Origin of the sequence: Kitasatospora sp. NPDC052896, from assembly GCF_044547075.1 — a bacterium.
GTDB lineage: Bacteria > Actinomycetota > Actinomycetes > Streptomycetales > Streptomycetaceae > Kitasatospora.
This window is the reverse complement of record NZ_JBITZU010000001.1, coordinates 57672-172683: the sequence shown is the minus strand read 5'-3', so window position 1 is coordinate 172683 and position 115012 is coordinate 57672. Positions and strand designations below refer to the sequence as shown.

Genomic DNA, 115012 nt, shown 5'->3' with positions numbered 1-115012 from the left:
GGGTCGAGTGAACGTCCGCCCTCGACACAGGGGATGATGGAGGCTTGGCCGTCCTCTACGTCCCGCTGAGGACCGACGGTCCGTCACCCGATCGGCAGCAGCACATGGGGGAACGCCCGAATGACCCAGCCGCAGGGCACTTCCGGACGCGTCCTGGCCGGCCGCTACCGGCTCGACTCGATCCTCGGCAGCGGTGGGATGGGGACCGTCTGGCGGGCCGAGGACGAGATGCTCGGCCGGATCGTGGCGGTGAAGGAACTCCGGATGCACGGCGGGGTCGACGAGGACGAGAAGCACCGTCTGATCGTTCGCACCCTGCGCGAGGCCAAGGCCACCGCCCGGATCCGGCACGCCGCCGCGGTCACGGTCTTCGACGTGGTCGAGGAGGACGACCGGCCGTGGATCGTGATGGAGCTGGTCGACGGCCGCTCACTGGCCGAGGTGATCAAGCAGGACGGCCCGGTCGCGCCGTCCCGGGCCGCCGAGATCGCGCTCGAACTGCTCGGCGTGCTCGGCGCCGCGCACAGCCACGGCATCCTGCACCGCGACGTCAAGCCGTCCAACGTGCTGATCGGCGAGGACGGCCGGGTGGTGCTCACCGACTTCGGCATCGCCAGCGTGGAGGGCGACTCCTCGGTCACCTCCACCGGGATGCTGGTCGGCGCGCCCTCGTACATCTCGCCGGAGCGGGCCCGTGGGCAGAAGCCCGGCCCGCCGGCCGACCTCTGGTCGCTGGGCGGCACGCTCTACGCGATGGTCGAGGGCAAACCGCCGTACGACCGCGGGTCCGCGCTGGCCACCCTCACCGCCGTGATGACCGAGGAGCTTCCCGCGCCGGCCAACGCCGGCCCGCTGCGCCCGGTGATCGAGGGGCTGCTGGACAAGGACCCGGAGCAGCGGCTGGACAACTCGACCACCCGGTCGATGCTCAAGCGGATCATCGCGGAGTCGACCAGCCGGGCCGAGTCGACCACCCAGTCGGCGATGCCGGCGCGCAAGCCGGCCAAGAAGACCACGGCGGAGGAGCGGGAGCAGGTCGAGCCGGCCGAGCCGGCGAAGGAGGTCGAGCCGGCCGGCGGGAAGAAGCCGAAGCAGCTGCCGAAGGTGCCCGGGCTGAGCACGGTCCGGGTCGGCAGCCGGTTGCCCGCGCCGGAGGCCGCGACGCCGAGCCCGGCCAAGGAGGAAGCGCCGCCGGCCGCCCCCGCGGGCGGTGAGCCGGCCGACACCGGCGGCTGGACCCGCAGCGAGACGCTCGGCGCGCCCTCGCGGCTCCGGCTGCGGCGCCGCCAGCTGCTGTTGGTGGTCGTGCTGCTGCTGCTGATAGCCGGGCTGGTCGGGCTGGCGATGGCGTCCGGCGGGAAGGGCGCGGGGAAGGCCGCCGCCGGGCCGAGCGACCCGATGTCGCTGGCCGCGCAGAGCACGCCGGCCGGGGCGGGAGCCGCGTCGCTGTCGCCGGCCCCGAGCACCCCGGCGGCGAGCGCGAGCGCCCCGCAGGGGTCCGAGGCCTCCGCGAGCGGCCCGGCCGCCGCCGCTCCGGCCTCGGTCGCCGCTTCGCCCGCCGTCCCGTCCGGTTCCGCCGTCCCGTCCGGCTACACGCTCCACCAGGACCCGTCCGGCTACTCGATCCAGCTCCCCGACTGGCTGAGCTACCAGGGCCACACCAGCGACTCCGCCGACAGCAGCCGGTTCACCGGCCGCGACGTCACGCTGGTGGTCGAGTGGAAGTCGCCCGCCGACGCCAGCGCCCTCGCCGACTGGCAGCAGGAGGCGGCGGGCTTCCACGCCAGCGACTACCAGCTGGTCCAGCTGCAGGCGGTGTCCGGCTGGCGGTGGAGCAACGCGGCCGACTGGGAGTGGACCTTCGGCTCGGGCACCAGGCAGCACTCGCTGAACCGCGGCTTCGTCACCGGCAACGGCAAGTACGGTTACGCGATCTACTGGACGGCCAACGACAGCGACTGGAACTCCCCGGACCTGAGCCAGGCCCGGGACACCGGCTTCGCCACCTTCCAGCCGGCCTCCTGAGCCGGGACGGGGACGGGGAGGGCATGCGCGCGGAGTCCGACCGGGTGGTCGGCGGCCGGTACCGGCTGACGGACGACCGGCAGCCGTCCGCCGCGGGCGAGCCGCTGGACGCCGTCGACCTGCGGGACGGCACGCCCGTGCGGCTGGAGCCGCTGGAGCTGCCCGAAGTCCTCGCCCCCGACCTGTACGGCAGTGAGTCGCCGGGCCCCGGTCGCTGGCTGGACCCGGCCGAGGTGCTCGCCGCCGCCACCGCGGCGATCGACGGTTGTCCGGAGCACCCGCGGCTGCAGCAGGCCTTCGCGGCGCTGGCCGAGGAGGGCGTGCTCTGGTGCGCGGTGGAACGGCCGGCCGCGGTCGGGCTGCCGGCGCGGCTGGCCGGCGGGGCGCTGCCGCCGTACCGGGTGGCCGAGCTGGCGGCGGACCTGGCGCGGGCGCTGCGGGCCGTGCACCGGGCCGGTCGGGTGCACGGCAAGGTGCTCGCGCAGACCGTGCTGCTCTGCGAGGACGGCGCCGCGCTGCTCGGCGGCCACGCCTCGGGCGCGGCGGAGGAGACGCTGGCCCGGACGCTGGGCGGCCCGGACGGTCGGCGCTGGGTGCCGGTCCGCGCCGAGTTGGTCGGGCCGCGGGCCGAGCGCTGGGCGCCGGAGCTGCTGGCGGCGCCCGGTCCGGTCGCCGAGCCGGGCCAGCCCGCCGACTGCTGGGCGCTCGGCGTGCTGCTGTACCGGCTGCTGACCGGCCGCGGCCCGTTCCCCGAGCACACCCCGGCCGCGCTGTTCGCCGCGGTCCGCGCCGGCGGGCCGGAGGGCACCGCGGACTGCGGGCCGCTGCGCCCGCTGGTGGACCGGCTGCTCGACCCGGACCCGGCCGCCCGGCTGACCGCCGAGGAGGCGGTGCTCGTGCTCGCGGAGCTGCTGGCGAACGCCCCGGAGCCGTATCCCGAGGAGCGTCCGGCCGAGGAGCCGCTGCCGGTGCCGCGTCCGGCCGGGCGGCTGGTGCGCTGGCGCCGCGGGGCCGCCGAAGCGGTGCCGAGCGAGCACGCCCGGCACGCCCGGCACCGCCCGTCGACGCTCCTGCCGGTGCTGCTGGTGGTGGGTGTACTGACCGCTACGCTGCTGGCGCTGACGGCCATCGTCTGGTTGGCAGGCTGACGACCCGCCCGCCGCCTGTGGGTCACGTCACAGCAGGGTCACGTGAGCGGGGCGCGATTCCGGCTGGCGGGCCGGGCGCCTAGGCTGTGAGGGATACGTTGTTCGAGCGGTGATCAGTTGCATGGTGCACCGAAGAGGGGGAGCGGTCGCCATGAGCGGACGGGACCAGGAAGTGCGGATGCTGGCCGGCCGCTACGAGCTGGGTGACCGGCTCGGCCGGGGTGGCATGGGCACGGTCTGGCGCGCCCGCGACCTGATGCTCGACCGCGAGGTCGCGGTCAAGGAGCTGACCGTCAACCACCTGCCGGAGGAGGACCTCGCGATCCTCCAGTCCCGGATGAAGCAGGAGGCCCGCGCCGCGGCGCGGATCAAGCACCCCGGCGTGATCACCATCCACGACGTGCTGGAGCAGGACGGCCGGCCGTGGATCGTGATGGAGCTGGTCGACGGCCGCTCACTGGCCGACGTGATCTCGCAGGACGGCCCGCTGAACGCCCGCGAGGCCGCCGGGATCGGCGCCCAGGTGCTGGCCGCGTTGCACCGCGGCCACCAGCTCGGCGTGCTGCACCGGGACGTCAAGCCGGCCAACGTGCTGCTGGAGCGCGGCACCGGCCGCGTGGTGCTGCTGGACTTCGGCATCGCCAAGTTCGAGGGCGACTCCGAGCTGACCCGCCCCGGCGACCTGGTCGGCTCCCCGGACTACCTGGCGCCGGAGCGGGCCCAGGGCGAGCGTCCCGGACCGGCCTCCGACCTGTGGGGGCTCGGCGCCACGCTGTACGCGGTGGTCGAGGGCCAGTCCCCGTTCCGCCGGGACACCCCGCTGAGCACGCTGGCCGCCGTGGTCGACGAGCCGCTGCCCGAGCCGCGCCGGGCAGGCGCGCTCGGTCCGGTGCTGGCCGCGCTGATGGCCAAGGAGCCGGGCGACCGGCCGGAGGCCGACGAGGCGCTGCGGATGCTGCAGGAGGTCATGGCCGGCCACACCATCGGCATGGCGCAGGCCCCGCGGCAGGCCCAGCAGGTGCACCGGACGCCGACCCAGGCGGTTCCGGTGGTGGACCGCCAGGAGCCGGAGCCGGAGCCGGGGCCGGGGCCGCAGCCGGAGTACCTGTCGGAGTTCCAGTCGGAGTCCCAGCCGGAGTCCCAGCCGGAGTTCGCGGCCGAGGAGCAGCACCAGCCGACCGGGCCGACCGAGCTCCGGTCGCCCGAACAGCCCGCCCCGACCCCGACCCCGACCCCGCCGGCGCCCGCCCCGCGCCGCCGCCGCTCGCGGGTGCGGATCGCGCTGGTCGTGCTGACCGTGCTGGTGATCGGCGGCGCCGGCGCGCTGGTGGCGCTGCACCAGCTGGGCCGCACGACCTCGACGGGCAGTGCCACCCCCGGCACGCCGTCCCCGTCACCCTCGACGAGCGCGAGCCTGGTCCCGGACGACGCCAGCGCCTCCCCGCTGGCGCCCGGCAGCGTGCTGCCCGGCTACCAGTGGACCCAGGACCCGGCCGGCTTCGGCTTCCAGCTGCCCACCGCCATCGGTACCTGGCAGCGCACCACGGACAGCTCCAACCAGATCTACTACAGCCCGGACAACCAGCGGCACGTGCTGCAGTTCGCGGTGAACGTGGGCCAGTCGCTCTCCCCGCTGGACCACCTGACCCAGCTGGAGGTGGACGTCCGCAAGAAGCTCAAGGCCTACCAGCGGATCACCCTGGCCGCGAACAAGGTCCGCGGCCTGCAGGGCGCCCGCTGGGAGTTCACCTACAGCAGCGTCAACCCGACCAACCCGGGGCCGCGCCACGTGATCGAGGAGGAGTACATGGACGCCGACGGCACCTCCTACGCGATCCTGATGTCCTGCCCCGACAACCCCTCGGACTGGACGCTGACCCAGCAGTGGTTCACCGCGGTGCTCAACAACTTCACCCCCACCTCCTGAAACCTGCTGGTGGGTTTCCGGTTACCGGCGGGTACCGGTCCGGCCATCCAGCCCTTAGGCTGCGCGCATGACCGACATCACGGCAGTCAGCCGCGGCTCCGGCCGCAACCCCGTGGCCCCGGGCGCCGGCCGTACGGTCGCCTCGGCGGTCCCCCGTTCCCTGGTAGCCCGGCTGGCCCGGGGCGTCAACGCCGCCGCCGGCGCGGAGACCGTACGGACCATCGCGCCGCTGACCGGTGAGCCGCTGGCCGAGCTGCCGCAGTCCACCCCGGCGGACGTCGAGCGCGCCTACCGGCTGGCCCGCCAGGCGCAGCGGGACTGGGCCGCGCAGCCGGTGCGCCGCCGGGCGGCGGTGCTGCTGCGCTTCCACGACCTGCTGCTCAGGCGACAGGACGAGGCGCTCGACCTGATCCAGGCGGAGACCGGCAAGTCCCGGCTGCACGCCTTCGACGAGATCCTCTCGGTCGCCATGGCGGCCCGCTACTACGGGCGGCGCGCACCCGGCCAGCTGCGCGACCACCGGCGGAACGGCGCGCTGCCGGTGCTGACCCACACCGTCGAGGCGCGCCGGCCGAAGGGCGTGGTCGGCCAGATCTCGCCGTGGAACTTCCCGCTGGAGCTCTCGGTCGGCGACGCGCTGCCGGCCTTCGCGGCGGGCAACGCGGTGGTCAACAAGCCCGACACGCAGACCGCGCTGACCGCGCTCTGGGCCCGCGAGCTGCTGGTCGAGGCCGGGCTGCCGGCCGAGTTGTGGCAGGTCGTGGTGGGCGACGGCCCGGTGGTCGGGCCCGAGGTGGTCGAGCGGGCCGACTACGTCTCGTTCACCGGATCCACCCGCACCGGTCGCGAGGTGGCCCAGCGGGCGGCCGCCCGGCTGGTCGGCGCCTCGCTCGAGCTCGGCGGCAAGAACGCCATGCTGGTGCTCTCCGACGCCGACCTGGACCAGGCCGCGGCGGGCGCGGTGCGGGCCTGCTTCTCCTCCGCCGGGCAGCTCTGCGTCTCGGTCGAGCGGCTCTTCGTGCACCGCTCGGTGGCCGACGCGTTCCTGGCGAGGTTCGCCGAGCGGACCCGCGCGATGCGGTTGGGCACCGGCCTGGCGTACGGCGCCGACATGGGATCGCTGGCCTCCGCGGGGCAGCTGGAGGTGGTCACCCGGCACGTCGAGGAGGCGGTCAAGGCGGGCGCCACGGTGCTGGCCGGCGGCCAGGCCCGGCCCGACGTCGGCCCGTTCTTCTTCGAGCCGACGATCCTGGACGGTGTGACCCCGGAGATGGCGGTCTGCGCCGAGGAGACCTTCGGCCCGGTGGTCTCGGTGTACCGGTTCGACACCGAGGAGGAGGCCGTCGCCGCCGCCAACTCGACGCCGTACGGCCTGAACTCGAGCGTGTGGACGCGCAACACCCGGCACGGCGCGCGGCTTGCCGCCCGGCTGCGCACCGGCACGGTCAACATCAACGAGGGCTACGCGGCGGCCTACGGCTCGGTCGCCTCCCCGATGGGCGGGATGGGCGACTCCGGTCTCGGTCGCCGGCACGGCACGGAGGGCATCCTGCGCTACACGGAGGCGCAGACCATCGCCACCCAGCGGATCATGCCGATCCGTCCCGCGTTCGGCCTGGACGAGCAGGCCTTCGCGGCCGTGCTGACCGGGGGCCTGCGCGCACTGAAGGCGATGGGCTTCAAGTGACCGGCCAGGAGGGAGAGTCGAGCGTGGCGGAGGACTTCGACTACGACGTGGTGGTGGTCGGCTCGGGCTTCGGCGGGTCGGTGGCGGCGCTGCGGCTGACCGAGAAGGGCTACCGGGTCGCCGTGCTGGAGGCCGGGCGCCGGTTCACCCGGGACGACCTGCCCAGGAACTCCTGGGACCTGCGCAACTACCTGTGGGCCCCGGCGCTGGGCCTCTACGGGATCCAGCGGATCCACCTGCTGGCCAACGTGCTGGTGCTCGGCGGGGCCGGGGTCGGTGGCGGCTCGCTCAACTACGCCAACACCCTGTACGTCCCGCCGAAGGCCTTCTTCGAGGACCGGCAGTGGCGGCACATCACCGACTGGGAGGAGGAGCTGCGGCCCTTCTACGACCAGGCCCGGCGGATGCTCGGCGTGCGGACCAACCCCACCACCACGCCGTCCGACGTCCACCTCAAGGGCGCGGCCGAGCGGATGGGCGTCGGTGACACCTTCCACCCCGCGCCGGTCGGGGTCTTCTTCGGCGACGGCCGGGATGCCGACGGGACGGCCAAGGCCGCTCCGGGCGCGTCCGTCGAGGACCCGTACTTCGGCGGCGCCGGGCCCGAGCGGCGGGCCTGCGTCGAGTGCGGCGAGTGCATGACCGGCTGTCGGCACGGCGCCAAGAACACCCTCACCGAGAACTACCTGCACCTGGCCGAGCGGAACGGCGCGGAGATCCACCCGCTCACCACGGTGGCCCGGATCCGCCCGCGCGGCGGCGGCTTCGCGGTGGACGTCAAGCGCACCAACGCCCGCTCCCGGGACGCCCGCCGGGCCGGCGCGCGGACCCTGACCGCGGCCCGGGTGGTGGTCGCGGCCGGCACCTACGGCACCCAGACCCTGCTGCACCGGATGCGCGACGAGGGCCGGCTGCCGGCCATCTCGGCCAGGCTCGGCGAGCTGACCCGCACCAACTCCGAGGCACTGGTCGGCGCGCAGACCACCGACCGGCGCTACGGCGCCCCGGCGGACTTCACCAAGGGCGTGGCGATCACCTCCTCGATCCACCCCGACGAGAACACCCACATCGAGCCGGTCCGCTACGGCAAGGGCTCCAACGCGATGGGCCTCCTGTCGATCATGCAGGTGCCCGGCGGCGGCCGGGGCCCGCGCTGGCTGCGGGCCGGTGCCACCTGGCTGCGGCACCCCGGGGTCTTCGCCCGCTCGCTGAGCAACCGCAAGTGGTCGGAGCGGACCATCATCGGCCTGGTGATGCAGTCGCTGGACAACTCGATCACGGTCTCGCGGAAGAAGAGCGGCCTCGGCCGGGGCTCGCTGACCTCCCGGCAGGGGCACGGCGCGCCCAACCCGAGCTGGATCCCGGCGGCGGAGGAGGGCGCCCGGGCGCTGGCGGCCGAGATCAACGGCTTCGCCGGCAGCACGATCGGGGAGGTCTTCGACATCCCGATGACCGCGCACTTCATCGGCGGCTGCCCGATCGGGGACAGCGCCCGCACCGGCGTGGTCGACCCGTACCAGCGGTTGTACGGCTACCCGGGGATCAGCGTGCTGGACGGCTCGGCGATCTCCGCCAACCTCGGGGTGAACCCGTCGCTGACCATCACCGCGCAGGCCGAGCGGGCGATGGCGATGTGGCCGAACAAGGGCGAGCCGGACCCGCGGCCGGCCCAGGACGAGTCGTACCGGCGGGTCGCGGCGGTGCCGCCGGCGCGGGCGGCGGTGCCGGAGGGCGCGTTCGCGGCGCTGCGGCTGCCGTTGCTGCCGGTCCCGGTGGTGCCCGCCCGGCCGGCAGGGACGCAGGAGGACTAGGGCAGGGCAAAGGGCCCCGCGGGGGGACGGGGCCCTTTGTCGCTCAGCACGCGGCGTCAGGGCAGCGCCGGTGCTGGGGCGACGGCGCTGGGGGAGGAGCGCCGTCTATTCGGTTGGCTCTGCGGTGCGCCGGGCGGGCCGGGCACGCGGGTCACGCGTGGGTGGCACGGCCGATCGGCAGTGACAGCGGGTGTTCGCTCACCCGGAGTGAGCGGCCGGCGGCATCCCGGTGGGCCCCAGTGGGCACCACCTCCGCCGAACCCCTCCTGAGCATCGTGGTGGACGGAGGCCGTGCTCTGCAACCGGTTCGGCACAGTTCGGCACAGTCCATTTTCTCCCGGCGGCGCTCCTGACACGCTGTCAGCAGCTGCCGGCCGGCGTGGACGGGCCGGCGAGAAGTGGTCACTGTCGGTAGCTGATCGGTGGGTGCACCGGGCGGTGCGGCGACGGCCGGGCGTCCCCGGGCCGACCGCCGCACCTCCGGGTGCAGTCGTGGGCCGGCCGCTGTCCCCTGCCGCCGGTCCACCGCACCCGCGCACGGTCCCACGGCACCCCGGGTGCCCGGCCGGGCCGGGAGTCGGGAGTGCCACGTGCGCGAGTGGACTGGTGCTTCCACGCGTGGTCCTGCCGAGCCGTACGTCGCGACGGTCCAGGCGCCTGGCCGTGCTGTGCCGCGCCTGGCGGGCGCGGCACGGTCGTACGGTCGGCCGGTGCAACGAGTCCGGGCCGGGAGCGGACACGGGGGCGTGGCAGACGGGTGATGCGGCCCGGCCGGTAGACTCGGGAACGACACCCGCCCATCCGTCGCCCGCCGCCACCCCCACGGACGCGCTGCGCGGCGACACCCCCGTTTGCTGCCGGAAGGCTGTCCGTGTCCTCTGCACCGCCCGACCAGTCCGCACCGTCGGTCGACACCGTCCTGGTGGTCGACTTCGGCGCCCAGTACGCCCAGCTCATCGCCCGTCGGGTGCGTGAGGCCCGGGTCTACAGCGAGGTCGTCCCGCACACCATGCCGGTGGCGGAGATCCTCGCCAAGAACCCGAAGGCGATCATCCTCTCCGGGGGCCCGTCCTCCGTGTACGCCGAGGGCGCGCCCTCGATCGAGCGTGCGATCTTCGAGTCGGGGATCCCGGTCTTCGGCATGTGCTACGGCTTCCAGCTGATGGCGCAGGCGCTCGGCGGCACCGTGGACAACACCGGCAACCGCGAGTACGGCCGCACCCCGATGACCGTCACCCAGCCCGGCTCCACCCTCTTCGAGGGCACCCCGGTCGACCAGTCGGTCTGGATGTCGCACGGCGACGCCTGCTCCGCCGCTCCCGCGGGCTTCACCGTCACCGCCCGCACCGAGGGCGTTCCGGTGGCCGGCTTCGAGAACGACGAGCTGCGGCTCTACGGCGTCCAATACCACCCCGAGGTGCTGCACAGCACGCACGGCCAGCAGGTGATGGAGCACTTCCTCTACCGCGGCGCCGGCCTGACCCCGAGCTGGACCACCAGCAACGTGGTCGAGGAGTCGATCGAGGCGGTCCGCGCGCAGGTCGGGACCAAGCGGGTGATCTGCGGTCTCTCCGGCGGAGTCGACTCCGCGGTCGCCGCCGCGCTGGTCCAGAAGGCCGTCGGGGACCAGCTGACCTGCGTCTTCGTGGACCACGGGCTGCTCCGCAAGGGCGAGGCCGAGCAGGTCGAGAAGGACTTCGTGGCCGCCACCGGTGTCAAGCTGAAGGTGGTCGACGCGCAGCAGCGGTTCCTGGACGCGCTGGCCGGGGTCACCGACCCCGAGGAGAAGCGCAAGATCATCGGCCGGGAGTTCATCCGGGTCTTCGAGCAGGCCGCCCGCGAGGTGGTCGAGGACGCCGGCGCGACCGGCGAGCCGGTGGAGTTCCTGGTCCAGGGCACCCTCTACCCGGACGTGGTGGAGTCCGGCGGCGGCGCCGGCACCGCCAACATCAAGTCGCACCACAACGTCGGCGGGCTCCCCGACGACATGCAGTTCCAGCTCGTCGAGCCGCTGCGCCGGCTGTTCAAGGACGAGGTCCGGATGGTCGGCCTGGAGCTCGGCCTGCCCGCCGAGATCGTCTGGCGCCAGCCGTTCCCCGGCCCGGGCCTGGGCATCCGGATCGTCGGCGAGGTCACCAAGGCGCGCCTCGACCTGCTGCGCGAGGCCGACGCGATCGCCCGCGCCGAACTGACCGCGGCCGGCCTGGACCGGGACATCTGGCAGTGCCCGGTGGTGCTGCTGGCCGACGTCCGCTCGGTGGGCGTGCAGGGCGACGGCCGCAGCTACGGCCACCCGATCGTGCTGCGCCCGGTCTCCTCCGAGGACGCCATGACCGCCGACTGGTCGCGGGTCCCGTACGAGGTGCTGGCGAAGATCTCGACCCGGATCACCAACGAGGTCCCGGACGTGAACCGGGTGGTGCTGGACGTCACCAGCAAGCCCCCGGGCACCATCGAGTGGGAGTAGTCCCCACCCGTTGAACGGCCGCACCGCCAGCCACGTATCCGTGGCTGGCGGTGCGGCCGTTTGCGGCAGATCTGCAGTCTGTTCTGACGATAAGCGTTTCGGGTGCCGCTGCTCATGCTCGAAAAAGGGCAGAATGCGGACCGGACCCGTCAGGACATGGCGGGCTGTACGGGAAGGTGACGCCCATGCTGGAGGGGACCAGAGAGCCGCTCGGGACCGGAGGCCCGCTGGGGGAGGCCGGTGCCGACGGCCGGACGGACCGTGAGGTCCGGGCCGCCCAGCGCCGAGCCCTCGCCACCCGCTACGCGCTGCTGCCGCTGCGGCTCTTCCTCGGCGTCACCTACTGCTTCGCGGGCCTGGACAAGCTCGCCGACAGCCACTACCTGGCCGCGGCCGGCGACCCGCTCTCCTTCACCGCGATGACCGCCGGCTACCGGGTGCACAGCCCGATCGGCTGGCTGCTCACCCCGGCCCTGCACGAGCCGACCCCCTTCGCGCTGCTGATCGCCTTCGGCGAGCTGGCGGTCGGGCTGGGCACGCTCTTCGGGCTCTGGGGTCGGCTGGCCGCGCTCGGCGGCGCCACGCTCAGCCTGACCTTCTTCCTCACCGCCAGCTGGAACGTCTCGCCCTACTACCTCGGCAACGACCTGCCCTACCTGATGGCCTGGACCACCCTGCTGCTGGCCGGGACGCCGTACCTGTCGGTCGACGGCTACCTGGCCCGGCGGGCCGAGCGGGACCGCGGGCGCGGGCTGGTCGAGTCCGAGGTGCGCCGCCGGATCGTGGTCGACGGCGGCATCGCGGCCGTGGCGCTCGGCGGGGCCGGGCTGCTGCTCGGCTCGCTGACCGCCACCATCGTGCGGAAGAAGCCGCGTCCGGTCACCGCCGGTGCTCCGGCGGGCGGGGGCGGCACGGTGTCGGCGCCGGCCGACGCCGTCCCGGTGGGCGGTTCGACCGCCGTCCAGGACCCGGCCACCGGGGACACCGTCTACCTGGTGCAGCCCGAGGCCGGCCAGTACTGCGGCTTCTCCTCGATCTGCACGCACGCCGGCTGCACCGTCGACCCGCCGAAGGACGGCCAGTTCAGCTGCCCCTGCCACGGCTCCCGGTTCGACGCCGCCACCGGCGCGGTGCTGGCCGGCCCGGCGGTCAAGCCGCTGCCCCGGTACACCGTCAGCAAGTCCGGCGACCGGCTCGAGCTCGGCCCGATCCAGCAGTCCTAGGGCCTGCCGTCCCCGGGGTCCTGTCGTCGCGCGCCCGGCGGGAGTCGTCGGACGGGCCCCGGCGGCTCGTCCGTCAGCCCTCGCGGTCGAGTGACGGGGGCTCGGCCGACCGGCCGCGACGGGCCATCGCGGCCACCGCCCCGGCCAGCCCGGCGGTGCCCAGCACTATGAAGGTGACCGGGATGACGATCCGTCCGTTCACCGTGACGTCGTTCAGCGAGGCGACCAGGTAGAGCAGCGCGATCCCGGTGAAGAGCGCGCCGGAGATCAGCGAGAAGGGGTCGATCCGGTGCCGCTTCATGCCTGTACCACCTCTACGTCGCCGAGACCGACCTGGATGTCGAGGGTGAGGTCACCCTTGGACCGCACACCGTCCGCCGGGGCGAGCCGGACGCTGCGGTCGGTGCCCAGCCCGCCGTGGCTGCCGCCGGCCGGGAGCTGGACGTCGCCGGCCGCGGTGTGCACGGTGAGGTCCACCGCGACGTCGGACGGGACGGTGACGTGCACGTCGCCCGCGCCGACCCGGACCGCCGTGCCGACCGTGCCGCCGCCCGGGTCCACCGCCGACAGGTCGAGGGCGAGGTCCCCGGCGGCGAGGTCGTACTGGCGCTGGACGTCGCTCGCGGTGGCCGGCGCCCAGCTGCGGTCGCCGATGGTGGCGCTCATCGAGCCGGTGCTGCCGAACACCGCCAGGGTCAGCGTGATCACCAGCGCGGGCAGCACCAGCACCCGGGCCCGGCCGAACCTGGTGCCCAGCAGCATGGTCAGGCCCAGCCCGAGCAGGCCGGTGGCGAGGACCGTGGCGAAGGTGCCCGAGGTGCTCATCGTCCGGCCGTGCGTCCACCAGACCGCCCAGCCGGCGCCGGCCGAGACCAGCAGGCCGAGCGGGGCCAGGAACGAGCGCGGGCGGCACGGCCGCTCCGGCGGGAGCGGCGCCGACCGCTTGGCGTCGGACTTGCGCAGCGGGTCGCCCGCCGGCAGGTCCGTCCGTTGCCACCAGGGCTGCGCGGGCGCGCCCGGCGCGGTGGAGGCGTGGCGGTCGCCGTACGGGTTGCGCTCCGGGTGCCGTGGGTCCCAGAGGTAGCCGGTGGCCCCGGGCGGCGGGGTGGGCGGGGCGTCGGCCGGCTCGGTGCCGCGCCCCCCGGCCGCCCAGGACCGGCTCTGCTCCTTGAACAGGTTCACGTGCTGGTGCAGCTCGGCCTGGTGGGCCTCCCACTCGCGGTGCATGGCGGCCTTGCGGGCCGTCCAGTCCTCGTGGAACTCCTGCCGCCAGGTCTTCCAGTCGGTGAGCGCGGAGTTCGCCCCGGCCGTCGGCCGGTCGTACGGGCCGCCCGGGCGCGGTGGGGTGCCGAGCCCGGCCGCCCGGCGCCGGCGCTCCGGGTCGTAGCGCACCGCGAAGAAGATCATCGCCCCGAGCAGCACCAGCGGGAAGGCCGAGTCGCCGCTACCCATCCAGGAGAAGAACACCCCGGTGCCGATCACCGTGAGCAGCACCGCGCCGATCGACTGGCCGTCCACCCGCCCGGTCAGCACCCGCTGCAGCTCGGTCCGGCCGTGCTTGCCCTCGGGGTGTTCGAGCGGGATGACCAGCCAGGCCAGCCCGTACAGGAAGAGGCCGAGCCCGCCGGTCAGGCAGAGCACCGCGACCACCACCCGGAACACCACCGGGTCGATGTCCAGGTGGCGGCCCAGCCCGCCGCACACGCCGGCCACCACCCGGTGCCGTTCGGTGCGGGTCAGCGGCGGGCGCTGGTCCTCGGGCCCGGCCTCGCCGGCGGGGCGGTCCTGGGCCGCGCTCTGCTCGTCCGTCATGGCTCTATCCTGCGGGTTGCGGCCGGCTGCCGGCACCGGTGGGAGCCCTGCCCCTACCCTGATCTCTCCCTGAGAGCGGCTCAGGGGGCGCTCCGACCAGCGTCCCCGAGCGCCCCCGGCTTCAGGCGCTGGTGCGGCTGCGCTGCCGGACCGGCCCGTCGTCGTCACTCGGCAGCAGCGGCCGGCCGCCGACCCAGAGCGGGGTGAGGTCCCGGTGCAGCGCGCCGAAGAAGGTCCGCGCCATCCGGTCGTAGCCCTGGTCGTTGGGGTGCAGCTGGTCGGCGAACTCCGTGGACGTCAGGGCGGGCGCGTCGACGTAGCCGAAGTGCCGGCCCCGCTGCCGTTCGGTGCGCTGCAGCCGGCGGGCCTGGTCGTTGAACCGCTGCACCAGGTCCTGCAGCCCGTTGGTGGTGGGGATCAGCCCCTGGACGATCAGGGTCACGCCCGGCTCGTCGGCGTAGATCTGGTCGACCAGGTGTCCCAGCCGGTCGGCGGCGTGCGGGGTGTCCTCGTTGCGGTCGAGGTCGTTGATGCCGATGTGCAGCAGCACCACGTCCGGCCGGGCGGTCGCGAGCCAGCCGTCCACCTTGCCCCGGATGTCGTTGATGGTCCAGCCGCTGTGCCCCTCGTGGTCGGGCTGGGGGAACGCGCCGCCGCGCTGCGAGCCGACGAAGTGCGCCCGGAAGCGGGACTGCTGGAGGATCAGGTTCCAGAGCGGCAGGCGGTAGCCGGCGCCCGTGGTGCTGCCGACGCCGACGGTGATCGAGTCCCCGAGCGGCATCAGCCGGACGGTGGGCAGCGGATCGTCGCCGCCGCGGCCCACGGCCGGGCCGGCCTGGGCCGGTCGGGCGCTGCCGAGCAGACCACCGGTGACGGTGACCAGAGCTGCCAGGGCGGCAGCGAGGCTTCTCTTCATGGTTCCTCGCAGACGGAAGGATGAGTGGAGCGCCGAGCGCCGGTGGAATCACCGGTGACATTCCTGCGGCCGTCCTGCGGTATTCGGTTCGGCTGTCTGCCGCGCGGCGGTTCGGCGGGAATCCGCCGGCGCGTCGCGGTGCTCAGCCGGCGGACGGGGCACGGAGATACAGGGCCGAGCGGTGCCGCCCCGGCGCACGGGAACCGTTCTGCCAACGGTTCACCGGAATCCGGTCACGGCAGCTCGAGAATAACCAGATGATCGATTCGCAAGCTGATTCGAAGTGAATCAGGAGAAAATCTCACCGGATTGGCTCCGCCGGGTCGCCCGCGGTGGGCGGGGCCGCGATCCGGACGCCCTAGGGGCGCACCCTGATGTGTCCGGGGGCCCGGACGTGTGACCATCGGTGGCGTGGCAGTCCCCGGTACCGAACCCAGCAGCGCTCCGCCCGCCTCCGACGGCCCGCCGTCCGGCGGCGCCGAGCCGACCCCGGACGGTGGCCGGCCGCCGTTCCGCAAGCTGTACCGGACCCCGAACCGGCGGATGCTCGGCGGGGTGGCGCACGGCCTGGCGGTCCACCTCGGGCTGCCGGTCGCCTGGGTGCGCCTCGCCTTCGTACTGCTCTTCTTCGCCAACGGGATCGGTGGGCTGCTCTACGCGGCCTTCTGGTTCGTGGTGCCGATCGGCATCGGCGAGCCGGCCCGTGGCGGGCTCGGCGGCTACGTCTGGGTGAACGGCGAGTTCGTCCCGGCCGGCACCGCCGGGGCCACCCCCGGCCCGCTGCGCAAGAGCCGCCAGGGCCGGCTCGGCCGGCTGCGCGACCTGCTGGAGCAGACCTTCCAGGGCGATCCGGTGCCCGCCGGCACGGCGGAGGGCGGCGAGGCGCCGTCCGGCGGCGCGGCCAGCCGGCAGAACCTCGGGCAGCTGGCCGCGCTGCTGATGCTGGTCGTCGGCGTGATGGCGCTGCTGAACGCGCTCCACATCCAGTCCTCGCGGCCGTACGTCTGGCCGCTGCTGGCGATCGGCGTCGGTGTGGCGCTGGTCTGGCGGCAGGCCGACGACTCGCGCTGGCAGCGCTGGTTCGGGCTGGACACCGGCAAGAAGCGCAGCAGCGCCTTCGTCCGGGTCGGCGCCGGCGTGCTGCTGGTGACCGTCGGCATCATCGGCTTCCTGGTGCTGCAGGGCGCCGGCTCGACGCTGGCCTCGGTGATCGAGGCCTCGCTCGCGGTGCTGGCCGGGGTGCTGGTGCTGACCGGCCCGTACGCGCTGCGGATGTGGCAGGACCTCGCCACCGAGCGGACCGCCCGGATCCGGGCCCAGGAGCGGGCCGAGATCGCCGCGCATATCCACGACTCGGTGCTGCACACGCTGACCCTGATCCAGCGTCGGGCCGAGGACCCCAAGGAGGTCCAGCGCCTGGCCCGGGCCCAGGAGCGCGAGCTGCGGCTCTGGCTCTACCGCCCGGAGGCCGCCGCCGAGGCCGCCCCGGACACCCTGGCCGAGCGGTTGCGCGAGGTGGTCGCCGAGGTCGAGGACCGGCACGGGGTGCCGGTGGAGCTGGTCTGCGTCGGCGACTGCCCGATGGACGACCGGATCTCGGCGCAGATGCAGGCCGCGAGGGAGGCGATGGTCAACGCGGCCAAGTACGGTGGCGGGGGACCGGTGCAGGTCTACGCCGAGGTGGAGGGGAGAACGGTGTCGGTGTTCGTGCGCGACCACGGCCCCGGTTTCGACCCGGACACCGTGCCGGAGGACCGGCTGGGCGTACGGGAGTCGATCATCGGCCGGATGAAGCGGCACGGGGGCACCGCGAGGGTGCGGCCCGCGCCGGACGGCGGGACCGAGGTCGAGCTGGAAATGGAGAGAGCTGCTGATGACTGAGTCCGTATCGGCGTCCGGCCCGACTGACGTCGGGTCGACCGGGCAGCCGGGGGCAGCCGCCCCCGGCCCGGCGGCCGGGAGGGTGGCCCGGGTGGTGCTGGTCGACGATCACCGGATGTTCCGCACCGGGGTGCGGGCCGAGATCGGGCGGACCGAGGTCACCGGCATCGACGTGGTCGGCGAGGCCGACGACGTGGAGTCCGCGGTCCGGGTGGTCGCCGAGACCCGGCCGGACGTGGTGCTGCTCGACGTCCACCTGCCCGGGGGCGGCGGGGTCGAGGTGCTGCGCCGCTCGGCGGGCGCGATGGGCGAGCCGGGGGGCGTGAAGTTCCTGGCGCTCTCGGTTTCCGACGCGGCCGAGGACGTGATCGGCGTGATCCGCGGCGGCGCCCGGGGGTACGTCACCAAGACCATCACCGGCGGCGACCTGGTCAGCGCGATCTTCCGGATCTCCGACGGCGACGCGGTCTTCTCGCCGCGGCTGGCCGGCTTCGTGCTGGACGCCTTCGCGGCCACCGACACCCCGCCGGTCGACGAGGACCTCGACCGGCTCACCCAGCGCGAGCGCGAGGTGCTCCGGCTGATCGCCCGCGGCTACGCGTACAAGGAGATCGCCAAGCAGCTCTTCATCTCGGTGAAGACGGTGGAGAGCCACGTCTCGGCGGTGCTGCGCAAACTCCAGCTCAGCAACCGGCACGAGCTGACCCGCTGGGCGACCGCCCGCCGGCTGGTCTGAACGCCGATTCCGGTTTTCCGGGGTCCGGTTTCCGACTTTCGACGGCCCGGCACGGCGACGATCCCACCGTTCGGTGGGGGCGAGCCGATACCGGGTCGTCGTTCCGTGCACGACCGCCGAATGACACTCTGGGCGGACACTTGATTGGCTGCCGCCCGGACCGCTGCTTACGATGTCGCTACCAGTGCGTCGGAGCGGCAGGTCGAGTCGAGGCAGGTTGTCACCGTGAGTGTGAAAGCTTCGCCGAGACCGGGAGCGGAGGCCTGGCTCAGGGCGCCGGCGCCCATTCCGTTGCTGGGGGCCGCCGGACTGGGTTTCCTGCTCACCGTCTATTCGGCCACCTGGTCCGGAAACAACACGATGGACGACCGTGTCGTCGTGATGGCCGCCCGGACCTTTCTGGCCGGTGGATCACCGTACGCCGACAAACGATTCCTCTATTTTCCGAGTTCGGTTCTGCTGGCGGTGCCGCAGACCGGTCTTCCGGACCCGCTGCTGAGCTGGCTGGTGCCGGCCGTGACCGCCTTGATGGTGCTGGCCGGCTGGTTGCTGGCGGTCCGGATCTTCGGGGTCCCGCTCCGCAGCAGGTTGGCCGCGGCCGGAGTGCTGCTGATCAGTTTCCTGGAGCCGTTCCGCAACCTGGTGCAGCTCGGGAACTGGACCGCCTGCTCCGCACTGGCCCTGCCGGCCGCGCTGCTGCTGGCCCGCCGGTCGCACTGGGGCTGGGCGGGCCTGGTGGTCGGGCTGGCGATCGCCGGCAAGCCGATGCTGGTGCCGCTCACCCTGCTCTTCCTCTTCGCCCGCCAGCTCCGGGCGTTCCTGCTGGCGGTCGTGGTGCCGGTGCTGGCCGCGGTGCTGGCCGCGGACCTGATGCCGGACTCCCGGCTCTTCTTCACCAGGACCCTGCCGTTCGTCCTGCACGGCCAGGACGACTTCGCCCGCCCCTACGACGCCTCGCTGGGCACGCTGCTCCCGAGGCTCGGCGTGTCGGAACGGATGGCGCTCGGGGTGGCCGGGCTGCTCGCCGCGGCCCTCGTGCTGGGTGCCTGGCGGCGCTGGCGGCTGGGCGGGGACGAGGGCCTGCGACTGGTCGAGACCGGCGCCATGCTCATGGTGGCCGCCCTGATCGTCAATCGCCCTTCGTTCGACCACTACCTCCTGGTCGTCCTCCCGGTGCTGCTCGCCTCGACGGTCCGGCCACGGGCGGCCGCCCGCTCCCCCTGGTTCTGGCTCGCCCTGCTGCCCCGGTTCGCCGGCTTCGACCTGCCCGAATTCGCTCCGGCCCAGAACTGGGCCTATCCTGTGGCGACGCTGAACGTGACCACCGCCGCCGTGCTGCTGCGCCGGGCTGCGAGCCACCCGGACACCGGTACGGACGCCGCCGACCCGTCCGGGACCCGGCTGCCGGCGGCCGCCGGCCACGGACTGCCCGCCGATGGGGTGGACGGGGCGGGTGGTGCCGCGCTGGTGCTGAACAGGCCTGATCGGGCCTGACGCGGTGACCGGCGCGGATGGGCGGCTGATCAGGAGTGACGGGCCCGGGGGTAAGCCCGGGGTCCACAACTCGAGCCGCAGCGCATATGGTCTTCCGTGGCGTTCGGGCCTGTTCGTGGGGTCGGGAGTCAGCCACGAGTCCGTCCCCCCTGGACCCGACACTGCGAGTCCGTCCCCCTGGACCCGACACTGAGAGTGCCGTCATGTCAACTATCACACCGCCACTCCAATCGGATGGAGCGACGGTCGCCGGCGGGGCGTCCCCCGAGCCTGCCAAGTCGGCTCCTCCCCGTAACCGCCTGTACGTCCTCGACGGGCTGCGGCTGATCGCCGCGCTCGGCGTGGTGGCGTTCCACTGGACGGGTGTCGACATCCATCCATCCGTGTGGGGCAAGGCGCCGCGGGTGCTGATGCCGCACCTGCACCGGTTCGGTTCCTACGGCTGGCTGGGGGTGCAGCTCTTCTTCCTGATCAGCGGGTTCGTCATCTGCATGTCCGCCTGGGGCAAGACCCCGCGGCAGTACTTCACCTCCCGCGTGGTGCGCCTCTACCCGGCCTACTGGGTCGGTGTGCTGCTGACCTCGGCGGTGATCAACTACTGGCCGACCACGCGGCCGGACCGGCAGCACATGAGCATCAGTGACGTGCTGACCAACTTCACCATGCTGGAACGGCCGATGGGCGTGACGGAGGCCGACGGCGTCTACTGGACGCTCTGGATCGAACTCCGTTTCTACCTGCTCTTCGCGATTCTCGCGGTGATCGGCCTGACCTACCGTCGGGTGGTCGCTTTCTGTGGAATCTGGACGATTGCGGCGGTGATCACCGGCGCCTTCCCCAACAATGATTTCCTGAACTCGATCACGCAGCCCGAGGACTGCCCGTACTTCATCGCGGGCATGGCGCTCTACCTGATCTACCGCTTCGGTGCCACGCCAATGTTGCTGGGTATAGTCGGATTCTCCTGGCTGATTGCCCAGAACCGTATTCACATCACCGAGGGCAGTTACGAGTACGAGGTCGCCCACCACCTTTCCTGGCCGGTCATGGCGACCCTTTCCGGAGCGGCCTTCCTGGTGATGCTGCTGGTCGCCCTGGGGGCCTTCGACTGGGTCCGCTGGAAGTGGCTCTCGGTGGCCGGCGCGCTCACCTACCCGGTGTACCTGTTGCACCAGGAGATCGGCTGGGCCCTGATCCGCTGGGGCCGGGAGCACCACATGAGCCCCAAGCCGCTGCTGCTCTGCTGCCTGGCGGTGATCCTCCTGCTGGCCTGGATCGTCCACAAGTACGCCGAGCGACCGTTGTCGCGGCTCCTCAAGCGGCTGCTGGACTCGCCCTCGCTGACGCTGCCCCGCCTGGACCCGCCGGTCCGGCGCCGCGCCTAGCCACTGACCTGCCCGTACGGCCGGCGGAGACTGTCAAGGTCCCCGCCGGCCGTACTGGTTATAGCGGCCCTTTCGGGAGAATGTTCTGCTGATCACGATCAATTCGGCCGGCAGTCCGGTTTGCCGGACCGGGGGGCCGCCGTCGCGCGTTGGACAAATCTGGTAGGAATCCTCTTGGCGATCCGAGGTTTTGTCGGGTGTCGTCCTGATTCTGTGATGGTTCCTCAGGGGAGTGCCGGTGACTGCTCAGCTTGCGGGGCCGCAGGCGCGTGATGACGCGGCGGCCCGTCGCGACGACCCACCGCGGGGTCCGCGGCCGGTCCGCAGCCCGTGGGGGCACCGGCTGCTCCCCGCGCTCCGCCGGGCGACCCCGGCGCTGGCCGGCTACGCGGCGGTCCGCGCCCTGGGCGTGCTGGCGGTGCTCTGCTGGTACCACAAGCACGGCCGCTCCGGCCTGCACCAGCTCAGCAGCATGTGGGACGCCTGGTGGTACCAGCAGATTGCCCAGCACGGTTACGCGGGCACGCCGCTGGTGCCCGGCCCCAAGGGCTTCTACCAGGCCTACGCCTTCTTCCCGGCCTATCCGATGACGATCCGGGTCCTCGGCTGGCTGCTGCCGGTCTCGCTGGGACTGGTCGCGCTGCTGGTGGCCTGGGTCTCCTCGCTCGTCGCGGCCTGGGGGACGTACGCGATCGGCGCGCGGCTGTACGGGCACCGCGCCGGCGTGATCGCCACGGTGCTCTGGGGGGTGATCCCCTACGCCCTGGTGGAGAGCCTGGCCTACTCGGAACCGATGTTCACCGCCTTCGCCGTCTGGGCGGTCTACGCGGCGATCACCCGGCGCTGGATCTGGGCCGGCGGGCTCAGCCTGCTGGCCGGGCTGACCCGGCCGACCGCCGTCGCGGTGGCGGGGGCGGTCTGCCTCGGCGCGCTGTGGGCCCTGGTCTCCCAGTGGCGGCGCGACCGCGGCGCGGAGCTGCCCGACGCCGAGCGGGTGGCCTGGTGGCGTCCCGTCCTCGGGGCGCTGATCGCCCCGGTGGGCGTGGTCTCCTTCATCGCCTGGGTCGGGCTGGTGAAGGGCAACGCGGACGCCTACTTCAAGATCGAGGACGCCTGGGCGTCGCACTTCGACGCCGGCGCCTCGACGGTCCGCGCGTTCGCGCACATGCTGACCTACAGCACGACCCTGTGGCTGGCCGAGGTGGTGGTGGGCCTCAGCCTCGGCGCGGCGGTGGTCCTGTTCCTGCTCTCGGTGCTGCAACGCCAGCCCCTGCCCCTGCTCGCCTTCAGCGGGCTCACCCTCGTGATCGCGCTGGGGGACGCGGCATACTTCAACTCGCGGGCGCGCTTCCTGCTGCCCGCCGTCGGTCTGCTGTTCCCACTCGCCGGCCACCTGGCCCGGGTAAGAACCCGCGGCGCGGTCGCGATCGTGTTGGGTTCGGCAGCCGTGGCCTCCGCGCTGTACGGCGGATACCTCGCGTTCGTCTACACCAACTCGCCGTGACGTCTGGAAGGTTTGAGAAGAGAATGAGTACCAGCGCCGAGTCCGACGTCGTCGAGGCGTCAGGTCCCGTGCGGAAGCGGCCGGAACCGGCGGCTGGTGAGGACGTCCAGGCCCCGGCCGGCCCGCGTGACTGGGCGGTCCGGCTCGTCTGGCTGTGGCCCGCGCTGGTCACGCTCGGGCTCGGGGTCCGCGGCAGCGCCCGCCCGGAGCTGTGGCGGGACGAGCTGGCGACCTGGAGCGCGGCCACCCGCAGCACCGGCCAGCTGTGGGCCATGCTGCACCACGTCGACGCGGTGTCCGGCACCTACTACCTGTTCATGCACGGGTGGATATCGGTCTTCGGCGACTCGCCGACGATGTTCCGGCTGCCGTCCGCGCTGGCCATGGCGGGGGCCGCCGCCTGCGTGGTGCTGGCCGCCCGCAAGCTCTTCGACACCCGGACCGCGCTGGCCGCCGGCCTGCTCTTCGCGATCTTCCCGAGCATCTCGCGGTACGCCCAGGAGGGTCGCGCCTACGCGTTCGCCGTCCTCGCGGTGGCCGCCGCCACCTGGCTGCTGCTGCGGGCGGTGGAGCGGCCGGGCAGCGTGCTGCGCTGGCTCCCGTACACGGTGAGCGTCATGGCGGCCGGTCTCTTCCACATGGTCACGCTGACCGTGCTGGCCAGCCACGCGCTGATCGTGCTGCTGCGCTGGCGGCGGGAGCGCCGGCGGGCGCTGCTGATCGGCTTCCCGGTCGCCGTGCTGGTGGCGCTGCTCCCGATGGTGCCGCTGGTGATCGTCGGGCGGCGCCAGGTCGGCCGGCAGATCTCCTGGCTGCACTCCCCGACCCTGCAGGACTTCGTCACCACCTGGCACGGCATGTTCGGCTCGGCGCTGGTCAGCCTGTGCGTGCTGGTGCTCTGCGCGCTGCCGGTGGCCTGGCCGCGCAGCCGCCGCCGGGCGGTGGAGATCGGCCTGGTGGCCGCGCTGCCGGTGCTCGCCGTCTGGGTCGTCTCGCAGGGCAGCACGTCCTACTTCCTCGACCGCTACCTGCTCTTCACGGTGCCCGCCTGGGCCGTGCTGGCCGGCGCCGGGCTGACCTCGCTGCGCCCGAGGCCGCTGATCGCGGTCGGCCTGATCGGCACCGCCCTGCTGGGCCTGCAGGACCAGCAGGCGCTGCGCACCCGCACCTCGCACGAGTGGGCCGACGAGCGCGGCGCGGCCCGGATCATCGCCAAGGGCTACCACACCGGCGACGGCATCGTCCCGGTCCGGGGCGACCAGGCGTACATGATGCTGGACTTCGCGATGGCCTACTACCTGCCGCGGGACGTGCACCCGAAGGACGTCTTCGCGGAGAAGACGCCGGTGCAGAACAACGACCTCTACTCGGTCACCTGCCCGGACGCGGACAGCTGCGCCGGCGGCACCGACCGGCTCTGGGTGGTCACCTACGGCGACCAGAGCGACCCGCTCAAGGGGCTGCCGGCGGACGAGGTGAAGGTGCTGACCTCGGAGTTCGACCAGGAGCAGGTCAAGCACGTGCAGGGGATCACCGTGTCGCTGCTGGAGCGCACCAAGGCGGCCGGCTGACCCGGCGGAACCGTCTCCCCGGGGCGGGGGGACGGTTCCGCGCCGCGGTGTCGGTGCCGGGCCCTAGACTCGGATGCGCCATGAGTAGCCTCTTTGACGACCTCCCGCTGCCCGGCTTCGAGCCCTTCGAGGCGAAGCCGTCCGACGCGACGCCCGCGGACCACGCCGAGGAGCCTCCGCCGGAGGACTACTACGGCCCGGAGGGCGGGTACGAGGAGGAGATCCCCCACGATCTCTTCCAGACCGACTACGCCGCGGCCGCCGAGCGGGACGCCTTCTACCGCAACGGCGCGCACCGGCCGGTGGTCGACCCCGCGCAGCTGCTGGAGGGGATGAACGACCCGCAGCGCGAGGCCGTGCTGCACGCGGGCTCGCCGCTGCTGATCGTGGCCGGCGCCGGCTCCGGCAAGACCCGGGTGCTGACCCACCGGATCGCCCACCTGCTGGGCGCCCGCGGGGTGCACCCCGGCGAGATCCTGGCGATCACCTTCACCAACAAGGCGGCCGGCGAGATGCGCGAGCGCGTCGAGCAGCTGGTCGGCCCGCGGGCCCGGGCGATGTGGGTCTCCACCTTCCACAGCGCCTGCGTGCGGATCCTGCGCCGGGAGAGCAAGAAGCTCGGCTTCACCTCCAGCTTCTCGATCTACGACTCGGCCGACTCGCAGCGGCTGATGGGGCTGGTCTGCCGGGACCTCGACCTGGACCCGAAGCAGTTCCCGCCGAAGTCGTTCACCGCCAAGGTCTCCAACCTCAAGAACGAGCTGGTCGACGAGGAGACCTACGCCGGCCAGGCCGCCAACCCGATGGAGCGCAAGCTCGCCGAGGCGTACACGCTCTACCAGCGGCGGCTGCGCGAGGCCAACGCGCTGGACTTCGACGACATCATCATGACCACCGTCCACCTGCTGCAGGCCTTCCCGGACGTGGCCGAGCACTACCGGCGGCGGTTCCGGCACATCCTGGTCGACGAGTACCAGGACACCAACCACGCGCAGTACACCCTGGTCCGCGAGCTGAGCGGCGGCGCGGCGGGCGCGGCGCCCAGGCGGACGGTGGACGGTGACCTCGTCAACCCGGCGGCGGCCGCGCTGGCCGAGGTGCCGGCCGCCGAGCTGTGCGTGGTGGGCGACGCCGACCAGTCGATCTACGCCTTCCGCGGCGCGACGATCCGCAACATCCTCCAGTTCGAGGAGGACTACCCGAGCGCGACCACCATCCTGCTGGAGCAGAACTACCGCTCCACGCAGACCATCCTGAGCGCCGCCAACGCGGTGATCGAGCGCAACGCCAACCGGCGCGAGAAGAAGCTCTGGACGGCCGGCGAGCACGGCGAGAAGGTGGTCGGCTACGTCGCCGACGACGAGCACGGCGAGGCGCAGTTCATCGCCGACGAGATCGACCGGCTGACCGACGCGGGCGCGGCCCGGCCCGGCGACGTGGCGATCTTCTACCGGACCAACGCGCAGTCCCGGGTCTTCGAGGAGGTGTTCATCCGGGTCGGCCTGCCGTACAAGGTGGTCGGCGGGGTGCGCTTCTACGAGCGGCGCGAGGTCCGGGACGTGCTGGCCTACCTGCGGGTGCTGGCCAACCCCGAGGACACCGTGCCGCTGCGCCGGATCCTCAACGTGCCCAAGCGCGGGATCGGCGACCGCGCGGAGGCGATGATCGAGGCGCTGGCGGCCCGCGAGCGGATCTCCTTCGCCCAGGCGCTGCTGCGGGTCGACGAGGCGTACGGGATGGCCGCGCGCTCGGCCAACGCGGTGCGGAAGTTCAACGAGCTGCTGGCCGGGCTGCGCCAGGTGGTCGAGTCGGGCGCCGGCCCGGCGGCGGTGCTGGAGGCCGTGCTGGAGGAGACCGGCTACCTGGCCGAGCTGCAGGCCTCGACCGACCCGCAGGACGAGACCCGGGTGGAGAACCTCCAGGAGCTGGCCTCGGTCGCGCTGGAGTACGAACAGGACCCGGGCGAGCGCCCGGACGCGGACGAGGAGGGCGCGCCGCCGGTCGGCTCGCTGGCCGACTTCCTGGAGCGGGTCGCGCTGGTCGCCGACTCGGACCAGATCCCGGACGACGAGGAGGGGCAGGGCGTCATCACGATGATGACCCTGCACACCGCCAAGGGCCTGGAGTTCCCGGTGGTCTTCCTGACCGGCATGGAGGACGGCATCTTCCCGCACATGCGGGCGCTCGGCCAGGTCAAGGAGCTGGAGGAGGAGCGCCGGCTGGCCTACGTCGGGCTCACCCGGGCCCGGCAGCGGCTCTACCTGACCCGGTCGGTGCTGCGCAGCGCCTGGGGGCAGCCGGCCTACAACCCGGCCTCGCGGTTCCTGGAGGAGATCCCGGACCAGCTGGTCGACTGGAAGCGCACCGGCGCGGCGGCGGTGCCCGCCTCGCGCGGCCTCGGCACGGGGGGTTCGCGCGGCTCCTCGTGGAGCTCGGGCGGGTCGGGCGGACGCGGCTCCGGCACGGCTTCGCCGCAGGCGGGCTGGGGCAAGTCGGCGCGGAAGGCGACCGAGCGCGAGGTGGTCGCGCTGGCGGTCGGTGACCGGGTCAGCCACGACACCTTCGGGCTCGGCACGGTGGCCGAGGTCGCCGGGACCGGCGACCGGGCCAAGGCCACCGTCGACTTCGGCTCGTCGGGCCGCAAGGTGCTGCTGCTGCGCTACGCGCCGGTGGAGAAGCTGTAGGCGTGCTGTGATTTTCCCCTCCTCTCGACTCGCGGATCCGTGGCCGGGCGCCGCTGGCGCTAACCTCCCCTCAGGTCCGTGTTATTGCTGGTTAACGTGGAGGCAGTGATGGGTGTGTCAGGCCCGATCCGGGTGGTGGTCGCCAAGCCGGGGCTCGACGGCCACGACCGGGGCGCGAAGGTGATCGCGCGTGCCCTGCGCGACGCCGGCATGGAGGTGATCTACACCGGCCTGCACCAGACGCCCGAGCAGGTGGTCGACACCGCGATCCAGGAGGACGCGGACGGCATCGGCCTGTCGATCCTCTCGGGCGCGCACATGACGCTCTGCGCCCGGGTGATGGAGCTGCTGAAGGAGCGCGACGCGGCGGACATCAAGGTGTTCTGCGGCGGGATCATCCCGGACGAGGACATCACCGAGCTGAAGGCGATGGGGGTGGCCGACATCTTCACCCCGGGCACCCCGACCCGTGACGTGGTGGCCTGGGTCCAGGCCAACCTGCGGGCCGCCGGCTGAGCCCGGGGCCGGGCGGTCGGGCCGCCCGGCCCGCCGGCTCGGGGCTCGTCCCGGCTCAGGGCCCGTCGCCGGGGCTCAGCTCGGCGAGCATCGCCGCTCGGAACCGCAGCGTCCCGGCCAGCCGCCCGAAGGTCTCCGCCCAGGCGCTGTCCGGCACGGCGTCCGCTGCCAGCGCCTCCACCGCGGGAGCGGCGGCCGGCGAGAGCGAGCGCTCGGTCATGCCCAGCACGCCGCTGTGGCTCCACGGGTACGAGCCGGCGGCGGCGGCCCGTTCCAGCGCCGCGACCACCGCGGTGCTGAGCGGCGGCGTCCACGGGGTGGCGCAGGCGCCGAGCAGCTGGAAGGCGTCGCCCAGCCCGTGGCTGCGCAGGAACGCGGCCGTCCAGGCGGCCCGTTCGGCCGGCGGCAGTACGGCGAGCAGCCTGGCCGGCGCGCCGGCCGACCGGACCGCGCCGGACCGCCGGGGCGCCGGGCCGAGCAGGGCCCGCGCCCAGTCGGCGTCCCGCTGCCGGACCGCGGCCCGGGCCCATGCCTCGCGCAGATCGTCCCGCCACTCGGCGGACTCCGGTTCCGCGGTCGCCCCGGCCACCGGCAGGGCGATCAACTCGGCCGGGGTCAGGTCGAGTTCGGCGGTCCAGGTGCGCAGTGGGGTGGCGGCCACGATCTCGCCGAACCACCAGGCGCGCTGACCGCGGCCGGTCGGTGACCTGGGCGCGATGCCGTCCCGTCGCATCGCCGGGTCGCACTCGGTGGGCGGGCTGACCAGCAGCCGGCCCTCGCTCAACCGGACCGCGGCGCGGGCGCGTTCGGCCATCCGGCTGCCGAGGGCCGAGCCCGGCAGAGTGGTGAGCAGCTCGGCCGCGGTGGCCCGGACGTTCTTGCTGCGGTCACCCAACGCGGCCTCCAGGAAGGGCTCGTCGGACTCGCCGAGGTTCTCCTGCAGGGCGTCCAGGAAGAGCAGCCGGTCCTCCGCCCGTTCGGTGGGCCAGCTGCCGGCCAGCAGGGCCAGCGCGGCGGCCGGATCGCGCCGGCGCAGCCGGGTGAGGTGGGTGACCCGCTCGGCGAACAGGCCCTCCTCCCAAGCCCGTTCGTCCCCCGGGCGGCCGGGCTCGGCGGCTTCCGGGACGGTGCGCAGCACGTACGACCAGTCGGGGTTGCGCTCGGCCAGCCAGCGGCCCAGCGGACCGGCCAACGCCACGGCGTCGCCGCGCAGTTCGCCGCGGGCCCGGGCGGTGTCGAGCAGTGCCGGGACCAGCGCGGCGGGCGGGCGGTGACCCGACTCCCGCGCCCGGCTGAGCCACTGCGGCAGCAGCTCGGTGAGGTTGGCGAGCGTGCCGGCGTGCCCGGGGGCCCGGCCGGCCAGCAGCACGGCCAGTCGGCGGGCGGCCGGTTCGGGCAGCGGCGGGCGGTCGTCCGGCGCGGCGGCCGGGCCGGCCGGCGGCGCCTCGGCCGGCAGCAGCCCGGCCCGGCGCCGCACGGTGGCCAGTGCGGCCAGCTCCAGCAGGGCCGTCGCCGGGTCGTCGCGGCGGACCGCGCCGGCCGCCACGGCCAGCGGGCCGTCGCCGCCCGGCGCGGGCAGCGGTCGGCGGTCGGTGCCGAGCAGCGCGGTGGCCCGCAGCTCCGCCCAGAAGTCGTCGGTCACCGGCTCACTCCCGTCGCTCGTCCCTGCTCGTCCCAGACCGTCACCGGGGCGAAGCCGTGGTGCCCGCACTCGCCGAAGACCGTCACCGGACGGCCGCCGGACGCCGCCGCCAGCCGCCACAGCGCGCCCGGCGGCGCGCCCGCGGGCACCGGCAGCGCGTGTCGGCCGTCGCTCAGCCACCAACCGTCGCCCGGTCCGGCCGGCGGGACCGGGACCACGCCGGTCAGCACGGCCGGCCAGGAGTCCAGCCACGGGTCCTCGGCGACCGCCTCGCCGTAGCCGGCCAGTGCCTCGGCGGGGCTGAGCCCGGGTGGCACGGCCGCCTCCGGTGGTGGTGCCGCGGGAGCGCCGTGGCGGGTGCCGAGGACGGCCCGCAGCGGGCGCGCGGCCGGCGGGTAGGCCACCTCGGCCTCCAGCGACTGGCCGGTGGGGATGGCCAGTTCGGGCGCCTGGCCGGGCCGGCCGAAGGCCAGCAGCAGCGCCGTCCGGCCGGTCCTGGTGCCCCGCAGCCAGAGCCGGCGGGTGGTCAGCCGCTCGTCGGTGCTGTCCTGGCTGCCCAGGACCAGCCAGCGGTCGCGCACGGTCGGGCCGGCCAGCAGCTCGGTGGTGTCGGCGGTGAAGCCGACCCGGCTGCGGACGGTCGCCGCCAGCGCTTCGGGCAACTCGCCGACCCGTTCGTAGCCGGTGGCCAGCAGGTGCAGCAGGGCGTAGCCGGCCAACGCGGAGTCCTCCGGCAGCTCGTCCAACTCCCGGGCCCGGGCGGCGAGTCCGGGGGCCTGGGCGTCGATCATCCGGGCGGCCACCTGCTCCCAGGAGCCGCTCGCGGCGCTCGGGTCGGCCAGGCCGCGGCGCACCCGGTCGGCCAGGCGCAGTCGCAACTCCTGGGCGCCGCCAGCGACCCGGGCCGCCCGCCGATCGGCCCGCCGCCGGGCGGCGGCCGGATCGGCGCCCACCGCCTCCGCCCGGGCCGCCCGCCGCTCGACGGCCCGCTCGACCCGCTGCTGCCGCGTGGCCAGCCACTCGGCCGCCCAGTCCGCCGGCTCGGCGCCGCCCGGCACCGCCTCGGATCCGGCACTCCACAGCAGCAGCAGGCCCAGCGCGTGCTTGCAGGGGAACTTCCGGCTGGGGCAACTGCACTGGTACGCGGGCGTGGCCAGCTCGACGACCGTCCGGTACGGCGTGCTCCCGCTCCCCTTGCACGACCCCCACAGCGCCCCCTGGCCGTTCCCCGCCCCGGACCACGGCGCCGGCGACGACAGCTTCCCCGCCGCCTTCCGCGAAGCGGCGTCGGGCGCGAGGGACAGGACGTGTTCGGTGCTCCAGCGTTCCTCCATGACTCGAACGCTAGAGCGGGGGACTGACAGGGCCTCAGTGCTCAGGGGTGCCTGGGCGGGTAGACCTTGAATTCGAGCAGGCGTACCAGGTCGTGTGCGGTCTCCGGCACCGTGGCGGTCATCTCTGCACCTCCTCCTCACCGCAGGGTAGCGACCGCGCGGCGCTCGGCGACGGTGCGTTGTCAGTGGCGGGGGACAGAGTGGTTCCCGCAGGCGGGGGCCGGGTCACCGATCGTCCCCCGCCCCCTCTTCGCGATGCTCCCCGATCACCTCACCGCCCCCGTGTACCCGCCCGGCGGCCGACCTGAAGGAGCCCCTTGACCACCACGTCGACCCCCGAGGTCCTCCGCGCGCACGCCGAGGACGCGTTCGCCGCCGAGCTGGCCGCGCTCGCCGCGCAGGACGACCGGCCGCGCCCCGAGCGGTGGCGGCTCTCGCCGTGGGCCGTCGCCACCTACCTGCTCGGCGGCGAGCTGCCGGACGGCACGGTGATCACGCCCAAGTACGTCGGCCCGCGCCGGATCGTCGAGGTCGCCGTCACCACGCTGGCCACCGACCGGGCGCTGCTGCTGCTCGGGGTGCCGGGGACGGCCAAGACCTGGGTCTCCGAGCACCTGGCCGCCGCGATCAGCGGGGACTCCACGCTGCTGGTCCAGGGCACCGCCGGGACACCCGAGGAGGCCGTCCGGTACGGCTGGAACTACGCGCAGCTGCTGGCCAACGGTCCGAGCCGGGAGGCGCTGGTGCCGTCCCCGGTGATGCGGGCGATGGCGGACGGCAAGATCGCCCGGGTCGAGGAGCTGACCCGGATCCCGGCCGACGTGCAGGACAGTCTGATCACCATCCTGTCCGAGAAGACCCTGCCGGTCCCCGAGTTGGGCGGCGAGACGCAGGCCGTCCGCGGCTTCAACCTGATCGCCACCGCCAACGACCGTGACCGTGGGGTCAACGAGCTGTCCAGCGCACTGCGCCGGCGCTTCAACACGGTCGTGCTGCCCCTGCCCGCGACGCTCGAGGAGGAGGTCGAGATCGTCACCCGCCGGGTCGGCCAGCTCGGCCGCTCGCTCGACCTGCCCGAACTGCCCGGCGGTGCCGAGGAGATCCGCCGGGTGGTGACCGTCTTCCGCGAGCTGCGGGACGGGATCACCGCCGACGGCCGGACCAAGGTCAAGACGCCGACCGGCACGCTCTCCACCGCCGAGGCGATATCCGTGGTCACCAATGGTCTGGCGCTGGCCGCGCACTTCGGCGACGGCGTGCTGCGGGCGGCGGACGTGGCGACCGGCGTGCTGGGGGCGGTGGTCCGCGACCCGGTGGCCGACCAGCTGGTCTGGCGGGAGTACGTGGAGGGCGTGGTCCGCGAGCGGGACGGTTGGAAGGACTTCTACCGGGCCGCTCGCGAACTCTCCCGCTGAGCGCCCGAGTCGAGGGGAACCGGAAGGAGGAGGGGGACGTGGACGCCGAAGTGACGCTGCTGGGGATCCGGCACCACGGTCCGGGCTCGGCCCGGGCGGTGGCCGCCGCGCTCGGGCAGCTGGAACCGGACGTCGTGCTCGTCGAGGGGCCGGCCGAGGCCGATCCGATCATCGCACTGGCGGCGGAACGGGATATGGTGCCGCCGGTCGCGCTGCTGGCCCACGCGGTGGACGATCCGGCCCGCGCCGGGTTCTGGCCGTTCGCCGCCTTCTCACCGGAGTGGGTGGCGATCCGTCACGGACTGGACCGGCAGCTCCCGGTCCACTTCATCGACCTCCCGGCGGGGTACGGCTTCGCGCTCGCGGCTGCCGGGGAGTCCGCCGAAGCGGAGGCCGGGCCGACCGAACGGGTCGACCCGATCGCGGCGCTCGCCGCGGCGGCCGGGCACGACGACCCCGAGGCCTGGTGGGAGGACGTCGTCGAACACCGGACCCCCGGTGCGGACGCGCTGGCGCCGTTCGCGGCGCTGGCGGAGGCGATGGCGGCGCTGCGCGAGCGGCCGGGGGCGGAGGGGATCCCCGGCCCGCGGCGCGGCGCCGCCCGTCGCGACGAGCTGCGCGAGGCGTACATGCGCCAGCGGATCCGGGCCGCCGGGCGGGCCGGCCACCGGCGGATCGCGGTGGTCTGCGGCGCCTGGCACGTCCCCGCGCTGCGCGCCGGGACCACGGTGGCCGCCGACCGCGCGCTCCTGGCCGAGCTGCCCAAGAAGGTGCGCACCGAGATCACCTGGGTGCCCTGGACGCACCGCCGGCTCTCCCAGCACACCGGCTACGGCGCCGGCATCGAGTCGCCCGGCTGGTACCGGCACCTGTTCCGGCACGGCCCGGAGGGCCTGGCCCGCTGGCTGACCGGCATCGCCGAACTGCTGCGGGCCGAGGACCACCCGGTCTCCTCCGCGCACGTCATCGAGGCGGTCCGGCTGGCCGAGACGCTGGCCGCGATGCGCGGCCGCCCGGTGCCCGGGCTGGCCGAGACGCTGGACGCGGTGCGGTCCGTGATGTGCGACGGCTCCGAGGTCGCGCTCGCGCTGGTCCGCGAGCGGCTGGTGGTCGGCGAGGCGCTCGGAGAGGTGCCGTCCGGCACCCCGACCGTGCCGTTGCAGCGCGACCTGACCCGCCAGCAGCGCACCCTGCGGCTCAGGCCGGACCCGGGCGACCGTGAACTCGCCCTGGACCTGCGCAAGGAGCTGGACGCGGCCCGCTCGCTGCTGCTGCACCGGCTGCGGCTGCTCGGCATCGGCTGGGGCACCGAGACCCGGTCCGCCGTCAACTCCGCCGGCACCTTCCGGGAGAGCTGGCGGCTGCGCTGGGAGCCGGAGTTCGCCGTCCGGGTGGTGGAGGCCGCGCAGTGGGGGACGACGGTGGCCGAGGCCGCCGCCGCCAAGGTCGCGGCCCGGGCGGCCGACGCCGTCGAACTCGCCGAGCTCACCACGCTCGCCGAGCAGTGCCTGGTGGCCCAGCTGCCCGCCGCGCTGCCCGCGGTGATGCGCGAGCTGGCCGACCGGGCCGCACTGGACACCGACGTCGCACAGCTCGCCGAGGCGCTGCCGGCCCTGGTCCGGGCGCTGCGCTACGGGGACGTCCGGGGCACCGACAGCGGTGCGCTGGACGGCGTGGCGCGCGGGCTGGCCGAGCGGATCTGCGTCGGCCTGCCGCCCGCCTGCACCGGGCTGGACGCGGACGGCGCGGCGGCGATGCGCGCCCACCTGGACGCGGTGCACGCGGCGGTCGCGCTGCTGGCGCGGGGGGCGGCCGGCGGGGCGGACGGTCTGGCCGACCGCTGGGCCGCCGCGCTCGGCTCGCTGGCCCGCCGGGAGCCCGCGGCCGGCCCGGCCACCGGGGTCCCCGGTCTGCTGCGCGGCCGGGCGGTCCGACTGCTGCTGGACGAGGCCCGGCTGGACACGGCCGAGGCCGGCCGCCGGCTGCGGCTGGTGCTCTCGACGGCCAACAGCCCGGCCGACGCCGCCGGTTGGATCGAGGGTTTCCTGGCCGGCGGCGGGGCGCTGCTGCTGCACGACCCGCAACTGCTCGGGCTGCTCGACGAGTGGCTCACCGGGGTCTCCGGTGACACCTTCGTCGACGTGCTGCCGCTGCTGCGGCGCACCTTCTCGGCCCTGGAGGCCGGCGTCCGGCGGACGATCGGCGCACGGGTGGCGGCCGGCCCGCCGGGTGGGGACGGCACCCTGCCGGCCGGCGGCCCGGCGGCGGCCGAGCCGCTCGACACCCGACGGGCGGACGCCGCGCTGCCCACCCTGGCCCTGCTGCTCGGCCTGCCCACCGCGAACGACCCCGTGCAGAGGAGCACCCGATGACCAGCACCCCGCTCGATCCCGCCGCCGAGCGCCTGCGCCGCTGGCGGCTGGTGCTCGGCGGCGAGGCGGACGGCACCGGCTGCCGGCTGACCGGCCGCGACACCGGCCTGGACCAGGCGCTGGCCGCCCTCTACCGCGGCACGCCCGAGGCCGGCTGCCGCCCCGACCGGGCCGCCGCCCGCAGCGCCGGGCTCGGCGGCTCGGCCCCGCAGGTGGCCCGCTGGCTGGGCGACATCCGCGAGTACTTCCCGACCTCGGTGGTCCAGCTGATGCAGCAGGACGCCATCTCCCGGCTCGGCCTGGACCGGCTGCTGCTGGAGCCGGAGATGCTGGCCGCCGTCGAACCGGACGTCCACCTGGTCGGGACCCTGCTCTCGCTCAAGCACGCGCTGCCCGAGACCACCCGGGAGAGCGCCCGGCTGGTGGTCGGCAAGGTGGTCGCCGACCTGGAGCGCCGGCTGGCCGACCGCACCCGGGCCACCCTCGGTGGCGCGCTGGACCGCAGTGCCCGGGTCAACCGCCCCCGGCACCGGGACATCGACTGGGACCGGACGATCCGGGCCAACCTGAGGAACTACCTGCCGGACGCCGGCCCGGACGGCCGTGGCACGGTCGTCCCCGAGCGGCTGGTCGGCTACGCACGGGCCCGGCGCGCGGTGAAGAAGGACGTCATCCTCTGCGTCGACCAGTCCGGCTCGATGGCGGCCTCGGTGGTCCACTCGGCGGTCTTCGGCGCGGTGCTCGCCTCGATGCGCAGCCTGGACACCCGGCTGGTGGTCTTCGACACCTCGGTGGTCGACCTGACCGAGCAGCTCAGCGACCCGGTGGACGTGCTGTTCGCCACCCAGCTCGGTGGCGGCACCGACATCAATCGGGCGCTGGCCTACTGCCAGTCGAGAATCACCCGTCCGGCTGAGACCGTGGTGGTGCTGATCAGCGACCTCTACGAGGGCGGCATCCGGCAGGAGATGCTCCGCCGGGTGGCCGCGATGAAGGCGGCCGGCGTCCAGTTCATCGCCCTGCTCGCGCTCTCCGACGAGGGTGCCCCCGCCTACGACCACGCGCACGCGGCGGCCCTGGCCGCGCTGGGCGCGCCCGCCTTCGCCTGCACCCCGGACGCCTTCCCCGAGATCATGGCCGCCGCGATCGAGAAGCGCCCGCTGCCGGTACCGGACGGGAACCGGGCGAGCGGGTGAACGGGCGGACGGACGGATGACCCCCGGCCGGCGCGTGGCCCGGTGGAACGCACCCGTTGTGACGGTTCTCACCCAAGCGGGGCCCATCCCGGGCGAATCGCGCCGGTCCTGCGGGGATAACCTGCCAGACGGACGTGACGCGCGTGTTGATTGACGTGTGCGCCCGTGGCGGTTCGGGCCGCAAGAACAAAATTCTGCGTACCCGTACCGCCCCGACGACCCGCAGCGAAGATCCTGCCGTGGCACGCTCGTTACAGAGACAATCCGCGACCACGAACAAGGACGAACACACGTGGACCTGTTCGAGTACCAGGCGAGGGACCTCTTCGCCAAGCACGGGGTACCCGTGCTTGACGGTGATGTCATCGACACCCCGGAAGCCGCTCGCGCCATCGCCGAGCGCTTCGGCGGCCGCGCCGTCGTCAAGGCTCAGGTGAAGGTCGGTGGGCGTGGCAAGGCCGGTGGCGTCAAGCTCGCCGCCGACCCGGCCGACGCCGTCGCCAAGGCCGAGGCGATCCTCGGTATGGACATCAAGGGCCACACCGTTCACAAGGTGATGCTGGCCCAGACCGCGGACATCAAGGACGAGTACTACGTCTCGTTCCTGCTGGACCGCACCAACCGCACCTTCCTGGCCATGGCCAGCGTCGAGGGCGGCGTGGAGATCGAGGTCGTCGCCGAGGAGTCCCCGGAGAAGCTGGCCAAGGTCCCGGTCGACGCCAACGAGGGCTGCACCCCGGAGAAGGCCGCCGAGATCGTCGCCGCGGCCGACTTCCCGGCCGAGATCGCCGACCAGGTCGCCGAGGTCCTCCAGAAGCTCTGGACGGTCTTCATCAAGGAGGACGCCCTCCTGGTCGAGGTCAACCCGCTGATCAAGTCCGGCGACGGCAAGATCATCGCGCTCGACGGCAAGGTCTCGCTGGACGAGAACGCCGAGTTCCGCCAGCCGGAGCACGAGGCGCTGGAGGACAAGGCCGCGGCCAACCCGCTGGAGGCGGCGGCCAAGGCCAAGGGCCTCAACTACGTCAAGCTCGACGGTGAGGTCGGCATCATCGGCAACGGCGCGGGTCTCGTCATGAGCACCCTGGACGTCGTCGCCTACGCCGGTGAGCAGCACGGCAACGTCAAGCCCGCCAACTTCCTGGACATCGGCGGCGGCGCCTCGGCCGAGGTGATGGCGAACGGCCTGGAGATCATCCTGGGCGACCCCGACGTCAAGTCGGTCTTCGTCAACGTCTTCGGCGGCATCACCGCGTGCGACGCGGTCGCCAACGGCATCGTGCAGGCCCTCGCCCTCCTGGAGAGCAAGGGCGAGGCGGTCACCAAGCCGCTGGTCGTCCGTCTGGACGGCAACAACGCCGAGCTGGGTCGCAAGATCCTGACCGACGCCAACCACCCGCTGGTGGAGCAGGTGGACACCATGGACGGTGCCGCTGACCGCGCCGCCGAGCTGGCCAACGCGAAGTAGGGAAGGGGACTAACACCATGGCTATCTTCCTTACCAAGGACAGCAAGGTCATCGTCCAGGGCATGACCGGCTCCGAGGGCATGAAGCACACCCGCCGCATGCTCGCCTCGGGCACCCAGATCGTCGGCGGCGTGAACCCGCGCAAGGCCGGCACCACGGTTGACGTCGACGGCACCGAGGTGCCCGTCTTCGGCTCCGTCGCCGAGGCCATGAAGGAGACCGGCGCCGACGTCACGGTCATCTTCGTGCCGCCGAAGTTCACCAAGGACGCCGTCGTCGAGGCGATCGACGCCGAGATCGGCCTGGCCGTCGTCATCACCGAGGGCGTGCCGGTCCACGACTCGGCCGCCTTCTGGGCGTACGCGGGCAGCAAGGGCAACAAGACCCGGATCATCGGCCCGAACTGCCCCGGCCTGATCTCCCCCGGACAGTCGAACGCCGGCATCATCCCGGCCGACATCACCACCGCCGGCAAGATCGGCCTGGTGTCCAAGTCCGGCACCCTGACCTACCAGCTCATGTACGAGCTGCGCGACATCGGCTTCTCCTCGGCCGTGGGCATCGGTGGCGACCCGGTCATCGGCACCACCCACATCGACGCCCTCAAGGCGTTCCAGGAGGACCCGCAGACCGAGATCATCGTGATGATCGGTGAGATCGGCGGCGACGCCGAGGAGCGGGCCGCGGCCTACATCGCCGAGCACGTGACCAAGCCGGTCGTCGGTTACGTCGCGGGCTTCACCGCCCCCGAGGGCAAGACCATGGGCCACGCCGGCGCCATCGTCTCCGGCTCCTCGGGCACCGCGGCCGCCAAGAAGGAGGCCCTGGAGGCCGCGGGCGTGAAGGTCGGCAAGACCCCGTCCGAGACCGCGCGGCTGGCCCGCGAGCTGATCGGCTGAAGCAGCCGGTAGCAGCACGTAGTGAGCCCCGGACCGCTGTGGTGGTCCGGGGCTCACGGCTTTCCGGGGTGGGCCGCCTTCCGGGGCGGGCCGGTCAGGGCCGTTGCGCGGGGGCCGGGGCCGCCGGCGCGGCGGGTGGGGGCGGGGGGTGCGGTGCGGGCGCGGGTGCGGGCTGCGGCGCGGCCTGCGGGGGATGCGGACCGGGTGCGGGTGCGGGTGCGGGGCGCGGGGGCGCCGGGGCGGGGTGGAGGACGTGGGGCGGCGGGACCGGGGCGCCGAACAGGCCGGCCGGTGGCCGGGGGAGCGGGCGGTGGGCGAAGGGGGCGGGGCGGAGGGCGAGCGCGTCCGCGGAACCGCCGGTGCTGTCCGTGGCCAGGACGGGCCCCTGCGCGGTGGCCGTGGGGGACGGGTCGGTCAGTACCACCGGGCGTTCGTCCAGCGGCCAGCACCACTCGGTCCGCAGTCCCGGCTTGCCGACCGGCGTCCCCGGCCCCGGCGGCGCCGCGGGGCCGGCGCTGCCCGACTCCGGGCCGCTGCACAGCGGCAGCGGCTCCGGCGCGGGCACCGCGAAGAGCGAGGACGGCCCGTGCCCGTCCACCGTGGTCCAGCCGGCCAGCACGGCGGCCAGCACCAGCAGCCCGGCGGCCCCCGGTACCGCGACCGCGCGCATCCGGGCGCGGGTCCGCAGCGTCCCGGTCCCCGACGAGCACGGCGGCAGCACGCAGCCGCGGATCGCCGCCCGGTAGAGCAGGCCGCCCAGCCGTTCGCCGAAGCCCGGGGCGTCCGGATCGGCACCGACCACCTCCGGCACCGCCGCGGCCAGCGCCGCCCGGGCGGCCCGTACCCGGTGTTCGGCGCCCGCCGCGCTGGACTGCACCTCGGTCGCGATCGCCGGCACCGAGTGGCCCAGCACGTCGTGCAGCAGCAGCGCCCGGCGGCGCGGGCGGGACAGCCGCGACACCGCCTCGAGCAGTGCCCGGTCCTGCTCCGTCGGCTGCTCCCGGCACCGGTCGGGGGCGGCGGCCAGCAGGGGGGTGGCCGCGCCGGGCAGCCCCGGGAGCCGCCAGCCCCGCTCGGGGCCGAGTGCGTGCCAGGGCGAGAGCGCGTGGTCGAAGGCCCGGACCCGGACCCAGGACTCCGGGTCGGGCGTCGCGGCGACCTTGGCCCAGCTGTTCCAGGCGGAGCCGAAGGCCCGCCAGACCGCGCGTTCGGCCCGGTGGGGGGAGGCGGTGAGCAGGTAGGTCTGCTGGACCAGGTCGGTGTAGGCGCGCGAGTGCAGCGCGTCGAAGCCCAGCAGGGTGGGCGGGACGGGCGTCGCGGCGGACGGCGTGGCGCAGGGGGCGGGGGCGTCGGCGGCGGCCGCCGGGAGGTCGTCACCGGCGGCCAGCCGGGTGAGCAGCTGGACCTCCTTGGCGGAGGGGCCGGGCGTGGTGTCCTCCGGCGTGCTGTCCGTGCTGTCCGTGCTGTCCGTGCTGTCCGTGCTGTCCGTGCTGTCCGTGCTGTCCGTGCTGTCCGTGCTGTCAGGGGTGTCAGGGGTGTCAGGGGTGTCCGTGCTGTCCGGCTGGTGGGTCATCGGCCACCTCCGCCGAGTGCACCGGTACGGACGGCCCGGGCGCGGCGTGCGCCGGCCCGGTCGTGGCAGCAGCTGACTGAGATGCGGCACATAAGCACATAATCTGGGACACGGCGAACGCTCGCGCCTGCAGAGGGCAGGACGGGTGACGTTGGCACCATGAGGGACCATGACGCACCACCTGATGGGCCGTCCGATCCCACGCGGGCTCAACTCGTCGTCCGGCCCGATCGTCGTCGGCATCACCGCCGCGCTGTTCGGACTCGCCGCGACCGCCCTCCCCGTGCTCGTGCTGTGGGTCGTCTCGTCCGGCCCGGAGGACTCCGCCGCCGACGCGGGCGACGCCGCCCGGCTGGTCGGCGGCCTCTGGCTGCTCGCCCACGGCGGCCCGCTGACCCGGGGCGCCGCGGCCGTCCCGTGCTCGCTCACCCCGCTGCTGCCCACCCTGCTCACCGTGCTGCTGCTGCGCCGGGCCGGCGCCCGGGCCGCCCGGTCGGCGGGCGCGCGCCGCGGGAGCGTGCCGGGCGCACTGTGCGCGGGATACCTGGCGATCGCGCTCCCGGTCACGCTGGCCTGCTCCTCGGCCGTCGTGGGCACGGGCGGGCTGCGGGCCCGTCCGTTGCCGGACGTGCTGGCGGTCGCCGCGCTGGCCTACCTCTCGGCCGCGGCCGGTGCCCGGGTGCTGCCCGGCGCGGCCCGCTGGCGGGAGCAGTGGGGGCGCTGGACCGGCTGGGCGGACCGGCTGCCCGACTGGGCCCGGCCGGCCGGTGCGCTGGGACCGCTCTGGCGGGCGGCGGCGGTCGGGGTGCTCACGCTGGCCGCCGGGGGAGCGCTGCTCTTCGCGCTCGCCCTGCTGGTGCGCGCCGACCGCACCGGGCCGTCGGTCCACTCGCTGGCGGGGGGCAGCATCGCCGGGTTCGCCGGGCTGCTGCTGAGTTGCCTGCTGCTGGTGCCCAACGCGGTGGTCTGGTCCGCCTCCTACGCGCTCGGGCCGGGTTTCCTGCTGGGCGCCGGGACGGCGGTCGGCCCCGGCCGGCTGGTGCTCGGCGCGCTGCCGAACTTCCCGCTGCTCGGGCTGGTGCCCTGGACGGCGTCGGGCTGGCAGCGGTTGGCCTTCGTGGTTCCGGTGCTGGCGGGCGCGGTGGCGGCCGGGCTGCTCGGGCGCGCGGCGGCGGCCGGCGGGCGGCGCGCGCAGGACGGGCCGCCCGAGCCCTGGCGGGTCCCGACGACGGCGCTGGTCGCGCTCGGCAGCGCGCTGGCCGCCGGGGCGGTGGTGACGCTGGCCGGATGGTTGGCCGGCGGCGCGCTCGGTGCGGGCCGGATGGCCGTGCTGGGGCCGCCGTGGTGGGTGGGGCCGGTGGCCGCCGGGTGGTTCGCGGTGCTGCTGGTCCCGGGCGCCGCGGTGGTGCGCTGGTGGCGGCTCCGGGCGCCGGCCGTCGACGGTGACCGGGACGACGGGGTCCGCGACGACGGTGACCGGGACGACGGGGTCCGCGACGACGGTGACCGGGACGACGGTGGCCGGGACGACGGTGGCCGCAACGAGGTCGACGGGGGCTCGGACGGACCCGACGAGGAACCCTTGCCCGTGCCGCGCCGGGGCCTGGCGGACCGGGCGGCCCGCTGGCGGCGGACCGGCCGGGCCGGCTGGGTGGCGCTCCTCGGCCGGCTCCCGCGGCGCCGCGGCTGACCCGCCCGGTCAGCCGGTCAGTTCGTCGGGTCGGTGTAGCTGACCAGCCACTGCGGTGCCAGCGTGGAGCAGCTCTGCTGGGCCTGCTGGGTCAGCGCGTCGTTCACGCACTCGAAGTACGGCCGGTAGGCGAGCTGCAGCGCGAACGAGCCGAGCACCAGCGCGACCGCCACCCCGCCGGTGAGCAGCCCGCCGAGCGCGGCCGGCACCTGCGGCCGGCTGCGCTGCCCGTACGGCCAGGCGTTCGGCGCGGCCGGCGCGGTCGGACCGGGCGGCACGGACGGTGCCGCGAACGGGTTCGGGCGCGCGGCCTTGGCCGTCGCCGGCTCGTCCTTGCCGGCGGCGAGCAGCGAGCTGATCCCCCAGTACATGGCGAGGGCGCCGAACAGCAGGGCGAGCGGCAGCAGTGCGGACAGCCCGGAGAAGAGCGCCGCCATCCCGCTGAGCAGCGCGTAGCGGGAGCGGCGCTGCACCGGGTCGGTGGGGTCGAAGCGCGGCTGCTGCGGCGCCTGCGGCCGCTCGGGCCGGCCGCCGCCCTGCCAGTTCGGGCTCCACGGGTGCGGCGGGGGCACCGGCGGCCGGCCCGCGGGACCGCGCCCCGGCTGGTCGTCGTCGCCCTCCGGTCCGCCCTGGGCCCCGCCCGCCCCCGACGCCTGGCCCTGCGGGAGGCGGGGCCGCCACGGCTGGTCCGGGGCATCTGCCGGCGGCGGCGCGAAGGGGTTGCGCTCGTCGCTGTTCTGGCCGCTGCTCATGCGTCGGGGTCCTCAATCGTTGTCGGGCGTCGGCGGTGCCGGGGGGCGGGGATCGCCGGCGGGCCGGCCTGGATCCGGTACCCCGTGTGCGGGCACCGCGACCCAATGATCCCGCAGGCCGATGAACGGGTGCGGGCGGCCTGCCGTTCGGGTGCGGAACCGGCGGCCCCCACGGTCGCCGGAGGGGCGCCGGAGGGGCGTCCGCACCGGGCGGACGGCCGGTTCGCGGGCCGGGGCGAGATCCCGCTCTCATCTACGCGCGTCAAGGGGATTCCCAGGTACAGCGCCCGTTCAACCAGCCGTTATCGTGGTGACGGTCGGCGGCTCTCCCGGGTTCCCGGACCTGCGGTAGCGCGGGACACGCCGACGTTTCGCCTGTCCGTAGTGGCCCCACCGCCGGTGGACGTACCAGCGGTCAGGCACACCGACGTACGGAGAATCGCGCCAGTGGCCGCCGTTTCCTCGCTCGCCTTTCCACCCCCCGTCGGCCGTCCCGCGCGGCTGGTCGTCCTGGTGTCCGGCTCGGGCACCAATCTGCAGGCGCTGATCGACGCCGTCGCCGACCCGGCGTACGGCGCCGAGATCGTCGCCGTGGGTGCCGACCGCGACGGCGTCGCGGGGCTGGACCGCGCCGAGCGGGCCGGCCTGCCGACCTTCGTCCACCGGATCAAGGACTTTCCGGGCCGGGCCGACTGGGACGCCGCGCTGACCGCCTCGGTGCGGGCGTACCAGCCCGACCTGGTGGTGACCGCGGGATTCATGAAGATCCTCGGGAGCGGCTTCCTGGGCGCCTACGGCGGGCGGATCGTCAACACCCACCCCGCCCTGCTGCCGTCCTTCCCCGGCGCCCACGGCGTCACCGACGCGCTGGCGTACGGGGTGAAGGTCACCGGCTGCACCGTGCACCTGGTCGACTCCGGGGTGGACACCGGGCCGATCATCGCGCAGGGGGTCGTCGAGGTCACCGACGCCGACCACGCCGATGGCGGCGAAGCGCTGCACGAGCGCATCAAGATTGTCGAGCGCACCCTGCTCGTCGAGGTCGTGGGCCGTCTCGCCCGCGAAGGCCACCGCATCGAAGACCGAAAGGTATGGATCCCGGCATGAGTGCCAGCAGTGTCCCTCCCGTCTCCGAGGACGTTCGCCCGATCCGTCGCGCCCTGGTCAGCGTGTACGACAAGACCGGCCTGGAGGAGCTGGCCCAGGGCCTGCACGCCGCCGGGGTCGAGCTGGTCTCCACCGGTTCCACCGCCGCCCGGATCGCCGCCGCCGGCGTCCCGGTCACCGAGGTCTCCGAGCTGACCGGCTTCCCGGAGTGCCTGGACGGGCGCGTGAAGACGCTGCACCCCCGCGTGCACGCCGGCGTGCTCGCCGACCTGCGGCTGGAGTCGCACCGCGCGCAGCTGGCCGAGCTGGACATCCAGCCCTTCGACCTGGTGGTGGTGAACCTCTACCCGTTCGCCGCCACCGTCGCCTCGGGCGCCACCCCGGACGAGTGCGTCGAGCAGATCGACATCGGCGGGCCCTCGATGGTCCGCGCGGCGGCCAAGAACCACCCCTCGGTCGCCGTGGTGGTGGACCCGGCCCGCTACGGGGACGTGCTGGCCGCGGTCCAGGCCGGCGGCTTCGACCTGCTCACCCGCAAGCGGCTGGCCGGTGCGGCCTTCGCGCACACCGCCGCGTACGACGTCGCGGTGGCGTCCTGGTTCGAGACCTCGGGTTACACGGAGTCGGAGGAGGCGTTCCCGCGCTTCCTCGGCGCCACCTGGGAGCGCGGGAGCGTGCTGCGCTACGGCGAGAACCCGCACCAGTCGGCGGCGCTGTACACCGACGGGACGGGCGGCCTGGCGGCGGCCGAGCAGTTGCACGGCAAGGAGATGTCGTACAACAACTACGTCGACACCGACGCCGCCCGGCGGGCCGCCTACGACCACGACGAGCCGGCCGTGGCGATCATCAAGCACGCCAACCCGTGCGGCATCGCGACCGGCGCGGACGTCGCCGAGGCGCACCGCAAGGCGCACGAGTGCGACCCGGTCTCGGCGTACGGCGGCGTGATCGCCGTCAACCGCCCGGTGACGGTCGCGCTGGCCGAGCAGATCGCGCCGATCTTCACCGAGGTGGTGGTCGCCCCGGCGTACGAGGAGGGCGCGGTGGAGGTGCTGGCGCGGAGGAAGAACCTCCGGGTGCTGCGCGCCCCCGAGGCGCCCCGCGAGCGGCGCGAGACGCGCCGGATCAGCGGCGGCGTGCTGGTGCAGGACGTCGACCGGATCGACGCCGCGGGCGACGACCCGGCGACCTGGACGCTGGCGACCGGCGACGCGCTCTCCGAGGGCGAGCTGGCCGACCTGGCCTTCGCCTGGCGGGCCTGCCGGGCCGTCAAGTCCAACGCGATCCTGCTGGCCAAGGACGGCGCCTCGGTGGGTGTCGGGATGGGCCAGGTCAACCGGGTGGACTCGGCCAAGCTCGCGGTCGAGCGGGCCGGCGAGCGCGCGGTGGGGTCGTTCGCGGCGTCGGACGCCTTCTTCCCGTTCGCCGACGGGCTGCAGATCCTGGTCGACGGCGGTGTGAAGGCCGTGGTCCAGCCCGGTGGTTCGGTCCGTGACGAGGAGGTCGTCGCGGCGGCCGCGGCGGCCGGGGTCACCATGTACTTCACCGGGACCCGTCACTTCGCCCACTGACGAAGTGACGAGCTGACAGCAGAGGGGCGGGTGCCGGATCGGCACCCGCCCCTCGCGTCGCTCGGCTCAGAAGAAGTCGCGCCGCTCGATGATCTCCTCGCGCTCGATGACCTCGTCACCGCCGAAGAGACCGAACAGGCCGCCGCGCTCCTCGACCCGCTCGCGCTCGACGATCTCCTCGCGCCCGAAGCGGTCGCGACGGACGATCTCCTCACGCTCGATGATCTCCTCGCCACCGAAGAAACCGTCGCGCTCGATGCGCTCTTCCCGCTCGTAGAACCGCTCTCGCACGGTTGCTCCCCTGCTCGTTCGTGTCGTGCGGTGCACGACGGGCCTGCTGATGCCCCACCAGGCGTGAACGATAACGCACCGGGGTGAGCGTCGGATAAACGCCGATCGCGGTGTCAACCTCCGCCCACGAACGGTCGGTTGACCGCTCAGCGGGCCCGGATGACGACCGATCGGATCATCTTGTCGGCGAAGGTCTGCCGGCGCTGGTCCCAGAGCGGCCAGAGGAAGCCGAGGAAGCAGCAGAGCGCGTCCAGCGTGTGCAGCAGCCGCCGGCCGAGGGCCGGGCCGAAGCCGAGCAGGCCGCCGTCCGCCTCCCGCAGCACCCGGGTGCCGACGATCCGCTTCCCCGGGGACTGGCCGGTGCTGCCCTCCAGGTTCGCGATGATCGCCAGCGCGGCGAAGTTGACGATCTCGGCCAGCCCCGACGAGCCGGTGGCCAGCACGACCACCACCCCGACGGCCGCCATGATCAGCCAGTCGATCGCGAAGGCTGCCACGCGCAGCCCCCAGTGCGCCAGCACCGGCGGGTTCGGGTAGGCGGTGGTCGGGTCGTACGGGGTGCTCATGGCCTCTCCTGGACAGGGTGGGCGGCCCGGCCCCGGACGGGGGAGGGCCGGACCGTCGGCGGACTACTGGGTGCGGACCACCAGGCTGCTGACGATCTTGTCGGCGAAGGTCTGGCCCTTGTCGTCCCACAGCGGCCAGAGGAAGCCGACGTAGCAGGGGATCGCGTCGACGACGTGCGCCAGCCGGCGGACGAACGCCATGCCGAAGCCGAGCGGCTGCCCGTCGGCCTCCCGGACCACCCGGATGTTGAGCGCCTTCTTGCCGATGGTCTGGCCGGTGCCGCCCTCGCGGACCAGCTGCCAGATGCCCAGGATCATCGTCAGCAGCGCGCCGATCCCGATGAACGCGATGCCGGCGCCGCTGATCCCGCTGGAGGGCGGCGGGCAGTTCTGGATCCCGTAGGAGTCGACCGGGCAGTTGGTGGTCGACTTCACCACGTTGCTGACCAGCATCCCGATGCCGACCGAGTAGCCGATGATCGCCGGCAGGCCGATCACCAGGCTGTCGATGAAGGTGGCGCCGAGCCGGGCGCCCCAGCTGGCGAGGACCGGCGGTGCGACCGGGTAGCCGGGCTGGCCGTACGGGTTCTGCGGCGGCATGCCGTACCCGGGCTGCTGCGGGTAGCCGTACCCGGCCTGCTGTCCGTACCCCGGCTGGCCGTACGGGTTCTGCTGCGGCGGGACGCCGTACGGGGCCTGCTGCGGCTGGCCGTAGGGGTTGTTGGGATCGGGCGGGTAGGACACGGATTCCTCCGGAAACGGGACTGCAGGAGTGCTCTGAACAGGACGGATCAACTGGGGGACGGACAGCGGGTGAGACTAGTGGAGGGTCATGACAAACCGACACCGAGACGGTTCAGCTGCCAGACCCAGGAGATGACGGCGGCTGAGGCGATCAACCGGCCGCGGGTGCGCGGCGCCAGCCGCCACCACCACGCGCCGCCACCGAGCGGCGCGGTCAGCAGCCCGAGCACGGCGACCACGGTGACCGGATTGGCCGTCAGCGCGGCCAGCCAGTGCCCGTGGCCGGCTTCGACGAAGACCGTGGTGCTGCCGCAGACCGGGCACGGGATCCCGGTGAACCGGCGCAGCGGGCAGAGCACCCCCGGGTCGTGCCAGGAGTGCAGCGTCGCCACCGCCGGCGCGGCTCCCGCCGCCAGGGCGCAGCGCAGCGCGGTCTGCCGCAGCCGGCCCACCGGGGTGAGGGGCGCGGTCACAACCGGGGTGATCACGCGGAGTGGCTCTTGCTCAGCACGACGTAGAAGACGATCCAGCCGACCAGCACCAGGGTGGCGACCGTGCCGATGACCAGCCCGCCGACCGCCTGCCGGTGGCCGACGCCGGTCCTCCTGGCCCGGTTCAGCCCGCCGATGGCCAGGCCGAGCGAGATCGGCCCGCAGAGGAACGAGCCGGGGAAGCAGAACCCGAAGATGCCGATGAAGCCGAGCACCACGGAGGCGGTCGCCATCTTGTTCTGCTGCGGCGGCGCGACGACCGGGTAGCCGTAGCCGGCCTGCTGGAAACCGCCCTGCTGGGCGTAGGGATCCGGCTGCCGCGGCTGCCCGTACGGCTGCGGCTGGCCGTAGGCCGCCGGCGGCGGCCCGTAGCCGGGCTGTTGCTGCCCGTACGGCCCCGGCGGCTGGTACGGATTACTCACTGCGTGGTTCCCCCGTTCGCCCGCCGCCCCACGGTGCGGACGGCAGGCCCGATCACTTACTCGGCCCTTATCGTCGACCGTTCCGCGGTGACCTGTCCAGCAGCTGAGCGGTCGTCGGGAGAACTGTGGCGCAACCGCAATCGGATCCACACGTTCCGGCACTTTCCGGCGCTGTCCGCCATCCGCGGGGCGGGGGTGTCGGAGCAGCGCCGCGGATCCGGGAGGATAGGGGGTATGACTGCCCAGATTCTCGATGGCAAGGCCACCGCGGCCGCGATCAAGTCCGAACTCGCCGTCCGCGTGGCGGCCCTCAAGGAGCGGGGCATCGTGCCCGGCCTCGGCACCGTGCTGGTCGGCGACGACCCGGGGAGCCACTCCTACGTGCGCGGCAAGCACCGCGACTGCGCCCAGGTCGGCATCGCCTCGATCCGCCGTGAACTGCCCGCCACCGCCAGCCAGGCCGACGTCGAGGCCGTGGTCCGCGAGCTGAACGAGGACCCGGCCTGCACCGGCTACATCGTCCAGCTCCCGCTGCCCAAGGGTCTGGACGCCAACCCGGTGCTGGAGCTGATGGACCCGGACAAGGACGCGGACGGGCTGCACCCCACCTCGCTCGGCCGGCTCGCGCTCGGCATCCAGGGTCCGCTGCCGTGCACCCCGTACGGCATCGTCGAGCTGCTGCGCCGGCACCAGGTGGAGATCGACGGCGCGGACGTCGTGGTGGTCGGCCGCGGCGTCACGGTCGGCCGCTCGATCGGTCTGCTGCTCACCCGGAAGAGCGAGAACGCCACCGTCACCCTCTGCCACACCGGCACCCGGGACCTCTCCGCGCACCTGCGCCGCGCGGACATCATCGTGGCCGCGGCCGGCGTGCCGTACCTGGTCAAGGCCGAGGACGTCCGCCCGGGTGCGGTCGTGCTGGACGTCGGCGTCAGCCGCAGCGAGGACGGCCTGGTCGGCGACGTGCACCCGGCGGTCGCCGAGGTGGCCGGCTGGCTGTCGCCCAACCCGGGCGGGGTCGGCCCGATGACCCGCGCCATGCTGCTCAACAACATCGTCGAGGCGGCCGAGCGCCAGGCCGCCCGCTGACCACCGGAGATGTCCGATGAGTGCGGTACGAGTGGGGCGGTCGCGTCGGCGGCCGGAGAGGACCACGGGGACCCTCCCGCCGGAGGGTTCCGGTGCGGCCATGGACCGGGGCCATCCGCTGCCGATCCGGCAGTGGCCGATGACGCTGGTCCTGGCGGTGGTCACGATCGGGCTGGGGCTCACCTGCGCCGTCGACTTCCGCTACGGGCTGCTGACCATCGGCGGCGGGCTGATGCTCGGCGCGCTGCTCCGGGCGCTGGTGCCGGAGGTCGGCCTGCTCGCGGTGCGCAGCCGCTTCACCGACGTGCTGGTGCTGCTGGTGCTGGGCCTGGCGATCGCGGTGATAGCGCTGCTCGCCCAGCCCGACCCCTGGCTGCAGATCCCGGCCCTGGAGGACTTCGGCCACTACATCGGCCGGCAGCGCTGAGCCGGGTGACGGCCGGATGCCGTGGGCCCGCCCCTCGTCGAGGGGCGGGCCCACGCCGCGTGCCAGGTCGACGGCGTGTGACGCACCAGCCACACCCGTGCGTACTCCTGGCGCTCCCCTTGCGATAACCTGACGCCGGTTCTCTCGATGTCGAGAGAACATCCTCGGCTCCGGCGCGCCGACGTGCCTGGGGCACCTGGCGATTAGCTGGAGAAGGTAGAAATGACCCGCACCCCCGTCAACGTCACCGTCACCGGAGCCGCCGGCCAGATCGGCTACGCGCTGCTCTTCCGCATCGCCTCCGGCCACCTGCTCGGCGCGGACGTGCCGGTGAACCTGCGCCTGCTGGAGATCCCGCAGGGCGTGAAGGCCGCCGAGGGCACCGCGATGGAGCTGGACGACTGCGCCTTCCCGCTGCTGCGCGACATCACCATCACCGACAACGCCAACGTCGCCTTCGAGGGCGCCAACGTGGCCCTGCTGGTCGGCGCCCGCCCGCGCACCGCCGGCATGGAGCGCGGCGACCTGCTGCAGGCCAACGGCGGCATCTTCGGCCCGCAGGGCAAGGCCATCAACGACCACGCCGCGGACGACATCAAGGTCCTGGTGGTCGGCAACCCGGCCAACACCAACGCCCTGATCGCCCAGCGCAACGCCCCCGACGTGCCGGCCGAGCGGTTCACCGCGATGACCCGCCTGGACCACAACCGCGCGGTGGCCCAGCTCGCCAAGAAGCTCGGCGTCACCGTGAACGACGTCAAGCGGCTGACCATCTGGGGCAACCACTCGGCCACCCAGTACCCGGACATCTTCCACGCCGAGGTCAAGCAGGCCGAGACCGTCGTCAACGCGGCCGAGGCCGTCAACGACGAGAAGTGGCTGGCCGAGGAGTTCATCCCGACCGTCGCCAAGCGCGGTGCCGCGATCATCGAGGCCCGTGGCGCGTCCTCGGCCGCCTCGGCCGCCAACGCCGCCATCGACCACGTGTACACCTGGGTCAACGGCACCGCCGAGGGCGACTGGACCTCGATGGGCATCGTCTCGGACGGCTCGTACGGCATCGAGGAGGGCATCATCTCGTCCTTCCCGGTCACCACCAAGGACGGCAAGTTCGAGATCGTCCAGGGCCTGGAGATCAACGAGTTCTCCCGCACCCGGATCGACGCCTCGGTGAACGAGCTGAAGGAGGAGCGCGACGCGGTCCAGGCCCTCGGCCTGATCTGAGTCGTCCCCCCGCGGCACCAGGACGGCCGCTCCCACCGGGGGCGGCCGTCCGGGTTCGTTTGAGTTGTACGCCTAAACTGCCGACCGTGAACGAAACCCTCGGCGACGCCGCCCTGGTCCTGGTCTTCATCGTCCTCGGTGGGCTGTTCAACATCGCCGAGATCTCGCTGATCTCGCTGCGCGAGGGCCAGATCCGCACCCTCGCCGAGAAGGGCGGCAAGCGGGCCGAGCGGGCCGCGCACCTGGCCGCCGACCCCAACCGCTTCCTGGCCGCCGTGCAGGTCGGGGTGACCTGCATGGGCTTCCTGTCGGCCGCCTTCGGCGCCGACACGCTGGCCGGCAAGCTGGCCCCCGCCTTCGTCTCGCTCGGCCTCGCGAAGGGCGTCGCGGACGCCGTGGCGCTGGTCGGCCTGACCCTGCTGATCTCCTACGTCTCGCTGGTCCTCGGCGAGTTGGCCCCCAAGCGGATCGGGCTGCAGCGGGCCGAGTCGCTCGCGCTGCTGGCCGCACCGGTGGTGGACGTGATGTCGATCGTGCTGCGTCCGGTGATCTGGCTGCTCGGCCGCTCCACCAACCTGGTGGTCCGGCTGCTCGGCGGCGACCCCAAGGCGGGCCGTGGCGCGATGAGTTCGGAGGAGCTGCGCGGCCTGGTCGCCGCCAGCACCGAACTGGGCAGCGACGAGCGGGCGTTGATCGCCGACGTCTTCGAGGCCGGCGAGCGGCAGTTGCGCGAGGTGATGGTGCCGCGCACCGAGGTGACCTTCCTGGACGCCGACCAGTTGCTCGCCGAGGTCCGGGAGGAGACCAGCACCTCGCCGCACTCCCGCTACCCGGTGGTGGAGGGCTCCTACGACGCGGTGGTCGGTTTCGTGCACGTCCGCGACCTCTACCGGGCGCTCGGCGAGCTGGCCGTCCGGGTCCGGGACATCGCCCGGCCGGTGAAGCTGCTGCCCGCCACCAAGCTGGTGCTGGAGGCGATGAGCGAGATGCGCCGGGAGGGCCACCACCTGGCGATCGTGGTCGACGAGTACGGCGGCACGGCCGGCATCGTCACGCTGGAGGACCTGGTCGAGGAGGTGATCGGGGAGATCCGGGACGAGTACGACGCGCACGAGGCGACCGCCAGCCGCCGGCTGGCCGGCGGCGGCATGGAGGTCAACGGCCTGCTCAACCTGGCCGACTTCGCCGAGGAGACCGGCGTCACCCTGCCCGAGGGCCCGTACGAGACGGTGGCCGGCTACGTGGTCGCCGAACTCGGCGCGCTGCCGTCGGTGGGTGACCAGGTGCGGGTGGCCGAGGTCGGGGTCGAGGAGGGCGCGCTGCTCACCGTCGCCGCGCTGGACGGCCGGCGGATCGACCGGATCCGGGTGAGCACCGCACGCTTGGCGGAACCTCCGAACGACTCCCTGTCCTGACCGCCGGGCGGAGCTGGAAGAATGGCGGGCATGGTCAACGCAGCGGTCAACGGTCCGGCGAAGGAGCGCCCCCGGGTGCTCTCCGGCATCCAGCCCACCTCGGGCTCGTTCCACCTCGGCAACTACCTGGGCGCGGTGCGCCAGTGGGTGGACCTGCAGGAGGCGAACGACGCCTTCTACATGGTGGTCGACCTGCACGCGATCACCGTGCAGCAGGACCCCGAGGCGCTCCGGCAGAACACCCGGATCTCGGCGGCCCAGCTGCTCGGCGCGGGCCTGGACCCCGAGCGGTGCACCCTCTTCGTCCAGTCGCACGTCCCCGAGCACACCCAGCTCGGCTGGGTCATGAACTGCCTCACCGGCTTCGGCGAGGCCGCCCGGATGACCCAGTTCAAGGACAAGTCGGCCAAGCAGGGCAGCGAGAGCACCTCGGTCGGCCTGTTCACCTACCCGATCCTGCAGATCGCCGACATCCTGCTCTACCAGGCGGACGCCGTCCCGGTCGGTGAGGACCAGCGCCAGCACCTGGAGCTGACCCGGGACCTGGCCGAGCGCTTCAACAGCCGGTACCGGCCGACCTTCACGCTGCCCAAGCCGTACATCCTCAAGGAGACCGCGAAGATCCTGGACCTCCAGGACCCGACGGCCAAGATGAGCAAGTCGGCGGCCTCGGCCAAGGGCCTGGTCAACCTGCTGGACGAGGCGCGGGTCAGCGCGAAGAAGTTCAAGAGCGCGGTGACCGACACCGACACCGTGGTCTCCTACGACGAGGAGAAGAAGCCCGGGGTCTCCAACCTGCTGCGGATCCACGCGGCGCTGAGCGGGCAGACCATCGAGCAGCTGGTCGCGCACTTCGAGGGCAAGATGTACGGCGCCCTGAAGACCGAGCTGGCCGAGCTGTACAGCGAGTGGGTGGTCCCGTTCCAGCAGCGCACCCAGAGCTACCTGGACGACCCGGCGGAGCTGGACCGGGTGCTGGCGGTGGGCGCCGAGAAGGCCCGCGCGGTGGCGTCCGAGACGCTGGAGACCGTCTTCGACCGGATCGGATTCCTGCGCCCGGCCGGCCGCTGATGCCGGTCGCCGAGCCGGCCGGGGGCGACGGTCCCGTCGCCCCCGGCGACCCAGGGCCGGTCCGGATCACCATCGGGGTGGCGATCTCGGTCCCCGAGCCGTTCGGTTCGGCCGTTCAGGACGCCCGGGCCGCGCACGGCGATCCATTGGCCCGGGCGATACCCACCCATGTGACGCTGCTGCCGCCGACCAGTGTCCCGGTCGCCCGGCTGCCCGAGGTGCGGGCGCACCTGGCGGCGGTGGCCGCCGCGCACCGGCCGTTCCGGATGCTGCTGCGCGGCAGCGGGAGTTTCCGGCCGGTCTCCCCGGTGGTCTACCTCCGGGTCGAGGAGGGTGCCCAGGAATGCCGGGTGCTGGAGGCCGCGGTCCGTTCCGGGCCGCTCGCCCGCGAGTTGGAGTTTCCCTATCACCCGCACGTCACCCTGGCGCACGGGCTGTCCGAGCGGGTGCTGGACGAGGCCCACCAGGAGGCCCGGGGATTTTATGCGGCCTTCCCGGTCTTTGGGTTCACCTTGTCCCGTTTTGATGCGGACGAGATCTGGCGGCCGTGGTGCGGCTACCAGTTCGCTGATTGAATGAGCGAGGTTTTCATGAGAGGCATGTCATAGTTTTTTCTTAGTTGCTTCTAATTCATCTCCGTGCGATCTGCCAGCTACACTTAGGCGCCAATGGCTGCCGGGGGGCATTGAACGGTCAGAGTGCCCACCGTCTGGAGAGATGATGCGCAGTCCTCGCTGGCTTCGGCGAGTGATCCGAGGTTCGGTCCGTCGGGCTCGGCGGATCGTCCTGGCGGCCGACGCACTTCCGAGGCAGCGCGGGCCGGAGCCGGAGCCGGTGGTCGAGGAGGCGCCGGAGCCGGAGCCCACCGAGGCGGACCGCACGGTGGCGCTGGAGGACGCGCTGGGCGAGCGGCGGCCCGAACTCGTCCGGCACGACGGCCGACTGGCCGAGGTGCGCGACGATCTGCTCGCGGCGGACGCCCTGTTGGCCGGCTTCACCGAGGCCACCGAGCTGCTGACGGCGGCCGGCCTGGAGTTCGTGCCGATGCCGGCCCGGGAGCCCCGCTACCGGGTGGCCATCCCGCCCGGCGGTCGCGAGGCGGTGCTGGAAGCCTGTGCCGCGGCCTTCGTCGGACAGCCGGTCTACGCCGACCTGCTCGGTCACGACGTCACCCTGGGCACCGTGCTGGCCGAGCAACTTCCGCAGGCAGTAGCCGAGTTGGAGCGAGATCCGGCCGGCGAGGCCGAGGGCGAGGGTGAGGACGAGCCGGCGGACGCGGCCCCGGCCCCGGCCGTACTGGCCAAGGGCGTGCGGCTCTACCGCCCGGTGGTGACCAGTGGTCGGACCCTGTACTACGGCGCCGAGTACGGCTGCGAGTTGGAGTTCTGGGACTCCGCCGAGCCGTCCGAGGGGGCCATCGCGTCGATCCACGAACCGCCGTTCGGCTGGTGGGTGCCCTCGCTGGAGCCGACCGCCACGGTGCGGCTCGGTGGGCGCGACTACCCGACCGCGGCGGCCTTCACCCAGCCGTTGCTCACCGACGTGACGTTCCCGGTGGACGCCGTGATCACCTGGGTGGACGACAGCGACCCGGTCTGGCGCCGGCGGCGGGACGCCGCGCTGGCCGAGCTGGACGCGCCGCCGGCCGGCGGCACCGGGCAGGAGCGGTTCCACAACCGTGATGAACTCCGGTACTGCCTGCGCTCGATCGCCATGTATGCGCCATGGATTCGGCACATCTACCTGGTCACCGACGGTCAGGTGCCGGACTGGCTGCGTGTCGACCACCCCGATCTGACCGTGGTCCACCACCGCGAGCTGTTCGCCGACCCGAGCGTTCTGCCGGTTTTCAACTCGCACGCGATCGAGACCCAACTGCACCGGATCCAGGGTCTTTCCGAGCATTTCATCTATTTCAACGACGACGTCTTTCTCGGTCGCCCGGTCAGTCCGGAGCAGTTCTTCCTCGGCAATGGCGCACCATTGATCACTCTCGACTCACGGGTCATTCCTCCTGGTGAACTCGAGACGACGGACGACGAGTACGTCGCCTCGCAGAAGAACACCCGTGCGGTGGTCCAGCGGGTCCACGGCCGGCACACCACCAACGTGCTCAGCCACGCGGCGCACCCGCTGACCCGTGGTCTGCTCGCCGAGACCGCCGAGCAGTTCGCGGCCGAGCTGACCGACACCGCCCGGGCGGCGTTCCGCTCCCGCGCCGACCTCGCCCCGATCACCCTGGCGGTCACCGTCGGCTACCTCAGTCAGCGGGTCGCCTTCGGGCGGATCGGCCACCGCTACGTCGACGTGGACCGCTACGCCGCGCTGGAGCAGCTGCCGGGCCTGCTGCGGGACCGCGGCATCGACACCTTCTGCCTCAACGACGGCGATCTGGACCACGTCCCGCGGGTGGAGCAGGACCGGATCGTCACCAGGTTCCTGCAGGACTACTTCCCGGTGGCCGGGCCGTTCGAGCTCACGCCGCCGGTCGAGGCCGCCCGCCACCCGGAGCCGTCGGAGACCGACCAGGAGACCGACGAGTCGGCGGGGTCGGAGCCGGCCGGGGCGGACGAGGCCGCCGCCGGGGCGGCCCCGCACCGGTCCCGCCGCACCCCGCTCCCGGTGGGCGCGGACCGCTCCTAGCACCGACACGCGGCACTGAGCCCCGGGGGCCTCCCACCACTGGCGGGAGCCCCCGGGGCTCAGTGCCGCGCGCCCCGGGCCTCAGCCCAGCATGTTGTCGACCACCCGGGCGGCGGCCGAGCCGTCGTCCAGGTCGCAGTAGGTGGCGCGGAACTTCTCGTACGCCTCGCGGTGCTCGGCGGCCACCGACTCCACCGAGCCCAGCGCGGCGATCACCTCCTGCGAGGTGCGCAGCAGCGGCCCCGGGGCCTCCCGCTCGAAGTCGAAGGTGAAACCGCACAGGTTGTCGCGGTAGTGCTCCAGGTCGTACGTGAAGAAGAGGATCGGACGACCGGTGTTGGCGAAGTCGAACGCCGAGGCCGAGTAGTCCGTGACCAGCACGTCGGCGATCAGCAGCAGGTCGGTCATGTCGGGGTAGCGCGAGACGTCCCAGACGTAACCGTCGCCGGCCCCGGGGATCGTACCGTGGCACGAGGAGTGCGGCCGGACCAGCAGCACCTGGTCGTCGCCCAGCGCCTCGCGGGCCGCGGCCAGGTCGAGCCGGAGGTCGATCTGGTAGCCGCCCTGCGGACGCTTGCGGTCCTCGCGGAAGGTCGGCGCGTAGAGCACCACCTTCTTGTCCTCCGGCAGGCCGAGCCGCTCGCGCACCGCGGCGGCCCGCTTCTCCCGGTCCGGCGCGAAGAACACGTCGTTGTGCGGGTAGCCGGTCTCCAGCAGCTCACCGGTGAAGCCGAAGGCGCGCCGCAGCACCGGCGAGGCGAAGCTGCTCGGCGACACCAGCTTGTCCCAGAGCAGCACCTCCTTGTCCAGCTGCTTGAGGTAGTTGCTGTCGATGAACCAGATCTTCTCGAAGTCGTGGCCGATCCGCTTGAGCGGAGAACCGTGCCAGGTCTGCATGATCACCTGGCCCGACCGCCTGCGGACGAAGTCCGGCAGGTGGTCGCTGGTCACGACGTACTTCGCGGTGGCCAGCGCCTCGTACCACTCCGGGCTCCACTGGCGCAGCCCGCGGGCGCTGGACGGGACCTCGGCCTGCTGGTCGTCGATCGTCCACAGGTGCTCCAGCGGCAGCCCGCGGCGCACCAGCTCCTCGTGGATGGCACGCGGCGAGCCGGCGTACTGGCCGCCGTGCGAGACGTTGTAGAGCACCGCGTCGCGCAGCGGCTTGTGCTGGGCGGCCGGGTAGGCCTCCTTGCGCTGCTCGCGCTGGCGGAAGCCGCTGCGCTCGTGCGGGCCGAGGTCGGAGTGCGCCTCCAGGGAGAGGGTGTCGAAGTGCCGGCGCTCCAGCGCGATCCGCTTGCCGCGCTGCTGGACCTCGCTGGGCAGCGAGCCGTGCAGCGACAGCGCCAGCTGGGCGTGCGGCCAGGTCCGCTCCGGGGCGCCGTCGACCGGGCGGAAGAAGACCTCCCAGGTGCCCTTGTGCAGTGGCACCCGGCCCCGGTACGCGTTCAGCGGCACGGCCGGCAGCTCGACCTCGAACCGTCCGTCGCGGATCAGCACCGGGTGGAGGTAGTCCTCCTCCCGCCAGGCGTGCCGGATCACCAGGTCGTAGCGGTGCTCACCGGGCAGCGCGAAGCTGCCGGAGAGCACGAAGCCCTCCTCGTCGGTGGCGCGCAGCCCGTCCACCACCGGCTGCAGCAGCTGGTCGACCAGCTGCAGGTGCCCGGTGGCGTCCGGGGTGCTGCGCAGCGCCCGCGCGGTGCCCACCGGCGCCCCGGGGTCCACCACGAAGTCCAGGTGCTCCAGCGGCACCCGGTCGTCGACGATCACCGGCAGCACGGTCCCGTCGGTGAGCAGCAGCTCGGCGTGCCAGTGGTCGGCGGTGCGCTCCTCGGCGGCCGGGTCCAGGGCGTCCCAGGCCCGCCGCACCTCGGTCAGCTCGGTCATCGGGACCTTGGCGGTGAACGGCACCGGCCGGCCGGCCGGGGTGCCGAACTCCACCGGGAAGTCGAGCTGGTTGCCGGACTCGGCGTGCCGCAGCCGCAGCCGCAGGCCGGCCAGGTCACCGGCGTTGCGCACGGCCCCGGTCAGCTCGATCTCGCCGCCGTCGGCGCGCAGCCCGGTGACCGCGGCCCGCAGCCGCTCCACCTTCAGGTGCAGGAAGTTGTCGCGCAGGAACGGCACCACCCGGGTGGTGGGGTCCACCCAGTGCGGGGTGAAGTTCTCCGCGGTGTCCGCCCAGCCGCCGCTGATCCGGCCCTTGTAGAGGCCGGCCTTGCCGGCACCGGCCACCAGCACCCGCCAGGTGCCCTCCTGCCAGACCCCGCGGCGCTTCAGCTTGGCCGGGTCGATGGTGGTGGTGAAGCCGGCCCAGTCGCAGCTGTAGAGGTCGTGCGGGGAGCTGGCGGTGGCCTCGGCGGAGTGCTGTGCCTTGGTCGGCACGGCGACCACCCGGCGGCCCTTGGCCTCCCGGAGCACGATCACCTTGACCATGTCGTGCTTGTTCTCGGCGCCCAGGTGCTCGGGGAAGGCGTGCCCGGTGAGCCGGAACCTGCCGTTCTCCCAGGCCGACTCGTAGATCCGGCTGCGCATGACCAGCGCGTTGTCCAGCCGCAGCACGTCGGTCGGCACGCTCTTGCGGCCGCCGCGCAGGAACGGGTAGTCGGCGTACGGGCGGAGCAGACCGCGGGCCGGGGCGGCGCCGTTGCTCTCCGCCTCGAAGCGCATCTGCTCGACGAACTCGTCGATCCGGCTCTGCAGGGTCAGGTGGTACTTGAGCTTCAGCGGGGCGCGCAGCTTGCGGACCTGCTCGGGGCCGATCGCCCGGAGCAGCCGGCCGACGCACTCCAGGTAGGCGTCCCGGTAGTCCTGCTCGCCGTCGACCACCGACCAGAAGAACATCGGGATCTCTTCGACGAGGTTGTTCTCGTCGTAGCTGCGCAGGTACTCCTTGTACTTCGGGTCGGTCTGCTTCAGCAGCCAGGAGCGGACCAGCTCCATCGAGGTGACCCGGTCGATCAGGCCGCGCGGGTTGGTGCGCATCTGGGTGATCGACATCTCGCCGACCTCGCGCTCGCGCCAGTGGTAGATCGGCTCGGAGAGCACGTCCACGCTGCGGGCCAGGTAGTGGTGCGGCACGCTGACCGGGGCGTCCTCGTACAGGATGCCCTCGGGGTAGAGCAGGCCGGCCGCGTCCCAGAAGGTGCGCCGGTAGACCTTGTTCCACGCGGTGCGGTCGGTGACCAGGGCGGGGATCTCGGTGATGTGGGTCTTCAGCTTGGTGCTCCGGAACGGCTTGACGTGGCCGCCGGACTGGTAGTGGCCGACCGCCCGGAAGCGCAGCACGTTGCCGGTGGCGAAGTCGGAGCCGGTCTGGTCGAGCGTGCTGATCATCAGCTCGTACGCGCTCGGCGGGAGGGTGTCGTCGCTGTCCACGAAGGCGAGGAACTCGGTGCCGTCCGTGAGGTGCAGCAGACCGGTGTTGCGCGCGGCGCCGAGGCCCGCGTTCTTCTTGCGGACCAGCCGGAACCGGGAGTCCTGGGCGGCGAACGCCTCGGCGATCGCCGCGCTCCCGTCCGTGGAGCCGTCGTCGACCATGACGCATTCGAGATCGCGCATGGTCTGGGCGGCGATGGACTCCAGGCACTCCTGCAGGTACCGCTCGACGTTGTAGATCGGAACAACGACGGAGAGACGGGGGGCCATCAGCTGCGTGGGCCTTTCATCGGGAACGCGGGGACGAACGACGGGCCTGAGCGGGCTCCGACCCACCGCGGTGGAGCCACAGGACAGGCACTACCACGGGATCCTACCTTCCGGGGCCGGAATCCCAGGTTCGGCTGGGGCCTACAATGCGTGGTCACGCCGGGGTCGGCCGCCCCGGAGCTCTTCCAGGGCAAGTCGGGCGCTTCAGGACTTTTCGCCGACCCGGCCGGGTACGCCTGCGCCCATGGACTTCCTCACCAGGTTGCCGGTCATCGGCCCGGTCGTCGCCGCCGTGCTGCGCAGCCGTCCCTACCGGGTTTACGGGCACTTCACCGCCGTCAAGGCCAACCGGCTGGCCGGCGCGATCACCTTCTTCGGCTTCCTCGCGCTCTTCCCGCTGCTCACGGTGGCCCTGGCGATCGCGGTGGCCACCCTCTCGTCGCACCAGGTGGACGACCTGAAGAACCGGATCGCCCATCAGACCCCGGGCCTGGCCAGCTCGCTGGGGCTGGACTCGCTGGTCGCCAACGCGGCCGCGGTCGGGGCGATCAGCGGCGTGGTGCTGCTGATCTCCGGCCTGGGCTGGGTGGACACCATGCGCGGCGCGATCCGGGACGTCTGGCGGCTGCCCGAGGAGAGCGAGAACTTCCTGCTGCGCAAGGGCTGGGACTGCCTGGTCCTGGTCGGGCTCGGCGTGGTCTCGGTGATCTCACTGGGGGCCTCGTCGGTGGGCACCACGCTGGCCGGGCGGCTGGCGTCCGCGCTCGGCCTGGCCGACCGCGGACCGGGGCACGTGCTGCTCGCGGTCGCCGGGTTCGTCCTCGCGGTCATCGCCGACCTGCTGCTCTTCTGGTACCTGCTGGCGCCGTTCCCGCGGATCCCCGGACAGCGCCGGGCCGACCTGCTGACCGCCGCGCTGATCGCGGCGATCGGCTTCGAGCTGCTCAAGCTGCTGCTCTCCTCGTACCTCTCCAGGGTGGCCGGCAAGAGCCTGTACGGCGCCTTCGGCGTCCCGGTGGCGCTGCTGCTCTGGATCGACTTCGTCTGCCGACTGCTGCTCTACTGCGTCTCCTGGACGGCGCTGGCCGACCCGGACGCCGCCCGGCGGCGGGCGCTGGACGCCGCCGAGGCGGCCCGGGCGGAGGCGGCCGCGCCGGCGGCATGAGCTGGTGCGGGGGCCGGTGCGTGAGCCGTCACTCGCGGCGCGGCGCGGTGGCCCCGGCCGGCGCGGTGCCGTCGGTCGGCAGGGCGGCCCCCGTGGTGTGCCGGCGCCGCCGGTTCACCGCCAGCCAGCCGGCCGTGGCCAACGCGGCGATCGACACCAGCGCCGCCACCGTCCAGCCGGTGATGCCCGAGTCGGCCGCCGTCCGGCGCAGCGCCTGCGGCCCGCGGCCGGCCGGGTGCCCGCCGCCGCCCCGGTCGGTCCGGGGCGGGGCGGCGGCCGTCGAGGCGGAGTCCGAGCTGTTGGAGGCCTTGGGGGAGACCAGCACCCCGACCGGCGAGACCTTGCCGTCGGACGCGAAGCCCCAGTCGAGCAGCTCGGCGGTCTCGTCGTACACCTTCTGGTAGGTGTTCGGGTGCATCGCGGCGACCAGCAGGGTGCGCCCGTTGCGCTGGGCCGCGCCGACGAAGGTGCTGCCCGCGTTGGTGGTGTAGCCGTTCTTCACCCCGATCAGCCCGGGGTACTTGCCGAGCAGCCGGTTGGTGTTGGCGATCCCGAACGAGCCGCGGTTGCCGCTGTCGCGGTCCACCGCGCCGGGGAACGTCGCCTGCTTGGTCGCGACGTACGAACGGAAGTCCGGGTTGCGCAGGCCCTCGCGGGCGAAGAGCGCGAGGTCGTAGGCGGAGGAGAGCTGGTCGTCCTCGTCGTAGCCGTCCGGGGTGACCACGTGGGTGTCGGCGGCGCCCAGCTCGTCGGCCTTGTCCTGCATCTGCCGGACGGTCTCGTCGATCCCGCCGTTCATGCTGGCCAGCACGTGCACGGCGTCGTTGCCCGAGCTGAGGAAGACCCCGCGCCAGAGGTCCTCCACCTTGTAGTCGAGGCCCTCCTTGACCCCGACCAGGCTGCTGCCGGCGCCGAGTCCCGCGAGGTCCCTGGTGGCCACCCGGTGCACGGTGTTGCGGTCCAGCTTGGGCAGCACGGTGTCGGCGAAGAGCATCTTCAGCGTGCTGGCGGGTGGCAGCCGCAGGTGCGGGTTGTAGGCGGCCAGCACCTGGCCGCTGTCGGCGTCGGCCACCAGCCAGGACATCGCGGTGAGGCCCTGTGGCAGCTCCGGGACCTCGTGCGACGGGTCGACCTGGACGCCGGAGAGCCCCAGCCGGGCGCCGCCGACCACCGGAGGCGGCGGCAACTGGCGGGTCGCCGCGACGGCGCTCGGGGTCACGCCCAGGACGAGCAGCGCGGCCAGCCCGGCCGAGAGACGACTGCCGCGAAACATCATGTGATCATTTGACTTCACCGTGTGAAAGTACCCGGCCGACCCCGGTACGCCCCGGCGCGCCGCCGATGTCCCTCGAAAGGGGACCGGGGACTGGGCCGTTCGGCCCGCTGCCCATACTGGAAGGGCCCGATCCGCCCCGCCCCTCCGAAGGACAGTCCCGTGAAGCTCAGCCGCCGCACCTCCTGGTTCCTCGCCGCCTTCGGCGTCTGGTCCATGATCATCTGGACCACCTTCGTGAAGAACCTCTGGCAGGACTCCAGCGGCCAGGCCTTCGTCCACGGCGACCACTCCCACCCCACCGCCTTCTTCTGGATCCACCTGACCCTCGCCATCACCTCCTTCATTCTCGGCGTCCTGGTGGGCCTGGTCGGCCTCCGCGGCCTGCGCTCCGCAAAGCCTTTGACCTGACGAGGCAGTGACTGACAGAGTCTCCCCGCTTCACCGACCACGAACTTTGGGGGGACTCCTATCGTGCTTTCTTCCAGCCGGTTGCTCGCCGCCGCCACGGGTGCGCTGACCCTGGCCGCCGGGCTCGCCGCCGCACCGAGCGCCGTCGCCGCGACCGGTCCGGCCTACGGCAGTCCGCACGCGCTGCCCGCGCCGGGCTTCGCCGCCACCGGGACGCACACCGACGCGTGCGACCGCACCACGACCCCGGGCTGGGTCTCGCTCGTCAGCCCCACCCCGCTGACGCTCGCCGTCCAGGGACCGGCCGGCGCCACCACCGGGCCGACGATCACCGTCACCGACCGGACCAGCACGCCGCGCCACCAGGCCTTCACCGGCACGGCCGCGGTCCGGCCCGACGGCACGGCGAGCGTGCAGGTGTCCGGCCTGCAGGACGGCCACAGCTACTCCTGGCGCGCCCACTCGGGCCGCGGTGGCGTCCGGGCGACCTCGCGGACCTGCCACTTCCGGGTCGACTCCACCCCGCCCACACTGAACGTCAGTTCCACCGACTTCCCGGCGTCCGGGGGCACGCCGGTGAAGTACGCGGGACAGACCGGCACCTTCACCATCACGGGCACGGACCCGGCCCCGGCCGGCGGCGCGGCCTCCGGGGTGGCGTGCTACCAGTACGCGCTCGCCCCGGCCTCGCTGGGCGTCTTCACCAGCTGCGGCGGCCCGAACCAGGTCGCGGCGGGCCCGGACGGCAGCGCGAGCATCCAGCTGAAGCCGACCCAGTGGGGGGCGAACACCCTCCAGGTCCAGGCGATGGACAACGCGGGCAACGTCTCGCAGCCGTTCCCGTACACCTTCTACGCGCCCTCGAACCCCAACCCGCCGCAGGCCCTGGGTGACGTGGACAACGACGGAGTGCCGGACATCGTGCTGCCGGACGCCAACGGGAACCTCCAGGTGATCAGCGGCGGGTCGGGGAACACCGTGCCGAGCGCGGTCGTGCCGGCCGCCCAGGAACCCGGCCAGCGGGGCAGCTGGACCGGTGACGAGATCAACCACCGTGGCTGGGGCCGGGGTGAGGCGCCGGCCGACGACGTGTTCGTGCGGAGCACCGCCCGGAACGCGCTCTACCTCTACCGGGACAACGGCTCCCCGCAGATCGAGTCGAACCAGCCCCCCGGCCTGGTCATGCCGGTCACCAGCTGCCAGGACGTCTCCGGCGCGGCGATCGGCTGCCCGGCCGACCTGAGCGCCGACTGGTCCGCCGCCGACCAGTTGGTCGCGCTCGGCCCGGTCACCACCGCGAGCCAGCAGGCGCCCACCCTGCTCGGCGTCGAGCACGGCGACCTGTGGCTCTTCGAGGGCTACCGGATGGGCCACTTCGCAGACGCCCGCCGGCTCACCACCACCGGCAACTGGACCGGCTACGACCTGGTCGCCCCCGGCCCCGATGCCCAGGGCAACCTGGCACTCTGGGCCCGCGACCGGGCCACCGGCGAGCTGCACGCCTACCCGCTGCCGAAGAAGGCGGACGGCAGCACCGACTTCTCCGCGCTGGCCGACCCGACGGCCGACGCGGTCGCCGGGGGCTTCACCACCGCGGCCTACCCGGTGCTGGGCAGTTCGGGCGACCTGACCGGTCACGGCGGCGCGCCCGACCTGTGGGCCGTCACCGCTGGCCGGCACCTGGTGACCTTCACCGGCTGGAGCACCCCGAAGGACCTCGGCGCGCTGCGCTGACCCGGGTTCCGGGAACGGCTGAGGCCCCGTCCGAGTGGACGGGGCCTCAGCCGTTCGGCGGGGGTGGTTCAGAAGCGGCGGGTGACCAGGGCCCGCTTCACTTCCTGGATCGCCTTGGTGACCTCGATGCCACGCGGGCAGGCCTCCGAGCAGTTGAAGGTGGTCCGGCAGCGCCAGACGCCCTCACGGTCGTTGAGGATCTCCAGGCGCTGCTCCGCGCCCTCGTCGCGCGAGTCGAAGATGAAGCGGTGCGCGTTGACGATGGCGGCCGGGCCGAAGTACTGGCCGTCGTTCCAGAAGACCGGGCAGGACGAGGTGCACGCGGCGCACAGGATGCACTTGGTGGTGTCGTCGAAGCGCTCGCGCTCCTCGGCGGACTGCAGGCGCTCGCGCGTCGGGTCGTTCCCCTTGGTGATCAGGAACGGCATGACGTCCTTGTACGCCTGGAAGAACGGGTCCATGTCCACGACCAGGTCCTTGAGGACCGCGAGGCCCTTGATGGCCTCGATCGTGATCGGCTTCTCCGGGTTGACGTCCTTCAGCAGGGTCTTGCAGGCCAGCCGGTTGCGGCCGTTGATCCGCATGGCGTCCGAGCCGCAGATGCCGTGGGCGCAGGAGCGACGGTAGGTCAGGGTGCCGTCCTGCTCCCACTTGACCTTGTTGAGGGCGTCCAGGACGCGCTCCTTCGGGTCCATGGTCAGCTGGTAGTCCACCCACACCGGCTCCGGGTGCTCCTCCGGGTTGAACCGGCGGATCCGCAGGGTGAAGGTGATCAGCTGGACGGCGCCGGACTCGGCCGCGTCGAGCGCCGAGGAGTGCGGCTGGTCGAGAGTGGGGGCGCTCATCAGTACTTACGCTCCATCGGCTGGTAGCGGGTCGTGACGACCGGCTTGTAGTCAAGGCGGATCGAGGTGGTGCCGTCCTCGGCCACCTCCTGGTACGCCATGGTGTGCTGCATGAACTTCACGTCGTCACGGGTCGGGAAGTCCTCGCGGAAGTGGCCGCCGCGCGACTCCTCGCGGGCCAGCGCGGAGACGACCAGCACCTCGGCCAGGTCGAGCAGGTTGCCCAGCTCGACGGCCTCCAGCAGGTCGGTGTTGTAGCGGAAGCCCTTGTCCTGGATGGCGACGTGCTTGTACCGCTCGCGCAGCGCCGCGATGTCCTCGGCGGCCTGCTTCAGGGTGGCGCCGGTGCGGTAGACCATGGCGTTGACGTCCATGCTCTCCTGCAGCTCCTTGCGGATCTGCGCGACCGACTCGGTGCCCTCGGACTCGCGCAGGCCGTCGACCAGCGCCTGCACCTTCTCCGCCGGGTTGGCGGGCAGCGAGACGAAGTCGTTGGCGTTGGCGTAGTCGGCGGCGGCGATGCCCGCCCGGCGGCCGAACACGTTGATGTCCAGCAGCGAGTTGGTGCCCAGACGGTTGGCGCCGTGCACGGAGACGCAGGCGACCTCGCCGGCCGCGTACAGGCCCGGGACGATGTCGGTGTTGTTGCGCAGCACCTCACCCTCGACGTTGGTCGGGATGCCGCCCATCGCGTAGTGCGCGGTGGGCTGGATCGGGATCGGGTCCGTGTAGGGCTCGATGCCGAGGTAGGTGCGGGCGAACTCGGTGATGTCCGGGAGCTTGGCGTCCAGCTGCTCCGGCGGCAGGTGGGTCAGGTCCAGGTACACGTGGTCGCCGTCCGGACCGCAGCCGCGGCCCTCGCGGATCTCGGTGTAGATCGCGCGCGAGCAGACGTCACGGGACGCGAGGTCCTTCATGACCGGGGCGTAGCGCTCCATGAAGCGCTCGCCGTCCTTGTTGCGCAGGATGCCGCCCTCGCCGCGGGCGCCCTCGGTGAGCAGGATGCCCATCCGCCAGATGCCCGTCGGGTGGAACTGGAAGAACTCCATGTCCTCCAGCGGCAGGCCGCGGCGGTAGACCAGCGCCTGGCCGTCACCGGTGAGGGTGTGGGCGTTGGAGGTGACCTTGAAGAACTTGCCGGTACCGCCGGAGGCGAAGACCACCGACTTGGCCTGGAAGACGTGGATCTCGCCGGTGGCCAGCTCGTAGGCGACCACGCCGGCGGTCTTGCCGTCGTTGATCAGCAGGTCGAGGACGTAGAACTCGTTGAAGAACTCGACGCCGTGCTTGACGCAGTTCTGGAACAGCGTCTGGAGGATCATGTGACCGGTGCGGTCGGCCGCGTAGCAGGAGCGGCGGACCGCCGCCTCGCCGTGGTTGCGGGTGTGGCCGCCGAAGCGCCGCTGGTCGATCCGGCCCTGCTCGGTCCGGGAGAAGGGGAGCCCCATCTTCTCCAGGTCGAGGACCGCGTCGATGGCCTCCTTGCACATGATCTCGGCGGCGTCCTGGTCGACCAGGTAGTCACCACCCTTGACCGTGTCGAAGGTGTGCCACTCCCAGTTGTCCTCCTCGACGTTGGCGAGGGCGGCGCACATGCCGCCCTGGGCCGCGCCGGTGTGGGAGCGGGTCGGGTAGAGCTTGGTCAGGACGGCGGTCCGGCTGCGCTGGGTCGACTCGATGGCCGCGCGCATGCCGGCGCCGCCGGCGCCGACGATGACGGTGTCGTACTGGTGAATCTGCATGGGGGTTAGCTCGCCTCTGGCCTCTGCCGATTGCCGATTAGATGTTCGGGTCGAAGGTGAAGATCACCAGGGTGCCGAGCAGGACCGTGAAGATGGTCGCGGCACCCATGAGGGTCTTCAGCCAGAGCCGGGTGGAGTCCTTCTCGGCGTAGTCGTTGATGACCGTGCGCATGCCGTTGGCGCCGTGCAGCATGGCGAGCCAGAGCATCAGCAGGTCCCAGCCCTGCCAGAACGGGGAGGCCCAGCGGCCGGCGACGAAGGCGAAGTTGATCTTCGACACGCCGCCGTCCAGCAGCAGCATGATCGTCAGGTGGCCCAGGATCAGCACCACCAGGACGACGCCCGAGAGGCGCATGAAGAGCCAGGCGAGCATCTCGAAGTTGGTCCGAGTGCGGCGCGGGGTCTTCGTGGACCGGGTGCGCGGCGGCTGGACGACGAACTGGTCGGCCGGGTTGCCGGTGCCGAGGCCCCGCCCGGTGTGCGCCTGGGGGGCGGTGGCCAGCTCCAGGTCAGTGGTGTCAGTCGACATGCCGGATCACTTCCCGAACCAGGTGAGCAGGGTGTGCTGCAGGATGCCCCAGAAGGCACCGGCCATCAGGACGACCCAGAGGCCGACGACGCTCCACAGCATCTGCTTCTGGTACTTCGGGCCCTTCGACCAGAAGTCCACCGCGATCAGCCGCAGGCCGTTCAGGGCGTGGAACAGGATGGCGGCCGTGAGGCCGTACTCCATCAGGTTCACCAGAGGCGTCTTGTAGGTCGCGATGACGGTGTCGTACGCCTGGGGTGAGACCCGCACCAGTGCGGTGTCCAGGACGTGTGCGAACAGGAAGAAGAAGATGAGGACGCCAGTGACTCGATGAGCCACCCAGGACCACATGCCTTCTCGGCCGCGGTACAGCGTTCCAGCCGGCACGGAAAACCCTCCGGAAGCGGTTGAAGGGCTCGGCCGGCTTCGGTGTCGGTCAGCCCGGCCGGGTACGGTCCACCGGCCGCGGTCATCCTATCGACGCCCTGTCGGGTCCCGCCTCCGGGGGGTTTGAGTGTGATCAATCAGGCACGAGCGGCGTAATGTGGCCCGCCCGGGTTACTCCGGGTGATGCCAACGGAGCTGTCAGTGGGCGCCCGCGGCGTGGCTGGCGACCAGGTGCTCCAGCCGGTGCAGCGCGATCCGGCGCAGCTCCTCGGCGGCGATCAGCCGCTCCTCGTCCGGCTCGTTGGCCAGCCGGGTGCGGATCGAGCTGAGCACGGCGTCCAGCATCTCCTCCGGATCCACGCCGTCCAGGCAGACCACGAAGACGTGGCCGAACCGGGACTCGTAGGCGGCGTGCGCGGCCCGCAGCGCGGTGTGCGCCGCCTGGCTGCCGGGGGCGCGCATGCCGAGCAGCGGCTGCGGCATCCAGCTCTCGTCGGCCAGCGCCTCGGCCAGGTCGCTCGGGCGCAGGTCGTAGGAGGCCTCGCTGGCGGCGGCGAGCAGGGACTCCAGATCCGGGTAGGGACGGTGGGCGGTCAGCCGGAGCGCCCAGCGGTGACTGCCGCAGCAGGCGAGCAGGGCCTCCTCGGCGGCGCCGGGGTCGGCCTCGTTGAAGCGGTGCAGGCCGACGGCGGCCGGCGGCTGGAGCGGGGTCGGCTGCAGCAGGGCCGCCGGGCCGTCCGGGCGCTGCGGGGGTAGGCCGGCCGACGGGTGCTCGGCGGTGTGATCCGTCGAGCGGTCGGCCGGAATGTCGCTGGCCAGCGGAATCCTCCTCCTGTGCTACCCCTCGCAGGGGCACGGCGGCGCGACGGGTGGACGGAACAAGCATGCGGCACCCGCGGGCCGTGACGGCGGGGACGAACGGCGGAGATCAGCGGTTGCGGGCGAGGTCGGCGGCGACGGGTGCGGGTGCGCTCGGCCGGGCGGCGCTTCGGTCCTCCCGGCAGCGGCACCACGGTAGTTGAGTGCCCATCAGTTGGGGAGAGTGCTCGCGGAATTCACTCGCACGAGCTATCAAGTTGTGACCGGGGTGCCGCCCGTGCCGTCGATCGGACGCTGGGACTACCTGGCGCAGCTGGTGTGCGGGGGCGGCATGGTGCCGTTGACCAGGTACGCGTCGAGCGCCTGGTCGATGCAGGCGTTGCCGCTGCCGAACGCCGCGTGACCTTCACCCTCCCGGGTGAGCAGGGTCGCGTTGGCGAAGCCCTTGGCCAGGTTCTGCGCCGCCGCGTACGGGGTGGCCGGGTCCTCGGTGGTGCCGATCACCAGGATCGGGGCACTGCCCTCGGCCCGGATGGTGTGCGGGTGCTCCGGGCTCCGCACCGGCCAGTCGGCGCAGGCCGGGGTGCTCACGTCGTCCGCGGTGGTGTCCCGGTTGAGCAGCGGCGCCTCCTGCTTGAGCTCGGCCAGCACCTGCTGGGCGCGCTGCCGGGAGGGCGCCGGCTCCTGGCCGTCCGCGCAGGAGATGGCGGTCTGGGCGTCCGAGCTGGCGTCGTAGCGGCCGTCGGCGCCGCGCCCGCTGTAGAGGTCGGCGGCGTCCAGCAGGTCGTCGCCCTGGCCCTGCTTCATCGCGGCGCCGAGCGCCTGGCGCAGCTGCGGCCAGGCGCTGGTCTGGTCGCCGTAGAGGAAGAGCAGGGTGCCGGTCCAGCCCAGGGTGGAGGTCAGCTTGCGGCCGTCGTCGGTGGGCAGCGGCTTGGTCCGCAGGTCGTCCAGGAAGTCGGCGGCCTCGTCCGCGGCGGTGTCCGGGTCGCTGCCCAACGGGCAGTCGGCGGCGTGGTTGGTGGCGCAGTCGGTGGCGAAGTGCTCCAGCGACCTCTCGAAGCCGATCTGCTGGTTGACGTTGGAGTCCAGCCTGTCGGCGGCCGGGTCGATCGCACCGTCCAGCACCAGCCGGCCGGTCCGCTGCGGGAACTGCTCGGCGTAGAGCGAGCCCAGGTAGGTGCCGTAGGAGACGCCGAGGTAGTTGAGCTTGGCGTCGCCCAGGGCCTGGCGCAGCACGTCCATGTCACGGGCGCTGTCGCGGGTGCCGACGTGGGGGAGCAGCTTGCCGGAGTTGGCCTGGCAGGCCGCCGCGAAGGTCCTGGCCTGCTGGTCGAGCTGGGCCTTGCGGGCCGCCGGGTCGGTCGGCGAGTCCTGCTGGGACCGGGCGTCGCGCTGCTGGTCGCTCAGGCAGTGCACCGGGGCACTGGCGCCGGTGCCGCGCGGGTCGAAGCCGACCACGTCGAAGTGGTCGCGCAGCGGGCCGTCGAAGTCGGAGAGTCCGTCCTTGACCATGTCGACTCCGGAGGCGCCCGGACCGCCGGGGTTGACCACCAACGAGCCCTCGCGCTTGGCGGCCTGCGCGGCCTGCGCCCGGATCAGCGCCAGCTCTATCGAGTCGCCGGTCGGATGGCCGTAGTCGAGCGGGACGCGCAGCTTCCCGCACTGCAGGTCGGAGCCGTCCGAGCACTTGCTCCAGCCGATCCGCTGGCCGTAGAAGGACCGCAGGGCCGGATCCGTGGGGCTGGCCACGGCGGGGACGGGGCTCGCGGCGGTGGGGCTCGCGGCGGCGGGTCGAGCGCCGGCGTCGGCGGGGTGGTCACTCCCGGAGCAGCTCGCCAGCAGCAGCGAGCCGAGTGACACGGGTACGGCGAGGCGGGCGAACCGGAATATGTTCACACGAACACAGGTACCACCGGCTCGCCCGACCCCGCCTGCCGGGATCAGTCGCGGTGGACCTTGTAGTTGGAGGCCTGGGCGCGCGGCCGGACCACCAGCAGGTCGATGTTCACGTGCGACGGACGGGTGACCGCCCAGGCCACCGTGTCGGCGATGTCCTCCGAGGTCAGCGGGTGCGAGACGCCCTGGTAGACGGCGGCCGCCCGGGCCTCGTCGCCACGGAACCGGGTCACCGCGAAGCCCTCCGACCGGACCATGCCCGGGGCGATCTCGATCACCCGGATGGGTTCGCCCACCAGCTCCAGACGGAGGGTGGCCGCGATGGTGTGCGCGGCGTGCTTGGCGGCCACGTAGCCGCCGCCGCCCTCGTAGGCGGCCAGCGCCGCGGTGGAGGAGAGGATCAGCACCGTCCCGTCGTCGCTGGCCCGCAGCGCCGGCAGCAGCGCCTGCGTCATGTGCAGCACGCCCAGCACGTTCACCTGGTACATCGCCAGCCAGTCGGCCGGGTCGCCCTCCTCCACCGACTCCGCGCCGATCGCCCCACCGGCGTTGTTGACCAGCACGTGCAGCTCGTCGAAGGTGGCGGCGAAGGCGTCCACCGCGGCCCGGTCGGTGACGTCCAGGGTGACCGCGCGGGCCGTCCCGCCGGTGCTCTCGATCTCCTTGGCGATCTCCTCGATCCGCTCGGTGCGGCGGGCGGTCAGCACCACGGAGAAACCCTCGGTCGCCAGCCGCCGGGCGGTCGCCGCGCCGATCCCGCTGCTCGCCCCGGTCACCACGGCCACCCTCTGCCGGTCGCTCGTCATCTGCCCACTCTCCCGTTCGGTCGTGCCCGATACCGGCGCCATCATCGCAGTCGGGGTAGGAACAGAGGTGTGAGGGCGGCCCCGGGAGCGGAATCATCTCCACCGACCGCGAGTCCGCCCGTTCCGTGCGTCGCACCTGCATCCCGCGGAGGATCCCATGGCAGCCCAGTCGCGCGGCCCGCAGCCTGTCCGTCGGGCCGAGTCGGGCTTCGTGATCGACCCCCTGTACGGCCCGGACCAGCCGGTGGAGCGGCTCGGCCGGCCCGGCGAGTACCCGTTCACCCGCGGCGTGTACCCGTCGATGTACACCGGCCGGCCCTGGACGATGCGCCAGTACGCGGGCTTCGGCACCGCCGCCGAGTCCAACGCCCGTTACCAGCAGCTGATCGCCCACGGCACGACGGGCCTCTCGGTCGCCTTCGACCTGCCGACCCAGATGGGCTACGACTCGGACGCCCCGATCGCGGCCGGTGAGGTCGGCAAGGTCGGCGTGGCGATCGACAGCGTCGAGGACATGGGCGTGCTCTTCGACGGGATCCCGCTGGGCGAGGTCTCCACCTCGATGACCATCAACGCGCCCGGCTCGTTGCTGCTGCTCCTCTACCAACTGGTCGGCGAGTCCCAGGGGGTGCCGGCCAACCGGCTCACCGGAACGATCCAGAACGACGTGCTGAAGGAGTACATCGCCCGCGGCACCTACATCTTCCCGCCCAAGCCGAGCCTGCGGCTGACCGCGGACGTCTTCCGGTACTGCCGGGCCGGGATCCCGAAGTGGAACACCATCTCGATCTCCGGCTACCACATGGCCGAGGCCGGCGCGAACCCCGCGCAGGAGATCGCCTTCACGCTGGCCAACGGCATCGAGTACGTGCGCACCGCGGTGGCGGCCGGGATGGCCGTGGACGACTTCGCGCCGCGGCTCTCCTTCTTCTTCGTCTCGCGCACCACGCTGCTCGAGGAGGTCGCCAAGTTCCGTGCCGCGCGCCGGATCTGGGCCCGGGTGATGCGCGACGAGTTCGGCGCGAGGAACCCCCGCTCGCAGATGCTTCGGTTCCACACCCAGACCGCCGGGGTGCAACTGACCGCGCAGCAGCCCGAGGTCAACCTGGTCCGGGTCTCGATCCAGGCACTGGCCGCGGTGCTCGGCGGCACCCAGTCGCTGCACACCAACAGCTTCGACGAGGCCATCGCACTGCCCACCGAGAAGTCGGCCCGACTGGCGCTGCGCACCCAGCAGGTGCTCGCCTACGAGAGCGACGTCACCGCCACCGTCGACCCCTTCGCCGGCTCGTACGCGGTCGAGGCGATGACCGACGAGGTCGAGGCCGCGGCGGTGCGACTGATGGCCAGGGTCGAGGAGATGGGCGGTGCGGTGGCCGCGATCGAGAACGGCTACCAGAAGGCGGAGATCGAGCGCACCGCCTACCGGATCCAGCAGGAGACCGACTCCGGCGAGCGGACCGTCGTCGGTGTCAACCGCTTCCAGCTGGCGGCCGAGGAGCCGTACCAGCCGCTGCGGGTGGACCCGGCGATCGAGGCCCGACAGGCCGCCCGGCTGGCCCGGTTGCGCGCCGACCGGGACGGCTCGGCGGTGGGCCGCGCGCTCACCCGGATGCGCAGGGCCGCCGAGGGCACCGAGAACGTGCTCCCCCCGATGAAGGAGGCGCTGGCCGCCCGTGCCACGGTCGGCGAGGTGTGCGACGCGCTGCGGGAGGTCTGGGGCACCTACACCCCGGTCGAACGGTTCTGACCCGTCACCGAACGCGGGCGAGGCCCGGAGTCCGACCTCGTGGGTCCAGGACTCCGGGCCTCGCCGTCGGGATCAGTGCTGCTTGCCCAGCCGGTAGGACTTGAAGAAGTCCTTGCCCGGCGAGCCGACACCGGTCGCGGTGTCGTAGCCGGCCGAGGCCGACAGGCCGTAGTCGGCGCCGATCTTGTACAGCCGGACCTTCAACGCGCCGTCCACGACACCCAGGTCGACCACGTTGCCGCGCTTGGTGTGCACGGCCGCGTCGTTGACGTCGTGGAAGGCCTTGGTGCCGGCCCGGTCGTAGATGCCCGGGTTGGCGAAGCCGATCGGACGGCCGCCGCGGGCCTGGATGGCGTCGGCCTCGATGCCGGCGTACTCCGGCGAGGAGACCGAGGTGCCGCCGTAGCCGCCCTCGCTGTAGGCGCCGCCGGTCGGGGTGTAGCCGACCAGGGTGGCGGCCACCAGGTCACCGCTCATCGCGACGTCCGGGGTGGCGCGCTGCGGGGTGGCCGACTTGGTGCCGTCCGCCGCCACCAGCGAGATGGAGTCCGGCACCACGCCCTTCTGGTACCACGGCTGCGGCTCGCCCTTGACGACGCCGCCGCCACCGCCGAAGTAGAAGGGGGCCTGGCCGGGGGCCGGGGTCCACGACTTGCCGTCGGTCGAGAGCACCGAGCGCTCGTCGCCCATGCTGACCTCGTGGCCGTAGTCGCCCTTCTTGTCCTTCAGCTCCAGCGCGGTGCCGCCCACCGCGGTCACCCACGGCGAGGAGGACGGCCACTGGGTCTGCGCCTGGTTGGTGTCGGCCTGGCAGTTGACACCGGTGGCCGCGGCGCCCGGCGAGTTGTCACCGCAGTCGCCGGCCGAGGCGTTGAAGCCGATGCCCTCGGCGGCGCCCAGCTCGAAGAGCTGGTTGTCGTTGGCGATCACGGCCGGGTCGAGGTCACCGCTCTTGCCGTGCATGATCTCGCCGTAGGAGTTCGAGACGATGTCGGCCAGGTGGTTGTCGACGATGTCGGCCAGCGCGTCGCTCAGGTCCGCGTCCTCGCAGGAGTTGGCGCCCACGTAGACCACGTTGGCGTCCGGCGCGAGGCCGTGCACCATCTCGACGTCCAGCGCCTCCTCGCCCGACCAGTCGCCGCAGTCGGCCTGGTGGGTCCACTTGGCGGGGGTGACGACCTCCTTGTACTGCCCGGGCGCGAACGGCTTGTCGCCGTGCGCGGTCGAGAAGTGGTCGGCGTCGGCCTCCATGGTGCCCAGCCCGTACGCGTCGACGATCGCGACGGTGGCGCCCTTGCCGGTCAGCTTGGCGTCGGTCACGCCGTACGCCTTGCGCAGCTGGCTCGGGACGTAACTGCACGGCGCGAAGGGGTCGTTCTTCTCGTAGCCGGTGGGCGCGCCCTTGGCGGTCTTCGAGCCGTAACCGTCGTCCGAGCAGGTCGGCGTGGTCGGCAGGGTGTTCTGCCCCTTGGCGTCGGTGGTGGCCTGCGGCGCGGCGGCCGAACGGGCCGACTGCGCGGCGGGGTTCTGGCCCTCGGCCTTGGCCTCGGCGGCGGCCACCGAGACGGCCTGCGAGGCCGACTTCTGGTTGACGCTGGTCAGCCCGCCGATGTCCAGCACGGCGTTGGCGACGCCGGCCGGGACCACCGCGTCGGAGGCCGGGGCGCTCTGCGTGCCGTCCGCGGTGCGGTAGTTGCGGAACCGGGTGCCGAAGGCCTTGGTCATGCCCGCGGTGGTGCCGCTGACCTCGACGTAGTGCTCGGTGGTCGCGGTGACCTTGAGACCGGCGCCGGTGACCCAGTCGGTCACCGCCTTGACCTGCTGCTCGCTGGGCCCGAAGCGGGCCTTGACGTCGGCCGCGGAGAGGAACTCGCCGTACTGCGAGGAGTCCGGCGAGGAGACGGCCTGCGCGAAGGCGGCCAGCCCCTGCGGGTCCCTGCCGGCCAGGTAGACCCGGGCGGTGGCCGGGGTGCTGTCGGGCACCGCGCCGGCGTCGGCCTGGGGCGTGGCCCAGGCGGGGCTGGTCCCCTGGAGCGCCTTGGCGGCGCCGGGGCCGTCGGAGGTGGTGTCAGCGATCGCGGGGGAGGCGATCGCGAGCGTTCCCAGGACGAGCGCGGCGGCGGCCGGAGCCGCCACTGCTATCCGGGAGAGCCGGCTGCGAACAGCTGCTGGCACGTGGGTTCCCCACTCTCATGGCTGGGCCGCATCACCTGCGAAGCAGGGATGTCTGACGGCGACTCGGCCGCGCCTCGTGGGCGCGGCCGGACGCGGGCATGGCGGATCGCCCCGCCCGACCGGGCTCCTGAGGGAGTGTCGAGCGGCTGCGAGGTTTGACTGTGCGCTCGTTGTCTATTCGCTCGGATGGTCGAAGCTCAAGACTTCGTCTGAATTTTTTACCAGCACATGACCAGTGCGTCCGGATCTTGAAACGTGCCGGCCATTCGGGTGTGATTCGCCCCCCGGCGCACTGGGTGACCTGCGGTGCCCGCGAGACGTGACCGGACGGCCGCTCGGTCGTTGCACAGGGCCATGACCCAGCGCGGCGTCAGCCGGGGAAGGTGGCCAAATCCCGATGTCATACCCACCCCCCGGCCGTGTATGCGCCAATCCGGGTGCTTCTTCCGCAGAACCCAGGCCAAAATCCGGCCGCGGACATACCCTTGTTGGGGTGAACCAGCCTCACTCCGCCGAACAGGCGCCCCCCCAGGTCCGTTCCGTCGCCGGGCGCACGCCCTCACCGGCCACCGTCGCCGCGGCAGCCGCCGGACGCCGGTCCGCCGCACCCGGTCCGGCGGCTGCCGGGCGGGGTTCGCTGCGGGCGCGGGTCGGGGGTTACGAGGCGGAGCTGATCGCCTTCCGGCGCGACCTGCACCGCCACCCGGAGCTGGGGCGACAGGAGTTCCGCACCACCTCGTTGCTGGTCGAGCGGTTGCGCAGGGCGGGCCTGGATCCGAAGGTGCTGCCCGGCGGCACCGGACTGACGGTCGATCTGGTGCCGGCCGACGCGCCGGCCGGCGCACCGCTGCTGGCCTTCCGTGCGGACATCGACGCGCTGCCCATCGACGACGCCAAGTCCGAGGTCCCGTACCGCTCGACGGTCCCCGGCCGGGCCCACGCCTGCGGCCACGACGTGCACACCGCGATCGCGCTGGGCACCGGGCTGGTACTGGGTGACGCGCTGCGCGAGGGGCGGCTGCGGCGGCCGGTGCGGCTGATCTTCCAGCCCGCCGAGGAGGTGATGCCCGGTGGTGCTCTGGAGGTGATCGAGGCCGGCGGGATGGCCGGGGTGGAGCGGATCTTCGCGGTGCACTGCGACCCGAAGGTGCTGGTGGGCAAGGTCGGCCTGAAGGTCGGGGCGATCACCTCGGCCTGCGACCGGCTGGTGCTGCACCTGGACGGACCCGGCGGCCACACCGCTCGGCCGCACCTGACCACCGACCTGGTCACCGCGATCGCCAAGGTGGCCGCCGACCTGCCGGCCGCGTTCGCCCGCCGGATGGACCCGCGCTGGGGCGTCAGCCTGGTCTGGGGCCGGATCGCCTCCGGTTCGGCGCCGAACGTGATCCCGCAGCACGCCGAGCTGGAGGGCACCGTGCGCTGCCTGGAGCTGCCCGGCTGGCGCGAGGCGCCGGACGTGCTGCACGAGCTGATCACCAAGTTGGCCGAAACCCATCGAGCGAAGTGGACCCTCGACTACCACCGGGGCGTGCCGCCGGTGGTGAACGAGGTCAGCTCCATCGCCGTGCTGGAGAAGGCGATGAATCTTCAGTTCGGTGACGGAAGTGAAGAAGTCGTGGAGGAAACGGAGCAGAGCCTGGGGGGCGAGGACTTCTCCTGGTACCTGGAGCACGCCCCCGGCGCGCTGGCCCGGCTCGGCGTCCGCGCGCCGGACGAGACGACCGTCCGCGATCTCCACCAGGGCCGCTTCGACGTGGACGAACGTGCCATCGCGGTGGGCGTCGAACTCTTTGTCTCGCTCGCCCAGGAGCACGTGGCCAAGTAGTCGTGTTTTCTCCGAAGGCCCGGCGGAGCCTCCGCCGGGCCTTCGCGCTGTCCGTCGCCCCATAAGGAGGGGGAGGGGGTCGCCGCCCGGTCGGTGAGTGTCCGGATTACGATCATTAAGCGACTCAAGGGGGTTGGCTGGTGTCGGCTTCGGGCGTGTTCCCGATGGGACGGGTTGAATTGCCACGTTTTGATAACAACCCGGATGCCCCGGCTGCCCGTGACACAACTGTGTTCTACGCGCGTTACGGTTTCCGCCAGACCACGCCAAACGGGTGTGTAGAAGGAGAACTCCCTTGCGCCGTTCAGTAAAGCTCGCCGCGGTTGTGCTCTCGGGATCCCTGGGCATCGCCTCGCTCGCCGCTTGCGGCGCACAGAGCACCACCACCAGCAGCAGCTCCTCCGGTTCCTCCGGCCTCAAGGTCGGTATGGCCTACGACGTCGGTGGCCGTGGTGACCAGGGCTTCAACGACTCCGCCGCCGCGGGCCTCGACAAGGCCAAGCAGGACTTCGGCATCCAGGTCGACGAGGCCGAGGCCAAGGCCGGTGAGGCCGACTCCGACAAGCAGGCCCGCCTGGAGAGCCTGGTCGACGCGGGGTACAACCCGATCATCGCGGTCGGCTTCCTCTACCAGCCCGCCGTTGACGCGGTCGCCAAGGAGCACCCGAACGTCAAGTTCGCGATCATCGACTCGGACGACCCGTCCCAGCCGAGCAACGTGACCTCGCTGGAGTTCACCGAGCAGCAGAGCTCCTACCTCGCCGGCATCGCCGCCGCCAGCAAGACCAAGACCAAGCAGGTCGGCTTCATCGGCGGTGTGCAGTCCGAGCTGATCAAGAAGTTCGAGGCCGGTTACCGGGCGGGTGTCGCCTCGGTCGACCCGAGCATCAAGGTCGACGTCACCTACCTGACCACCCCGCCGGACAACACCGGCTTCTCCGACCCCGCCAAGGGCAAGGAGGCCGCGCAGGGCCAGCTGGACAAGGGTGACGACGTCATCTACACGGCCGCCGGCGCCTCCGGCACCGGTGCCATCCAGGCCGTCGCCGCCAAGGCGGGCGCCTGGGTGATCGGTGTCGACACCGACCAGGCCAAGCAGCCCGCGCTGGCCGCGTACAAGAACAGCATCCTCACCTCGGCGCTCAAGAACGTGAACAACGCGGTCTACGCGTACATCCAGAGCGTGAAGAACGGCACCCCGCTGACCGGCATCCAGCGCTTCGACCTGAAGTCGGGCGGTGTCGGCCTGGCCACCACCGGTGGTCACATCGACGACCTGAAGGCCAAGCTGGACGCGGCCACCCAGCAGATCATCTCCGGCCAGATCACGGTGCCGACCGCGCCGCCGGCCAACTGATCCACCCGCTGACACCGGGCGGCGGCACCCACAGCCGCTGACCGCCCGCCAGCACCACGCATGACAGGGAGGGGCCCGGTGGGTCGCGCGCGAGCGCATCCCACCGGGCCCCTGCCTTCCCTCCGGGGCTGTGCGCCCCCGAATGAAACCCGCGCGCACCTCCCCGCTCGCGGCGTCCCACAGCGCCGTTTCGCAGCACTACTGGCCTCCCCAGCGCAACGACGCGTCTGCTCACCTCCAGGAGATCGCCATCACCGCTTCCGACCCCTCCCTCAGCAAGGGAGGTAGCCCCAGCGTGGGGACGGCGCCTGCGGCCGTCGAACTGCGCGGTATCACCAAGCGCTTCCCGGGTGTCGTGGCCAACCACGACATCGACATCACCGTCCGCCCCGGCACCGTGCACGCCCTGATGGGTGAGAACGGCGCCGGCAAGTCGACGCTGATGAAGATCCTCTACGGGATGCAGCGCCCCGACGAGGGCACCATCGCCATCAACGGCGAGCAGGTGGAGTTCCACACCCCCGCGGACGCCATCGCCCGCGGCATCGGCATGGTCCACCAGCACTTCATGCTGGCCGACAACCTCACCGTGCTGGAGAACGTCGTCCTCGGCGGCGAGAAGCTGCACGGCATCGGTGCCAAGGCCAAGCAGAAGATCCTGGAGATCTCCGAGCAGTACAGCCTGAACGTCCGGCCGGACGCCCTGGTCGAGGACCTCGGCGTGGCCGACCGCCAGCGGGTCGAGATCCTCAAGGTGCTCTACCGCGGTGCCCGGATCCTGATCCTGGACGAGCCGACCGCCGTCCTGGTCCCGCAGGAGGTGGACGCGCTCTTCGGCAACCTGCGGGAGCTCAAGTCCGAGGGCGTCACCGTCATCTTCATCTCGCACAAGCTGCACGAGGTGCTCTCGGTGGCGGACGCGATCAGCGTGATCCGCCGCGGCACCACGGTCGGCGACGCGGACCCGAAGAACGTCACCGCCCGCCAGCTGGCCGAGCTGATGGTCGGCGCCGAGCTGCCCTCCCCGGAGAGCCGCGAGTCGACCGTCACCGAGACCGAGATGCTCAGGGTCGAGGGCCTGCGGATCGCCAAGCGCGACGCCGAGGGCATCGAGCGCGTGGTGCTGGACGACATCTCGCTGCGGATCCGCAAGGGCGAGATCCTCGGCATCGCGGGTGTCGAGGGCAACGGCCAGGCCGAACTGGTCGAGGCCATCATGGGCATGCTCCCGCTGGACGCCGGCACCGTCACGCTGGACGGCGCCGACCTCAGCAAGCTGCTCACCCGGGCCCGTCGGGAGGCCGGCATCGGCTACATCCCCGAGGACCGGCACCGGCACGGCCTGCTGCTGGAGGCCCCGCTCTGGGAGAACCGGATCCTCGGCCACGTCACCGAGGCGCCGAACTCCAAGGGCTTCCGGCTCGACCCGGCCGCCGCGCGGCAGGACACCCTGCGGATCGTCCAGGAGTACGACGTCCGCACCCCCGGCATCGAGGTCACCGCGGCCTCGCTCTCCGGCGGCAACCAGCAGAAGCTGATCATCGGCCGCGAGATGAGCCACGGCCCCAAGCTGCTGATCGCCGCCCACCCGACCCGCGGCGTGGACGTCGGCGCCCAGGCGCAGATCTGGGAGCAGATCCGCTCCGCGCAGCGCGAGGGCCTGGCCGTCCTGCTGATCTCCGCGGACCTGGACGAGCTGATCGGGCTCTCCGACACCATCCGGGTGATCTACCGCGGCCGTCTGGTCGCCGACGCGGACCCGGCCACGGTCACCGCCGAGGACCTGGGCACCGCGATGACCGGTGCGGCCGCCGGCCACATCGAGTCCGACGACGAGGCGCTGGTCGAGGCCGCCGCGATCACCGCGGAGGAGCACGGCCGCAGCGACGAGCCGGGCGGGCACCTGGACGGCCACGCGGCCGAGGCGACCGCCGACACCACCGCGGCCGACACGACCGCGGCTGACGACTCCGCGGCCGACACGACCGCGGCGGACGACTCCGCGGCCGACGACTCCTCCGCCGAGGAGTCGGACGACACCACCACCGACACCGCCGCCGACCCCGGCACCCAGGCGGGGGAGTGACCCACATGACCACCTCCACTGAACCCGCCAAGCGCGGCTTCCTGCAGCGGATCGACCGCGAGCGGATGGTTCTCGGCCTCGCCGCGCCCGTCCTCGCCGTCATCATCTCCGTGCTGATCTGCTCGGTCCTGCTGTTGGTCTCCGGCAAGAACCCGGTCCAGGCCTTCCAGACCATGGCCAACTACGGCTTCGCCTCCAACGGGCAGGTCGCGGTCCTCAACAAGGCCGTCACCTACTACCTCGCCGGTGTCGCGGTCGCCTTCGGCTTCCGGATGAACCTGTTCAACATCGGCGCCGACGGCCAGTACCAGCTGGCGATGATGGGTGCCGCGTTCGTCGGCGCCACGGTGAACCTGCCCTCGTTCATCGAGATCCCGCTGGTGCTGATCGTCGCGATGCTGATCGGCGCGGCCTGGGCGGGCGTCGCGGGTGTCCTCAAGGTCACCCGCGGGGTCAACGAGGTCATCTCGACCATCATGCTGAACTCCATCACCACCGCCATCATCGGCGTGCTGCTGGTGCCGGGGATCCTCGCGCCGAAGACGGGCGGGGTCACCTACGGCATCCAGACCAAGACGATGGCGACCTCCAGCGACTTCTTCAGCATCACCACCCAGGGCGGCCAGCTCTACGGCTTCATCTTCGTCGCGATCGCCGTCGGCGTGGGCTTCCAGCTGGTGCTGACCCGCACCCGGTTCGGCTTCGACCTGCGGGCCACCGGTCGCTCCGAGTCGGCCGCCGCCGCGAGCGGCGTCAACGTCAAGCGGATGGTGCTGACCAGCATGTGCATCTCCGGCGCGCTGGCCGGTCTGATCGGCATGCCGGACCTGCTGCAGAACTCGCACGTCTTCGGCCAGGGCTTCCAGGTGGGCCTCGGCTTCACCGGTATCGCCATCGCGCTGCTGGGCCGCAACACCCCGTTCGGCATCGCCTTCGCCGCGCTGCTGTGGGCCTTCCTGGACGCCACCGGCGGCCAGCTGCCGTTGCAGGGCTTCCCGCCTGAGATCGTCAACGTCATGGAAGGCACCATCGTCATCTGCGTGGTCGTCGCCTACGAGCTGGTGCGCCGCTTCGGCCTCAAGCGCCAGCAGCAGAAGGTCGGCGCCCAGCTCGCCGCTCAGGCCGCTTCGGCCGTGAAGAAGGAGGTGGCGGCATGAGCACCGCGACCACGGCACCTGCCAAGGCGCCCGCCAAGGCGGCGCCGACCAAGAGCGGCAAGCGGCTCTCGCTGCCCGTCGTGCTGCTGCTGATCGCCGGAGCGCTGCTGCTCTTCTCGGTGGTCGGCGCCCTCACCGGCAGCCACGACCTGACCTCCTCCGGCCAGATGGAGGCCGCGCTGGGTTCGGCCGTGCCGATCGGCATGGCGGGTCTGGGCGGTCTCTGGGCCGAGCGGGCCGGTGTGGTCAACATCGGCCTCGAGGGCATGATGGCGGCCGGCACCTTCTGCGGTGCCTGGACCGGCTACCTGGTCAACCCCTGGGTCGGCCTGCTGGCCGGCATGATCGGCGGTGCGCTGGGCGGCCTGCTGCACGCGGTGATCACCGTCGGCTTCGGCGTGGACCACATCGTCTCCGGTGTCGGTATCAACCTGCTGATCCCGGGCATCTGCCTGTACGTCAACCGGATCTACTACCCGGACTACGTCTCGGCCGGTGCCGGCGCCTCGAAGTCCCCGCCGACGCCCCAGTTGCCCAGCATCACCGTTCCCGGGCTGTCGTCCTGGCTGGACGGGATCGAGAACCACCACTGGTTCTTCGTCTCGGACGTCGCGGGCGTGCTCGGCGGCTTCGTCACCGACCTGTCGGTGGTCACCCTGCTGGCGGCCGTGCTGCTGGTGGCCAGCTACTTCGTGCTCTGGCGCACCAGCTTCGGCCTGCGGCTGCGCTCCTGCGGTGAGAACCCGACCGCGGCCGAGTCGCTGGGTGTGAACGTCTACAAGTACAAGTACCTCGCGGTGACCGCCTCCGGTGCCTTCGCCGGCCTCGGCGGCGCGTACCTCTCGATGGTCGCGGCGAGCAACTTCCAGGACGGTCAGACCGGCGGCCGCGGGTACATCGGTCTCGCCGCGATGATCTTCGGTAACTGGATGCCGGGTGGCCTGGCCGTCGGCGCGAGCCTGTTCGGCTTCACCGACAGCCTCCAGCTGCGCGACCCGAACTCGGTGCACGTGCTGCTGCTGGTGATAGCGCTGGTGCTGGCGCTGCTGACGCTCTGGCAGCTGTACCGCCGCCGCTTCGTCCCGGCGCTGGTCAGCCTGGCCTGCGCGGCCGGCCTGGCGGCCTGGTACGCGGACTCCAGCGCGGTGCCGCGCCCGCTGATCGTGGCGACCCCGTACATCATCACCCTGGTGGTGCTGGTGCTGTCGGCGCAGCGACTGCGGCCGCCGAAGGCCGACGGTCAGATCTACCGCAAGGGCCAGGGCAAGTGACGGCCGACCGGGCCTCGGCGCCGGCACCCGACTGGGAGGCGCTGCGCGCGGCGGCCCGGGACGCGATGTCCCGGGCGTACGCCCCGTACAGCAACTTCCCGGTCGGGGCGGCCGCCCTGGTCGACGACGGTCGCACGGTGACCGGCTGCAACGTGGAGAACGCCTCGTACGGCCTCGGCCTGTGCGCCGAGTGCGGTCTGGTCTCCGCGCTGCACGCCAGCGGCGGTGGCCGGCTGACCGCCTTCACCTGTGTGGACGGCCGCGGGCAGCTGCTGGTCCCGTGCGGGCGCTGCCGCCAGCTGCTGTACGAGCACGGCGGCCCGGAGCTGCTGGTGGACCTGCCCTCGGGCATCCGGCCGATGTCCGAGGTGCTGCCGGAGGCCTTCGGGCCCGAGCACCTGTAGGCCTCCGGAACGCCACCCGGACCGCTCTGGACCGGGTCTGGCAGAAGCGTCAGTGACGCGCGTAGAGTGACGCGGGGGCGGCCTTGAGCAGTGGCCGCCCCCGCGTCGTTCGCTTTTCCCCTTCTTCCTGCTCTTCCCTTCCACCCCGCTTCCACTTCCCTCTGGAGCACCACATGGACGCCATCTCCGTCATCAGGGCCAAGCGCGACCGCCACGAGCTGACCGACGCTCAGATCGACTGGGTGATCGACGCCTACACCCGCGGCGAGGTGGCCGACGAGCAGATGTCGGCGCTGGCCATGGCCATCCTGCTGAACGGCATGAACCTGCGCGAGATCAGCCGCTGGACCGACGCGATGATCCGCTCGGGCGTCCGGATGGACTTCTCCGCCCTGCCGCTGCCGACCTCCGACAAGCACTCCACCGGCGGCGTCGGCGACAAGATCACCCTGCCGCTGGCCCCGCTGGTCGCCGCCTGTGGCGCGGCCGTACCGCAGCTCTCCGGGCGCGGCCTCGGCCACACCGGCGGCACCCTGGACAAGCTGGAGTCGATCCCCGGCTGGCGGGCGCTGCTCTCCAACGAGGAGATGATGGCCGTGCTGCGCGACGCCGGCGCGGTGATCTGCGCCGCCGGCGACGGGCTGGCCCCGGCCGACAAGAAGCTCTACGCGCTGCGCGACGTGACCGGCACGGTCGAGGCGATCCCGCTGATCGCCTCCTCGATCATGTCGAAGAAGATCGCCGAGGGCACCGGCGCGCTGGTGCTGGACGTCAAGGTCGGCTCCGGCGCCTTCATGAAGAACCTGGACGACGCCCGGGAGCTGGCCCGCACCATGGTCGGCCTCGGCCGCGGCGCCGGGGTCAACACGGTCGCCCTGCTCACCGACATGTCCACCCCGCTCGGTCTGACCGCGGGCAACGCCCTGGAGGTCCGCGAGTCGGTCGAGGTGCTGGCGGGCGGCGGTCCGGCCGACGTGGTCGAGCTGACCGTCGCGCTGGCCCGCGAGATGCTGGCCGCGGCCGGCGTGCACGGCAAGGACCCGGCCGAGGCGCTCAAGGACGGCTCGGCGATGGACCACTGGCGCCGCATGATCACCGCCCAGGGCGGCGACGTGGACGCCCCGCTCCCGGTCGCCCGCGAGCAGCACGTCATCACCGCCCCGGCCAGCGGCGTGCTCACCTCGCTGGACGCCTACGCCGTCGGCGTCTGCGCCTGGCGCCTGGGCGCCGGCCGCGCCCGCAAGGAGGACCCGGTGCAGGCCGGCGCCGGCGTCGAGCTGCACGCCAAGCCCGGTGACACCGTCACCGCCGGCCAGCCGCTGCTGACCCTGCACACCGACACCCCGGAGCGCTTCGACTACGCCATCGAGTCCCTCGAGGGCGGCATCCAGGTCGCCCCGGCGGGCACCGAGTTCACCCCGGCCCCGATCATCCTGGACCGCATCGCGTAACGGGCCGCGTTCTTCGCGGGGGCGCGCCGCGCCTGGCGCGGCGAGTGAGGGCGACGGGGCCGGCCGACCTGCCGGCCCCGAAGCCCGTCCTGGACGCCGAGCCGCTGTCGCTGCTCGCGGGCCCGGCTCGACGTTCGTCCGGGGTGGTCGCCGGGGCGGGGCTCATGCCTGGAGGGTGACGACTGGCGCCTGCCCGCGGGCCGCGCTCGCCCGCCAACTGGCGTACAGCGTGATCGCCGCCGCCAGCGCCATCGCGGTCAGGCCCACGGTGGCCGCGCCCGGCCAGCCGGTGGAGTGGTAGGCGTCGGCGCCGAGGGTGCCGCCGAGGCTGTTGCCGAGGTAGTAGGCGATCAGGTAGAGCGCCGAGGCCTGGGCGCGGCCGGTGGCGGTGCTGCGGCCGACCGAGGAGGAGGCGGTCGCGTGGCCGGCGAAGAAGCCCGCGGTGATCAGGACCAGGCCGAGCAGCGCGCCGGCGAGCGAGTCGGCCAGTGAGAGCAGCAGGCCGGCCGTGGTGAGCCCGATCGCGACGTAGAGGGTGCCGCGCCGGCCGAGCCGGGCGGTGAGCCGGCCGGCGCCGGCCGAGGAGGCGGTGCCGACCAGGTAGACCACGAAGATCGAGGCGGCCAGCGACTGCGGCAGGTGGAAGGGCGCGGCGACCAGCCGGAAGCCCATGGTGTTGTAGACCGTGCCGAACACCGCCATGAAGAGCGCGCCCAGCGCGTAGAGGCGCAGCAGCAGCGGATTGCGCAGGTGGCCGGCGACGGTCCGGCCCAGCGCGCGGGCGTCCACCGGGCCACGCCGGAACTGCCGGGCGGCCGGGACCAGCAGCCGGAACCCGGCGGTGGCGAGCAGCGCCAGCAGGGCCGCGGCGGCCAGCCCCCAGCGCCAGCCCCAGGCCGCGCCGACCCAGCCGGCGACCAGCCGGCCGGCCATCCCGCCGACGCTGTTGCCCGCCACGTACAGACCCATCGCGGAGGCCAGCGCGCTCGGGTGCACCTCCTCGGCGAGGTAGGCCATCGCGGTGGCGGGCAGGCCGGCCAGTGCCGCGCCCTGGAGCGCCCGCAGTGCGGTGAGCGCGCCCAGCCCGGGGGCGAACGGCAGCGCCAGCGCGATCACCGAGGCGGCCAGCATCGAGACGGTCATCACCGTGATCCGTCCGTACCGGTCGGAGAGCGCACTGGCCGGGAGCAGCGCCAGGGCCAGGCCGAAGGTGGCGGCGGAGGTGGTCCAGCTGGCCTGGCCCGGCGTCAGGTGGAGATCGGCGGAGAGCAGTGGCAGCAGGCCCTGGGTGGCGTACAGCAGCACGAAGGTGGCCACGCCCGCCGCGAAGAGGGCCAGGTTGGAGCGGCGGAAGTCGCGCTGGCCGGGGCGGAGTCGGAGGTCCGGGGTGAGGGCATCCGGTACGTCCGTAGCGGATGCCCCGGTATCGGCGGGAAGCATGTCCCTGACGCTAGCCCCGCGCGTTCTGATGCGTCCAATGCATGGGAACCCGATAATTCATGCTGTGTCGCATGAGTGGAGTTCCGAGCCCCCGCCGGCGCGGCCGGCCGAGATCGAGCCGGACGCGCCGGCGGTGCTGCTGGCGCCCCGGCTGGCGCAGTTCGCCGCGGTGGCCCGGCTGGAACACGTCACCCGGGCCGCCGAGTCGCTCGGCATGCCGCAGCCCACGCTCTCCCGGGCGGTGGCCCGGCTGGAGGCGGACCTCGGGGTGGCGCTGTTGGCCCGGGAGGGCCGGACGGTCCGGCTGACCCGGGCCGGCCGGCTGCTGCTCGGCGCGGTGGAGCGGGCGTTGGCCGAGGTCGAGCGCGGTGCCGAGGCGGCCCGGGCGGAGGCCGATCCGGCTGCCGGGCGGGTGGCGTTCGGGTTCCTGCACACCATGGGGACGGACGCGGTGCCCGCGCTGCTGCGCGGCTTCCGGGCCGAGCACCCGCAGGTGCGGTTCCAGCTGGTGCAGGACTACGTGGCGGCGATGCTGGACCGGCTGCGGGCCGGCGAGTTGGACCTCTGCCTGGTCTCGCCGCTCCCGGACGACCCGGCGCTGGTCGCCCGTCCGCTGGACGAGCAGCGGCTGCACCTGGTGGTGCCGGCCGACCACCGGCTGGCCGGGCGGCGGCGGATCCGGCTGGCGGAGGTCGCCGAGGAGCCGTTCGTGGCGGTCGAGAAGGGCTACGGCCTGCGGGCGATCACCGACGACTTCTGCGCGCAGGCCGGCTTCACCCCGCGGATCGCCTTCGAGGGGGAGGAGGCCGAGACGCTGCGCGGGCTGGTCGCGGCCGGGCTGGGGGTGGCGCTGCTGCCGCCGGGGCTGGTGCCGCGGCCGGGGGTGGTGGACCTGGCGGTGACGGCGCCGCGGACCCGCCGGGCGATCGGCCTGGCCTGGGTGGCCGGGTGCCCGCTGACGCCGCCGGCCCGGGCCTTCCGGGACTTCGTGCTGTCCCGTCGGGGGCGGCTGCTGGACCACGACTGAGACCACGACCGGGACCACGGCTGGGACCACGGCTGGGACCAGGCCGGGAGCACGACCGGGCGGCAGCCGGGGCCGGCGGACGGCGTGCGGATCCGACGGTGCGTCGAGTATGCATCTACGCGCGTAGGCCTTACACTCCCGCAATGGAGAAGCAGATCCCCGTTCCCGCGGGCACCACGGCCCCGCGCATCCCCACCGCCGACCAGATCCGCCGCGCCCCCAAGGTCGTGCTCCACGACCACCTGGACGGTGGCCTCCGCCCCGAGACGATCGTCGAACTGGCCGCCGCCAGCGGCTACCAGGGGCTCCCCACCACCGACCCGGTCAAGCTCGGCGTCTGGTTCCGGGAAGCCGCCGACTCCGGCTCGCTGGTCCGCTACCTGGAGACCTTCGCGCACACCTGCGCCGTGATGCAGACCCGCGAGGCGCTGGTCCGGGTCGCCGCCGACTGCGCCGAGGACCTGGCCGCCGACGGCGTGGTCTACGCCGAGGTGCGCTACGCCCCCGAGCAGCACCTGGAGGGCGGCCTGACCCTCGACGAGGTCGTCGAGGCGGTCAACGAGGGCTTCCGCCTCGGCGAGGCCAACGCCCGGGCCAAGGGCAACCGGATCAAGGTCGGCACGCTGCTCACCGCGATGCGGCACGCCGCCCGTTCGCAGGAGATCGCCGAGCTGGCCAACCGGTACCGCGACGCCGGCGTGGTCGGCTTCGACATCGCCGGTGCCGAGGCGGGTCACCCGCCGACCCGCCACCAGGGCGCCTTCGACTACCTCAAGGGCGAGAACAACCACTTCACCATCCACGCGGGCGAGGCCTTCGGCCTGCCGTCGATCTGGGAGGCCCTGCAGTGCTGCGGCGCCGACCGGCTGGGCCACGGCGTGCGGATCATCGACGACATCACGGTGAACGAGGACGGCACGGTCGAGCTCGGCCGGCTGGCCGCCTACGTGCGCGACAAGCGGATCCCGCTGGAGATGTGCCCGACCTCCAACCTGCAGACGGCGGCGGCGAGTTCCTACGCCGAGCACCCGATCGGGCTGCTCAGCCGGCTGAAGTTCCGGATCACCGTGAACACCGACAACCGGCTGATGAGCGGGACCAGCATGAGCCAGGAGTTCGCGCACCTGGTGGACGCCTTCGGCTACACCCTGGACGACATGGCGTGGTTCACCATCAACGCGATGAAGTCCGCGTTCCTGCCCTTCGACGAGCGGCTGGCCATGATCAACGACGTGATCAAGCCCGGCTACGCGGAGCTCAAGGCGGAGTGGCTGTTCGGCGGCGGTGCCTGAACCGGACGGATGAGCTGATGCCGACGGGCGGTCAGGACGCTTGTTCCGGCCGCCCTTCGCATTGTCCCGACGAGTCATCCGTGTGGGTGACGCGTCTTTGATTCGCGTCCAGCCGTCTGTCTACGGTTCTCGGGTCACTGCTGACAACGGCGCAGCGGCGGACGCCCGGGCGGCCTCGGCTCGGCCCGGCGATCGCGGTGCGCCGGCCCGACGAGGACACGAGGACGGACTCATGAAGCAGGCCACTCTCAAGGCCGCCGGTACCGCGGCGCTCGGTGTTGCCCTGGCGGCGGTCGCGGCCGGTTCCGCCTCCGCCGCGGCGGCCGGCGGCCCGCTCGGTGGCCTCGGCAGCCCCGGCGGGCTGACCAGCGGCGCCAGCGGGCTCACCAACACCACCACCGGCGCGCTCAACAAGACCCCGGCGGTCGGCGGCGCGGTCTCGCAGACCACCGGCACGCTCAACCCGAACGCGGGCGCCCCGGCCGGCCAGGCCAACCGCGCCGCCACCCGTGGCATGCCGGCGGTCGGCACGCCGCTGAGCGCGGTGACGAAGGCGGCGCAGAGCGACCAGGTCACCGGGCTGGTCAAGGGCGCGCTGCCGCTGGGCGGTGGGCTGGGCGGCTGACGCCGACGGGCTGTCGGAGCGGCTCCGGTCGGTTGGCCGACCGGCGGGCTCCGGTGGTCCTGCGGGTCCTGGGCCGTTCGTGCCGCGTGACGCGGTGCGGGCGGCCCCGCGGCGTTCCCGGGGCGGCCTCAGGGCTCCTGCGGGAGGAGCAGCCAGAGGGCCAGGTAGATCAGGAACTGCGGGCCGGGGAGCAGGCAGGACGCCAGGAAGATCAGCCGGACGGTCCACGGAGTGAGGCCGAAGCGCTCGGCGACCCCGGCGCAGACTCCGGCGAGCAGACGGTTGTGGCGGGGACGGGCGAGGGTGCGCATGGCGGGCTCCGAGCGGTAGTGGGCCGGTCCCGGCTGGTCCGGGCGGGCTGATCCCATCCTCGGGGCGGCCCGGCGCGGGGGCGTCAGACCGGATGGCGATTCGCGACCCCGGTCTCTCCCGGGGGCGGGTGGGGACGCTCTCGGGGGCCGCCCAGGGTTCGGCCCGCAGGGGAGCGCGGCGGGGAGCGCGCGAACCGGGCGTACGAAGGGCTCGCTGGTCAGCGGAGGTCGGCGCTGGCCAGGACCGGCGGCCGCAGGGCCGGGCCGGTGCGGGCCGGGGCGATGGTCCGGTGCCCGCCGGTGAGCCGGCCGGGCGCAGTGCCGGCGGGCCGTCCGGGGTGCGGGCGCCGGGCCCGCCGTAGCCAGCCGGCCCGGCGCATCCGCACCCAGCGGGCGCGGTGCAGCCAGTGCGCGCCGGCGGTGCGGTCGGGTGCCGTCACGACGCACGGCGGGCTGCCGAGCTGCCGCTGGGCGAGCGTGGTGCGCCGGGCGGAGCGGCAGGTGCGAACGGCGGTGGTCGGCCGGGGCACGACCGGTGCCGGCTCGGGCGCGGGTGCCGCGGGTGCGGGGGCGACCACCGGGGCCGCCGCCACCCGCTCGACGCGCCGCGGGCGGCGCAGCCTGGCCCGCAGCACCGCCCGCCCCGCCGGGACCACCGCGAGGTGCAGCACGCCCGCGCCGATCACCCCCAGCAGCACCCGGTCGACATCGGGCAGCTGCCCGGCCAGCGTCTCGCGGGCCGCCTCCAGCGCCGTCGCGATCAGCGTGCTGAGCCCGAGGCAGTGCAGGAACGAGCCCACCGCCGAGACCCGCAGCCGTCCGCCGGCCATCGGCAGCAGCACGCCCAGCGGGGCCGTGCCGAGCAGGCCGCCGGCGATCCGGAGCAGGCCGTCGGTCCCGCCGACCGCCAGGTCGGCGCGGACCGAGGCGAACGGCGTGAGGTTGCCGTCATACGCCCAGGGCATCGCCACCGCGTGCTGCGCGTACCAGCCGAGCGCGACGAAGTAGAGCGCCAGCAGGACGACGCCGACGGTCCGGAGGCGGGCCGGCAGCGCGTCGGGGTCGGGCGAAGGACGGCCCTGCGGCGGTACCCCCTCGGGCTTCCGCCGGTCGTCGATCCGCACGCTGCCGTGCGCCGTTCGCGCGCCGGTGCCATCTCGCTGCACGCCTCGAAGGACGCGAGGGTCCGACTTCCGGTTCCCGGCCCCGGCCGGCCCGGCTCAGCCGCAGCCGCTGGGACCGGCCGTCGGGCCGCCGGGGCCGGCCGTCGGCACGCTCGGCGCGGTGGAGACCGCCGGGACCGCCGACGCCGTCGGGGAGAGCCGGACCGGTCCCTTCGGACTGGCCGGAGTCGGCGTGCCGAGGGCGCCCGGGCTGGGACAGGCGGTCCGGACGGCGGGCGAGCCGGCGTCCACCGGCACCGCGGTGGGCCGGATCCCGCAGCCGGTCGCCAGCCCGGCGGTCAGCGCGGCCACCAAGAGCGCGGCGGCCCAGCCGAACGCGGCCGACCGGGGCGGCGCGACCCTCCGGTACTCCCGCGGGGACGGTCGGCCGGGCGCCGCCGCCGGGCTCGTCGTTCTACGCACCGTGCTCACTGTTCCGATCTCGCTCGGATCCGTCCGTCGAATCCCCCGAGTCCTGCCCGCCCGTGCCACCCGCACCGCCCGGCCGGGCCGCCGGCTGCCGTCGGGCGGGCGGCACCACCGGCAGGGTCAGCGTGAACACCGCGCCCCCGCCGGACCCGGCCGGGGCGTTGGCGGCGGTGATGGTGCCGCCGTGGATCTGCGCGTTGGCCATCGCGATGGAGAGCCCCAGCCCGCTGCCCTCCGAGCGGGCCCGGCCCTTGTCGGCCTTGTAGAAGCGGTCGAAGACGTGGGGCAGGACGTCCTCGGGGATGCCCGGACCGCTGTCCGAGACCGCGACCACGACCTCGCCGTCGTCCTCGTGCTCACCGGGCCGCTTGGTCACGGTGACCCGGACCGGCGAGCCGCCGTGCTTGAGCGCGTTGCCGATCAGGTTGGCGAAGACCACGTCCAGCCGGCGCGGGTCCACCACCGCCAGCACCCCGCGCGGCGCGTCCACCTCCACCGCGTCGTACCAGGCCCGGCCGTCGATGCAGGACATGATCAGGTCGGCGATGTCCATCTCGTCGGCGACCAGCTTGGCGGTGCCCGCGTCGAAGCGGGTCACCTCCATCAGGTTCTCCACCAGGTCGGAGAGCCGGCGGGTCTCGCTGACCACCAGCCGGACGGCCGGCTCGATCATCGGGTCCAGCGACTCGGCCTCGTCCTCCAGGATGTCGGTGACCGCGGTCATCGCGGTGAGCGGGGTGCGCAGCTCGTGCGACATGTCGGCGACGAACCGGCGGCTCTGCGCCTCGCGGGCGCTCAACTCCTCGACCTGCTCGGAGAGCGCCTCCGCGGTGCGGTTGAACGTCCTCGCCAGTTCAGCGAGTTCGTCGGCGCCCTTGACCTCCAGTCGGGTGTCCAGTCGGCCTTCGCCCAACCGCCTCGCGGCCTCGCCGAGTTGGCGGACCGGGCGGAGCACGGTGGCGGAGGCCGCCTGGGCCAGCAGGGTCGCCGCGATCAGCGCCAGCAGGGTGGCCACCGCCAACGACCAGCCCAGCGTGTCGAGATCGGCCCGTTCGGTGCCGAGCGACTTGAACATGTAGGCGGTCGGGCCGGTCGGCACCACCTTCGTCCCGCCGACCACGAACGGTTGGCCGCCGATGTTCACCCGCTGCCAGTACAGGTGGTAGGCGTTGCTGTTGCCGGCGGTGATCGGGCGCGGCGTGGTGACGTCGGTGCGCAGCGCGGCCGGCACCTGGGTGATGGTGTAGCGCGGGTCGGAGTAGGCCGGGCAACTGGGCTGGGCGTCGTCCACCACCACGACGTCGTAGTTGAGCCCGGAGCTGGCCACCGCCGAGGCCAGCTGGACCAGGTCCGCGCAGCTCGGGTTGAGCGGCAGCGCGGAGACGTTCTGGCTGAGCGAGACGCGGAAGCCCTTGAGCGCGGTGTCCTGGGCGCGCTTGAGTACCGCGTCCCGGTTGAGCCAGTACGCGATGCCGGAGGCGGAGGCGGCCGCGGTCAACGCCACCACGGCGAACACCGCGATCAGCCGCACCCGCAGCGAGCTCAGCCGCAGCCGTCGCCACGGTCCGGGGGCGAAGCGGCGGCCGTTCTGATGGTCAGTCACGTGTCGGAGTCGCTATCAGCAGGGGAACGGGGATCGGCGGCATCTGGGTGAGCGGGCCGGTCAGGCCGGCGGGTCGAGACGATAGCCGACCCCGCGGACCGTCCGGATCAGGGTCGGCGCCGAGGGCACGTCCTCCACCTTGGCCCGCAGTCGCTGCACGCAGGCGTCCACCAGCCGGGAGTCGCCCAGGTAGTCGTGCTCCCAGACCAGCCGCAGCAGCTGCTGGCGGGAGAGTGCCTGACCGGGCCGGCGGCTCAGCTCCAGCAGCAGCCGCAGCTCGGTCGGGGTGAGCTGGAGGTCCTCGCCGTCCTTGGTCACCGTCATCGCCGAACGGTCGATCACCACCGAGCCGTAGGCGGACGAGTCCGAGCTCTCCCGCTCACCGCGGCGCAGCACGGCGCGGATCCGGGCGTCCAACACCCGTGGCTGCACCGGCTTGACCACGTAGTCGTCGGCGCCGGACTCCAGGCCGACCACCACGTCGATGTCGTCCGAGCGTGCGGTCAGCAGGATGATCGGCAGCTGGTCGGTGCGCCGGATCCGGCGGCAGACCTCGAAGCCGTCGATTCCGGGCAGCATCACGTCGAGCACGATGAGGTCGGGCCGCTGCTCCTTGAAGAGCCGCAGGCCGTCCTCGCCGGACGCGGCGGCGGCCACGCGGTGGCCCTGGCGGGTGAGGGCGAGTTCGAGGCCGGTACGGATGGCGTCGTCGTCCTCGATCAGAAGGAGGAAAGGCACCTGCTCATTCTGGCTCACGCCGCCTCCCGGCGGGAACCGGCCCGGCCATGGGCGGCGTCACCGCCGGTGGAACGAGTACCGGGACGAAGGTCCTGCCCCTTGTGACACCGCTGTGACAGTCGGCGGACACCGTCATGACGGGCGGACGGCAGGATTTTCCATGTCACCGCGACGGACCGGCCGAGAAGCCGGAACGACCCGGTGATCTCGGAAAGGACCCGCTCGTACCGATCATGGGGGCGCACGATGAACGCAACGCTGGAGACCCGGGGCATCCTGGATGCGCACAGCCCGGCAGTCCGTGGCGTCCGTCCGTCGGGGCGCGGTCGGGACGGGCAGTGCGCGGGGGCGCGCCGTGGGGGCGGCGCGGGCCGGACCGGGGAGCTGCACGGGATCGGACGGATGGGGAGTGCGTCCGAGACCACCCAGACCCTCACGCTGCGCGGGGTGCTCCCGGTGCGCGCTGAGGGCCAGGACGTCCCGGGGGGGACGAACGGCCTGCGCGGCCTCGGCTCGGGGGAGCCGGACGCCCGCAGGACGGCGGGGACCACCCTGTTCCGGCTCGCGCCGGTGCAGGACGCCCCGCACCAGGGCGAGCAGGGAGGCGCGCAGGGGGAGCACTCGGCCGTCGCGGAGGAGCACCTCGCGGAGTTCACCGCGTACGTTCGCGAGCGCCGCGCCTCCCTGTACGCCACCGCCTACCACCTGACCGGTGACCGCTTCGAGGCCGAGGACCTGCTGCAGAGCGCGCTCTTCAGCACCTACCGGGCCTGGGGCCGGATCACCGACAAGGCGGCGGTCGGCGGCTACCTCCGCCGCACCATGACCAACCTGCACATCTCGGCCTGGCGCCGCCGCAAGCTCAACGAGTACCCGACCGAGGAGCTGCCGGAGACGGTCGGCGACACCGACGCGATGGGCGGCACCGAGCTGCGCGCGGTGCTCTGGCAGGCGCTCGCCAAGCTCCCGGAGAACCAGCGCACCATGCTGGTGCTGCGCTACTACGAGGGCCGCACCGACCCGGAGATCGCCGACATCCTCGGCATCAGCGTCGGCACGGTGAAGAGCAGCATCTGGCGCGCCCTGCGCCGGCTGCGTGACGACGAGCAGCTGAACCGCACCGGCGACACCGCCCACGCGTTCGGCGAGCTGGTCGCGTAACACCTGAGACTCCCGTCGGGGGACGGGGAACCAGGCCGCAGGAGAGCCGGCACCGCTCGGGGGAGACGGTGTCGGGGGGGATCACGCGGCCACCGCACAGCAGTCGGGCCCGGCGTTCGGGGAAGAGGACGCCGGGCCCGACTGTTTGCCGGGGCTCAGAGGTAGAGCAGCCGGCTGAGGTCGATCTCCACCGGGAACGGGAACTCCGCCTTGAGGGTGCCGGTGTGGACGGCGCCCTCGGGAGCGGGGGCGTAGACACCGGACTCGCGGTGGAGGTGGAACTCGTGGACCTCGGGGAGGTCGTCCTCGCCGCGTTCGACCCGCCAGTAGTGGGGGACGCCCGCCTCGGCGTAGAGGCCCGGCTTGCGGAAGCGGTCATCGGCGCGCGAGCCGGGGAGTGAGATGGCGGCGGGCGGTGCTCAGGCGTTGGCGTGGACCGGGGCGGCCGGGAGGGGGACGGCGGCGGCGCGGACCCGGCGTTCGGCTTCGGGGCCGGCGCAGGCGACCGCGCCGAGGCCGACCTGGCGGGCCACGATGCCGTGCTCGGCGCGCATCAGGCGCCAGCCGCGGCGCAGCAGGTAGGGGATGGACTTGCGGCCCTCGCGGACGTCGCGGCGGAACCGGCGCCAGGCCGTGGTGAGCGGGTGGTTGCGCAGGCAGAGCGCGTCGCCGAGCAGGTCCTCGGTCGCGCACTGGGCCGCGATCTCGGCGGCGAAGATGCCCTCGGCGATGAAGGCGGGGGCGCCCGCCAGGTCGAGCACCCGGCTGCCGGTGCGCCCGTTGGCGGGGATCGAGTAGACCGGGACCTCGGCCCGGCCCAGCTCGGCCAGTTGCCGGATGGCCGTCAGCGCCTGCTCGCGGTGCCAGGCGAGCGGCGAGTCCCAGTCAGTGCCGCCGTCGGGCAGGACGGGCAGGGTGGGGTCGTCGCCGTCCTTGTAGAAGTCGTCGAGCTGGAGCACCGGCAGCCCGGTGCGCTCGGCCAGCGAGGACTTCCCGGATCCCGAGGGACCGGAGATCAGCACCACGCGGGCGCGGGAGGTCGGTGCGGAATTCAGCGGGGAGTCACTCACGAGACACCAGTCTGACGCATCCGGGGGCGTGAGTGGAACCCGCCGGGGGGTGGACATGGGTCGGGCCCGCGCCGAGGGGGGTGGCGCGGGCCCGGGGCGGTGACGGGCTACTGGCCCATCGGGTGCCAGACCGTCTTGGTCTCCAGGAAGGCGAGCAGCCGCTCGGTGCCCGGCTGCTCGGTCCAGTCCTGGGCCGCCGGGTCGAGCGCGGGGCGCAGCACCCGCTTGAGGGTGTCGGCCGCCGCGGCCTCCAGAGCGGTCGCCGAGGCCGGTCCGTCGGCCGCGATCGCGCCCGTCAGGTCCAGCGCGTTGACGTCCTGGTGCGAGGCCAGCGTCGGCGCCAGGTCCGCGGTGCGGCCGGAGATGACGTTGACCACGCCACCCGGCAGGTCCGAGGTGGCCAGCACCTCGCCCAGCGCGAGGGCGGGCAGCGGCGCGTCGGCCGCGGCCGCGACCACCACGGTGTTGCCGGTGGCGATCGCCGGGGCGATCACCGAGACCAGGCCGAGGAACGAGTGCCCGTAGCCGGTCTGCGGGGCCACCACGCCCACCACGCCGGTCGGCTCGGGGACCGAGAGGTTGAAGAACGGCCCGGCCACCGGGTTGGCGGCACCGGCGATCTGCGCCACCTTGTCCGTCCAGCCCGCGTACCAGACCCAGCGGTCGGTCGCCTGGTCCACCAGCGCGGCGGCCTTCTTGCCGCCGATGCCCTCGGCGGCGGCCACCTCGGCGGCGAACTGCTCGCGCCGGCCCTGCAGCATCTCGGCCACCCGGTAGAGCACCTGGCCGCGGTTGTAGGCGGTGGTGCCGGACCAGCCCTTGACCGCCGCACGGGCGGCCTGGACCGCGTCGCGGGTGTCCTTGCGGGTGCCGAGCGGGGCGTTGGCCAGCCACTGGCCCTTGCTGTCGGTCACCTCGTACACCCGCCCGCTCTCGGAGCGCGGGAACTTCCCGCCGACGAACAGCTTGTAGGTCTTGCTGACCTGGATGCGCGCAGGGGCATCAAGTCGCATGGCAGTCTCAGACATCGAGGTAGGCCTCCAGACCGTGCCGGCCACCCTCGCGGCCGTAGCCCGACTCCTTGTAGCCGCCGAACGGCGAGGTCGGGTCGAACTTGTTGAAGGTGTTGGCCCAGACGACGCCGGCCCGCAGCCGGTCCGCCATCCAGAGGATCCGCGAGCCCTTCTCCGTCCAGATGCCGGCCGACAGGCCGTACTGGGTGTTGTTGGCCTTCTCCACCGCCTCGGTGGGGGTGCGGAAGGTCAGCACGGAGAGCACCGGGCCGAACACCTCCTCGCGGGCGATCCGGTGCGCCTGGCTCACGCCGGTGAAGATGGTCGGCGCGAACCAGTAGCCGGCGGACGGGAGTTGGCACTCGGGAGCCCAGCGCTCGGCGCCCTCGGCCTCGCCGGTGGCGGCCAGCTCGGTGATCCGGGCCAGCTGGGCGGCCGAGTTGATGGCACCGATGTCGGTGTTCTTGTCCAGCGGGTCGCCGAGGCGCAGGGTGGCCATCCGGTGCTTCAGCGCGTCCAGCAGCTCGTCCTGGATCGACTCCTGCACCAGCAGGCGGGAGCCCGCGCAGCAGACGTGGCCCTGGTTGAAGAAGATGCCGTTGACGATGCCCTCGACGGCCTGGTCGATCGGCGCGTCGTCGAAGACGATGTTCGCCGCCTTGCCGCCCAGCTCCAGCGACAGCTTCTTGCGGCTGCCGGCCAGCTGGCGCGCGATCGAACGGCCCACGTTGGTCGAGCCGGTGAACGCGACCTTGTTGACGTCCGGGTGCGCGGTCAGCGCGGCGCCGGTCCGGCCGTCACCGGTGACGATGTTGACGACGCCCTTGGGCAGGCCCGCCTGGCGGCAGATCTCGGCGAAGCGCAGCGCGGTCAGCGGAGTGGTCTCGGCCGGCTTGAGCACGACCGTGTTGCCGGTGGCCAGCGCCGGGGCGATCTTCCAGGCCAGCATCAGCAGCGGGAAGTTCCACGGGATGACCTGGCCGGCCACGCCCAGCGGGCGCGGGTTGCGGCCGAAGCCGGCGTAGTCCAGCTTGTCGGCCCAGCCGGCGTAGTAGAAGAAGTGCGCGGCGACCAGCGGGAGGTCGACGTCGCGGGTCTCCTTGATCGGCTTGCCGTTGTCGATCGACTCCAGCACGGCCAGCTCGCGGGAGCGCTCCTGGACGATCCGGGCGATCCGGAACAGGTACTTGGCGCGCTCGCTGCCGGGCAGCGCGGACCAGCCGGCGAAGGCGTCCCGGGCGGCCTTGACCGCGCGGTCGACGTCCTCGTCGGTGCCCTGGGCGAACTCGGCGAGCACCTGCTCGGTGGCCGGGTTGACCGTCTTGAGCGCCTCGCTGCCGCTGGAGTCGACGAACTCGCCGCCGATGAAGTGGCCGTAGGAGGTGGCGATGTCGCCGGCGGCCGCGGGGGACTCGGGCGCGGGGGCGTACTCGAAGAGGCCGCCGCTCCGCTGCGCCGGACGCTCGTCGTTCCGCTCGGTCTTCTTGGGGTTCTTGGCCATGGGGGTCAGTCCACCGTCACGTAGTCGGGACCGGAGTACCGGCCGGTGGTCAGCTTCTGACGCTGCATCAGCAGGTCGTTGAGCAGGCTGGAGGCGCCGAAGCGGAACCAGTGCGGGGTCAGCCAGTCGTCGCCCAGGGTCTCGTTGACCATCACCAGGTACTTCATGGCGTCCTTGGTGGTCTTGATGCCGCCGGCCGGCTTCACGCCGACCTGGACGCCGGTCTGAGCGCGGAAGTCGCGGACCGCCTCAAGCATCAGCAGGGTCACCGGGGGAGTGGCGTTGACCGTGACCTTGCCGGTCGAGGTCTTGATGAAGTCGGCGCCGGCCAGCATGGCCAGCCAGGAGGCGCGGCGGACGTTGTCGTACGTCTGCAGCTCGCCGGTCTCGAAGATCACCTTGAGGTGGGCCGAGCTCCCGTCGGGGCGCTCGCAGGCCTCCTTGACGGCGGTGATCTCCTGGAAGACGTCCAGGTAGCGGCCGGAGAGGAAGGCGCCGCGGTCGATCACCATGTCGATCTCGTCGGCACCGGCGGCCACCGCGTCGGCGGTGTCGGCCAGCTTGACCGGCAGTGCGGCCCGGCCGGCCGGGAAGGCGGTGGCGACCGAGGCGACCTGGATGCCGGTGCCGGCCAGCGCGGCCTTGGCGGTGGCGACCATGTCGGGGTAGACGCAGATCGCGGCGACCTGGGGGGTGCCCGGGTCGCTGGGGTCGGGGTGCTTCCCCTTGGTGCACAGGGCGCGCACCTTGCCGACCGTGTCCGCGCCCTCCAGCGTGGTCAGGTCGATCATCGAGATGGCCAGGTCGATCGCGTACGCCTTGGCGGACGTCTTGATCGAGCGGGTACCGAGGGAGGCGGCGCGGGCTTCCAGGCCGACGGCGTCGACGCCGGGCAAGCCGTGCAGGAATCGGCGGAGCGATGCCTCGGAGGCGGCGACGTCGCTCAGGCCGCCGCCCGCAGCGCCGGGGGCATTGGCTGCAACAGTGGACATAGTCACCAGAGCAGCATATCTACGCGCGTAGTCATCCGCTAGGGCAGCCCTGCTTCGATGCCGATCCGAGACCCCGGCGCCGTCCGTCGGTCGGCCGGCCGCGCTCGGTCAGCGGGCGCTGCCGAGGTTCCGGTCGGCCGCGGCGCCTTCGACCATGAGGGTGGTCTCCTCGATCCGGCGGAACCGGCCGTCGGGTGCGTACTCGCCGAAGAGGTAGACCTCCATGCGCACGACGGAGCCGTCGGTCTTGGTGGCGTTGACGGTGTGCCGGTCGGCGTACCGGTCGCCCTGGGCGAGCTCGTCGTGGACCTCGATCGAGCCGTGTGCCACCACCGAGCGCAGGTGGGCGATGTGCGTCTTGAACTCCTCGCGGTCGTCCCAGCGGCCGTCGGTGCGCTGGCGGTAGTCGGGTGCGAAGTGCCGGTCGGCGGCCTCGTCCAGGTCCAGCCCGGGTGTGAAGAGCAGGTCGGTGAGCGCGCTGCGGATGTCGGTGCGGTTCATGGTGGTCCCTCCCGGGGGCGTTCTCGGTGGAAGATGCGTGCGTCGTGCACGCATCTCGACTGTACCCCAAACGCGTGCGCTGCGCACGCTAACCTGGAGTCATGGAGACCGAAGCGGGACACGAGATCGCCGATGCGCTGGGATTCCTGCTCAAGCGCAGCACCCGGGCACGCCTCTACCAGGGCCTGACCGAGGGGCTCGGCGACGGCGTGGACGAGTTGACCTACCCGGTGCTCAGCGGGCTGGCCCGGAGCGGGCCGTGCAGCGCGGCCGAGCTGGCGTCGGAGGTGGGGCTGGACCGTTCCGGCGTGACCCGGCGCGCCTCCCGCCTGGAGGAGGCCGGCCTGGTGCGCCGTGAACCCGACCCGGCCGACCGCCGGGCGTCCCTGCTGATCCTCACCGACGAGGGCGAGCGGGTGGTGGACGTGACCAGGCGGCGCCTGGCCGCCCACATCGACGCCTCGCTGAGCGCCTGGCCCCCGGCCGAAGCCCGCTCGTTCGCCCGCCAGTTGCACCGCTTCGTCACCGAGGGCCCCTTCTCGCCCGGCCGTGCCGGCGAGGGCGCCGTCTGATCGGCCCGGGGGCGGCGGTTCGCCGTCGCCCCCGAAGGGCGGTGCGTGGTCGGTCATCGGGGCCGGGGCGGGGCGAACTCGACTCCGACGGACGGAAGTCGTGCTGGTTCACCGGGCAAGTATCCGCGGGAACGCATCCGGCGGGTGGTCACCGTGCGTCGTTGTGACGGGAGGCGCGGTTGTGGCGCCAATTCTCCGGTCGGTGGGGGAGGTTCGTGGTGACGCGCGGCGTGGTGGGGTAGACACGAGATGGGAGGGGCGGGTGGCCGTTGATCTGCTTGGGGATGGACATGTCGCGAAGTGATCGGGAACTCGAAGCCTTCATCGGGTTCTGTGCGGGCCTGGCCGCCATGTTGGTCGGGTGGCTCGCCGTTGCGGGAGTGGCGTCGATCGTCGGGGCGGGACCCGACTGGCGGCACGGCGGGTACGCGGTGATCGCCGCCGGCGGGCTGGGCTTCATGGTGATCGTCAGTCGTGGGTTGCGTGCCCGGCCGGAGGACCGGAGGTCCGACCACACCGGTGGCTGACGCCGCTGGGAGCGGTCGCCGGGGCGTCGGTGGACCGCGTAGTCGTACACGGTCCACCGACGCCCCGAGTGGCTGGTCGGTCCAGGTGCGAGACCTACTCGCAGAACTGCTTGGTCGCCAGGGCCGCTCCGTCGTCGAAGCCCTTCACGTAGTTCGGGTTCACCGTGGCGAGGCTCTGCGGCGGCTTGGCCTCGCAGTCCTTCTTGATCGCCGCGAATCCGTCCGAGAAGCCCTGCCGGTACTGGGCCTTGGCGTTCTTCTGGCCGCCCGTGGCCTGCGGCGTGCGGCCGCAGTTCACGGTGCCGTCCTTGTCGCTCTTGGCGGTGTAGCGGCCGGCATTCAGGTCGTTGACGGAGAAGGACCCGTTCGTGGTCGTCGTCACGCCGCCTCCGTTGCCGCCGGCGAACGACACCGAGTGGGCCTTGAAACCGGCACCGGCGAGGATGAACTTCGGAGCATCGGGTTTCGAGTTGGCCGTGTCCTGTGTGAGCAGACACTTCGCCTTGGCGGAGGCGAGGGCGGGCGCCTGCCCCGCCACCGGGTGCGCGGAGGCGGCCGGCCCGAGGGCCAGTGAGGACAGGACGAGCGGGGCGAGCATCGCGAGACGACAGGTGCGGATCATCGTTCTTCCTCCCAAGGCGGGAAGGAGCGCGCCGGTGCGGCGGCGGCCCTGCTGGCAGAGGCACAACGCGACGAAGGCGAGCACTGGCCGAGACGACGCAGGCACACTGAACGGGCTCAGGGCTCCGCACATCGCACCCGTGCCCGGCCCGACCGGGCGTGTGGTCTCGGGGAGGGGGCAGGTGCCCGCTGTCGCACGGCGTACGCGCGGTCACCCGTGAACCTGTGTGCTAGCCCCTCCATGCTCCGTCGCCCCGCTGGGCGTGTCCACCGGAGCCGCGGACCACCCGCTGCCGCCGCGCGTTCCGCGCGATCGACCCGACGGGGGCCGCGGCCGGCGGCGACGGCCTAGGACTGCCAGGTGTCGTTGAGGGTCGGTCCGGTCGACCCGGTGCTCGCCGAGCGGTTGGAGCCGTTCTCCCACTCGATGGTGCCGTTCGGGTCCTTCTTGAAGTACTTGTACTGGAAGGAGGTGCCGGCCGGCAGCGTCACCGCGGTGCTCCACACCGGGTACCCGGTCGACGAGAGCGGTACCGCCGTGGCGGTGTTCCAGCTCCCCAGCGCCGGGATCGACCCGCTGACGTACACGTTCTGCCCGTAGTACGTGGTCACGTTGGCGTCGAACGCCGCGCCGACCGTGGGCGTCGCGCCGTTGAAGGTGTCGGTCAGCGAGGCACTGCCGCCCGACCCCGTCGTCGCCGCGTGGTTGTTCCCGCTCTCCCAGTTCACGTTCCCGTTGGCGTCCTCGCCGAGGTACTTGTACTGGAGCGCCTCGCCCTGCGGGAGGTTGACGGTCGCCGTCCAGGTCGACCCCGACTCGGTCATCGGAATCGCCGCCGACGGAGCCCAGTTGCCCAACGCCGGGTCCGATCCGGCGAGGTAGAGCGAGCCGCCCGGGTTCGGGGTGCCGCTGACCGTGAAGGTCTCCGCGACCTGGCCGGCCGGCGCGGGCGCGGCGCCCGTGCCGACCTTCCCGTACAGCGCGACGGCGTCCTTGGCGGCCACCGACACCGTGGCGTTGCCGTTCGCGTCCACCACGACCGTCGGGCCGGTGCAACTGCCGGCCGCCGCGTTGTAGTTGCCGTGGATGACGTCGCAGTAGGTGCCGGCCGGCAGGCCGGTGGCGAAGGTCCGGGTCTGCGCGCCGGTCTCGTTGTTGATGGTGACCCAGGCCGCGTTGCCCCGGCTGAAGGCGATCAGGTTGGACCCGTCGTCGTACCAGTTGGCCACCGGCTGCCCCTGGGCGGCGTTGTGCCAGCCGACCATGTTGGAGATGCCCTGGTTGCGGTCGGTGCAGACCCAGCCGTTGGAGCAGTCGGTCGCGGTGACGTAGCCGTTGGCGTCGGCCGGCGGCGAGTCGTCGGAGTTGGTGAAGGCGAAGCCCGAGTAGACCTCCGGAGTGCCGTAGCCCCAGGCGAGTTCGAAGATGTTCGCCAGGTCGTAGGTCGAGCCGTCCTTGTAGTTGAGCGTCGAGCCGTCCCGCTCGGTGTCGTGGTTGGTCACCATGGTGGTCGACAGGTTGCTCGGCTCCAGGCCCCAACTCTGGCCGAACGTCTTCAGGTTGGCGATGTTGCCGGTGAACTGGGCCTTCAGGTCGTCGGCGAAGGTGAACTCGATCACGCTGCCGTTGGACTCGAAGGCGCTGGGCGCCAGTTGGCCGCTGCTGCCGGGGATCACCTCCTGCGAGATGTACGGACGGCTGCCCCACAGGGTGTTGTTGACCTTCGACAGGATGGCGGCCATGTCGGCCTGCGCGATGTGCTTGGCGGCGTCCATCCGGAAGCCGTCGACGCCCAGCGAGATCAGGTCGTTGAGGTAGTTCGCCTCGATGGTCCGGACGTGGTCGCTCTCGGTCATGAGGTCGGAGAGTTGGTCCAGGTCGCACTCCTGCACCTGCTGGACGTTGTTCCAGTCGTTGATGGCGAGGTTGGAGTTGGGGCAGTTGCCCGGGTAGGCGTGGAAGTCGGCGGAGGTGTAGCCGGCCGTCGGGTACGAGTACGTCTGCGCGTTGTACGTGGCGCCGCCGTACGAGTCGGTGCCGGTCTGGTTGGTGCCGGCGGTGTGGTTGAGCACGGCGTCGACGATCACCTTGACGCCCGCCTGGTGGCAGGCGGTGACCATGGCGGCGAACTGGGCCCGGTTGCCCATCCGGCTGTCCAGGTCGTACGCGACCGGCTGGTACACCTCCCACCACGGGTGGGTGGACTGGCTGAGCCGGACCGAGTCCTCCGGCGGGGCGACCTGGACGGCGCCGTAGCCCTTGGGGCCGAGCACGGTGGTGCACTCGTTGGCGACCGAGGGCCAGTTCCACTCGAAGAGGTTGGCGATCACGTCGCCGCCGTTGGGCGTGCCGACGCCCGCGTCGGCGTGGGCGGTGGCGGCCGGCAGGCCGAGCGGCAGGACGGTGCCGGCGAGCAGGGCGGCGGTGGCGGCGAGGCTGCCCGGGCGGCGTCGGGGGGTGCCGGTCCGGGCGCTGCGGAACGGTCTCATCGTGGCGGACTCCCAGGGGGCGGGCCCGGCCACGGCCGAGCACCGCCCGGACGCGCGCAGGAACTGTGGGGCTGCGGCGTCCCGTGCGACGGGCTCGGCGGGCCGGTACCGGTGGCGGAAGCGGGGCGCGGCTGCGTCCCGGGGTGGGTTCTTCCCCGTTCGGTACGGTGGCCGCCGCCCCGGGGTCCCGCCCGGTGCCACGGCCTGCCGTGAGCCGTGACCGTACGGTCGCCGGCTCCTGACGGAGGCTCACGGGTGCCGAGCCGTCCGACGCACGACGAACGGCCCGGGGGTTGGGGCCCGGGGGTCGCATCGTCGCGCGGCTAGACCTTCCCGCCCCCGGCACGGCGACGTCAAGGTTCCGACGGAAACCGTTGCCGAAAGTTTCTGCAAGTGTTTGCCGTCCCCGGTCGGGCCGGCCCTGTCGTTCGGGTACGGTCCGAGCCGGTCCGGGCGGTCGCGGTTGCGGCCGAAGTGTGACCGATGAGGCCCCTGGTCAGCGGTGGTGGATGGGGCAGAATCGGTCCCATGACCGAATCCGACGGCACGCCCCACCCCGGCAAGGCCGCCCCCGCCGAAGGGCCGAAGTACGCCGATCACGTCTTCCGCTCGAACACCGGCGTCGTCACCGGCGCCCTGCTCCTCGCGCTCGGCGCGTGGCTGGTCATCGACGCGGTGATCCACGGCACCGGCCGCACCCCCTGGGTCGCGCTGGCCGCCGCGCTGCTGTGCGCCGGACCGGTGGTCGCCTTCACCGTGCGGCCGTCGGTGCGGGCCGGCAGGCAGCGGATCGTGGTCCGCAACCCGCTGCGCACCATCACCGTGCCGTGGGCCTCGGTGGAGGGCGTGCGGGCGCGGTACTCGGCGGAGCTCACCGCCGAGGGCCGGACCTTCCAGCTCTGGGCCGTCCCGGTCTCCCTGCGCGCCCGTAACAAGGCCAACCGGCAGGCCGCCAAGGCCGCCGCCGTCCGGAAGAACGCGGAGCCGGGCAAGTGGGCCTACCAGCAGCCGCCCGCCACGCGGCACGCGGTGGCCGGCGCCCCGGACCCCACCCGGGCCTGGTCCGACCAGGTGGTCGGCCTGCTCCAGCGGAGCGCCGAGCAGAACGCGCTGCTGCCGGAGGCCAAGGGCGAGATCGCGGTGACCTGGTGCTGGTGGGTGATCGCCCCGACGGTGGCCGGCGCGGTCGCGCTGGCCGCGCTGCTGGCCGGCTGACGACGCCGGCGACGGAACGAGGAGTGGCCCCGACCCTGCCGGGTCGGGGCCACTCTGACGTCCGGGGTCAGATCCCCGCGGCCACCGCCAGGTCGCGCTTGATCGCGGCCAGCAGCTCGGCGGCGCGCTCGCGGGCGCCGGGCAGCTCGTCCGCCGAGGCGACCGGGAGGACGACCTCCAGGTAGCACTTGATCTTCGGCTCGGTGCCGGACGGGCGGACCACGATCCGCGCCGCGCGCACCGCCGGGCCGCTCAGGTAGTAGCGCAGACCGTCGGTCGGCGGCAGCTCGGCCGAGCCGGTCGCCAGGTCGTCCGCGCGGTCCACGGTCAGGCCGGCCAGCTCGGTCGGCGGCTGCTCGCGCAGCCGGCGCATCGCGGCGGAGATCAGCGAGAGGTCCTGCACCCGGGCCGAGAGCTGGTCGGTGGCGTGCAGGCCGTGGGTCAGCGCCAGCTCGTCGAGCAGGTCGGTCAGGCTCCGGCCGTCCCGCTTCAGCCCGGCCGCCAGCTCGGCGACCAGCAGGGCGGCGGTGACGCCGTCCTTGTCGCGCACGCCCGCCGGGTCGACGCAGTAGCCGAGCGCCTCCTCGTAGCCGTAGCGCAGGCCCTCGGCGCGGGAGATCCACTTGAAGCCGGTCAGCGTCTCGGCGTAGGGCAGGCCGGCCGCCTCGGCGATCCGGCCGAGCAGGGTGGAGGAGACGATCGTGGTGGCGAAGGTGCCGGCGGCCCGCTTGGCGACCAGCGCGGCGCCCAGCAGCACGCCCACCTCGTCACCGCGCAGCATCCGCCAGCCGGCCGGGGCGGTGGCGTCCGGCACGGCCACCGCGCAGCGGTCGGCGTCCGGGTCGTTGGCGATCACCAGGTCCGGGCCGTGCTCGGCCGCGGTGGCGAAGGCCAGGTCCATCGCGCCCGGCTCCTCCGGGTTGGGGAAGGCCACGGTCGGGAAGTCCGGGTCCGGCTCGGCCTGCGCGGCGACCACGGTCGGGGCGGCGAAGCCGGCCTGCTTGAACGCGGCCACCAGGACGTCCCGGCCGACCCCGTGCAGCGGGGTGTAGACCACGTCGAGGTCGCGCGGACCGCCCTCCTCGACCACGGTGACGGCGCGGGCCAGGTAGGCGTCGATGACGTCCTGGCCGAGCACCTGCCAGCCCTCGGCGGCCAGCGGGACGTCGGCCAGCGAGGCGATCGCGTCGATCTCGGCGGCGATCCCGGCGTCGGCCGGCGGGACGATCTGCGAGCCGTCGCCCAGGTAGACCTTGTAGCCGTTGTCCCGCGGCGGGTTGTGGCTGGCGGTGACCATCACGCCGGCCGCGGCGCCCAGGTGGCGGATGGCGAAGGCCAGCACCGGGGTGGGGAGCGGGTGCGGCAGCAGCGCGGCGCGCAGGCCGGCGCCGACCATCACGGCGGCGGTGTCGCGGGCGAAGTCGTACGACTTGTGCCGGGCGTCGTAGCCGACCACCACCAGGTCGCCGGCGTTCTGCGCGCGCAGGTAGCCGGCCAGGCCGGCGGCGGCGCGGATGACCACCGCGCGGTTCATCCGCATCGGGCCGGCGCCGAGCTCACCGCGCAGGCCCGCGGTGCCGAACTGGAGGCGGTCGGCGAACCGCTCGGCCAGCTCGGCCAGGGCCGCGTCGCCCGCCGGGGCCTCGGCGGTGGCCAGCAGCGCGGCCAGCTCCTCGCGGGTCTCCGGGTCGGGGTCCTCGGCCAGCCACTGGTGGGCCCGGGTGAGGAAGTCGGGGGTGCTTGCCATCTGCTGCCTACTCCGGTTGAGGGTCGGGGTGGAGAGTCGGGGTGGAGAACGGTGGGGAACACCGAGAACGGGGCTGCCCACAGCGCCGCGGCACTGTGGGCAGCCCCCGAGCTTCAGGAAGCCCCGTGGGTCAGATCCGCTCGAGGACCTTCGCCAGCAGCGCGCCCATGCGCTCGGCGGAGGCCTTGCCGGCCTCCAGCACCTCTTCGTGGTTGAGCGGCTCGCCGGTGATACCGGCGGCCAGGTTGGTCACCAGGGAGATGCCCAGCACCTCGGCGCCGGCCTCGCGGGCGGCGATCGCCTCCAGGGTGGTCGACATGCCGACCAGCTCGCCACCGAGCACCCGGGCCATGTTGACCTCGGCCGGGGTCTCGTAGTGCGGGCCGCGGAACTGGACGTAGACGGCCTCGTCCAGGCTCGGGTCGACCTCGCGGCAGAGCGCGCGCAGCCGCTTCGAGTAGAGGTCGGTGAGGTCGACGAAGTTGGCGCCGACGATCGGGGAGTCCGCGGTCAGGTTGATGTGGTCGCTGATCAGCACCGGCTGACCGGGCTCCCAGCCCTGGCGCAGGCCACCGCAGCCGTTGGTCAGCACGATGGTCTGGCAGCCGGCGGCCACGGCGGTGCGCACACCGTGCACCACGGTGGCCACGCCGTGGCCCTCGTAGTAGTGGTTGCGACCGAGGAAGATCAGCGCGAGCTTGTCGCCGATCCGCACCGAGCGGATCTTGCCGGCGTGGCCGGCGACGGCGGGGGCGGGGAAGCCCGGCAGATCGGTGACCGGGAATTCGGCCAGCGTCTCGCCCAGGGCGTCGGCCGCCGGCACCCAGCCGGAGCCCATCACCAGGGCGACGTCGTGGCGCTCGGCACCGGTCAGCTCGCGCAGGCGGGCAGCGGCGGCCTGAGCGGCGGCATAGGGGTCGGCGGACACGGCGGTCTCAGGAGATGCGTTCACATCCGCGAGGATAGACAAGAAATTCCTACGCGCGTAGACATAACGGCCAGGCCTTGCCGGATTGTTACCCGGAACACCCGGAACCAGGGGTTCTGTCCTGGTCTGTCCATCCGCCGACTGAGATGAAACCGGCTGGTCAGCAGGTGGTCAGGGGCTGTTCACGCGGTTCTGTGCGTGTGCACGCTCCGGCGTGTCCGGCGGGGTGTGCGAGCGAGCGGTTCTGTGTGTGCGCACGCTTCGATCTGTTCACATGATCCTGTGCGTGTGCACGCTTCGAGGTGTTGGAGTGGTCCTGTGCGCGTACACGCTTCGACGTGCTCGCGCCATCCCGTGCGTGTACACGCGTCAGCACGGCCGGTGGCGCAGGTCCAGTACATAGTCGTCGGGCGCGCCGGCGCTCTCCGCGGCGTCCGCGATCAGGCCCAGGTATCGGGCGGCGGGTAGGCCGCCCTCGTAGTCGTTCAGCACGTAGGTCCAGACCGGGATGTCGCCGTCCAGTGTGTGCGCACGCAACCGGATCTTGCGGTAGATGCCGAGCTGCAGGCCCTCCCAGCGGTCCAGGCCCTCCTCGTCCATCGGCGCCACGTCGTAGAGCGAGACGAAGACCTGCTCCTTCTCGTCCTCCACCACGGTGGCCAGCGAGCCCTCCCAGCCGAGCTGCTCGCCGCCGAAGGTCAGTCGCCAGCCGTCCAGCCAGCCGGTGCCGCGCAGTGGTGAGTGCGGGGCGCGCCGGCTCATCTGCCGGGCATCGAGGTTCGTGGCGTACGCGGCGTAGAGCGACATGGGCGTCAGCCTACGGGAGTCGGCGGCCGGCGCTCGGGGACGGGGTGTGCCGCTGGTCACAGCGCGCCGCCGTGACGGTGCTCACAAACGGCTGGTGGAGTGCACAAATCAAAGGCCCCGTGGTCGCGCCGAACTCGGCGTGCGGGACAATGGTCGATGTGACTCGGATCGTGATCATCGGTGGCGGACCCGGCGGATACGAGGCGGCCCTGGTGGCGGCCCAGCTCGGCGCGGAGGTGACCGTCGTCGACCGCGACGGTCTGGGTGGATCGGCGGTGCTGACGGACTGCGTGCCGTCCAAGACGCTGATCGCCACCGCCGAGGTGATGACCGGGTTCGACAGCTCCTACCAGGAGCTCGGGATCACTCTCGCCTGCGCCGCCGAACGCGCGATCAGCGTCGACCTGGGCAAGGTCAACCGCCGGGTGAAGCGGCTGGCGATCGCCCAGTCGCACGACATCACCCAGTCGGTCACCCGGTCCGGGGTCACCATCCTGCGTGGCACGGGCCGGCTCGGCCCGGGCGGCCAGGCGGTGGACGGCTCGCGCGAGGTGCTGGTCGAGGAGTCGGACGGCACCGTCCGCTCGCTGCGCGCCGACGCCGTGCTGATCGCCACCGGCGCGCACCCGCGCGAGCTGCCGGACGCCCGGCCGGACGGCGAGCGGATCCTCACCTGGACCCAGGTCTACGACCTGGACGAGCTGCCGCGCGAGCTGATCGTGGTCGGCTCCGGCGTCACCGGCGCCGAGTTCGCCGGCGCCTACCAGGCGCTCGGCTCCAAGGTCACCCTGGTCTCCAGCCGCGACCGGGTGCTGCCGGGCGAGGACCCGGACGCCGCCGAGGTGCTGGAGGACGTCTTCCGCCGGCGCGGCATGAACGTGATGAGCCGCGCCCGGGCCGAGGCCGTCAAGCGGGTGGGCGACCGGGTCGAGGTGACCCTGGGCGACGGCACGGTGATCAGCGGCACGCACTGCCTGATGGCCGTCGGTTCGATCCCCAACACCGCGGACATGGGCCTGGAGGAGGCCGGGGTCAAGCTCAACGACTGGGGCCAGGTCCAGGTCGACCGGGTCTCCCGCACCAGCGCCCCCGGCGTCTACGCGGCCGGCGACTGCACCGGCGTCTTCATGCTCGCCTCGGTCGCCGCGATGCAGGGACGGATCGCGATGTACCACGCGCTCGGCGACGCGGTGCAGCCGCTCAACCTGAAGACCGTCTCCTCGAACGTCTTCACCGACCCGGAGATCGCCACCGTCGGTTACACCGCGGCGGACGTCTCCTGCGGAAAGATGGACGCGGTCGAGGTCAAGCTGCCGCTCCGGGGCAACCCGCGGGCCAAGATGCAGGGCATCCGGGACGGCTTCGTGAAGCTCTTCTGCCGCCCGGGCACCGGCATCGTGGTGGGCGGCGTCGTGGTCGCCCCGCGCGCCAGCGAGCTGATTCACTCGATCTCGCTCGCGGTGGACAACAACTTGACGGTCGAGCAGGTGGCGAGCGCCTTCACGGTCTACCCGTCGGTGTCCGGTTCGACCGCCGAAGCGGCCCGCCAGCTGCACATTCGCAAGCGGGCCGAGAGCGAATCCTGACCGTTTCACCCGCGCGCGCGGGCGGTTCCTCCGGACGGCCGGGGGCACGCCCGCGTGTGGCGGCGCACATTGTACGGTCGCACGCCGCAGTTGCGTGAGCAGATCCGGCTACTAGCGGCAAACGCCTGAAAGCGGACGGTCAGGGGGGTTACCGTCGGTTCTGTGTTTGCTGCAGAACGTCGCCAGTTGATCCTCGAAATGGTGCGCGCCAACGGAGCCGTGTCGCTCCGCGAGCTGGCCCGCGTCGTCCAGACCTCCGAAGTGACCGTACGTCGAGACGTCCGGGCTCTGGAGGCCGAAGGGCTGCTCGACCGCCGGCACGGCGGCGCGGTGCTCCCCGGAGGCTTCAGCCGGGAGCCCGGCTACCCGCAGAAGACCCACCTCGCCGCCGCCGAGAAGAGCGCCATCGCCGATCTCGCGGCGGGGCTCGTCGAGGAGGGCGACGCGGTCGTCATCGGCGCGGGCACCACCACCCAGGAGCTGGCCCGCCGGCTCGCCCGGGTGCCAGGGCTCACCGTGGTCACCAACTCCCTCCTGGTCGCCCAGGCGCTCGCGCACGCCAACCGGGTGGAGGTGGTGATGACCGGCGGCACCCTACGGGGTTCCAACTACGCCCTGGTCGGCAGCGGTGCCGAGCAGTCGCTGCACGGGCTGCGGGTCTCCAAGGCCTTCATCTCGGGCAGCGGGCTCACCGCCGAACGCGGCCTGTCCACCACCAACATGCTCTCCGCCAGCGTGGACCGGGCCCTGGTCCAGGCGGCCGGGGAGGTGATCGTGCTCGCCGACCACACCAAGCTCGGCGCGGACACCATGTTCCAGACCGTGCCGACGGAGGCGATCACCCGCCTGGTCACCGACGAGCACACGGCCGGTCAGGACCCGACCGCTCGCGAGCTGGACGCGCTCGCCGACTGCGGGGTGCAGATCTCGGTCGCCCCGCTGGGGCTGACCGCCGAGCCGCCGGGGCACGGCGGCCTGGCCCCGCATCCGCCCGGTCCGGCCGTCCCGCGCCGCGCCACCGGGCCGGCGCCCGCCGCCCCGCTGCCCGGCCAGCGCCGACCCGGCGCGCACGGCGGTCCGCCGCCCGGCCACCTGCCGACCCGGCTGGCCGGGGCGCGCTGAAACGGACGTGGCCCGCCGGCCCGGGAAAGTCCGGGAACCAGCGGGCCACCGAGTGAGCGTGCTGCTCGATCAGTCCTTGATCTCGCAGAGTGCCGCGCCACTGCTGACGCTGGCGCCGACCTCGGCGGTGAGGCCGGTGATGGTGCCGGCCTTGTGCGCGTTGAGCGGCTGCTCCATCTTCATGGCCTCCAGGACGATGATCAGGTCGCCCTCGGCGACCGTCTGACCCTCCTCGACGGCGACCTTGACGATGGTGCCCTGCATCGGCGAGGCGAGGGTGTCACCGCTGACCGCGGAGCCGGCCTTCTTCGCACCGACCCGGCGCTTGGCCTTGCCCGTCGCCGCACCGGCCGCGGGCGCGGCCGAGACACCGAGCGAGGACGGCAGCGAGACCTCGATCCGCTTGCCGCCGACCTCGACGACCACGGTCTCCCGGCCGTCGGGCTCCTCGCCCTCGACCGCGCCACCGCTGAACGGCGGGATGGTGTTGTCGAAGTCGGTCTCGATCCAGCGGGTGTAGACGCTGAACGGGCCGTCGGACCCGTGGACCTCCGGCGCGAAGGCGGGGTCGCTCACCACGGCCTGGTGGAAGGGGATGGCGGTGGCCATGCCCTCGACCTTGAACTCGGCCAGCGCGCGGCGGGCCCGCTCCAGGGCCTGCTTGCGGTCACGGCCGGTGACGATCAGCTTGGCGAGCAGCGAGTCCCAGGCGGGGCCGATCACCGAGCCGCTCTCCACGCCGGAGTCCAGCCGCACGCCCGGGCCGGACGGCGGGGCGAACAGCGTCACCGTGCCGGGAGCGGGCAGGAAGTTGCGGCCCGGGTCCTCGCCGTTGATCCGGAACTCGAAGGAGTGGGCGCGGATCGCCGGGTCGTCGTAGCCGAGCTCCTCGCCGTCGGCGATCCGGAACATCTCGCGGACCAGGTCCAGGCCGGTGACCTCCTCGGTGACCGGGTGCTCGACCTGCAGGCGGGTGTTGACCTCCAGGAAGGAGATCGTGCCGTCGAGGGCGACCAGGAACTCGCAGGTCCCGGCGCCGACGTAGCCGGCCTCGCGCAGGATCGCCTTGGACGCCCGGTACAGCTCGGCGTTCTGCTCCTCGGTCAGGAACGGCGCGGGGGCCTCCTCGACCAGCTTCTGGTGGCGGCGTTGGAGGGAGCAGTCGCGGGTGGAGACCACCACGACGTTGCCGTGCTGGTCGGCCAGGCACTGGGTCTCGACGTGACGCGGGTTGTCGAGGTAGCGCTCGACGAAGCACTCGCCGCGACCGAAGGCGGCGACCGCCTCGCGGACCGCCGACTCGTAGAGCTCGGGGATCTCCTCCAGGGTGCGGGCGACCTTGAGGCCGCGACCGCCGCCGCCGAAGGCCGCCTTGATCGCGACCGGCAGGCCGTGCTCGGTGGCGAAGGCGACGACCTCGTCCGGCCCGGTGACCGGGTCGGGGGTGCCGGCGACCAGCGGCGCGCCGGCGCGCTGGGCGACGTGCCGGGCGGTGACCTTGTCGCCGAGGTCGCGGATGGCCTGCGGGGGCGGGCCGATCCAGGTCAGGCCGGCGTCCAGGACGGCCTGGGCGAATTCGGCGTTCTCGGAGAGGAAGCCGTAGCCGGGGTGGACCGCGTCGGCGCCGGAGTCGGCGGCGGCCTTGAGCACCTTGGCGATGTCCAGGTAACTGGTCGCGGGGGTGTCGCCGCCGAGCGCGTAGGCCTCGTCGGCGGCGCGGACGTGCAGCGCGTCCCGGTCGGGCTCGGCGTAGACGGCGACGCTGGCGATTCCGGCGTCCGAGCAGGCCCTGGCGACGCGGACGGCGATTTCTCCGCGGTTGGCGATGAGCACCTTGCGCACTGTGGCTCCCTTCTTGAACCTCGTTGAGTCTAGGGATGACGTGGTAGTACCGGCGAGTAGCCCCAAGTGGTGAGCTTGCCCACACGGAGGGTGACCTGGCTTGCGGCGGGTCCGCGGTGGGGACCGCGGGGGACCGCAGGGGGAAACCGTACGCGGCGCGCTTCGATCTTGCTGGACTTCCACCGAAGCCGTGGTCGACCGCCACCGCCCGGGCGGTTCCGAGCCGTGAGACCGCAGGTCCGGGGTCTCACGCCCAGAGGTCGGTGATCCGGACGTCCAGTTCGCCCAGCAGCCGACGCAGCAGCGGCAGCGAGAGGCCGATCACGTTCCCGTGGTCGCCCTCGATCCCGTCGACGAACGGCGCCGAGCGGCCGTCCAGGGTGAACGCCCCGGCCACCTGGAGCGGCTCGCCGGAGGCGACGTAGCTGGCCACCTCCGCGTCGTCCGGGGTGCCGAAGTGGACCGTGGTCGAGGCGGTGGCCGAGGCCCGCCGCCCGTTCGCGGTGTCGATCACGCAGTGCCCGGTGCGCAGCACGCCGGACCGTCCGCGCATCGACCGCCAGCGCTCCAGCGCCTCGGCGGCGTCGGCCGGCTTGCCGAGCGCGCGGCCGTCCAGCTCCAGCACCGAGTCGCAGCCGATCACCAGCTCGGCGTCCGCCAGCTCCGCCGCCACCGCGGTCGCCTTGGCCTCGGCGAGCACCAGGGCCAGCTCGGCGGGGGTGGTGGCGGTCAGGGCGTCCTCGTCCACGCCACTGACGATCACCCGCGGGTCGAGCCCCGCCTGACGGAGCAGGCCGAGCCGGGCGGGGGAGGCGGAGGCGAGGACGAGCGTGCGGCGGTCGGTCATGGCGCTCAGCCTAGGGCCTGCCCCTACCGCCCCCGCCACCCCTACCGCCCCCGCCACCCCTATCGGGTCCTAACCCGCCCAGCCCGAGGTGCGCCAGGCGTTCGGACCGGGTCGGGGGGTGGGGCGCAGGCGGCGGCCGTAGTCGCGCCAGGGGGAGGCCGGGCCGCCCGCCGCGCCACGGGCCGCCTCGGCGGCGGCCTGTGCGGCGGCGGCCCGGGCTGAGACCACCGCCAGGACGGTGGCCAGCTCCTCGGGGGTCGGCTGCCCGTGCAGCACCTGGATGGGGGGCATCAGGGAGTCCTCTTCCGTCCGTCTCGTCGGCGGGCCGGTCTCTTCGGCGAGCCGGTGTCTACAGGGGAATGTTCCCGTGCTTCCGGGGCGGCAGCACCTCGCGCTTGCCGCGCAGCGCCCGCAGGCCGCGGACGATCTGCCGCCGGGTGTCGGACGGCGCGATCACCGCGTCGACGTAGCCGCGCTCGGCCGCCAGGTACGGGTTGAGCAGGGTGTCCTCGTACTCGGCGAGCAGCTCGGCCCGCCGGGCGTCGGCGTTGTCCACCGCCGCCGCCTCGGCCAGCTCGCGCCGGTAGACGATGTTGACCGCGCCCTGCGCGCCCATCACGGCGATCTGCGCGGTGGGCCAGGCCAGGTTGAGGTCGGCGCCCAGGTGCTTGGAGCCCATCACGTCGTAGGCGCCGCCGAAGGCCTTGCGGGTGATCACGGTGATCAGCGGCACGGTGGCCTCGGCGTAGGCGTAGATCAGCTTGGCGCCGCGGCGGATGATGCCGTCCCACTCCTGACCGGTGCCGGGCAGGAAGCCGGGCACGTCCACGAAGGTGAGCACCGGGATGTTGAAGCTGTCGCAGGTCCGCACGAAGCGGGCGGCCTTCTCGCTGGCCGCGATGTCCAGGCAGCCGGCCAGGTCCATCGGCTGGTTCCCGACGATGCCGACCGGGTGCCCCTCGACCCGGCCGAAGCCGGTGATGATGTTGCCGGCGTAGAGCGGCTGAGTCTCCAGGAACTCACCGTCATCGAGCACGTGCTCGATGACCTTGTGCATGTCGTACGGCTGGTTGGCCGAGTCCGGGATGAGCGTGTCGAGTTCGAGGTCCTGCTCGGTGACCGTGAGGTCGGCCTCCTCGGGGTAGGCCGGCGGGTCCGTCAGGTTGTTCGACGGCAGGTACGAGAGCAGGTTCTTGACGTACTCGACGGCCTCCTTCTCGTCGGCGGCCAGGTAGTGCGCGTTGCCCGACTTGGTGTTGTGCGCCCGCGCGCCGCCCAGCTCCTCCATGCCGACGTCCTCGCCGGTCACCGTCTTGATCACGTCCGGGCCGGTGATGAACATGTGCGAGGTCTGATCGGCCATCACCACGAAGTCGGTGATCGCGGGGGAGTAGACCGCGCCGCCCGCGCAGGGGCCCATGATCAGTGAGATCTGCGGGATCACACCCGAGGCGTGCACGTTGCGGCGGAAGATCTCGCCGTACAGGCCGAGCGAGACCACGCCCTCCTGGATCCGGGCGCCGCCGGAGTCGTTGATCCCGACCACCGGGCAGCCGGTCTTCAGCGCGAAGTCCATCACCTTGACGATCTTCTCGCCGAAGACCTCGCCGAGCGAGCCGCCGAAGACCGTGAAGTCCTGGGCGAAGACCGCGACCTGACGGCCGTCCACGGTGCCGTAGCCGGTCACCACGCCGTCGCCGTACGGCCGGTTCTTCTCCTGGCCGAAGTTGGTCGAGCGGTGCCGGGCGAACTCGTCGAACTCCACGAAGGAGCCCTCGTCCAGCAGCTCCCGAACCCGCTCACGGGCCGTCAGCTTGCCCTTGGCGTGCTGCTTCTCGACCGCGGTGGCGGAGCCGGAGTGCACCGCCTGGTCCAGCCGGCGGCGCAGGTCGGCGAGCTTGCCGGCGGTGGTGTGCGGGTCCAGGGCCGGATCGGCCGGACTGGTGGTGGGGAGCGATGCGGCCTCGGACATCCCGTGGAGTTCCTCACTCGAAAGAGTCGCGGTACAGAGGGGCGGCGACGGAGTCCGGGCAGGACGGTGCCGGGACTACCGCGCAGTAGCGTAGCCACGGCCGGACAGTTGTCGTTATGGCCAGCGACACAGTGTGTTAACGCTCGTTCTGCGGGACGATGGGTCGGCCTACGGCTACCCGCCGTGGCCAAGCCCTAGGGTAGGGGCCATGACCGAGCCGGATCGCCCCCGCCGCAGCGGACTTCGTGGTTTCGGCCACGACGGACCGTCCCCCTGGACCGACCTCGACCGTCCCCCGCTGGACGCGGCCGCGCTCCGCCACGACCTGCTGCTCCCGGACGCGCTCTGGACGGCGCTGGACGTGGTCACCGAGACCGGCTCCACCAACACCGACCTGACCGCCCGGGCCAGGGCCGGCGAGGCCGAGGGCGCGGTGCTGATCGCCGAGCGGCAGAACGCCGGGCGCGGGCGGCTGGACCGGCGGTGGGCCGCCCCGGCCCGTTCCGGCCTCTTCCTCTCCGTGCTGCTGCGCCCGCGGGTGCCGCGCGAGCGGCTGGGCTGGCTGCCGATCCTGGTCGGGGTGGCGGCCGCCAGCACGATCGCCCGGGTGGCCGGCGTGGAGATCGGCCTGAAGTGGCCGAACGACCTGCAGGTCGAGGTGGCCGGCGAGGAGCGCAAGCTGGGCGGCATCCTCACCGAGCTGAGCGGTGACGCGGTGGTGGCCGGCCTCGGTCTGAACGTCTCGCTGCGCGCCGACGAGCTGCCGGTGCCGACCGCGACCTCGCTGGCCCTGGCGGGCGCCGAGGTCACCGACCGGACCACGCTGCTGCGCGCGCTGCTGCGCGAGTTCGCCGAGCTGTACCGGGAGTGGCAGGACGCGGCGGGCGACCCGCACGCCAGCGGGCTGCTGCCGGCGTACGCCGCCCGGTGCAGCACGCTCGGCCGCG

Annotated in this window: 95 protein-coding genes and 1 pseudogene (1 of these 96 running past the window's edge); 54 read left to right on the top strand and 42 right to left on the bottom strand. The window is 72.9% G+C overall.

The window, feature by feature from the left end; all coding sequences use genetic code 11:
- The first annotated feature begins 120 nt into the window (after positions 1 to 120).
- The 8 genes and pseudogenes from ACIGXM_RS00715 to ACIGXM_RS00680 all read left to right on the top strand — a co-directional run bounded on the left by ACIGXM_RS00715 (position 121) and on the right by ACIGXM_RS00680 (position 12288).
- Entirely contained in the window at positions 121 to 2025 is a 1905-nt protein-coding gene (locus tag ACIGXM_RS00715) for a protein kinase (protein ID WP_396555391.1), read from the top strand.
- A 23-nt stretch (positions 2026 to 2048) separates the two neighbouring features.
- The gene (locus ACIGXM_RS00710; RefSeq protein WP_396555389.1) at positions 2049 to 3173 is read left to right on the top strand and encodes a hypothetical protein; all 1125 of its coding nucleotides are present in this window, start codon (positions 2049 to 2051) and stop codon (positions 3171 to 3173) included.
- A gap of 151 nt (positions 3174 to 3324) precedes the next feature.
- Positions 3325 to 5100, top strand: coding sequence for a serine/threonine-protein kinase (locus ACIGXM_RS00705; protein WP_396555387.1), 1776 nt, complete (start codon positions 3325 to 3327; stop codon positions 5098 to 5100).
- 67 nt (positions 5101 to 5167) lie between these two features.
- Entirely contained in the window at positions 5168 to 6787 is a 1620-nt protein-coding gene (locus tag ACIGXM_RS00700; protein ID WP_396555385.1) for a succinic semialdehyde dehydrogenase, read from the top strand.
- Between the two features lie 23 nt (positions 6788 to 6810).
- Positions 6811 to 8598 (top strand): GMC oxidoreductase, encoded by a 1788-nt coding sequence (locus ACIGXM_RS00695; RefSeq protein ID WP_396555383.1) that lies wholly within the window; start codon positions 6811 to 6813, stop codon positions 8596 to 8598.
- Positions 8599 to 9469: 871 nt separating this feature from the next.
- Entirely contained in the window at positions 9470 to 11065 is a 1596-nt protein-coding gene (gene guaA / locus ACIGXM_RS00690) for a glutamine-hydrolyzing GMP synthase (protein ID WP_396555381.1), read from the top strand.
- A 185-nt stretch (positions 11066 to 11250) separates the two neighbouring features.
- Positions 11251 to 11802 (top strand): annotated as a pseudogene (locus ACIGXM_RS00685) (DoxX family protein); the annotation flags it as partial.
- A gap of 30 nt (positions 11803 to 11832) precedes the next feature.
- The gene (locus ACIGXM_RS00680) at positions 11833 to 12288 is read left to right on the top strand and encodes a Rieske (2Fe-2S) protein (protein WP_396557300.1); all 456 of its coding nucleotides are present in this window, start codon (positions 11833 to 11835) and stop codon (positions 12286 to 12288) included.
- Between the two features lie 73 nt (positions 12289 to 12361).
- Here the strand turns inward: ACIGXM_RS00680 and ACIGXM_RS00675 are convergent, their stop codons facing one another.
- From ACIGXM_RS00675 to ACIGXM_RS00665, 3 genes are all read right to left on the bottom strand, one after another.
- Positions 12362 to 12589, bottom strand: coding sequence for a hypothetical protein (locus ACIGXM_RS00675; RefSeq protein WP_396555379.1), 228 nt, complete (start codon positions 12587 to 12589; stop codon positions 12362 to 12364).
- Positions 12586 to 14100, bottom strand: coding sequence for a PspC domain-containing protein (locus ACIGXM_RS00670; protein ID WP_396555377.1), 1515 nt, complete (start codon positions 14098 to 14100; stop codon positions 12586 to 12588). Before ACIGXM_RS00670 ends, ACIGXM_RS00675 begins: the two co-directional genes overlap by 4 nt.
- A 121-nt stretch (positions 14101 to 14221) precedes the next feature.
- Positions 14222 to 15016, bottom strand: coding sequence for an SGNH/GDSL hydrolase family protein (locus ACIGXM_RS00665; protein WP_396555375.1), 795 nt, complete (start codon positions 15014 to 15016; stop codon positions 14222 to 14224).
- A 543-nt stretch (positions 15017 to 15559) separates the two neighbouring features.
- Here ACIGXM_RS00665 and ACIGXM_RS00660 point away from each other — a divergent pair.
- The 8 genes from ACIGXM_RS00660 to ACIGXM_RS00625 all read left to right on the top strand — a co-directional run bounded on the left by ACIGXM_RS00660 (position 15560) and on the right by ACIGXM_RS00625 (position 26787).
- Entirely contained in the window at positions 15560 to 16897 is a 1338-nt protein-coding gene (locus ACIGXM_RS00660; protein WP_396557298.1) for a PspC domain-containing protein, read from the top strand.
- Positions 16890 to 17633 (top strand): LuxR C-terminal-related transcriptional regulator, encoded by a 744-nt coding sequence (locus ACIGXM_RS00655; protein ID WP_396555373.1) that lies wholly within the window; start codon positions 16890 to 16892, stop codon positions 17631 to 17633. Before ACIGXM_RS00660 ends, ACIGXM_RS00655 begins: the two co-directional genes overlap by 8 nt.
- 360 nt (positions 17634 to 17993) lie before the next feature.
- A complete protein-coding gene (locus ACIGXM_RS00650; protein WP_396555371.1) occupies positions 17994 to 19127 on the top strand; it encodes a glycosyltransferase family 87 protein in 1134 nt (377 codons plus the stop codon).
- Between the two features lie 203 nt (positions 19128 to 19330).
- Positions 19331 to 20512, top strand: coding sequence for an acyltransferase family protein (locus tag ACIGXM_RS00645; protein ID WP_396555369.1), 1182 nt, complete (start codon positions 19331 to 19333; stop codon positions 20510 to 20512).
- Between the two features lie 238 nt (positions 20513 to 20750).
- Positions 20751 to 22016, top strand: coding sequence for a hypothetical protein (locus ACIGXM_RS00640; protein ID WP_396555367.1), 1266 nt, complete (start codon positions 20751 to 20753; stop codon positions 22014 to 22016).
- Between the two features lie 23 nt (positions 22017 to 22039).
- Complete coding sequence (locus ACIGXM_RS00635; RefSeq protein WP_396555366.1) at positions 22040 to 23587, top strand: glycosyltransferase family 39 protein; 1548 nt, start codon at positions 22040 to 22042, stop codon at positions 23585 to 23587.
- Positions 23588 to 23667: 80 nt separating this feature from the next.
- Positions 23668 to 26271, top strand: coding sequence for a DNA helicase PcrA (gene pcrA, locus ACIGXM_RS00630; RefSeq protein ID WP_396555364.1), 2604 nt, complete (start codon positions 23668 to 23670; stop codon positions 26269 to 26271).
- A gap of 108 nt (positions 26272 to 26379) precedes the next feature.
- A complete protein-coding gene (locus ACIGXM_RS00625) occupies positions 26380 to 26787 on the top strand; it encodes a cobalamin B12-binding domain-containing protein (protein ID WP_396555362.1) in 408 nt (135 codons plus the stop codon).
- Positions 26788 to 26842: 55 nt separating this feature from the next.
- Here the strand turns inward: ACIGXM_RS00625 and ACIGXM_RS00620 are convergent, their stop codons facing one another.
- Positions 26843 to 28429 carry a DUF5691 domain-containing protein gene (locus ACIGXM_RS00620; RefSeq protein WP_396555360.1) on the bottom strand — a complete coding sequence of 529 codons (1587 nt, stop codon included), beginning with the start codon at positions 28427 to 28429 and terminating at the stop codon, positions 26843 to 26845.
- Positions 28426 to 29763 (bottom strand): SWIM zinc finger family protein, encoded by a 1338-nt coding sequence (locus ACIGXM_RS00615; RefSeq protein WP_396555358.1) that lies wholly within the window; start codon positions 29761 to 29763, stop codon positions 28426 to 28428. The genes ACIGXM_RS00620 and ACIGXM_RS00615 overlap by 4 nt, the downstream gene beginning before the upstream one ends.
- Before the next feature lie 317 nt (positions 29764 to 30080).
- Here ACIGXM_RS00615 and ACIGXM_RS00610 point away from each other — a divergent pair, with 317 nt between their 5' ends.
- The 5 genes from ACIGXM_RS00610 to sucD all read left to right on the top strand — a co-directional run bounded on the left by ACIGXM_RS00610 (position 30081) and on the right by sucD (position 37113).
- Positions 30081 to 31178, top strand: coding sequence for an AAA family ATPase (locus tag ACIGXM_RS00610; RefSeq protein WP_396555356.1), 1098 nt, complete (start codon positions 30081 to 30083; stop codon positions 31176 to 31178).
- A 38-nt stretch (positions 31179 to 31216) separates the two neighbouring features.
- Positions 31217 to 33550 carry a DUF5682 family protein gene (locus ACIGXM_RS00605; protein ID WP_396555354.1) on the top strand — a complete coding sequence of 778 codons (2334 nt, stop codon included), beginning with the start codon at positions 31217 to 31219 and terminating at the stop codon, positions 33548 to 33550.
- Positions 33547 to 34746 carry a VWA domain-containing protein gene (locus tag ACIGXM_RS00600; RefSeq protein WP_396555352.1) on the top strand — a complete coding sequence of 400 codons (1200 nt, stop codon included), beginning with the start codon at positions 33547 to 33549 and terminating at the stop codon, positions 34744 to 34746. The genes ACIGXM_RS00605 and ACIGXM_RS00600 overlap by 4 nt, the downstream gene beginning before the upstream one ends.
- A 292-nt stretch (positions 34747 to 35038) precedes the next feature.
- Positions 35039 to 36214 (top strand): ADP-forming succinate--CoA ligase subunit beta, encoded by a 1176-nt coding sequence (gene sucC / locus ACIGXM_RS00595; RefSeq protein ID WP_396555350.1) that lies wholly within the window; start codon positions 35039 to 35041, stop codon positions 36212 to 36214.
- A gap of 17 nt (positions 36215 to 36231) precedes the next feature.
- Positions 36232 to 37113 carry a succinate--CoA ligase subunit alpha gene (sucD, locus tag ACIGXM_RS00590; protein ID WP_396555348.1) on the top strand — a complete coding sequence of 294 codons (882 nt, stop codon included), beginning with the start codon at positions 36232 to 36234 and terminating at the stop codon, positions 37111 to 37113.
- A 94-nt stretch (positions 37114 to 37207) separates the two neighbouring features.
- Here the strand turns inward: sucD and ACIGXM_RS00585 are convergent, their stop codons facing one another.
- Complete coding sequence (locus ACIGXM_RS00585; protein WP_396555346.1) at positions 37208 to 38686, bottom strand: RNA polymerase sigma factor; 1479 nt, start codon at positions 38684 to 38686, stop codon at positions 37208 to 37210.
- Between the two features lie 169 nt (positions 38687 to 38855).
- Here ACIGXM_RS00585 and ACIGXM_RS00580 point away from each other — a divergent pair, with 169 nt between their 5' ends.
- Positions 38856 to 40376: a DUF6350 family protein gene (locus ACIGXM_RS00580; RefSeq protein ID WP_396555344.1), complete on the top strand. Its 1521-nt coding sequence runs from the start codon at positions 38856 to 38858 to the stop codon at positions 40374 to 40376.
- A 17-nt stretch (positions 40377 to 40393) separates the two neighbouring features.
- On the opposite strand, the gene ACIGXM_RS00575 is transcribed toward ACIGXM_RS00580, so the two are convergent.
- On the bottom strand, positions 40394 to 41128 hold the full coding sequence (locus tag ACIGXM_RS00575) for a hypothetical protein (RefSeq protein ID WP_396555342.1): 735 nt from the start codon (positions 41126 to 41128) through the stop codon (positions 40394 to 40396).
- A 447-nt stretch (positions 41129 to 41575) separates the two neighbouring features.
- Here ACIGXM_RS00575 and purN point away from each other — a divergent pair, with 447 nt between their 5' ends.
- A complete protein-coding gene (purN, locus tag ACIGXM_RS00570) occupies positions 41576 to 42235 on the top strand; it encodes a phosphoribosylglycinamide formyltransferase (protein ID WP_396555340.1) in 660 nt (219 codons plus the stop codon).
- Positions 42232 to 43809, top strand: a complete 1578-nt coding sequence (gene purH, locus ACIGXM_RS00565; RefSeq protein ID WP_396555339.1) for a bifunctional phosphoribosylaminoimidazolecarboxamide formyltransferase/IMP cyclohydrolase — start codon at positions 42232 to 42234, stop codon at positions 43807 to 43809. Before purN ends, purH begins: the two co-directional genes overlap by 4 nt.
- 66 nt (positions 43810 to 43875) lie before the next feature.
- Here the strand turns inward: purH and ACIGXM_RS00560 are convergent, their stop codons facing one another.
- The 5 genes from ACIGXM_RS00560 to ACIGXM_RS00540 all read right to left on the bottom strand — a co-directional run bounded on the left by ACIGXM_RS00560 (position 43876) and on the right by ACIGXM_RS00540 (position 46323).
- Complete coding sequence (locus tag ACIGXM_RS00560; RefSeq protein ID WP_396555337.1) at positions 43876 to 44100, bottom strand: hypothetical protein; 225 nt, start codon at positions 44098 to 44100, stop codon at positions 43876 to 43878.
- Positions 44101 to 44246: 146 nt separating this feature from the next.
- Entirely contained in the window at positions 44247 to 44666 is a 420-nt protein-coding gene (locus ACIGXM_RS00555) for an RDD family protein (RefSeq protein ID WP_396555335.1), read from the bottom strand.
- 63 nt (positions 44667 to 44729) lie between these two features.
- A complete protein-coding gene (locus tag ACIGXM_RS00550; protein WP_396555333.1) occupies positions 44730 to 45410 on the bottom strand; it encodes an RDD family protein in 681 nt (226 codons plus the stop codon).
- An 86-nt stretch (positions 45411 to 45496) separates the two neighbouring features.
- Complete coding sequence (locus ACIGXM_RS00545; protein WP_396555331.1) at positions 45497 to 45898, bottom strand: DUF2752 domain-containing protein; 402 nt, start codon at positions 45896 to 45898, stop codon at positions 45497 to 45499.
- The gene (locus ACIGXM_RS00540; RefSeq protein WP_396555330.1) at positions 45895 to 46323 is read right to left on the bottom strand and encodes a hypothetical protein; all 429 of its coding nucleotides are present in this window, start codon (positions 46321 to 46323) and stop codon (positions 45895 to 45897) included. Before ACIGXM_RS00540 ends, ACIGXM_RS00545 begins: the two co-directional genes overlap by 4 nt.
- Positions 46324 to 46557: 234 nt before the next feature.
- Between ACIGXM_RS00540 and ACIGXM_RS00535 the strand changes: the two genes are divergently transcribed.
- From ACIGXM_RS00535 to ACIGXM_RS00505, 7 genes are all read left to right on the top strand, one after another.
- A complete protein-coding gene (locus ACIGXM_RS00535) occupies positions 46558 to 47412 on the top strand; it encodes a bifunctional methylenetetrahydrofolate dehydrogenase/methenyltetrahydrofolate cyclohydrolase (protein ID WP_396555328.1) in 855 nt (284 codons plus the stop codon).
- Between the two features lie 100 nt (positions 47413 to 47512).
- Positions 47513 to 47839: a DUF3017 domain-containing protein gene (locus ACIGXM_RS00530; protein ID WP_396555326.1), complete on the top strand. Its 327-nt coding sequence runs from the start codon at positions 47513 to 47515 to the stop codon at positions 47837 to 47839.
- 222 nt (positions 47840 to 48061) lie between these two features.
- Positions 48062 to 49063 (top strand): malate dehydrogenase, encoded by a 1002-nt coding sequence (locus ACIGXM_RS00525; protein ID WP_396555325.1) that lies wholly within the window; start codon positions 48062 to 48064, stop codon positions 49061 to 49063.
- Between the two features lie 86 nt (positions 49064 to 49149).
- The gene (locus tag ACIGXM_RS00520; RefSeq protein WP_396555323.1) at positions 49150 to 50478 is read left to right on the top strand and encodes a hemolysin family protein; all 1329 of its coding nucleotides are present in this window, start codon (positions 49150 to 49152) and stop codon (positions 50476 to 50478) included.
- A gap of 30 nt (positions 50479 to 50508) precedes the next feature.
- Positions 50509 to 51549: a tryptophan--tRNA ligase gene (trpS, locus tag ACIGXM_RS00515; RefSeq protein ID WP_396555321.1), complete on the top strand. Its 1041-nt coding sequence runs from the start codon at positions 50509 to 50511 to the stop codon at positions 51547 to 51549.
- Positions 51549 to 52124, top strand: a complete 576-nt coding sequence (locus ACIGXM_RS00510) for a 2'-5' RNA ligase family protein (protein ID WP_396555320.1) — start codon at positions 51549 to 51551, stop codon at positions 52122 to 52124. The genes trpS and ACIGXM_RS00510 overlap by 1 nt, the downstream gene beginning before the upstream one ends.
- A 172-nt stretch (positions 52125 to 52296) precedes the next feature.
- Positions 52297 to 54192: a stealth family protein gene (locus ACIGXM_RS00505; RefSeq protein WP_396555319.1), complete on the top strand. Its 1896-nt coding sequence runs from the start codon at positions 52297 to 52299 to the stop codon at positions 54190 to 54192.
- 81 nt (positions 54193 to 54273) lie between these two features.
- Here ACIGXM_RS00505 and ACIGXM_RS00500 read toward each other — a convergent pair whose 3' ends face one another.
- Entirely contained in the window at positions 54274 to 57837 is a 3564-nt protein-coding gene (locus tag ACIGXM_RS00500; protein WP_396555317.1) for a CDP-glycerol glycerophosphotransferase family protein, read from the bottom strand.
- Between the two features lie 244 nt (positions 57838 to 58081).
- Here ACIGXM_RS00500 and ACIGXM_RS00495 point away from each other — a divergent pair, with 244 nt between their 5' ends.
- Positions 58082 to 59002, top strand: coding sequence for a YhjD/YihY/BrkB family envelope integrity protein (locus ACIGXM_RS00495; RefSeq protein ID WP_396555315.1), 921 nt, complete (start codon positions 58082 to 58084; stop codon positions 59000 to 59002).
- A gap of 28 nt (positions 59003 to 59030) precedes the next feature.
- Here ACIGXM_RS00495 and ACIGXM_RS00490 read toward each other — a convergent pair whose 3' ends face one another.
- Positions 59031 to 60278 (bottom strand): D-alanyl-D-alanine carboxypeptidase family protein, encoded by a 1248-nt coding sequence (locus ACIGXM_RS00490; RefSeq protein ID WP_396555313.1) that lies wholly within the window; start codon positions 60276 to 60278, stop codon positions 59031 to 59033.
- A gap of 159 nt (positions 60279 to 60437) precedes the next feature.
- On the opposite strand from ACIGXM_RS00490, the gene ACIGXM_RS00485 reads away from it, so the two are divergent.
- Together ACIGXM_RS00485 and ACIGXM_RS00480 are read left to right on the top strand one after the other, a co-directional pair.
- The gene (locus tag ACIGXM_RS00485) at positions 60438 to 60686 is read left to right on the top strand and encodes an SCO4848 family membrane protein (protein ID WP_396555311.1); all 249 of its coding nucleotides are present in this window, start codon (positions 60438 to 60440) and stop codon (positions 60684 to 60686) included.
- 63 nt (positions 60687 to 60749) lie between these two features.
- Positions 60750 to 62420, top strand: coding sequence for a hypothetical protein (locus ACIGXM_RS00480; RefSeq protein ID WP_396555309.1), 1671 nt, complete (start codon positions 60750 to 60752; stop codon positions 62418 to 62420).
- Positions 62421 to 62488: 68 nt separating this feature from the next.
- Here the strand turns inward: ACIGXM_RS00480 and ACIGXM_RS00475 are convergent, their stop codons facing one another.
- From ACIGXM_RS00475 to ACIGXM_RS00455, 5 genes are all read right to left on the bottom strand, one after another.
- On the bottom strand, positions 62489 to 63265 hold the full coding sequence (locus tag ACIGXM_RS00475) for a succinate dehydrogenase iron-sulfur subunit (protein WP_396555307.1): 777 nt from the start codon (positions 63263 to 63265) through the stop codon (positions 62489 to 62491).
- Positions 63265 to 65007, bottom strand: a complete 1743-nt coding sequence (gene sdhA / locus ACIGXM_RS00470; RefSeq protein ID WP_396555305.1) for a succinate dehydrogenase flavoprotein subunit — start codon at positions 65005 to 65007, stop codon at positions 63265 to 63267. Before sdhA ends, ACIGXM_RS00475 begins: the two co-directional genes overlap by 1 nt.
- A 37-nt stretch (positions 65008 to 65044) precedes the next feature.
- Positions 65045 to 65536: a succinate dehydrogenase, hydrophobic membrane anchor protein gene (sdhD, locus tag ACIGXM_RS00465; RefSeq protein ID WP_396555303.1), complete on the bottom strand. Its 492-nt coding sequence runs from the start codon at positions 65534 to 65536 to the stop codon at positions 65045 to 65047.
- A 6-nt stretch (positions 65537 to 65542) separates the two neighbouring features.
- Positions 65543 to 65923, bottom strand: a complete 381-nt coding sequence (gene sdhC, locus ACIGXM_RS00460) for a succinate dehydrogenase, cytochrome b556 subunit (protein ID WP_396555301.1) — start codon at positions 65921 to 65923, stop codon at positions 65543 to 65545.
- 198 nt (positions 65924 to 66121) lie between these two features.
- Positions 66122 to 66559 carry a 2-oxo-4-hydroxy-4-carboxy-5-ureidoimidazoline decarboxylase gene (locus tag ACIGXM_RS00455; RefSeq protein WP_396557296.1) on the bottom strand — a complete coding sequence of 146 codons (438 nt, stop codon included), beginning with the start codon at positions 66557 to 66559 and terminating at the stop codon, positions 66122 to 66124.
- Here ACIGXM_RS00455 and ACIGXM_RS00450 point away from each other — a divergent pair.
- A complete protein-coding gene (locus ACIGXM_RS00450; protein WP_396555299.1) occupies positions 66536 to 66679 on the top strand; it encodes a hypothetical protein in 144 nt (47 codons plus the stop codon). The two genes, ACIGXM_RS00455 and ACIGXM_RS00450, sit on opposite strands and share 24 nt — an antisense overlap.
- Positions 66680 to 67042: 363 nt before the next feature.
- On the opposite strand, the gene ACIGXM_RS00445 is transcribed toward ACIGXM_RS00450, so the two are convergent.
- The gene (locus tag ACIGXM_RS00445) at positions 67043 to 68638 is read right to left on the bottom strand and encodes an alpha/beta hydrolase (RefSeq protein WP_396555297.1); all 1596 of its coding nucleotides are present in this window, start codon (positions 68636 to 68638) and stop codon (positions 67043 to 67045) included.
- Between the two features lie 44 nt (positions 68639 to 68682).
- Positions 68683 to 69444 (bottom strand): SDR family NAD(P)-dependent oxidoreductase, encoded by a 762-nt coding sequence (locus tag ACIGXM_RS00440; RefSeq protein WP_396555295.1) that lies wholly within the window; start codon positions 69442 to 69444, stop codon positions 68683 to 68685.
- A 157-nt stretch (positions 69445 to 69601) separates the two neighbouring features.
- Between ACIGXM_RS00440 and ACIGXM_RS00435 the strand changes: the two genes are divergently transcribed.
- Positions 69602 to 71194, top strand: coding sequence for a methylmalonyl-CoA mutase (locus ACIGXM_RS00435; protein WP_396555293.1), 1593 nt, complete (start codon positions 69602 to 69604; stop codon positions 71192 to 71194).
- A 72-nt stretch (positions 71195 to 71266) separates the two neighbouring features.
- Here ACIGXM_RS00435 and ACIGXM_RS00430 read toward each other — a convergent pair whose 3' ends face one another.
- Complete coding sequence (locus ACIGXM_RS00430; protein ID WP_396555291.1) at positions 71267 to 73369, bottom strand: protease pro-enzyme activation domain-containing protein; 2103 nt, start codon at positions 73367 to 73369, stop codon at positions 71267 to 71269.
- Positions 73370 to 74006: 637 nt separating this feature from the next.
- On the opposite strand from ACIGXM_RS00430, the gene ACIGXM_RS00425 reads away from it, so the two are divergent.
- The 7 genes from ACIGXM_RS00425 (at position 74007) to ACIGXM_RS00395 (ending at position 82923) form a co-directional block, all read left to right on the top strand.
- Positions 74007 to 75197, top strand: coding sequence for an amidohydrolase (locus ACIGXM_RS00425; RefSeq protein WP_396557294.1), 1191 nt, complete (start codon positions 74007 to 74009; stop codon positions 75195 to 75197).
- A gap of 295 nt (positions 75198 to 75492) precedes the next feature.
- The gene (locus tag ACIGXM_RS00420; RefSeq protein WP_396555289.1) at positions 75493 to 76554 is read left to right on the top strand and encodes a BMP family protein; all 1062 of its coding nucleotides are present in this window, start codon (positions 75493 to 75495) and stop codon (positions 76552 to 76554) included.
- 409 nt (positions 76555 to 76963) lie between these two features.
- The gene (locus tag ACIGXM_RS00415; protein ID WP_396557292.1) at positions 76964 to 78640 is read left to right on the top strand and encodes an ABC transporter ATP-binding protein; all 1677 of its coding nucleotides are present in this window, start codon (positions 76964 to 76966) and stop codon (positions 78638 to 78640) included.
- 5 nt (positions 78641 to 78645) lie between these two features.
- Complete coding sequence (locus ACIGXM_RS00410; protein WP_396555287.1) at positions 78646 to 79797, top strand: ABC transporter permease; 1152 nt, start codon at positions 78646 to 78648, stop codon at positions 79795 to 79797.
- On the top strand, positions 79794 to 81068 hold the full coding sequence (locus ACIGXM_RS00405) for an ABC transporter permease (RefSeq protein ID WP_396555285.1): 1275 nt from the start codon (positions 79794 to 79796) through the stop codon (positions 81066 to 81068). Before ACIGXM_RS00410 ends, ACIGXM_RS00405 begins: the two co-directional genes overlap by 4 nt.
- Positions 81065 to 81472, top strand: a complete 408-nt coding sequence (locus ACIGXM_RS00400) for a cytidine deaminase (RefSeq protein ID WP_396555283.1) — start codon at positions 81065 to 81067, stop codon at positions 81470 to 81472. Before ACIGXM_RS00405 ends, ACIGXM_RS00400 begins: the two co-directional genes overlap by 4 nt.
- Before the next feature lie 173 nt (positions 81473 to 81645).
- Positions 81646 to 82923, top strand: a complete 1278-nt coding sequence (locus ACIGXM_RS00395) for a thymidine phosphorylase (RefSeq protein WP_396555281.1) — start codon at positions 81646 to 81648, stop codon at positions 82921 to 82923.
- A gap of 162 nt (positions 82924 to 83085) precedes the next feature.
- Here ACIGXM_RS00395 and ACIGXM_RS00390 read toward each other — a convergent pair whose 3' ends face one another.
- The gene (locus ACIGXM_RS00390) at positions 83086 to 84363 is read right to left on the bottom strand and encodes an MFS transporter (protein WP_396555279.1); all 1278 of its coding nucleotides are present in this window, start codon (positions 84361 to 84363) and stop codon (positions 83086 to 83088) included.
- Between the two features lie 64 nt (positions 84364 to 84427).
- On the opposite strand from ACIGXM_RS00390, the gene ACIGXM_RS00385 reads away from it, so the two are divergent.
- The 3 genes from ACIGXM_RS00385 (at position 84428) to ACIGXM_RS00375 (ending at position 87307) form a co-directional block, all read left to right on the top strand.
- Positions 84428 to 85390, top strand: a complete 963-nt coding sequence (locus ACIGXM_RS00385) for a LysR family transcriptional regulator (RefSeq protein WP_396555277.1) — start codon at positions 84428 to 84430, stop codon at positions 85388 to 85390.
- A gap of 143 nt (positions 85391 to 85533) precedes the next feature.
- Positions 85534 to 86682: an adenosine deaminase gene (locus tag ACIGXM_RS00380; protein WP_396555275.1), complete on the top strand. Its 1149-nt coding sequence runs from the start codon at positions 85534 to 85536 to the stop codon at positions 86680 to 86682.
- Between the two features lie 232 nt (positions 86683 to 86914).
- Positions 86915 to 87307 (top strand): hypothetical protein, encoded by a 393-nt coding sequence (locus ACIGXM_RS00375; RefSeq protein ID WP_396555273.1) that lies wholly within the window; start codon positions 86915 to 86917, stop codon positions 87305 to 87307.
- 128 nt (positions 87308 to 87435) lie between these two features.
- On the opposite strand, the gene ACIGXM_RS00370 is transcribed toward ACIGXM_RS00375, so the two are convergent.
- The 5 genes from ACIGXM_RS00370 to ACIGXM_RS00350 all read right to left on the bottom strand — a co-directional run bounded on the left by ACIGXM_RS00370 (position 87436) and on the right by ACIGXM_RS00350 (position 91551).
- Positions 87436 to 87618: a PspC domain-containing protein gene (locus ACIGXM_RS00370; protein WP_396555271.1), complete on the bottom strand. Its 183-nt coding sequence runs from the start codon at positions 87616 to 87618 to the stop codon at positions 87436 to 87438.
- 218 nt (positions 87619 to 87836) lie between these two features.
- On the bottom strand, positions 87837 to 88784 hold the full coding sequence (locus ACIGXM_RS00365; protein WP_396555269.1) for a VanZ family protein: 948 nt from the start codon (positions 88782 to 88784) through the stop codon (positions 87837 to 87839).
- A 54-nt stretch (positions 88785 to 88838) separates the two neighbouring features.
- Entirely contained in the window at positions 88839 to 89204 is a 366-nt protein-coding gene (locus tag ACIGXM_RS00360) for a hypothetical protein (RefSeq protein ID WP_396555267.1), read from the bottom strand.
- Entirely contained in the window at positions 89197 to 90813 is a 1617-nt protein-coding gene (locus tag ACIGXM_RS00355; RefSeq protein WP_396555265.1) for an ATP-binding protein, read from the bottom strand. Before ACIGXM_RS00355 ends, ACIGXM_RS00360 begins: the two co-directional genes overlap by 8 nt.
- 60 nt (positions 90814 to 90873) lie before the next feature.
- Positions 90874 to 91551, bottom strand: coding sequence for a response regulator transcription factor (locus ACIGXM_RS00350; protein WP_280726464.1), 678 nt, complete (start codon positions 91549 to 91551; stop codon positions 90874 to 90876).
- Positions 91552 to 91953: 402 nt separating this feature from the next.
- Between ACIGXM_RS00350 and ACIGXM_RS00345 the strand changes: the two genes are divergently transcribed.
- The gene (locus ACIGXM_RS00345) at positions 91954 to 92712 is read left to right on the top strand and encodes a SigE family RNA polymerase sigma factor (RefSeq protein WP_396555263.1); all 759 of its coding nucleotides are present in this window, start codon (positions 91954 to 91956) and stop codon (positions 92710 to 92712) included.
- A gap of 224 nt (positions 92713 to 92936) precedes the next feature.
- Positions 92937 to 93113, top strand: coding sequence for a hypothetical protein (locus tag ACIGXM_RS00340; protein ID WP_396555261.1), 177 nt, complete (start codon positions 92937 to 92939; stop codon positions 93111 to 93113).
- Positions 93114 to 93131: 18 nt separating this feature from the next.
- Here ACIGXM_RS00340 and ACIGXM_RS00335 read toward each other — a convergent pair whose 3' ends face one another.
- The 5 genes from ACIGXM_RS00335 to ACIGXM_RS00315 form a co-directional block, all read right to left on the bottom strand.
- Entirely contained in the window at positions 93132 to 93782 is a 651-nt protein-coding gene (locus tag ACIGXM_RS00335; RefSeq protein WP_396555259.1) for an ATP-binding protein, read from the bottom strand.
- Between the two features lie 107 nt (positions 93783 to 93889).
- Positions 93890 to 94810 carry an aldehyde dehydrogenase family protein gene (locus tag ACIGXM_RS00330; RefSeq protein WP_396555257.1) on the bottom strand — a complete coding sequence of 307 codons (921 nt, stop codon included), beginning with the start codon at positions 94808 to 94810 and terminating at the stop codon, positions 93890 to 93892.
- A complete protein-coding gene (locus ACIGXM_RS00325) occupies positions 94803 to 96296 on the bottom strand; it encodes an aldehyde dehydrogenase family protein (protein WP_396555255.1) in 1494 nt (497 codons plus the stop codon). The genes ACIGXM_RS00330 and ACIGXM_RS00325 overlap by 8 nt, the downstream gene beginning before the upstream one ends.
- 5 nt (positions 96297 to 96301) lie before the next feature.
- Positions 96302 to 97288 carry a deoxyribose-phosphate aldolase gene (deoC, locus tag ACIGXM_RS00320; RefSeq protein WP_396555253.1) on the bottom strand — a complete coding sequence of 329 codons (987 nt, stop codon included), beginning with the start codon at positions 97286 to 97288 and terminating at the stop codon, positions 96302 to 96304.
- A 108-nt stretch (positions 97289 to 97396) separates the two neighbouring features.
- Positions 97397 to 97789 carry a nuclear transport factor 2 family protein gene (locus ACIGXM_RS00315; RefSeq protein ID WP_396555251.1) on the bottom strand — a complete coding sequence of 131 codons (393 nt, stop codon included), beginning with the start codon at positions 97787 to 97789 and terminating at the stop codon, positions 97397 to 97399.
- A gap of 101 nt (positions 97790 to 97890) precedes the next feature.
- Between ACIGXM_RS00315 and ACIGXM_RS00310 the strand changes: the two genes are divergently transcribed.
- Entirely contained in the window at positions 97891 to 98361 is a 471-nt protein-coding gene (locus ACIGXM_RS00310) for a MarR family winged helix-turn-helix transcriptional regulator (RefSeq protein ID WP_396555249.1), read from the top strand.
- 290 nt (positions 98362 to 98651) lie between these two features.
- Entirely contained in the window at positions 98652 to 98888 is a 237-nt protein-coding gene (locus tag ACIGXM_RS00305) for a hypothetical protein (RefSeq protein WP_396555247.1), read from the top strand.
- A 94-nt stretch (positions 98889 to 98982) separates the two neighbouring features.
- On the opposite strand, the gene ACIGXM_RS00300 is transcribed toward ACIGXM_RS00305, so the two are convergent.
- Both ACIGXM_RS00300 and ACIGXM_RS00295 read right to left on the bottom strand, forming a co-directional pair.
- On the bottom strand, positions 98983 to 99594 hold the full coding sequence (locus ACIGXM_RS00300; RefSeq protein WP_396555245.1) for a hypothetical protein: 612 nt from the start codon (positions 99592 to 99594) through the stop codon (positions 98983 to 98985).
- 263 nt (positions 99595 to 99857) lie between these two features.
- Positions 99858 to 101999, bottom strand: a complete 2142-nt coding sequence (locus ACIGXM_RS00295; protein ID WP_396555243.1) for a carbohydrate-binding module family 20 domain-containing protein — start codon at positions 101997 to 101999, stop codon at positions 99858 to 99860.
- A 528-nt stretch (positions 102000 to 102527) separates the two neighbouring features.
- Here ACIGXM_RS00295 and ACIGXM_RS00290 point away from each other — a divergent pair.
- A complete protein-coding gene (locus tag ACIGXM_RS00290; protein WP_396555241.1) occupies positions 102528 to 103214 on the top strand; it encodes a PH domain-containing protein in 687 nt (228 codons plus the stop codon).
- A gap of 67 nt (positions 103215 to 103281) precedes the next feature.
- On the opposite strand, the gene ACIGXM_RS00285 is transcribed toward ACIGXM_RS00290, so the two are convergent.
- The 3 genes from ACIGXM_RS00285 to ACIGXM_RS00275 all read right to left on the bottom strand — a co-directional run bounded on the left by ACIGXM_RS00285 (position 103282) and on the right by ACIGXM_RS00275 (position 106696).
- Positions 103282 to 104961, bottom strand: a complete 1680-nt coding sequence (locus ACIGXM_RS00285; protein WP_396555239.1) for a phospho-sugar mutase — start codon at positions 104959 to 104961, stop codon at positions 103282 to 103284.
- Between the two features lie 130 nt (positions 104962 to 105091).
- Positions 105092 to 105913, bottom strand: a complete 822-nt coding sequence (locus ACIGXM_RS00280) for a purine-nucleoside phosphorylase (protein ID WP_396555237.1) — start codon at positions 105911 to 105913, stop codon at positions 105092 to 105094.
- 345 nt (positions 105914 to 106258) lie between these two features.
- Complete coding sequence (locus tag ACIGXM_RS00275; protein WP_396555235.1) at positions 106259 to 106696, bottom strand: gamma-glutamylcyclotransferase; 438 nt, start codon at positions 106694 to 106696, stop codon at positions 106259 to 106261.
- A 149-nt stretch (positions 106697 to 106845) separates the two neighbouring features.
- On the opposite strand from ACIGXM_RS00275, the gene ACIGXM_RS00270 reads away from it, so the two are divergent.
- Together ACIGXM_RS00270 and ACIGXM_RS00265 are read left to right on the top strand one after the other, a co-directional pair.
- Positions 106846 to 108282 carry an NAD(P)H-quinone dehydrogenase gene (locus tag ACIGXM_RS00270; RefSeq protein ID WP_396555233.1) on the top strand — a complete coding sequence of 479 codons (1437 nt, stop codon included), beginning with the start codon at positions 106846 to 106848 and terminating at the stop codon, positions 108280 to 108282.
- Between the two features lie 198 nt (positions 108283 to 108480).
- The gene (locus tag ACIGXM_RS00265; protein WP_396557290.1) at positions 108481 to 109404 is read left to right on the top strand and encodes a DeoR/GlpR family DNA-binding transcription regulator; all 924 of its coding nucleotides are present in this window, start codon (positions 108481 to 108483) and stop codon (positions 109402 to 109404) included.
- A gap of 69 nt (positions 109405 to 109473) precedes the next feature.
- On the opposite strand, the gene ACIGXM_RS00260 is transcribed toward ACIGXM_RS00265, so the two are convergent.
- The 4 genes from ACIGXM_RS00260 to ACIGXM_RS00245 form a co-directional block, all read right to left on the bottom strand.
- Complete coding sequence (locus ACIGXM_RS00260; RefSeq protein ID WP_396555231.1) at positions 109474 to 111246, bottom strand: acetyl/propionyl/methylcrotonyl-CoA carboxylase subunit alpha; 1773 nt, start codon at positions 111244 to 111246, stop codon at positions 109474 to 109476.
- Positions 111247 to 111493: 247 nt separating this feature from the next.
- Entirely contained in the window at positions 111494 to 112102 is a 609-nt protein-coding gene (locus ACIGXM_RS00255; protein WP_396557288.1) for a nucleoside triphosphate pyrophosphatase, read from the bottom strand.
- A 60-nt stretch (positions 112103 to 112162) separates the two neighbouring features.
- The gene (locus ACIGXM_RS00250) at positions 112163 to 112384 is read right to left on the bottom strand and encodes an acyl-CoA carboxylase subunit epsilon (protein WP_396555229.1); all 222 of its coding nucleotides are present in this window, start codon (positions 112382 to 112384) and stop codon (positions 112163 to 112165) included.
- 58 nt (positions 112385 to 112442) lie between these two features.
- Positions 112443 to 114065: an acyl-CoA carboxylase subunit beta gene (locus ACIGXM_RS00245; protein WP_396555227.1), complete on the bottom strand. Its 1623-nt coding sequence runs from the start codon at positions 114063 to 114065 to the stop codon at positions 112443 to 112445.
- Between the two features lie 208 nt (positions 114066 to 114273).
- Between ACIGXM_RS00245 and ACIGXM_RS00240 the strand changes: the two genes are divergently transcribed.
- Positions 114274 to 115012 carry the 5' portion of a biotin--[acetyl-CoA-carboxylase] ligase gene (locus tag ACIGXM_RS00240; protein WP_396555225.1) on the top strand. 158 nt of this gene lie beyond the right edge of the window, so the window shows 739 of its 897 coding nt (coding positions 1–739); its start codon is at positions 114274 to 114276; its stop codon lies off the right edge, out of view.

Bases quoted from the DNA above. Each gene is read 5' to 3' on its own strand.
- ACIGXM_RS00715 (WP_396555391.1), top strand. From the start codon at position 121: ATGACCCAGCCGCAGGGCACTTCCGGACGCGTCCTGGCCGGCCGCTAC.
- ACIGXM_RS00710 (WP_396555389.1), top strand. From the start codon at position 2,049: ATGCGCGCGGAGTCCGACCGGGTGGTCGGCGGCCGGTACCGGCTGACG.
- ACIGXM_RS00705 (WP_396555387.1), top strand. From the start codon at position 3,325: ATGAGCGGACGGGACCAGGAAGTGCGGATGCTGGCCGGCCGCTACGAG.
- ACIGXM_RS00700 (WP_396555385.1), top strand. From the start codon at position 5,168: ATGACCGACATCACGGCAGTCAGCCGCGGCTCCGGCCGCAACCCCGTG.
- ACIGXM_RS00675 (WP_396555379.1), bottom strand. From the start codon at position 12,589: ATGAAGCGGCACCGGATCGACCCCTTCTCGCTGATCTCCGGCGCGCTC.
- ACIGXM_RS00670 (WP_396555377.1), bottom strand. From the start codon at position 14,100: ATGACGGACGAGCAGAGCGCGGCCCAGGACCGCCCCGCCGGCGAGGCC.
- ACIGXM_RS00665 (WP_396555375.1), bottom strand. From the start codon at position 15,016: ATGAAGAGAAGCCTCGCTGCCGCCCTGGCAGCTCTGGTCACCGTCACC.
- ACIGXM_RS00660 (WP_396557298.1), top strand. From the start codon at position 15,560: ATGCTCGGCGGGGTGGCGCACGGCCTGGCGGTCCACCTCGGGCTGCCG.
- ACIGXM_RS00655 (WP_396555373.1), top strand. From the start codon at position 16,890: ATGACTGAGTCCGTATCGGCGTCCGGCCCGACTGACGTCGGGTCGACC.
- ACIGXM_RS00650 (WP_396555371.1), top strand. From the start codon at position 17,994: ATGGACGACCGTGTCGTCGTGATGGCCGCCCGGACCTTTCTGGCCGGT.
- ACIGXM_RS00645 (WP_396555369.1), top strand. From the start codon at position 19,331: ATGTCAACTATCACACCGCCACTCCAATCGGATGGAGCGACGGTCGCC.
- ACIGXM_RS00635 (WP_396555366.1), top strand. From the start codon at position 22,040: ATGAGTACCAGCGCCGAGTCCGACGTCGTCGAGGCGTCAGGTCCCGTG.
- pcrA (WP_396555364.1), top strand. From the start codon at position 23,668: ATGAGTAGCCTCTTTGACGACCTCCCGCTGCCCGGCTTCGAGCCCTTC.
- ACIGXM_RS00625 (WP_396555362.1), top strand. From the start codon at position 26,380: ATGGGTGTGTCAGGCCCGATCCGGGTGGTGGTCGCCAAGCCGGGGCTC.
- ACIGXM_RS00615 (WP_396555358.1), bottom strand. From the start codon at position 29,763: ATGGAGGAACGCTGGAGCACCGAACACGTCCTGTCCCTCGCGCCCGAC.
- ACIGXM_RS00600 (WP_396555352.1), top strand. From the start codon at position 33,547: ATGACCAGCACCCCGCTCGATCCCGCCGCCGAGCGCCTGCGCCGCTGG.
- sucD (WP_396555348.1), top strand. From the start codon at position 36,232: ATGGCTATCTTCCTTACCAAGGACAGCAAGGTCATCGTCCAGGGCATG.
- ACIGXM_RS00585 (WP_396555346.1), bottom strand. From the start codon at position 38,686: ATGACCCACCAGCCGGACAGCACGGACACCCCTGACACCCCTGACACC.
- ACIGXM_RS00580 (WP_396555344.1), top strand. From the start codon at position 38,856: ATGACGCACCACCTGATGGGCCGTCCGATCCCACGCGGGCTCAACTCG.
- ACIGXM_RS00575 (WP_396555342.1), bottom strand. From the start codon at position 41,128: ATGAGCAGCGGCCAGAACAGCGACGAGCGCAACCCCTTCGCGCCGCCG.
- purH (WP_396555339.1), top strand. From the start codon at position 42,232: ATGAGTGCCAGCAGTGTCCCTCCCGTCTCCGAGGACGTTCGCCCGATC.
- ACIGXM_RS00555 (WP_396555335.1), bottom strand. From the start codon at position 44,666: ATGAGCACCCCGTACGACCCGACCACCGCCTACCCGAACCCGCCGGTG.
- ACIGXM_RS00535 (WP_396555328.1), top strand. From the start codon at position 46,558: ATGACTGCCCAGATTCTCGATGGCAAGGCCACCGCGGCCGCGATCAAG.
- ACIGXM_RS00530 (WP_396555326.1), top strand. From the start codon at position 47,513: ATGGACCGGGGCCATCCGCTGCCGATCCGGCAGTGGCCGATGACGCTG.
- ACIGXM_RS00525 (WP_396555325.1), top strand. From the start codon at position 48,062: ATGACCCGCACCCCCGTCAACGTCACCGTCACCGGAGCCGCCGGCCAG.
- trpS (WP_396555321.1), top strand. From the start codon at position 50,509: ATGGTCAACGCAGCGGTCAACGGTCCGGCGAAGGAGCGCCCCCGGGTG.
- ACIGXM_RS00510 (WP_396555320.1), top strand. From the start codon at position 51,549: ATGCCGGTCGCCGAGCCGGCCGGGGGCGACGGTCCCGTCGCCCCCGGC.
- ACIGXM_RS00500 (WP_396555317.1), bottom strand. From the start codon at position 57,837: ATGGCCCCCCGTCTCTCCGTCGTTGTTCCGATCTACAACGTCGAGCGG.
- ACIGXM_RS00495 (WP_396555315.1), top strand. From the start codon at position 58,082: ATGGACTTCCTCACCAGGTTGCCGGTCATCGGCCCGGTCGTCGCCGCC.
- ACIGXM_RS00490 (WP_396555313.1), bottom strand. From the start codon at position 60,278: ATGATGTTTCGCGGCAGTCGTCTCTCGGCCGGGCTGGCCGCGCTGCTC.
- ACIGXM_RS00475 (WP_396555307.1), bottom strand. From the start codon at position 63,265: ATGAGCGCCCCCACTCTCGACCAGCCGCACTCCTCGGCGCTCGACGCG.
- sdhA (WP_396555305.1), bottom strand. From the start codon at position 65,007: ATGCAGATTCACCAGTACGACACCGTCATCGTCGGCGCCGGCGGCGCC.
- sdhD (WP_396555303.1), bottom strand. From the start codon at position 65,536: ATGTCGACTGACACCACTGACCTGGAGCTGGCCACCGCCCCCCAGGCG.
- ACIGXM_RS00440 (WP_396555295.1), bottom strand. From the start codon at position 69,444: ATGACGAGCGACCGGCAGAGGGTGGCCGTGGTGACCGGGGCGAGCAGC.
- ACIGXM_RS00435 (WP_396555293.1), top strand. From the start codon at position 69,602: ATGGCAGCCCAGTCGCGCGGCCCGCAGCCTGTCCGTCGGGCCGAGTCG.
- ACIGXM_RS00415 (WP_396557292.1), top strand. From the start codon at position 76,964: ATGGGTGAGAACGGCGCCGGCAAGTCGACGCTGATGAAGATCCTCTAC.
- ACIGXM_RS00410 (WP_396555287.1), top strand. From the start codon at position 78,646: ATGACCACCTCCACTGAACCCGCCAAGCGCGGCTTCCTGCAGCGGATC.
- ACIGXM_RS00405 (WP_396555285.1), top strand. From the start codon at position 79,794: ATGAGCACCGCGACCACGGCACCTGCCAAGGCGCCCGCCAAGGCGGCG.
- ACIGXM_RS00395 (WP_396555281.1), top strand. From the start codon at position 81,646: ATGGACGCCATCTCCGTCATCAGGGCCAAGCGCGACCGCCACGAGCTG.
- ACIGXM_RS00390 (WP_396555279.1), bottom strand. From the start codon at position 84,363: ATGCTTCCCGCCGATACCGGGGCATCCGCTACGGACGTACCGGATGCC.
- ACIGXM_RS00380 (WP_396555275.1), top strand. From the start codon at position 85,534: ATGGAGAAGCAGATCCCCGTTCCCGCGGGCACCACGGCCCCGCGCATC.
- ACIGXM_RS00375 (WP_396555273.1), top strand. From the start codon at position 86,915: ATGAAGCAGGCCACTCTCAAGGCCGCCGGTACCGCGGCGCTCGGTGTT.
- ACIGXM_RS00370 (WP_396555271.1), bottom strand. From the start codon at position 87,618: ATGCGCACCCTCGCCCGTCCCCGCCACAACCGTCTGCTCGCCGGAGTC.
- ACIGXM_RS00345 (WP_396555263.1), top strand. From the start codon at position 91,954: ATGGGGAGTGCGTCCGAGACCACCCAGACCCTCACGCTGCGCGGGGTG.
- ACIGXM_RS00330 (WP_396555257.1), bottom strand. From the start codon at position 94,810: ATGTCTGAGACTGCCATGCGACTTGATGCCCCTGCGCGCATCCAGGTC.
- ACIGXM_RS00325 (WP_396555255.1), bottom strand. From the start codon at position 96,296: ATGGCCAAGAACCCCAAGAAGACCGAGCGGAACGACGAGCGTCCGGCG.
- deoC (WP_396555253.1), bottom strand. From the start codon at position 97,288: ATGTCCACTGTTGCAGCCAATGCCCCCGGCGCTGCGGGCGGCGGCCTG.
- ACIGXM_RS00315 (WP_396555251.1), bottom strand. From the start codon at position 97,789: ATGAACCGCACCGACATCCGCAGCGCGCTCACCGACCTGCTCTTCACA.
- ACIGXM_RS00310 (WP_396555249.1), top strand. From the start codon at position 97,891: ATGGAGACCGAAGCGGGACACGAGATCGCCGATGCGCTGGGATTCCTG.
- ACIGXM_RS00305 (WP_396555247.1), top strand. From the start codon at position 98,652: ATGTCGCGAAGTGATCGGGAACTCGAAGCCTTCATCGGGTTCTGTGCG.
- ACIGXM_RS00295 (WP_396555243.1), bottom strand. From the start codon at position 101,999: ATGAGACCGTTCCGCAGCGCCCGGACCGGCACCCCCCGACGCCGCCCG.
- ACIGXM_RS00290 (WP_396555241.1), top strand. From the start codon at position 102,528: ATGACCGAATCCGACGGCACGCCCCACCCCGGCAAGGCCGCCCCCGCC.
- ACIGXM_RS00285 (WP_396555239.1), bottom strand. From the start codon at position 104,961: ATGGCAAGCACCCCCGACTTCCTCACCCGGGCCCACCAGTGGCTGGCC.
- ACIGXM_RS00275 (WP_396555235.1), bottom strand. From the start codon at position 106,696: ATGTCGCTCTACGCCGCGTACGCCACGAACCTCGATGCCCGGCAGATG.
- ACIGXM_RS00270 (WP_396555233.1), top strand. From the start codon at position 106,846: ATGGTCGATGTGACTCGGATCGTGATCATCGGTGGCGGACCCGGCGGA.
- ACIGXM_RS00265 (WP_396557290.1), top strand. From the start codon at position 108,481: ATGGTGCGCGCCAACGGAGCCGTGTCGCTCCGCGAGCTGGCCCGCGTC.
- ACIGXM_RS00250 (WP_396555229.1), bottom strand. From the start codon at position 112,384: ATGCCCCCCATCCAGGTGCTGCACGGGCAGCCGACCCCCGAGGAGCTG.
- ACIGXM_RS00245 (WP_396555227.1), bottom strand. From the start codon at position 114,065: ATGTCCGAGGCCGCATCGCTCCCCACCACCAGTCCGGCCGATCCGGCC.